The sequence below is a fragment of the Exiguobacterium sp. s166 genome, from assembly GCF_018618855.1.
In the GTDB taxonomy this organism is placed as follows: domain Bacteria; phylum Bacillota; class Bacilli; order Exiguobacteriales; family Exiguobacteriaceae; genus Exiguobacterium_A.
In genome coordinates this window covers 1-115,343 of sequence record NZ_JACSMU010000001.1, presented here as the reverse complement: position 1 = coordinate 115,343, position 115,343 = coordinate 1, and the positions used below count along the sequence as shown (strand labels likewise).

General features: G+C 46.5%; 117 protein-coding genes (1 of these 117 running past the window's edge). 107 read left to right on the top strand and 10 right to left on the bottom strand.

Annotated features, from left to right (window positions below):
* From flhA to KNP93_RS00385, 41 genes are all read left to right on the top strand, one after another.
* A protein-coding gene (flhA, locus tag KNP93_RS00585; RefSeq protein ID WP_131502577.1) for a flagellar biosynthesis protein FlhA crosses the window boundary here: on the top strand, positions 1–457 show its end. Its footprint begins 1,568 nt before the window's first position; 457 of the gene's 2,025 nt are visible here — the last part of the coding sequence; the start codon falls outside the window, past its left edge; the stop codon is at positions 455–457.
* 3 nt (positions 458–460) lie between these two features.
* Positions 461–1,528 (top strand): flagellar biosynthesis protein FlhF, encoded by a 1,068-nt coding sequence (locus tag KNP93_RS00580; RefSeq protein ID WP_188004504.1) that lies wholly within the window; start codon positions 461–463, stop codon positions 1,526–1,528.
* Entirely contained in the window at positions 1,525–2,379 is an 855-nt protein-coding gene (locus KNP93_RS00575) for a MinD/ParA family protein (protein WP_131502575.1), read from the top strand. Before KNP93_RS00580 ends, KNP93_RS00575 begins: the two co-directional genes overlap by 4 nt.
* 21 nt (positions 2,380–2,400) lie before the next feature.
* Positions 2,401–4,389, top strand: a complete 1,989-nt coding sequence (locus KNP93_RS00570; RefSeq protein ID WP_131502574.1) for a chemotaxis protein CheA — start codon at positions 2,401–2,403, stop codon at positions 4,387–4,389.
* 11 nt (positions 4,390–4,400) lie between these two features.
* Positions 4,401–4,829, top strand: coding sequence for a chemotaxis protein CheW (locus KNP93_RS00565; protein ID WP_026828027.1), 429 nt, complete (start codon positions 4,401–4,403; stop codon positions 4,827–4,829).
* Positions 4,822–5,430, top strand: coding sequence for a chemotaxis protein CheC (locus KNP93_RS00560; protein WP_114595514.1), 609 nt, complete (start codon positions 4,822–4,824; stop codon positions 5,428–5,430). The genes KNP93_RS00565 and KNP93_RS00560 overlap by 8 nt, the downstream gene beginning before the upstream one ends.
* Positions 5,423–5,905, top strand: coding sequence for a chemotaxis protein CheD (locus tag KNP93_RS00555; RefSeq protein WP_214852687.1), 483 nt, complete (start codon positions 5,423–5,425; stop codon positions 5,903–5,905). Before KNP93_RS00560 ends, KNP93_RS00555 begins: the two co-directional genes overlap by 8 nt.
* 13 nt (positions 5,906–5,918) lie before the next feature.
* Positions 5,919–6,692, top strand: coding sequence for a FliA/WhiG family RNA polymerase sigma factor (locus KNP93_RS00550; protein WP_114595516.1), 774 nt, complete (start codon positions 5,919–5,921; stop codon positions 6,690–6,692).
* 11 nt (positions 6,693–6,703) lie between these two features.
* Positions 6,704–7,159 (top strand): hypothetical protein, encoded by a 456-nt coding sequence (locus KNP93_RS00545; RefSeq protein WP_131502572.1) that lies wholly within the window; start codon positions 6,704–6,706, stop codon positions 7,157–7,159.
* A gap of 129 nt (positions 7,160–7,288) precedes the next feature.
* Positions 7,289–8,023 carry a 30S ribosomal protein S2 gene (gene rpsB / locus KNP93_RS00540; protein ID WP_012370721.1) on the top strand — a complete coding sequence of 245 codons (735 nt, stop codon included), beginning with the start codon at positions 7,289–7,291 and terminating at the stop codon, positions 8,021–8,023.
* Between the two features lie 82 nt (positions 8,024–8,105).
* Entirely contained in the window at positions 8,106–8,987 is an 882-nt protein-coding gene (gene tsf / locus KNP93_RS00535; protein WP_114595518.1) for a translation elongation factor Ts, read from the top strand.
* A gap of 110 nt (positions 8,988–9,097) precedes the next feature.
* The gene (pyrH, locus tag KNP93_RS00530; RefSeq protein WP_026828033.1) at positions 9,098–9,817 is read left to right on the top strand and encodes a UMP kinase; all 720 of its coding nucleotides are present in this window, start codon (positions 9,098–9,100) and stop codon (positions 9,815–9,817) included.
* Between the two features lies 1 nt (position 9,818).
* The gene (frr, locus tag KNP93_RS00525) at positions 9,819–10,376 is read left to right on the top strand and encodes a ribosome recycling factor (protein ID WP_114595519.1); all 558 of its coding nucleotides are present in this window, start codon (positions 9,819–9,821) and stop codon (positions 10,374–10,376) included.
* A gap of 83 nt (positions 10,377–10,459) precedes the next feature.
* Entirely contained in the window at positions 10,460–11,197 is a 738-nt protein-coding gene (locus KNP93_RS00520) for an undecaprenyl pyrophosphate synthase (RefSeq protein ID WP_131502571.1), read from the top strand.
* Between the two features lie 19 nt (positions 11,198–11,216).
* Positions 11,217–12,017 (top strand): phosphatidate cytidylyltransferase, encoded by an 801-nt coding sequence (locus KNP93_RS00515; protein ID WP_131502570.1) that lies wholly within the window; start codon positions 11,217–11,219, stop codon positions 12,015–12,017.
* Between the two features lie 12 nt (positions 12,018–12,029).
* Entirely contained in the window at positions 12,030–13,184 is a 1,155-nt protein-coding gene (locus KNP93_RS00510) for a 1-deoxy-D-xylulose-5-phosphate reductoisomerase (RefSeq protein ID WP_131502569.1), read from the top strand.
* 13 nt (positions 13,185–13,197) lie between these two features.
* Positions 13,198–14,439: an RIP metalloprotease RseP gene (gene rseP / locus KNP93_RS00505; protein ID WP_188004501.1), complete on the top strand. Its 1,242-nt coding sequence runs from the start codon at positions 13,198–13,200 to the stop codon at positions 14,437–14,439.
* A gap of 29 nt (positions 14,440–14,468) precedes the next feature.
* Positions 14,469–16,169: a proline--tRNA ligase gene (locus tag KNP93_RS00500; protein ID WP_188004500.1), complete on the top strand. Its 1,701-nt coding sequence runs from the start codon at positions 14,469–14,471 to the stop codon at positions 16,167–16,169.
* A 124-nt stretch (positions 16,170–16,293) separates the two neighbouring features.
* The gene (locus tag KNP93_RS00495) at positions 16,294–20,589 is read left to right on the top strand and encodes a PolC-type DNA polymerase III (protein ID WP_188004499.1); all 4,296 of its coding nucleotides are present in this window, start codon (positions 16,294–16,296) and stop codon (positions 20,587–20,589) included.
* 129 nt (positions 20,590–20,718) lie between these two features.
* Entirely contained in the window at positions 20,719–21,186 is a 468-nt protein-coding gene (rimP, locus tag KNP93_RS00490; protein ID WP_114595525.1) for a ribosome maturation factor RimP, read from the top strand.
* Positions 21,187–21,202: 16 nt separating this feature from the next.
* Complete coding sequence (nusA, locus tag KNP93_RS00485) at positions 21,203–22,330, top strand: transcription termination factor NusA (RefSeq protein ID WP_214852684.1); 1,128 nt, start codon at positions 21,203–21,205, stop codon at positions 22,328–22,330.
* A gap of 3 nt (positions 22,331–22,333) precedes the next feature.
* Entirely contained in the window at positions 22,334–22,603 is a 270-nt protein-coding gene (gene rnpM, locus KNP93_RS00480) for an RNase P modulator RnpM (RefSeq protein ID WP_012370709.1), read from the top strand.
* On the top strand, positions 22,596–22,898 hold the full coding sequence (locus KNP93_RS00475) for a YlxQ family RNA-binding protein (protein WP_012370708.1): 303 nt from the start codon (positions 22,596–22,598) through the stop codon (positions 22,896–22,898). The genes rnpM and KNP93_RS00475 overlap by 8 nt, the downstream gene beginning before the upstream one ends.
* Positions 22,899–22,913: 15 nt before the next feature.
* Positions 22,914–25,082, top strand: a complete 2,169-nt coding sequence (gene infB / locus KNP93_RS00470; RefSeq protein WP_026828043.1) for a translation initiation factor IF-2 — start codon at positions 22,914–22,916, stop codon at positions 25,080–25,082.
* A gap of 36 nt (positions 25,083–25,118) precedes the next feature.
* Positions 25,119–25,460 carry a 30S ribosome-binding factor RbfA gene (rbfA, locus tag KNP93_RS00465; protein WP_012370706.1) on the top strand — a complete coding sequence of 114 codons (342 nt, stop codon included), beginning with the start codon at positions 25,119–25,121 and terminating at the stop codon, positions 25,458–25,460.
* A 51-nt stretch (positions 25,461–25,511) separates the two neighbouring features.
* Entirely contained in the window at positions 25,512–26,420 is a 909-nt protein-coding gene (gene truB, locus KNP93_RS00460) for a tRNA pseudouridine(55) synthase TruB (RefSeq protein ID WP_131502564.1), read from the top strand.
* 17 nt (positions 26,421–26,437) lie between these two features.
* Entirely contained in the window at positions 26,438–27,367 is a 930-nt protein-coding gene (locus KNP93_RS00455; protein WP_214852680.1) for a bifunctional riboflavin kinase/FAD synthetase, read from the top strand.
* 123 nt (positions 27,368–27,490) lie between these two features.
* Positions 27,491–27,760 (top strand): 30S ribosomal protein S15, encoded by a 270-nt coding sequence (gene rpsO / locus KNP93_RS00450; RefSeq protein WP_012370703.1) that lies wholly within the window; start codon positions 27,491–27,493, stop codon positions 27,758–27,760.
* A gap of 135 nt (positions 27,761–27,895) precedes the next feature.
* Complete coding sequence (pnp, locus tag KNP93_RS00445) at positions 27,896–30,115, top strand: polyribonucleotide nucleotidyltransferase (RefSeq protein ID WP_131972525.1); 2,220 nt, start codon at positions 27,896–27,898, stop codon at positions 30,113–30,115.
* Positions 30,116–30,193: 78 nt separating this feature from the next.
* Positions 30,194–31,435, top strand: a complete 1,242-nt coding sequence (locus KNP93_RS00440; RefSeq protein WP_214852677.1) for a M16 family metallopeptidase — start codon at positions 30,194–30,196, stop codon at positions 31,433–31,435.
* 64 nt (positions 31,436–31,499) lie between these two features.
* Complete coding sequence (locus KNP93_RS00435) at positions 31,500–32,963, top strand: UDP-N-acetylmuramoyl-L-alanyl-D-glutamate--2,6-diaminopimelate ligase (protein ID WP_131502560.1); 1,464 nt, start codon at positions 31,500–31,502, stop codon at positions 32,961–32,963.
* Positions 32,960–34,219, top strand: coding sequence for a lipid II:glycine glycyltransferase FemX (locus KNP93_RS00430; RefSeq protein WP_131502559.1), 1,260 nt, complete (start codon positions 32,960–32,962; stop codon positions 34,217–34,219). The genes KNP93_RS00435 and KNP93_RS00430 overlap by 4 nt, the downstream gene beginning before the upstream one ends.
* A complete protein-coding gene (locus tag KNP93_RS00425; RefSeq protein ID WP_114595532.1) occupies positions 34,219–34,881 on the top strand; it encodes a M15 family metallopeptidase in 663 nt (220 codons plus the stop codon). Before KNP93_RS00430 ends, KNP93_RS00425 begins: the two co-directional genes overlap by 1 nt.
* A 153-nt stretch (positions 34,882–35,034) precedes the next feature.
* Positions 35,035–36,699, top strand: coding sequence for a ribonuclease J (locus KNP93_RS00420; protein WP_131502558.1), 1,665 nt, complete (start codon positions 35,035–35,037; stop codon positions 36,697–36,699).
* Positions 36,700–36,770: 71 nt separating this feature from the next.
* The gene (locus KNP93_RS00415) at positions 36,771–38,936 is read left to right on the top strand and encodes a DNA translocase FtsK (protein ID WP_131502557.1); all 2,166 of its coding nucleotides are present in this window, start codon (positions 36,771–36,773) and stop codon (positions 38,934–38,936) included.
* Between the two features lie 232 nt (positions 38,937–39,168).
* A complete protein-coding gene (locus KNP93_RS00410) occupies positions 39,169–40,188 on the top strand; it encodes a BMP family lipoprotein (protein ID WP_214852674.1) in 1,020 nt (339 codons plus the stop codon).
* Positions 40,189–40,410: 222 nt separating this feature from the next.
* Positions 40,411–41,130, top strand: a complete 720-nt coding sequence (locus KNP93_RS00405) for a GntR family transcriptional regulator (RefSeq protein WP_012370694.1) — start codon at positions 40,411–40,413, stop codon at positions 41,128–41,130.
* A gap of 132 nt (positions 41,131–41,262) precedes the next feature.
* Positions 41,263–42,336: a BMP family lipoprotein gene (locus tag KNP93_RS00400; RefSeq protein ID WP_131502555.1), complete on the top strand. Its 1,074-nt coding sequence runs from the start codon at positions 41,263–41,265 to the stop codon at positions 42,334–42,336.
* A 65-nt stretch (positions 42,337–42,401) separates the two neighbouring features.
* On the top strand, positions 42,402–43,931 hold the full coding sequence (locus KNP93_RS00395) for an ABC transporter ATP-binding protein (RefSeq protein ID WP_114595537.1): 1,530 nt from the start codon (positions 42,402–42,404) through the stop codon (positions 43,929–43,931).
* Positions 43,928–45,001, top strand: a complete 1,074-nt coding sequence (locus KNP93_RS00390) for an ABC transporter permease (protein ID WP_131502554.1) — start codon at positions 43,928–43,930, stop codon at positions 44,999–45,001. Before KNP93_RS00395 ends, KNP93_RS00390 begins: the two co-directional genes overlap by 4 nt.
* Positions 45,001–45,960 (top strand): ABC transporter permease, encoded by a 960-nt coding sequence (locus KNP93_RS00385; RefSeq protein WP_131502553.1) that lies wholly within the window; start codon positions 45,001–45,003, stop codon positions 45,958–45,960. Before KNP93_RS00390 ends, KNP93_RS00385 begins: the two co-directional genes overlap by 1 nt.
* Before the next feature lie 102 nt (positions 45,961–46,062).
* Here the strand turns inward: KNP93_RS00385 and KNP93_RS00380 are convergent, their stop codons facing one another.
* Positions 46,063–46,311: a ferredoxin gene (locus tag KNP93_RS00380; protein WP_012370689.1), complete on the bottom strand. Its 249-nt coding sequence runs from the start codon at positions 46,309–46,311 to the stop codon at positions 46,063–46,065.
* Positions 46,312–46,603: 292 nt separating this feature from the next.
* Here KNP93_RS00380 and KNP93_RS00375 point away from each other — a divergent pair, with 292 nt between their 5' ends.
* The 8 genes from KNP93_RS00375 to KNP93_RS00340 all read left to right on the top strand — a co-directional run bounded on the left by KNP93_RS00375 (position 46,604) and on the right by KNP93_RS00340 (position 54,518).
* Positions 46,604–47,617: a YpbB family protein gene (locus tag KNP93_RS00375; protein WP_214852662.1), complete on the top strand. Its 1,014-nt coding sequence runs from the start codon at positions 46,604–46,606 to the stop codon at positions 47,615–47,617.
* The gene (locus tag KNP93_RS00370) at positions 47,614–49,047 is read left to right on the top strand and encodes a RecQ family ATP-dependent DNA helicase (protein ID WP_188004492.1); all 1,434 of its coding nucleotides are present in this window, start codon (positions 47,614–47,616) and stop codon (positions 49,045–49,047) included. The genes KNP93_RS00375 and KNP93_RS00370 overlap by 4 nt, the downstream gene beginning before the upstream one ends.
* A gap of 39 nt (positions 49,048–49,086) precedes the next feature.
* The gene (locus KNP93_RS00365) at positions 49,087–49,284 is read left to right on the top strand and encodes a hypothetical protein (RefSeq protein WP_233494518.1); all 198 of its coding nucleotides are present in this window, start codon (positions 49,087–49,089) and stop codon (positions 49,282–49,284) included.
* Positions 49,285–49,355: 71 nt separating this feature from the next.
* Positions 49,356–50,240, top strand: a complete 885-nt coding sequence (locus KNP93_RS00360) for a MerR family transcriptional regulator (protein WP_131502550.1) — start codon at positions 49,356–49,358, stop codon at positions 50,238–50,240.
* 59 nt (positions 50,241–50,299) lie between these two features.
* A complete protein-coding gene (locus KNP93_RS00355; RefSeq protein WP_131502549.1) occupies positions 50,300–50,890 on the top strand; it encodes an adaptor protein MecA in 591 nt (196 codons plus the stop codon).
* Positions 50,891–51,068: 178 nt separating this feature from the next.
* Positions 51,069–52,016, top strand: coding sequence for a D-alanine--D-alanine ligase (locus tag KNP93_RS00350; RefSeq protein ID WP_131502548.1), 948 nt, complete (start codon positions 51,069–51,071; stop codon positions 52,014–52,016).
* A gap of 131 nt (positions 52,017–52,147) precedes the next feature.
* Positions 52,148–53,413 (top strand): Glu/Leu/Phe/Val family dehydrogenase, encoded by a 1,266-nt coding sequence (locus KNP93_RS00345; RefSeq protein ID WP_012370683.1) that lies wholly within the window; start codon positions 52,148–52,150, stop codon positions 53,411–53,413.
* Between the two features lie 115 nt (positions 53,414–53,528).
* Positions 53,529–54,518 carry a YpdA family putative bacillithiol disulfide reductase gene (locus KNP93_RS00340; RefSeq protein ID WP_131502547.1) on the top strand — a complete coding sequence of 330 codons (990 nt, stop codon included), beginning with the start codon at positions 53,529–53,531 and terminating at the stop codon, positions 54,516–54,518.
* Between the two features lie 57 nt (positions 54,519–54,575).
* On the opposite strand, the gene KNP93_RS00335 is transcribed toward KNP93_RS00340, so the two are convergent.
* Positions 54,576–55,544, bottom strand: coding sequence for an asparaginase (locus KNP93_RS00335; protein ID WP_188004488.1), 969 nt, complete (start codon positions 55,542–55,544; stop codon positions 54,576–54,578).
* Positions 55,545–55,695: 151 nt separating this feature from the next.
* Between KNP93_RS00335 and prsW the strand changes: the two genes are divergently transcribed.
* From prsW to KNP93_RS00205, 26 genes are all read left to right on the top strand, one after another.
* Positions 55,696–56,355: a glutamic-type intramembrane protease PrsW gene (gene prsW, locus KNP93_RS00330; protein WP_114595549.1), complete on the top strand. Its 660-nt coding sequence runs from the start codon at positions 55,696–55,698 to the stop codon at positions 56,353–56,355.
* Between the two features lie 25 nt (positions 56,356–56,380).
* Positions 56,381–57,037: a flagellar brake protein gene (locus KNP93_RS00325; RefSeq protein WP_131972533.1), complete on the top strand. Its 657-nt coding sequence runs from the start codon at positions 56,381–56,383 to the stop codon at positions 57,035–57,037.
* A 77-nt stretch (positions 57,038–57,114) separates the two neighbouring features.
* Positions 57,115–57,786, top strand: a complete 672-nt coding sequence (cmk, locus tag KNP93_RS00320) for a (d)CMP kinase (RefSeq protein ID WP_131502544.1) — start codon at positions 57,115–57,117, stop codon at positions 57,784–57,786.
* Positions 57,783–58,382 carry a lysophospholipid acyltransferase family protein gene (locus tag KNP93_RS00315; protein ID WP_114595552.1) on the top strand — a complete coding sequence of 200 codons (600 nt, stop codon included), beginning with the start codon at positions 57,783–57,785 and terminating at the stop codon, positions 58,380–58,382. Before cmk ends, KNP93_RS00315 begins: the two co-directional genes overlap by 4 nt.
* 93 nt (positions 58,383–58,475) lie before the next feature.
* The gene (rpsA, locus tag KNP93_RS00310) at positions 58,476–59,609 is read left to right on the top strand and encodes a 30S ribosomal protein S1 (protein ID WP_114595553.1); all 1,134 of its coding nucleotides are present in this window, start codon (positions 58,476–58,478) and stop codon (positions 59,607–59,609) included.
* A 123-nt stretch (positions 59,610–59,732) separates the two neighbouring features.
* Positions 59,733–61,043 (top strand): ribosome biogenesis GTPase Der, encoded by a 1,311-nt coding sequence (gene der / locus KNP93_RS00305; protein WP_026828069.1) that lies wholly within the window; start codon positions 59,733–59,735, stop codon positions 61,041–61,043.
* A 17-nt stretch (positions 61,044–61,060) separates the two neighbouring features.
* Positions 61,061–62,086 (top strand): NAD(P)H-dependent glycerol-3-phosphate dehydrogenase, encoded by a 1,026-nt coding sequence (locus KNP93_RS00300; protein WP_214853441.1) that lies wholly within the window; start codon positions 61,061–61,063, stop codon positions 62,084–62,086.
* A gap of 39 nt (positions 62,087–62,125) precedes the next feature.
* Entirely contained in the window at positions 62,126–62,302 is a 177-nt protein-coding gene (locus KNP93_RS00295) for a DUF2768 domain-containing protein (RefSeq protein WP_131972534.1), read from the top strand.
* On the top strand, positions 62,299–63,033 hold the full coding sequence (locus KNP93_RS00290; RefSeq protein WP_214852660.1) for a hypothetical protein: 735 nt from the start codon (positions 62,299–62,301) through the stop codon (positions 63,031–63,033). Before KNP93_RS00295 ends, KNP93_RS00290 begins: the two co-directional genes overlap by 4 nt.
* Positions 63,034–63,118: 85 nt before the next feature.
* Positions 63,119–63,391: an HU family DNA-binding protein gene (locus KNP93_RS00285; protein WP_012370671.1), complete on the top strand. Its 273-nt coding sequence runs from the start codon at positions 63,119–63,121 to the stop codon at positions 63,389–63,391.
* 142 nt (positions 63,392–63,533) lie between these two features.
* The gene (locus tag KNP93_RS00280; protein ID WP_114595557.1) at positions 63,534–64,112 is read left to right on the top strand and encodes a heptaprenyl diphosphate synthase component 1; all 579 of its coding nucleotides are present in this window, start codon (positions 63,534–63,536) and stop codon (positions 64,110–64,112) included.
* 22 nt (positions 64,113–64,134) lie between these two features.
* Entirely contained in the window at positions 64,135–64,842 is a 708-nt protein-coding gene (locus KNP93_RS00275) for a demethylmenaquinone methyltransferase (protein WP_131502541.1), read from the top strand.
* Between the two features lies 1 nt (position 64,843).
* The gene (locus KNP93_RS00270; RefSeq protein WP_131502540.1) at positions 64,844–65,806 is read left to right on the top strand and encodes a polyprenyl synthetase family protein; all 963 of its coding nucleotides are present in this window, start codon (positions 64,844–64,846) and stop codon (positions 65,804–65,806) included.
* A gap of 94 nt (positions 65,807–65,900) precedes the next feature.
* On the top strand, positions 65,901–66,317 hold the full coding sequence (ndk, locus tag KNP93_RS00265; RefSeq protein ID WP_131502539.1) for a nucleoside-diphosphate kinase: 417 nt from the start codon (positions 65,901–65,903) through the stop codon (positions 66,315–66,317).
* Positions 66,318–66,457: 140 nt separating this feature from the next.
* Positions 66,458–67,231, top strand: coding sequence for a CheR family methyltransferase (locus tag KNP93_RS00260; RefSeq protein ID WP_131502538.1), 774 nt, complete (start codon positions 66,458–66,460; stop codon positions 67,229–67,231).
* A gap of 22 nt (positions 67,232–67,253) precedes the next feature.
* Positions 67,254–68,408 (top strand): chorismate synthase, encoded by a 1,155-nt coding sequence (gene aroC / locus KNP93_RS00255; RefSeq protein ID WP_131972536.1) that lies wholly within the window; start codon positions 67,254–67,256, stop codon positions 68,406–68,408.
* Positions 68,405–69,463, top strand: a complete 1,059-nt coding sequence (gene aroB / locus KNP93_RS00250) for a 3-dehydroquinate synthase (RefSeq protein ID WP_214852653.1) — start codon at positions 68,405–68,407, stop codon at positions 69,461–69,463. The genes aroC and aroB overlap by 4 nt, the downstream gene beginning before the upstream one ends.
* Positions 69,454–70,707: a 3-phosphoshikimate 1-carboxyvinyltransferase gene (gene aroA, locus KNP93_RS00245; RefSeq protein ID WP_131972538.1), complete on the top strand. Its 1,254-nt coding sequence runs from the start codon at positions 69,454–69,456 to the stop codon at positions 70,705–70,707. Before aroB ends, aroA begins: the two co-directional genes overlap by 10 nt.
* 44 nt (positions 70,708–70,751) lie before the next feature.
* A complete protein-coding gene (locus KNP93_RS00240) occupies positions 70,752–72,014 on the top strand; it encodes a tetratricopeptide repeat protein (RefSeq protein ID WP_114595565.1) in 1,263 nt (420 codons plus the stop codon).
* A gap of 28 nt (positions 72,015–72,042) precedes the next feature.
* Positions 72,043–72,570, top strand: a complete 528-nt coding sequence (locus KNP93_RS00235) for a ReoY family proteolytic degradation factor (protein ID WP_114595566.1) — start codon at positions 72,043–72,045, stop codon at positions 72,568–72,570.
* A gap of 198 nt (positions 72,571–72,768) precedes the next feature.
* Positions 72,769–73,209, top strand: coding sequence for a DUF2487 family protein (locus KNP93_RS00230; RefSeq protein WP_114595567.1), 441 nt, complete (start codon positions 72,769–72,771; stop codon positions 73,207–73,209).
* Positions 73,210–73,313: 104 nt separating this feature from the next.
* On the top strand, positions 73,314–73,820 hold the full coding sequence (locus KNP93_RS00225; RefSeq protein ID WP_026828085.1) for a ubiquinol-cytochrome c reductase iron-sulfur subunit: 507 nt from the start codon (positions 73,314–73,316) through the stop codon (positions 73,818–73,820).
* A gap of 3 nt (positions 73,821–73,823) precedes the next feature.
* Positions 73,824–74,495 carry a menaquinol-cytochrome c reductase cytochrome b subunit gene (gene qcrB, locus KNP93_RS00220; RefSeq protein WP_012370658.1) on the top strand — a complete coding sequence of 224 codons (672 nt, stop codon included), beginning with the start codon at positions 73,824–73,826 and terminating at the stop codon, positions 74,493–74,495.
* A gap of 41 nt (positions 74,496–74,536) precedes the next feature.
* Positions 74,537–75,328, top strand: coding sequence for a menaquinol-cytochrome c reductase cytochrome b/c subunit (locus KNP93_RS00215; protein ID WP_114595568.1), 792 nt, complete (start codon positions 74,537–74,539; stop codon positions 75,326–75,328).
* A 56-nt stretch (positions 75,329–75,384) separates the two neighbouring features.
* Positions 75,385–75,984 (top strand): DUF1405 domain-containing protein, encoded by a 600-nt coding sequence (locus tag KNP93_RS00210; RefSeq protein ID WP_131502533.1) that lies wholly within the window; start codon positions 75,385–75,387, stop codon positions 75,982–75,984.
* 46 nt (positions 75,985–76,030) lie between these two features.
* Positions 76,031–76,711, top strand: a complete 681-nt coding sequence (locus KNP93_RS00205; RefSeq protein ID WP_114595570.1) for a zinc metallopeptidase — start codon at positions 76,031–76,033, stop codon at positions 76,709–76,711.
* A gap of 66 nt (positions 76,712–76,777) precedes the next feature.
* Here KNP93_RS00205 and KNP93_RS00200 read toward each other — a convergent pair whose 3' ends face one another.
* A complete protein-coding gene (locus KNP93_RS00200) occupies positions 76,778–77,665 on the bottom strand; it encodes a YitT family protein (RefSeq protein ID WP_114595571.1) in 888 nt (295 codons plus the stop codon).
* Between the two features lie 174 nt (positions 77,666–77,839).
* Here KNP93_RS00200 and bshA point away from each other — a divergent pair, with 174 nt between their 5' ends.
* From bshA to nth, 13 genes are all read left to right on the top strand, one after another.
* Positions 77,840–78,982 carry an N-acetyl-alpha-D-glucosaminyl L-malate synthase BshA gene (gene bshA / locus KNP93_RS00195; RefSeq protein ID WP_214852651.1) on the top strand — a complete coding sequence of 381 codons (1,143 nt, stop codon included), beginning with the start codon at positions 77,840–77,842 and terminating at the stop codon, positions 78,980–78,982.
* The gene (locus tag KNP93_RS00190) at positions 78,969–80,114 is read left to right on the top strand and encodes a CCA tRNA nucleotidyltransferase (protein WP_251138583.1); all 1,146 of its coding nucleotides are present in this window, start codon (positions 78,969–78,971) and stop codon (positions 80,112–80,114) included. The genes bshA and KNP93_RS00190 overlap by 14 nt, the downstream gene beginning before the upstream one ends.
* Entirely contained in the window at positions 80,075–81,046 is a 972-nt protein-coding gene (locus tag KNP93_RS00185; protein ID WP_214852649.1) for a biotin--[acetyl-CoA-carboxylase] ligase, read from the top strand. Before KNP93_RS00190 ends, KNP93_RS00185 begins: the two co-directional genes overlap by 40 nt.
* 238 nt (positions 81,047–81,284) lie before the next feature.
* Positions 81,285–82,124: a 3-methyl-2-oxobutanoate hydroxymethyltransferase gene (gene panB / locus KNP93_RS00180; protein WP_214852647.1), complete on the top strand. Its 840-nt coding sequence runs from the start codon at positions 81,285–81,287 to the stop codon at positions 82,122–82,124.
* Positions 82,121–82,951 carry a pantoate--beta-alanine ligase gene (panC, locus tag KNP93_RS00175; protein ID WP_214852643.1) on the top strand — a complete coding sequence of 277 codons (831 nt, stop codon included), beginning with the start codon at positions 82,121–82,123 and terminating at the stop codon, positions 82,949–82,951. Before panB ends, panC begins: the two co-directional genes overlap by 4 nt.
* A 2-nt stretch (positions 82,952–82,953) precedes the next feature.
* On the top strand, positions 82,954–83,337 hold the full coding sequence (gene panD / locus KNP93_RS00170) for an aspartate 1-decarboxylase (protein WP_026828094.1): 384 nt from the start codon (positions 82,954–82,956) through the stop codon (positions 83,335–83,337).
* 101 nt (positions 83,338–83,438) lie between these two features.
* A complete protein-coding gene (gene dinG, locus KNP93_RS00165; RefSeq protein ID WP_214852635.1) occupies positions 83,439–86,252 on the top strand; it encodes an ATP-dependent DNA helicase DinG in 2,814 nt (937 codons plus the stop codon).
* Positions 86,253–86,313: 61 nt separating this feature from the next.
* Positions 86,314–86,484: a YpmA family protein gene (locus tag KNP93_RS00160; protein WP_012370646.1), complete on the top strand. Its 171-nt coding sequence runs from the start codon at positions 86,314–86,316 to the stop codon at positions 86,482–86,484.
* Positions 86,481–86,948, top strand: coding sequence for a hypothetical protein (locus KNP93_RS00155; RefSeq protein WP_131502528.1), 468 nt, complete (start codon positions 86,481–86,483; stop codon positions 86,946–86,948). The genes KNP93_RS00160 and KNP93_RS00155 overlap by 4 nt, the downstream gene beginning before the upstream one ends.
* Before the next feature lie 16 nt (positions 86,949–86,964).
* A complete protein-coding gene (locus KNP93_RS00150; protein WP_131502527.1) occupies positions 86,965–88,146 on the top strand; it encodes a pyridoxal phosphate-dependent aminotransferase in 1,182 nt (393 codons plus the stop codon).
* A gap of 20 nt (positions 88,147–88,166) precedes the next feature.
* Positions 88,167–89,465 (top strand): asparagine--tRNA ligase, encoded by a 1,299-nt coding sequence (gene asnS, locus KNP93_RS00145; protein ID WP_131502526.1) that lies wholly within the window; start codon positions 88,167–88,169, stop codon positions 89,463–89,465.
* A gap of 71 nt (positions 89,466–89,536) precedes the next feature.
* Entirely contained in the window at positions 89,537–90,115 is a 579-nt protein-coding gene (locus KNP93_RS00140; RefSeq protein WP_026828099.1) for a DnaD domain-containing protein, read from the top strand.
* A gap of 5 nt (positions 90,116–90,120) precedes the next feature.
* The gene (gene nth, locus KNP93_RS00135) at positions 90,121–90,789 is read left to right on the top strand and encodes an endonuclease III (protein ID WP_214852631.1); all 669 of its coding nucleotides are present in this window, start codon (positions 90,121–90,123) and stop codon (positions 90,787–90,789) included.
* A 50-nt stretch (positions 90,790–90,839) separates the two neighbouring features.
* On the opposite strand, the gene KNP93_RS00130 is transcribed toward nth, so the two are convergent.
* The 3 genes from KNP93_RS00130 to KNP93_RS00120 all read right to left on the bottom strand — a co-directional run bounded on the left by KNP93_RS00130 (position 90,840) and on the right by KNP93_RS00120 (position 93,064).
* A complete protein-coding gene (locus KNP93_RS00130) occupies positions 90,840–91,730 on the bottom strand; it encodes a DUF3800 domain-containing protein (protein WP_148206622.1) in 891 nt (296 codons plus the stop codon).
* A gap of 563 nt (positions 91,731–92,293) precedes the next feature.
* Positions 92,294–92,539 (bottom strand): hypothetical protein, encoded by a 246-nt coding sequence (locus tag KNP93_RS00125; protein WP_131972541.1) that lies wholly within the window; start codon positions 92,537–92,539, stop codon positions 92,294–92,296.
* A 231-nt stretch (positions 92,540–92,770) separates the two neighbouring features.
* The gene (locus tag KNP93_RS00120; protein ID WP_026828103.1) at positions 92,771–93,064 is read right to left on the bottom strand and encodes a DUF1798 family protein; all 294 of its coding nucleotides are present in this window, start codon (positions 93,062–93,064) and stop codon (positions 92,771–92,773) included.
* A 74-nt stretch (positions 93,065–93,138) separates the two neighbouring features.
* Between KNP93_RS00120 and recU the strand changes: the two genes are divergently transcribed.
* The 6 genes from recU to gpsB all read left to right on the top strand — a co-directional run bounded on the left by recU (position 93,139) and on the right by gpsB (position 100,903).
* Entirely contained in the window at positions 93,139–93,753 is a 615-nt protein-coding gene (gene recU, locus KNP93_RS00115) for a Holliday junction resolvase RecU (RefSeq protein WP_188005442.1), read from the top strand.
* A 33-nt stretch (positions 93,754–93,786) separates the two neighbouring features.
* Positions 93,787–96,465, top strand: coding sequence for a transglycosylase domain-containing protein (locus KNP93_RS00110; protein WP_214852628.1), 2,679 nt, complete (start codon positions 93,787–93,789; stop codon positions 96,463–96,465).
* 106 nt (positions 96,466–96,571) lie between these two features.
* Complete coding sequence (locus tag KNP93_RS00105) at positions 96,572–98,836, top strand: DEAD/DEAH box helicase (RefSeq protein ID WP_214852624.1); 2,265 nt, start codon at positions 96,572–96,574, stop codon at positions 98,834–98,836.
* Positions 98,833–100,014: a ribonuclease H-like domain-containing protein gene (locus KNP93_RS00100; RefSeq protein ID WP_131972544.1), complete on the top strand. Its 1,182-nt coding sequence runs from the start codon at positions 98,833–98,835 to the stop codon at positions 100,012–100,014. The genes KNP93_RS00105 and KNP93_RS00100 overlap by 4 nt, the downstream gene beginning before the upstream one ends.
* Complete coding sequence (locus KNP93_RS00095; RefSeq protein ID WP_131502519.1) at positions 100,011–100,571, top strand: SLOG family protein; 561 nt, start codon at positions 100,011–100,013, stop codon at positions 100,569–100,571. The genes KNP93_RS00100 and KNP93_RS00095 overlap by 4 nt, the downstream gene beginning before the upstream one ends.
* Positions 100,572–100,576: 5 nt before the next feature.
* Positions 100,577–100,903 (top strand): cell division regulator GpsB, encoded by a 327-nt coding sequence (gpsB, locus tag KNP93_RS00090; RefSeq protein WP_131972545.1) that lies wholly within the window; start codon positions 100,577–100,579, stop codon positions 100,901–100,903.
* A gap of 77 nt (positions 100,904–100,980) precedes the next feature.
* Here the strand turns inward: gpsB and KNP93_RS00085 are convergent, their stop codons facing one another.
* Together KNP93_RS00085 and KNP93_RS00080 are read right to left on the bottom strand one after the other, a co-directional pair.
* Entirely contained in the window at positions 100,981–101,289 is a 309-nt protein-coding gene (locus KNP93_RS00085; RefSeq protein WP_131502517.1) for a hypothetical protein, read from the bottom strand.
* A 31-nt stretch (positions 101,290–101,320) separates the two neighbouring features.
* Entirely contained in the window at positions 101,321–102,895 is a 1,575-nt protein-coding gene (locus KNP93_RS00080; protein WP_131502516.1) for an FAD-dependent monooxygenase, read from the bottom strand.
* Between the two features lie 89 nt (positions 102,896–102,984).
* On the opposite strand from KNP93_RS00080, the gene yvfG reads away from it, so the two are divergent.
* The 10 genes from yvfG to KNP93_RS00030 all read left to right on the top strand — a co-directional run bounded on the left by yvfG (position 102,985) and on the right by KNP93_RS00030 (position 111,751).
* Complete coding sequence (gene yvfG / locus KNP93_RS00075) at positions 102,985–103,206, top strand: protein YvfG (RefSeq protein WP_131502515.1); 222 nt, start codon at positions 102,985–102,987, stop codon at positions 103,204–103,206.
* Complete coding sequence (locus KNP93_RS00070) at positions 103,203–103,814, top strand: NUDIX hydrolase (protein ID WP_214852621.1); 612 nt, start codon at positions 103,203–103,205, stop codon at positions 103,812–103,814. The genes yvfG and KNP93_RS00070 overlap by 4 nt, the downstream gene beginning before the upstream one ends.
* Before the next feature lie 60 nt (positions 103,815–103,874).
* Positions 103,875–104,081 carry a hypothetical protein gene (locus KNP93_RS00065; RefSeq protein WP_012370627.1) on the top strand — a complete coding sequence of 69 codons (207 nt, stop codon included), beginning with the start codon at positions 103,875–103,877 and terminating at the stop codon, positions 104,079–104,081.
* 145 nt (positions 104,082–104,226) lie between these two features.
* Entirely contained in the window at positions 104,227–104,958 is a 732-nt protein-coding gene (locus KNP93_RS00060; protein ID WP_214852618.1) for an ABC transporter ATP-binding protein, read from the top strand.
* Entirely contained in the window at positions 104,955–106,472 is a 1,518-nt protein-coding gene (locus KNP93_RS00055; RefSeq protein ID WP_131972547.1) for an ABC transporter permease/substrate-binding protein, read from the top strand. Before KNP93_RS00060 ends, KNP93_RS00055 begins: the two co-directional genes overlap by 4 nt.
* On the top strand, positions 106,469–107,353 hold the full coding sequence (locus KNP93_RS00050; RefSeq protein WP_131502512.1) for a diacylglycerol/lipid kinase family protein: 885 nt from the start codon (positions 106,469–106,471) through the stop codon (positions 107,351–107,353). Before KNP93_RS00055 ends, KNP93_RS00050 begins: the two co-directional genes overlap by 4 nt.
* A 196-nt stretch (positions 107,354–107,549) precedes the next feature.
* On the top strand, positions 107,550–108,896 hold the full coding sequence (locus tag KNP93_RS00045; RefSeq protein WP_131972548.1) for a sodium-dependent transporter: 1,347 nt from the start codon (positions 107,550–107,552) through the stop codon (positions 108,894–108,896).
* Positions 108,897–109,163: 267 nt separating this feature from the next.
* Positions 109,164–109,910: a 5-bromo-4-chloroindolyl phosphate hydrolysis family protein gene (locus tag KNP93_RS00040; RefSeq protein WP_131972549.1), complete on the top strand. Its 747-nt coding sequence runs from the start codon at positions 109,164–109,166 to the stop codon at positions 109,908–109,910.
* Entirely contained in the window at positions 109,897–111,117 is a 1,221-nt protein-coding gene (locus KNP93_RS00035) for a toxic anion resistance protein (RefSeq protein WP_131502509.1), read from the top strand. The genes KNP93_RS00040 and KNP93_RS00035 overlap by 14 nt, the downstream gene beginning before the upstream one ends.
* Positions 111,118–111,169: 52 nt before the next feature.
* A complete protein-coding gene (locus tag KNP93_RS00030) occupies positions 111,170–111,751 on the top strand; it encodes a deoxycytidylate deaminase (protein ID WP_165871607.1) in 582 nt (193 codons plus the stop codon).
* A 258-nt stretch (positions 111,752–112,009) separates the two neighbouring features.
* On the opposite strand, the gene KNP93_RS00025 is transcribed toward KNP93_RS00030, so the two are convergent.
* The gene (locus tag KNP93_RS00025) at positions 112,010–112,492 is read right to left on the bottom strand and encodes a hypothetical protein (protein ID WP_131502507.1); all 483 of its coding nucleotides are present in this window, start codon (positions 112,490–112,492) and stop codon (positions 112,010–112,012) included.
* Between the two features lie 147 nt (positions 112,493–112,639).
* On the opposite strand from KNP93_RS00025, the gene KNP93_RS00020 reads away from it, so the two are divergent.
* Genes KNP93_RS00020 through KNP93_RS00010 form a run of 3 tightly spaced genes read left to right on the top strand, consistent with a single transcriptional unit; the run spans position 112,640 to position 115,189 of the window.
* Complete coding sequence (locus KNP93_RS00020) at positions 112,640–113,830, top strand: HD domain-containing protein (protein WP_165871608.1); 1,191 nt, start codon at positions 112,640–112,642, stop codon at positions 113,828–113,830.
* Between the two features lie 11 nt (positions 113,831–113,841).
* The gene (locus tag KNP93_RS00015; RefSeq protein ID WP_165871609.1) at positions 113,842–114,801 is read left to right on the top strand and encodes a CobW family GTP-binding protein; all 960 of its coding nucleotides are present in this window, start codon (positions 113,842–113,844) and stop codon (positions 114,799–114,801) included.
* Positions 114,794–115,189 (top strand): ribonuclease HI family protein, encoded by a 396-nt coding sequence (locus KNP93_RS00010; protein WP_114595601.1) that lies wholly within the window; start codon positions 114,794–114,796, stop codon positions 115,187–115,189. The genes KNP93_RS00015 and KNP93_RS00010 overlap by 8 nt, the downstream gene beginning before the upstream one ends.
* A 63-nt stretch (positions 115,190–115,252) precedes the next feature.
* Here KNP93_RS00010 and KNP93_RS00005 read toward each other — a convergent pair.
* Positions 115,253–115,343 (bottom strand): IS3 family transposase (locus KNP93_RS00005; RefSeq protein WP_214853438.1); only part of this gene is annotated, 91 nt, incomplete at its 5' end.

Here is a 115,343-nt window from a genome sequence, read left to right as displayed (position 1 = left end):
ACAGTTGTTAAAAGAAAAAATTTCGATTCGAAACTTACCGCTCATCTTTGAGACATTGGCCGATTATGCTGCCGTGACGAAAGATAGTGATTTGTTGGCTGAATATGTCCGTCAAGCATTGGCTCGACAAATTACGGAACAAGTCTTACAAGGAGACGTCTTACACGTTGTGACGGTATCGAGTGAACTGGAGATGGAGATCCAGTCAGCGATTCAAAAAACGGAGTTCGGCAATTATTTGGCGCTTGATCCGGATAAGGCAACACGTTTCATCGAGTCACTAAATGAATTGACGGCAGAATTCGAACGATACGGAGCTCAGCCAATCGTTTTGGCATCGCCAAGTATTCGGATGTTTGTTCGTCAATTAACAGAACGTTATTTCCCGGATGTGCCTGTTCTGTCTTATAACGAACTGATTCCGACCATTGAAGTCAAGAGTATTGGGGTGATTTAACACATGATGGTAAAACGAATTATCGCAAATTCTGTCAGCGAAGCGATGGAACTGGTTAAACAAGACTTAGGAAATGATGCCATCATTTTGAACACACGGCAGATCAAAGTGGGCGGTTTGTTCGGCTTGTTTGCACAAAAAAAAGTGGAGCTCGTCGCCTCAGTCGAAGAACATCCGGTCGAAAAAACAACACAGCCTGTAAAACGGGTCTCGGATGAGCTACAACCAACTAAATCAGTCGTTCAAAGTCACCCATCAATGATGGAGCCGCTTAGCCCGAAGATTGTCTCGTTCAGTTCACGGCGGTTGCCGGAAGCGCTTAGCTCATACGAAGTCTTGCTCGCTGAACCTGCCCTGCAACATGAAGCGGAGGCACTCTATGATTTATTAGTGTCAACTTACTACAAGACCAATGATGTGAGACAGGTCGAACAAGCCTTCATCACGACTGTGACTGCTCCTATTCAAGTCACGACGGCAACTTCCCGTTTCATCATGGTGACCGGACCAACGGGAGTCGGAAAAACGACGACCCTTGCCAAACTGGCTGCTTATTACCGTCTCACGAAACAACAAACCGTTGGATTGATTACGACGGATACATATCGGATTTCAGCCATCGAACAATTACGGACTTATGCCGACATCATCGATATTCCGTTACACGTCGCCTATGATTTACAAGAATTCGAACAAGCGAAAGTCGACTTATCCGACTGTGACGTTATCCTAATCGACACGGCGGGAAGAAATTTTCTTGACGCGGGTTATGTCGAACAGTTAAAAAAGCGGCATGATTTTTCAGAGACAGATGTATTTCTTGTACTCAGCTTAACGTCGAAGTACCGCGATTTAGAACAGATTCAACAACGGTTCGATCAAGTACCGTTGTCCGGATTCATTTTTACCAAAGCCGATGAGACAACAGATTTGTGGTCGATTTACGGACTTACGAAAAAGACACAGTTGCCTGTGTTTTGTCTGACGACCGGACAAGAAGTACCTGAAGACATCATCTGGCCGACAAGTGCAGAAGTTTCCCGAATGATTGTAGAAAGAGGGTTAAGATGATGCCAGAGGATCAGGCACGAGCGTTAAGATCAAAAGTTTCCGTACGGCAGACCAAAACCATTGCCATCGTCAGCGGTAAAGGTGGGGTCGGAAAAACGAATGTCGCGGTGAATTTGGGTGTCGCGTTATCGTTGCAAGCTAAAAAAGTATTAATCATTGATTTGGACATCGGTATGGCGAATGTCGGTGTGCTACTCGGAAAATCGTCGAAAGTTTCATTAATGGATTGTGTCAAGGAACGGTCACCCTTGACCCAAGCGGTCGTCGAAGCGACGCCGGATCTGCATTTCATTCATGGCGGGAGCGGATTCACAGAACTGATGGATCTGACGGATCATGATGTCGAATTCATGATGAGCGAGTTTCGGTTTTTCTATGAATATGATTTCGTCTTACTTGATCTAGGTGCCGGAGCGACACATCAGACTTTTGATTTCATCAGTAGTGCGGATGAAGCATGGCTGGTCGTGACGCCTGAACCGACGTCGATCATGGACGGATATGCTTTCGTCAAACTTGCGCATCACCATGCAAATGAACTTCCTGTCGCTGTCATCGTCAATCGGGCAACGAACGGACAAGAAGCGCTTGAAACGTTTGACCGGCTACAACAGGTCAGTCAGAACTTTTTGGGAAAATCGTTGCGCTTCGTCGGTTTTTTGCCGGATGATCCGACTGTCATGAAGGCAGTCAAAGCCCAACGACCATTTTATGTATTTGATCGGACGAGTGATGTCAGTTGGCGACTTGATCATATCACGACATCGCTGACAGGACTTCAGGTCCAGGAACAGAAATTTTTAGACCGGTTACTGAATCGTTTGAAAAAACGGCATAGCCGTGTCCGCTAACCATAAAGGAGGATACGTTCCATGGATTTAAATGAATATTTAGGATTGTTTCTTGATGAATCGATTGAACATTTACAAGCCATTAACTCGAGTTTGCTGATTTTTGAACAACGACTCGACGATGAAGCCGTTATCGATCAAATTTTCCGATCCGCTCATACTTTAAAAGGGATGGCCGGAACAATGGGGTATGATGCCATTGCCGATTTAACACACGAAATGGAAAGTGCACTTGATTTAGTCCGTTCGAAGACACAACCTGCTACACCCGAATTAATTGATGTACTATTTGTCGCAGCTGAACAGTTAGAAACGATGGTCGAGGATATCAGTCAAGGTGGTACCGGGAAGCTGGATGTAGCAACAACCGTCGTTCGTTTGAAACAGTTTATCAATACGGATTCGGAACCAGGTCAGGATACGGACAAACCTGCAGCAACAGTCGTGAAAAACTTTGAGTGTGATGTCTACTCTGAGTCGGTTGTCCGTCAATCGATGGCTTCCGGTTATCAAGCCTATGTCATTACGGTGGAGTTATCGGCGGATGTCATTTTGAAGGCAGCCCGGGTGTATATGGTATTTGACCGGTTGCAAAACCTCGGGGATGTCATCTTGTCGAATCCGACTTCGGATGAACTGGAACAGGAACAATTCGAGACCCGTTTTGATGTCTTGTTCGTGACGATGAAATCTGCTGAAGACATTCAAGGTGAAATCAAAGCCGTTTCGGAAGTCGCTCAAGTGTTGATTCAGCCATTCGAAGTGCCGGTCGAACCAGCAGCAGCGGCGACATTGCTTGAGCCGGTTGAAACGCCGGTCGTCAGTCCGGCAACGGATACTTCGAACGAGACGCAAACACCGGTTGCGGCAAAAACGATTCGTGTCAACCTCGAGCGGATTGATCGATTGATGAATCTGTTTGAAGAATTCATCATCGATCGTGGACGTCTCGAGCGGATTGCGGCAGAAGCCGGTTCTTCTGATTTGACGGAGACGGTTGAACGGATTAAACGCGGAACAAATGAACTGCAGTCACTGGTCCTGACGTTACGGATGATGCCAATCGAACAAGTCTTCAATCGCTTCCCGCGGATGGTACGTTCGGTATCGAAAGATGTCGGCAAAAACATCAAGCTCCACATTACAGGAGCAGAAACGGAACTCGACCGGACGGTCATTGATGAAATTGGGGATCCACTCGTCCACTTGATTCGAAATGCGGTCGACCATGGAATTGAAAGCAAAGCCGACCGGATTTTAGCCGGGAAAGCAGTTGAAGGAAATCTTTCCCTCCGGGCCTATCATTCCGGAAACCGTGTTTTCATTGAGATTGAAGATGATGGCGCAGGAATCAATCAGGAACGGGTGACAAAAATCGCCCTTGAAAAAGGATTGTTGACGGAAGAAGAGGCGGCGATGTTGACGCCGGAAGAAGCGGCAATGTTATTGTTCGCGCCTGGATTCTCGACGGCAGAAACCGTCACCGACTTATCAGGTCGTGGTGTCGGGCTGGACGTCGTTAAATCGAAAATTGAATCGCTCGGTGGAGAAGTCTTCGTCGAGACGAAACGCGGAGAAGGAACGATTTTCAGAATCAGTTTACCGCTGACGTTATCGATTATTTCTGCGATGCTCGTCAAGTTGGGAGAAGAAACGTATGCCATCCCGTTAACAGCCATCCTTGAAACGACATCGCTGAAGCAGGACGCCATTTTACAAGCCCACCGGGAAAAGGTATTCGATTTCCGTGGCCAGCTTGTTCCATTGATTTCATTAAATCAAGTATACGGATTACCACATGTGGAGGCAGATGCCTATTCTGTCGTCGTCGTCCGAAGTGGTGAGAAATTAGCAGGGTTGATAGTCTCAGAACTGATAGGACAACAGGAAATCGTCATGAAACCGTTAGGCAGTTATCTTGAGGGGATTCGTGCGATTTCAGGTGCGACGATTCTGGGTGACGGACAAGTTGCGTTAATCATTGACAGCAATGCACTGTTACGAAAGTGAGGGAATGAAGAATGGAACAAAAATGGGTCGTCTTTCAATTAGAAGAAAATGCATATGGAATTGATGTGCAATCGGTTCGTTCAATCGAACGTGTCATTCCGATCACACGTATCCCCAATGCCGCATCCTATGTCAAAGGTGTCATTAACTTACGCGGAGTCGTTACACCCGTGATTGATTTGCGGACGCGTTTAGGATTTGAGGCCGTCGAAGAAACAGAAGAAACGCGTATCATCATCGCAACACTGGAACATGGAGATGCAGGATTCATCGTGGATTGTGCAAATGAAGTCGTTGAAGCAGCAGATGTCCGGATTGAACCGCTGGCAGATTCAAAACAAGATGAGACAAACTATTTAACAGCCATCGCTAAAGGGGAAGACCAACTGTTCTCTTTACTCGAACCAAACCGTTTATTTGAAGAGATTATCCATGCTTAATCGAATGGAACAGGATGTCTTTCGAGAAATTGGTAATATCGGGGCAGCACATGCGGCAACCGCTTTATCCACGTTGCTGGGACAACCGGTTGAAATCGAAGTCCCTTCAGCGGACTTGGAAGGGTTCTCGACCATCATTGAGAGGGTCGGAGGTGCTGAAGCCTACACAGCAGGAGCACTCCTTCGGTTTTCTGGGGATATTAAAGCATCCTTATTATTTTTAATGCCGCTCAAGGATGCTGAGAAACTCGTTTCGCAGTTATTGCAACAGCCATTTCAATTTTTTTCGGAGCACCATGCGCTTGGTGTTTCGGCATGGGAAGAGATCGGGAATATCTTAATCGGCGCTTATGCCCGCTCGATTTCCGATTGGCTGGATTTATCCGTCCATGTCACGGTCCCGGCCTCTGCTTTTGATATGGTAGGAGCAATTTTGGAAGTTGCCTTACTTGAGTCAACAAAATTTGGTAACATGGCAGTATACATCGATACACGTTTATCCAGTTCAGGTAATGATTTGAATGGTCATTTATTGTTACTACCTGAAGAAGGTGCCTTTGATTCGGTCTTTCAACGATTGGGTGTGGATATTGATGGATGAAGTCGTTCGGATTGGAATTGCAGAATATGCAGTCAGCCAAAAACCAATCATTCTTCGGACGGCTGGTTTAGGTTCTTGTGTCGGTGTCATTATCTACGATCAAGAGCGTGGACTGTCGAGTATGGCACACGTGATGTTACCGGACTCGGCAATCAGTCGGAATATCACACTGGAAATCGGAAAGTTCGCCGATACGGCCGTCGTCGAGTTGACACGCCGTCTTCGTCATAGTGGAGCAATTCGTCTCCGGGCAAAAATTGCCGGTGGTGCACAAATGTTTCAATTTAAATATGAACACGAATCGATGCGAATCGGTGAACGAAATATTGCGGCGGTAAAATTGGCTTTACGAAAAGCGAACGTCCCACTCGTTGCGGAAGACGTTGGTGGAACAAATGGTCGAACGATCGAGTTCCATTCTCAGACTGGACGGTTAGTCATCCGGACAGTCAACGTCGGAACGCTGGAAATTTAGAGGAGGAATGGTCATGCGTGAGGAATTACAACAACTTTGGAATCAATGGCTATCGACGCGTGATGTAGCGGTAGCTGACCAGTTACTGCTAAATTATGAACCTCTTGTGCACTACCACGTTCAGCGTCTCAGCGCGACACTTCCGAAGAGTGTCGATCGTGATGAATTAAAAAGTCTTGGGATGATGGGATTGTATGATGCTCTTCAAAAATTCGACCAAAATCACAATAATAAATTTGATACGTATGCAGCATTTCGTATTCGCGGCGCCATTTTAGACGGCTTACGAAAAATTGATTGGTTACCCCGGTCGTTACGGGAAAAATCAAAGCGGGTCGAAGCTGCTGTCGAGATTTTAGAACAAAGTCTTCAACGGACCCCGACGATTGATGAAGTTTCATCGATTGTTGATATGAACCCGGAAGAAGTCAAGACGGCACTTGCTGAGAGCTATTTTGCGAATATTCTATCGATCGATGAAGCAGTGACGCTTCAAGACGAAGGAAAAGCGATGGCCGTTTCCTATCTGGATCCAGATGCAGCGACACCTGAGGATACACTTTTGATGCGCGAGCTGATTTCGAAGCTTGCCGAAGAAGTGGAGCAATTGTCCGAGAAGGAACAATACGTTGTGTCCCTCTTTTACTTTGAAGAACTGACATTGACGGAAATCGGGGAAGTACTTGGCCTATCTACTTCACGAATTTCACAGATTCATTCGAAAGCGCTCCGAAAACTGAAACAAGCGTTAGGAAGTGCTTATCTTTCTGACCGCGTCGCGATGTGAAAGGACATACCATGACACTTTTTTATATTTTGCTAGCAGCACTCATTTGTTACGGTCTTTTGTTATTATTTAAGCAACAAGCGCTTTTGAAGGACCGCGTTACACATCTTGAACGACAGAAGCAGGAAACGGAAGAAATTCTGTTACAATTCATGCAACAGGTGAATGAGCTGACGGAAGGGGAGGTAAGATCCCGCCCGTCGACTCCTGTCGAACAAGAATGGAAAGGCGAAATCATTGTAGCTGAAGAATCAGAGCGACCCGATTATTCTTCTGAACCGGTCAAAGTATTTTCAAAAGAAGACAAACCGGACGACCGGGTGGAAGAATCGCCTCTGTTGGATGTTAAAGATCAACTCGAAAAAGGTGCTGATTTAGATCAATTGGCACGTTCACTGAACCGGGGAGCCGGAGAAGTGGCCTTGATTGCTAAACTTTCTCAGAAAACGAAGGTTGCCCGGCGTTAAACTTTATGCTATATTAGTCTACGGTGTTAATTACGCACGCATGTATCGCCGGCTGCGGTGCCTTTAATAGGTTAGCTGGAACAACGATCATCGCGGAGGACATCCAAAACCCAAAAGGAGGAATTCATCATGGCAGTAATCTCGATGAAACAATTGTTAGAAGCTGGTGTACACTTCGGTCACCAAACACGCCGTTGGAACCCAAAAATGGCAAAATACATCTTCACAGAACGTAACGGAATCTACATCATTGACCTACAAAAAACGGTTAAAAAAGTAGACGAAGCTTACAACTTCATCCGTGAAGTAGCGTCTGAAGGCGGAAACGTTCTTTTCGTTGGTACGAAAAAACAAGCTCAAGACACTGTGAAAGAAGAAGCGATCCGTGCTGGTCAATACTTCATCAACGAACGTTGGTTAGGTGGAACACTCACGAACTTCTCTACAATCAAAAAACGTATCAACCGTTTAAAACAACTCGAAAAAATGGAAGAGAACGGTACATTCGAAGTTCTTCCTAAAAAAGAAGTCATCATTCTTAAAAAAGAAATGACTCGTCTTGAGAAATTCCTCGGCGGTATCAAAGATATGCCAGGCGTTCCAGATGCACTCTTCATCGTTGACCCACGCAAAGAGCGTATCGCGATTGCAGAAGCACACAAACTCAACATCCCAATCGTTGCGATCGTTGACACAAACTGTGATCCGGACGAAATCGACTACGTCATCCCAGCAAACGACGATGCGATCCGTGCAGTCAAATTGCTTACTGGTAAAATGGCTGACGCAATCCTCGAAGTTAAACAAGGCGAAGATAACGTAGCACCTGAAACTACTGAAGAAGTAGTAGCAGACGCTGAGTAATTCGTGATGCCAGGTGATAAAGGGAATTGACCTTTTATCACCTTTTTTTTGAAAATAAGGACGTTATAAGGAGGAATATCGAATGGCTATTACAGCAGCTATGGTAAAAGAACTTCGTGAAAAAACTGGTGCAGGGATGCTTGACTGCAAAAAAGCACTCGTCGAAGCTGATGGGGACATGAACGCAGCAATCGACTTCTTGCGTGAAAAAGGAATCGCTAAAGCAGCAGCTAAAGGCGACCGGATTGCAGCAGAAGGTTTGACAGCTGTCGCAGTTAACGGCAACAAAGCAGCACTTGTTGAAATCAACTCAGAAACAGATTTCGTTGCGAAAAACGAACGTTTCCAATCACTCGTTCAAAACATTGCAGACGCAGTACTCCGCAATGGTTCTGAAACGGCTGAAGCAGCACTTGCTTCTGAATACGAAGCAGGAAAAACAATCGACACATACATCTCAGAAGAAGCATCAACAATCGGAGAGAAAATTTCACTTCGTCGTGTAGCGCTCTTCGCTAAAGAAGACAACGCAGCATTCGGTTCTTACCTCCACATGGGTGGTCGTATCGGTTCTGTCGTCGTCGTCGAAGGCACAACAGACGAAACTGTTGCAAAAGATATCGCAATGCACATTGCTGCAGCGCGCCCACTTTACGTCGACCGTTCTTCTGTCACAGAAGAAGAAAAAGCACGTGAAGAAAAAGTTCTTACAGAGCAAGCACTCAACGAAGGCAAACCTGCTAACATCGTTGAGAAAATGATTGCTGGTCGTATGAACAAATTCTACGAAGAAATCTGCCTCGTTGACCAAACATTCGTCAAAGATCCAGACTTCAAAGTTGGTAAATATGTAGAATCTAAAGGCGGAAAAATCGTTTCATTCGTACGCTTCGAAGTTGGAGAAGGTATGGAGAAACGTGAAGAAAACTTCGCTGAAGAAGTAATGAACCAACTTAAAAAATAAGAATCAGGATTTCCTGATGACAAGAGAAGGAACACGTATGCTTCAATCCACTTTCGTGTGGAAGTGGGTCGTGTTCCTTTTTTACGGAATTTAGCAAGGGGGACATAGTCATGCAACCGAAATATAACCGGATTGTGTTAAAATTGAGCGGAGAAGCGCTCGCAGGAGATCAAGGGTTCGGAATTCATCCTGGGATTGTCAATTCGATTTCGAATCAAATTAAAGAACTAGTCGAATTGAACGTAGAAGTCGCAGTCGTCGTAGGTGCAGGAAACATTTGGCGCGGTAAGACGGGAGCGGAGCTTGGGATGGACCGGGCAAATGCCGATTATATGGGGATGCTTGCGACCGTCATGAACTCGCTCGCTTTACAAGATAGCCTGGAATCCGTTGGTGTCGAAACACGTGTTCAGACGTCGATTGAAATGCGACAAGTCGCTGAACCATACATCCGCCGTCGGGCAATGCGTCATCTTGAAAAAGGACGGGTTGTTATCTTTGCAGCCGGAACAGGGAATCCGTATTTCTCAACAGATACGACAGCGGCGCTTCGGGCAGCTGAAATCGAGGCGGAAGTCATCTTAATGGCGAAAAACAACGTCGATGGTGTCTACTCGGCTGATCCAAATGTTGATCCAGATGCGAAGAAATTTGAGACATTATCTTACTTGGATGTTCTTAAAGACGGTCTTCAAGTCATGGATTCAACGGCAACATCACTTTGTATGGACAATGACATCCCGCTCATCGTATTCTCGTTGATGGAAGAAGGAAACATTAAACGAGTCGTCATCGGTGATGAAATCGGGACACTTGTAAGGGGGAAATAACATGTCACAAGCAATCATGAAACAAGCAGAAGAACGGATGGAGAAAGCACATCTGTCATTGAAAAAAGAACTTGCGACGTTACGTGCAGGACGTGCGAACGTATCAATCCTTGATCCGGTTCAAGTGGACTACTATGGTTCACCGACACCACTCAATCAAGTCGCAAACGTCAACACACCGGAAGCGCGTTTGATTTTGATTACACCGTGGGATAAATCGATGGTGACAGAAATTGAAAAAGCGATTCAACGTGCAGACCTAGGGCTTGCTCCTTCTTCGGACGGGACAGTCATTCGATTAGCGATTCCACCATTGACAGAGGATCGTCGGAAAGAACTCGTGAAACTTGTCAAAAAGTACACGGAAGAAGGAAAAGTCGCTCTTCGGAACATTCGTCGTGATACGAACGAACAACTGAAAAAACAAGAAAAAGACGGCGTGTTGACTGAAGATGACCTCCGCGGTTACACAGAAGACGTTCAAACATTAACGGACAAATTCGTTAAAGTACTTGATCAAACGGCGACGGATAAAGAACAAGAAATTATGGAAGTATGACACGTAATATTGTCAGGTTGGGGACTCTTTGTCACACGAAGAGTCCCTTTCTTCTTAAACTAAACGAGGGGAGGAAGAAGTAAATGTTTCAATGGTTAAATCAGACTAAAGAAGTGATTGAACAACAAGTTCCTGAACATATTGCGATTATTATGGATGGAAACGGACGTTGGGCAAAAAAACGAGGCCTTCCCCGTATCATGGGGCATCGTGAAGGGATGAAATCTGTCCGGGAAGTTGTTCGGACGGCAAATGAATTAGGTGTGAAAAGTTTGACGTTATATGCTTTTTCAACCGAAAACTGGACGCGTCCTGAAGAAGAAGTCAGTTTCCTGATGAAACTGCCGGCCCAATTTTTAGAGTCGGATCTTAAAGATTTGAATGAACGGAACGTCAAAGTCGAAGTGGCGGGAGAAATTTCGCGTCTGCCGATTTATACACGGGAAGCCGTTCAACAAGCCAAAACGGATACAGCGGACAATACAGGACTTCGGTTGATTTTTGCCCTCAATTATGGAGGACGGGATGAAATCGTTCAAGTCATGCAAAAAATCGCTGAAAAAGTGCAAGCCGGTGTATTGCGGCCTGACATGATTACGAACGAAGTCATTGAACAAGAATTAATGACAGGTTCGATGACAGATGTCGATCTCGTCATTCGTACGAGTGGGGAACAACGACTTTCCAACTTTTTATTATGGCAAGCTGCCTATGCCGAATTTTACTTTACAGATGTCTTATGGCCCGAGTTCCGGCGTGACCAGTTCTTAGCGGCGATTGAAGACTATAATCAACGGACGCGTCGTTTTGGCGGAGTCTGACTAAACGAGGACATATCTTATGAAAACACGAATTATTACAGGAATATGGGCAGGTGCCATCTTTTTAGTATTGCTTTATCTAGGAGGACTCCCATTCCTTGCTTTCATGGCAATTTTGACAATCATCGGGTATACCGAACTGATTAAAATGCGACAATTGTCGTTCAAGTCAATTCCGGTCCTGTTGTTCGGAGCGGGAACATTACTTCCGTTCATCGGGTTGTATGAACAGGCCAGCGAACAGTCGCTGTCACTCGGGCTGTCTCCGATTGCATGGGGCATGTTAATTGTCTTGATCGGTTTATTTTGGACAGTGTTCTCCAAAAACGTATTCACCTTCGACGATGTGGCCTTTTTGCTGTTGACTGCAGTCTATGTCGGAATAGGATTCGCATCGTTTACGTACATTCGGTTGCTTGAAAACGGTTTGACGTTTTCCTTACTGATCATCTTACTGATCTGGTTCACGGATTCGGGTGCTTACTTCGTTGGGAAAAGTCTGGGGAAAACAAAATTGTGGCCAGCCATCAGCCCCAATAAAACAGTTGAAGGAGCACTCGGTGGTGTCGTTCTTGCGATCGTACTCGGAGTGGTGTTTGAACTGATTCACCCGACAGTCGGTCTCGGAACTGTCGTATTGTTGGCACTGATCGTTGCCGTCGTCGGTCAATTAGGCGATTTAGTCCAGTCAGCGTATAAACGTCATTATGGCGTAAAAGATTCCGGAGCATTATTACCCGGACACGGTGGGATTCTTGACCGGTTCGACAGTATGATCATTGTCTTTACCGTTCTGATTGTACTCGGTATATTCGGATAAGGAGGAAAAAGGATGAAACAGGTTAGTATCATTGGGGGAACTGGATCAATCGGGACCCAAACGTTAGATGTCATCGCAGCAAATCCAGACCGTTTCCAACTGGTCAGCTTTGCGTTCGGGAAAAACATCGAGGTTGCCTTACCCTGGCTGAATCGTTTACGTCCGGAGCTGGTAGCTGTCTTAGACGAGACAGTAAAAGAACAACTCGAAGCTGTTCTTGATTACGCGCCAACAGTGCTCGTCGGTGAAGAAGGATTGATTGCTGTCGCAACAGCAGAACAAGCGGATATCGTCATTACAGCCGTCGTCGGTGCCGTCGGGCTTCGTCCTACGCTTGCCGCCATTGAAGCGGGAAAAGCAATCGGGTTGGCAAACAAAGAAACACTAGTGACAGCCGGACACCTCGTCATGAAAAAAGCACGTGAAAAAGGTGTCGCTATTCTTCCGGTCGATAGTGAACATGCCGCGATTTTCCAATGTCTGAATGGCGAACGTCGCCAAGACGTCCGACAAATCATCTTAACCGCATCCGGCGGCAGTTTCCGTGATCAAACACGGGAACAGTTGGCAAACGTAACAGTCGAGCAGGCGCTAAACCATCCGAACTGGTCAATGGGGGCCAAAATTACGATTGATTCGGCGACGATGATGAACAAAGGATTTGAAGTCATCGAAGCGCACTGGTTGTTTGATGTCACGTACGATGAAATCGATGTCGTCCTTCACCGGGAATCCATCATCCACTCGATGGTCGAATTCAATGATGGTGCGGTTATGGCGCAACTCGGGATGCCGGATATGCGTGAACCGATTCAATATGCCCTTACATATCCGTCCCGCCTTGAAATCAAAGGGGGAGAACGGTTAAACTTAAAACAAATCGGACGCCTGAATTTTGCGGAAGCTTCATTTGAACGTTATCCATTGCTTCGTCTTGCGTTTGAAGCAGGACGTGCGGGTGGATCGATGCCTTCCGTGCTCAATGCTGCGAACGAACAAGCTGTTGACCGTTTTTTAAAAGGGGAAATCAGCTTTTTAGAAATTGAAGCGAGCGTCGAGGCGGCTCTTCAAGCACATGAAAACATCGAAGATCCGTCTTTGGACCAGATTTTAGAGTCGGATCGTTGGGCCCGTGCGTTTGTTGCGTCCCTCTCACTCGCTAATTAAGGATGGGATAACAATGACGACCTTTATATCAATCGTATTGATGTTCGGTGTACTTGTTGCCGTGCATGAATGGGGTCATCTCGTCATGGCAAAACGGGCAGGAATCCTCTGTCGCGAATTCGCCATCGGATTTGGTCCGAAAATTTTTTCTTTTTTCAAAAATGAGACGTTGTACACGATTCGCCTGTTACCAATTGGTGGATATGTCAAAATGGCCGGGGAAGAACCGGAATTCGTTGAAGTCAAACCGGGGCAAACAATCGGCTTGGGACTTCGTGACGGTATCATTGAGACGATGTATTTGGATGCTTCCCGTCCGGAGGCGGATCAAGTCGTAACCGTCGAAAAAATTGATTTGTTGCATAAGCTAGAAGTCATCGCCTTACAAGATGAAGTATCGGCACGTTACCCTGTCTCGAAGACGGCATTTCTTGTCGAAGGACAAACCAAAACTCAAATCGCGCCATACGATCGAACGTTTGGATCAAAATCCGTTTTCAAACGTGTCCTAGCCATTGCGGCAGGTCCGGCCATGAACTTTGTTCTCGCGTTTGTTATCTTGTTCGGCTTAGCATTGTATAATGGTTCACCGACCGGAGAAAGTGTCATTGGAACGGTGCAAAAAGAATCTCCGGCTGATAAGGCAGGTCTTGTCGAAGGAGACCGGATTGTTTCCGTCAATGGAACAGAAACGGATAAATGGACGGATTTACGGGCCGGGTTCCAAGATCAGGCCGGAAAAAAGACAACCGTCGTCTACGAACGAGATGGTCAGGAGCAAACGACGTCCATCACACCGAAGGTACAACAGCAAGGTGATCAAAAAGTTGGAATCATTGGTGTGACGAATGAGACAGAAAAATCATTTGGAACAGCCTTACAGACAGGTATTTCCGAAACATGGCGGATGTCGACATTGATCGTCGGAGCTGTCGGAGATCTCGTAACGGGTGTCGTCGGCGTCGATCAATTATCCGGTCCGGTCGGAATCGTCAAAATGACGGATCAAGTTGCGGACAGCGGATTTTCCATGTTGCTGACATGGACTGCATTGCTTTCAGTCAACTTAGCAGTATTCAACTTATTACCACTACCTGCTTTAGACGGTGGCCGATTATTGTTCCTGTTTTTAGAAGCGTTGCGCGGGAAACCGGTCGATCCGCAAAAAGAAGGATTAGTCCATTTTGTTGGATTTGCACTTTTGATGCTCTTGATGTTGGTCGTCACATGGAACGATATCCAGAAGTTCTTTTAAATTATTAGTCAAAGGGGTTCACGACTCACATGAAACAATCCAAATTATTTATGCCTACTTTACGGGAAGTACCATCCGATGCAGAAGCCATCAGTCATCAGCTTTTGTTACGGGCAGGGTTTATGCGTCAAAATGCAGCCGGAATCTATTCGTATCTTCCACTGGCGAAACGCGTCCTGTCGAAAATCGAGACGATCATTCGTCAAGAAATGGAGGGAGCTGGTGCGCAGGAATTGTTGATGCCAGCTATTCAACCAGCAGAACTATGGGAAGAAACCGGACGCTGGGATATTTACGGTCCGGAACTGATGCGTTTGACGGACCGTCACGATCGACGGTTTGCGCTTGGTGCGACACATGAAGAGTTGATTACGTCCATCGTCCGTGATGAGCTGAACTCCTATAAAAAATTACCGGTCAACTTGTTCCAGATTCAAATGAAGTACCGGGATGAACGCCGTCCACGGTTCGGATTACTCCGTGGCCGTGAATTCATCATGAAAGATGCCTATTCGTTCCATTCGTCGCAAGAGAGTTTGGAAGAAGAATATCAAAATATGTTTAATGCCTATACAAAAATCTTCACACGTGTCGGACTCGAGTTCCGTCCGGTCGTCGCAGATTCCGGTGCGATTGGCGGTAGTGGAACACATGAATTCCATGCCTTGGCTGCTATCGGCGAAGATACGATCGTGTATTCTGATCAGTCGGATTATGCGGCGAACCTGGAGATGGCAGAATCGGTCGATCAGTACACAAAACAAGATAAAGCATCAGAAGCATTAGAAGAAGTTCACACAGGTGACGCCAAAACAATTGAAGCTGTCAGTGCAGTACTTGGATTACCGGAACAGGAGTCGATCAAAACGGTTGTCTTCAAAACGGAAGAAGGTCTTGTCATGGCGCTCGTCCGTGGTGATCATGAAGTCAATGACATTAAACTGAAGAATTACCTCGGTGCTCTCGATATTATGATGGCAACGGATGAAGAAATCGAGCAGGCACTCCATTCGACACCGGGAACGCTCGGACCGATTGGGGCCGACATGAAGGTTGTTGCGGATTATGCAGTGCGGGCATTAACAAATTCTGTTTGCGGCGCGAACAAGCCGGAAACGCATTACGTGCATGTTGAGCCAAACCGCGACTTTGAAGCAGAATACACAGATTTACGATTCGTCGAAGAAGGTGACCTCTCACCGGACGGACAAGGACACGTCAAGTTCGCTCGAGGAATCGAAGTCGGACAAGTCTTTAAACTCGGGACACGTTATTCAGAGGGCATGAATGCTACGTTCCTTGATGAAGGCGGGAAAGCCCAACCGTTGATCATGGGTTGTTACGGGATTGGTGTCTCGCGGACGATGTCTGCCGTCGTCGAGCAACATTACGATGAACGCGGCATCATCTGGCCAAAAGCCATTGCACCATTTGATGTTCATTTGATTGCCGTCAACGGTAAAAATGCAGAACAAATGCAAGTGGCGGAAACGGTCTACCATGACCTGACGGCCGCCGGATTCTCGGTTCTCTTTGACGATCGGAAAGAACGTGCCGGCGTCAAATTCGCCGACGCAGACTTGATTGGACTGCCTGTAAGAATCAATGTAGGTAAAAAAGCACCGGACGGTATCGTGGAACTGAAAGCACGACGCGGTGGAGAAGCAGAAGAAATTCAACAAGCAGATCTTCTTGAAGCTGTTCGTTCGCTTTATGAAGGTTTACAATAAGTAATGGGAACGGTCACTTTTCGTAAAGTGACTGTTTTCTTGTCTCACACCCATTCGCCCCTTGGGCAATCTGCAAGAGGAGGAGGAGTGGCTGTCATGGTGTGAAGCAACAACGACAGCACAAATGCGAGTGGATACACAACAACGCATGTCGCTCTTGATGAGCGATTTAGAATTACCAACCGGCATCGTTGAAGAATTTTTTACAGATGCTTCACTTGAAAAATTACGGGTCCAAAAAGCAACCGCGACATGGACTTTCCATATCCGACTGCTACAGGTCTTACCTCAAAACGTTTATCAGATGTTTTACAGTCGGCTGAAAAGCCGTTACCAACAGTTTGCGGAGGTCAAATTACTGCTTGAATCCGAGCAACGTCCCGACGCTAAACTATTTATTGATTACTGGCCGTATATCGTCGAGGATTTGGCTGATGCCTCGTCAGCGATGCGGAGTCATCTAAGCCGTGTTTTGCCGGAGTACCGGGACAATAAACTATTTATTCCGGTTCGAAGTGAACCGGAAGCCGGATTCCTGAAAAATGATCTTTGCGGTGAAATGCAATTATTATACGGGGCATACGGGTTCCCGAAATTTGTGTGTGAACCGGTCGTCCAGATGGATCAAACTGAGCAGGAAGAATTACGGAATCAGGTTAAACAGGAGGATATTGATGAAGCAAAACGAATGCTTGAACTTCAATTCAAACGGGAACAATCCCGTGACGATGACGAAGGACCAATTGATATCCGGATTGGAAAACCGATTCAAGACGAAGTGGTACCGATTAAGACGATTCAAGATGAAGAACGCCGGATTGCAATCCGGGGACTTGTTTTTGCGGCAGAAAGTCGGGAACTCCGCAGCGGAAAAACAATCTTTACATTTAAACTGACCGACTATACGGATTCTTTGGTCGTCAAAATGTTTGCCCGTGACGAGACCGATGTCAAAATCCTGTCGGCTATCAAAAAAGGCATGTGGATTCAAGTAGCGGGCCGTGTCGAATTTGATACGTTCTTGCGTGACTTGTGTATGATGATCGCCCAGTTATCCGAAGTCAAAATGGAACTGCCGGCCGATCCATGGGCGGGTGAGAAACGGGTCGAGTTACATGCCCATTCCCAAATGAGTCAGATGGATGCTGTCATGAACGTGACGAAATATGTGGAGCGAGCAGCTGCCTGGGGGCACCCGGCAGTCGCCATCACTGATCACGCGGGGGCGCAAAGCTTCCCGGATGCGTATTATGCCGGAAAGAAAAACAACATCAAGGTGTTATACGGGATTGAAGCGAACGTCGTCAACGACGGGGTTCAGGTCGCGTATCATCCGGTCGATCAGGACTTGGAAAAAGCAACGTTTGTCGTTTTTGACGTCGAGACCACCGGATTGTCTGCGATGTATAACAAAATCATCGAGTTAGCCGCTGTTAAGATTTACGATGGAGACATCATCGACAAGTTCGAAGCGTTTGCTGATCCAAAACATCTCTTGTCAGCGACAACGATTGATTTAACGGGAATTACCGATGAGATGGTCCGCGGAAAACCGGACCCGGAACAAGTCGTCAAGGAATTCATGGACTGGGCGGGGGATTCGATTCTCGTTGCCCACAATGCTTCCTTTGATATCGGGTTCTTAAATGCCACATTACGGTCCGGTAACCATGATGAATCGACTTTACCCGTCATCGATACGCTCGAACTCGCGCGTGTCCTGATGCCGAGTCTTAAAAATCACCGTTTGAATACGCTCGCGAAACGATTTGATATTGAATTGACCCAGCATCACCGGGCGATTTACGATGCGGAAGCGACCGGCTATTTGATGCTCAAACTACTGCAAATGGCGGACGAGATGTTTAATATGAAGACTCACCTTTCGCTTAACCGGGAGATGGGAAAAGATATTTCACGGGCACGTCCGTATCATGCGACGGTCTATGCCAAAAACCGGACAGGTCTGAAAAACTTGTATCAGCTGATTTCGCTGGCGCATACGAAACACGTCCACCGTGTCGTCCGGACACCGCGTTCGCAACTCGTTGCGCACCGGGACGGTTTGATCATAGGTTCGGCCTGTGACAACGGGGAAGTGTTTGATGCAGCCCTTAATAAATCAGATGAAGATTTGGCGAAGGTCATGCGTTTTTATGATTTCATCGAAATTCAGCCACCTGCGATGTACGGTCATTTAATCGAACGGGAAATCGTTCAAAATGAGTTGGAACTGCGGGATTTGATCAAAAAGGTCATCCGGGTCGCGGAAGAAAACGATATTCTGCCGGTAGCGACGGGCAATGTGCATTATCTGGACACACATGACGCCACCTATCGGGAAGTGTTGATTCGGACGCAGGGCGGCGCCAACATGCTGAATATGCGTAAACAATTGCCGCCGGCCCATTTCCGGACGACACAAGAAATGATGAGTGATTTTAAATTTTTAGGACCGGAACTGTCGGAGCGGCTTGTCATCATCAATAGTCAGAAAATCGCCGGCTGGTTTGAAAATATTGATATCATTCCAAAAGATTTGTTCACGCCTAAAATTGAAGGCGCGGATGAAGAGGTCCGGTCGTTGTCGTATGACATGGCGCATCGCATTTACGGCGATGTCCTGCCGGAAATCGTCGAAGCACGGCTCGAAAAGGAACTCAAATCGATTATCGGTCACGGATTTGCCGTCATTTATCTGATTTCGCACAAGCTCGTAAAAAAATCACTCGATGATGGATATCTCGTCGGATCCCGGGGATCGGTCGGTTCGAGCCTCGTCGCGACGATGACGGAAATCACGGAAGTCAATCCGTTACCACCGCATTACGTCTGTCCGAATTGTAAGGAGTCGGAATTCTTTGATGATGGATCGGTTGGTTCTGGATTCGACTTACCGGATAAAACGTGTAAGACGTGTGACGTGCCGTTAATCAAAGACGGGCACGATATTCCGTTTGAGACGTTCCTTGGATTCAAAGGGGATAAAGTACCGGATATTGATTTAAACTTCAGTGGAGAATACCAGCCGAAAGCCCACGCCTATACAAAAGTCTTGTTTGGTGACGACTATGTGTACCGAGCCGGGACAATTGGTACGATTGCCGAGAAAACGGCTTACGGCTACGTCAAAGGATATCAGTCTGAAAATGATTTAAACTACCGGAATGCTGAAGTCGACCGGCTCGTCAGCGGTGTGACCGGTGTCAAACGGACGACGGGTCAGCATCCGGGTGGGATCATCGTTGTTCCGGATTATATGGACATTTATGATATCAGTCCGATTCAATTCCCGGCGGATGACATGGGGTCCGAGTGGAAAACGACCCACTTTGATTTCCATTCGATCCACGATAACTTATTGAAACTGGATATCCTCGGACATGATGATCCGACGATGATTCGGATGCTGCAAGATTTGTCGGGACGCGATCCGAAAACGATTCCCGTCGATGATGCAGAGGTCATGAAGATTTTCAGTTCGACAGAATCGATTGGCGTGACACCGGAACAGATTGATTCGAAAACCGGGACGCTTGGGATTCCAGAGTTTGGGACAAAATTTGTCCGACAGATGCTTGAAGAAACAAAACCGACGACTTTTTCAGAACTTGTCCAGATTTCCGGTCTGTCTCACGGCACGGATGTCTGGCTCGGTAATGCCAGTGAGCTGATTTATAACGGAACATGTGAACTGAAAGACGTCATCGGTTGCCGGGATGATATCATGGTCTATTTGATTTACGCGGGTCTTGAACCGTCACTTGCCTTTAAAATCATGGAATCGGTCCGTAAAGGGAAAGGTCTTTCAATTGAGATGGAAGAGGCGATGATTGAAAATCATGTACCGCTTTGGTATATCGATTCGTGTAAAAAAATCAAGTACATGTTCCCGAAAGCCCACGCCGCGGCCTATGTGTTGATGGCCGTCCGGATTGCTTATTATAAAGTCCATCATCCGATGTACTATTATGCCTCTTACTTCACGGTTCGTGCCGGTGATTTTGATATCGGGGCGATGAACAAGGGATCGGCAGCGATCCGCAAAGTATTGCAGGATATCAAAGATAAAGGATTTGAAGCAACGGCGAAAGACAAGGGGCTGTACACCGTGCTTGAGATTGCGCTTGAAATGATTGAACGGGGCTTTACCTTCAGCAAAGTCGATTTGTATAAATCGAGTGCATCCGAGTTTCTGATTGATGGAGATTCGCTACTGCCGCCGTTCGATGCTGTCACCGGTCTTGGAACGAACGCGGCGAAACAAATCGTCGAAGCCCGAAAAGGCGGTGAGTTCCTGTCGAAGGAAGATTTGCAAAAACGGGCGAAACTCTCGAAGTCGATTATCGAAACGCTGGATAATCTCGGTTGTCTGGAAGGTCTTCCGGATGAGAACCAACTCTCGTTATTTGACCTCTAAAGCCTTGCGGATGCTTGCTTAAGAAGGTGCATTATGCTATATTGAGTGAGGAAATGTTTTTTATACTACGACTTGGAAGGAGTAGGGGGACCTGCTCCTTTCTTGTTTGTTTTTTGAAGGAGGATGAAGATGACGAACGTAACTGAGAAGGTCGAACAACTCGCTAAACCGATCGTAGAACGAGAGGGGATGGAGCTTGTCGACGTCGAATTCGTCAAAGAGGGGGCGGATTGGTTCCTACGTGTCTCCATCGATAAAGAAGGTGGCGTTGACCTGGAAGACTGTGTCAACATCAATGAAAAGTTATCGGAAGCATTGAATCAAGATGATCCGATTGACGAACCCTACTATTTAGATGTTGCGAGTCCAGGTGCTGAACGACCACTCAAAAAAACCGAGGATTTCGAAAAGGCGATTGGCAAACACGTCTATATCAAGACGCATGATCCCGTCAAGGATGCGACAGAATTTGAGGGTACACTACTGACTTATTCTGAAGAAATGCTTGAACTCGAAGTCCGTGTGAAGACACGAAAATTGAAAATTGAAATACCGGTGAACAAGATCGCGATGGCGCGGCTTGCGGTAGTGTTCTAAGGAAAGGAAGAGAACGATGGGACCACAGTTACTTGAAGCAATCGAACAAATCGCTAAAGAAAAAGAGATTGATAAGAATATCATCATCGATGCGCTGGAACAGGCATTGATTTCCGCTTACCGTCGCAACTTTGGAAAAGAGTCGGAGGCAGTAAAAGTCGAATTTGACCAACAGACAGGAGATATCCGTGTCTTTGCCTTAAAAGAGGTTGTTGAACGTTTGACACAGCCGGAAGAACAGCTTTCACTCGAGGAAGCACACGAAATCGATCCAACGTATGAACTCGGTGATTTCCATAAAGTCGAAGTGACACCAGGTGATTTCGGACGTGTCGCAGCACAAACGGCGAAACAAATCGTCACACAAAAGATGCGCGAAGCAGAGCGGGAACGTATTTACAATCATTTCGCCGACCGGGAAGATGAAATCATGACCGGAATGGTTGAACGTCAGGATGCACGTAATCTTTACGTTAACCTGGAGGGGATTGAAGCCGTACTGACGACACACGAACAGATGCCGAATGAACGTTTCGGAATCCGGGAATACATCAAAGTATACGTAACGAAAGTCGATCCAATGGTCAAGGGATCAGGCGCATCGATTCTTGTATCGCGGACACACCCAGGTTTATTAAAACGTCTGTTTGAAATCGAAGTACCTGAAATCGCCAGCGGCGAAGTTGAAGTGAAGTCGGTAGCACGTGAAGCCGGCGACCGTTCGAAGATTGCCGTTGCTTCCGACGAAATCGATCCTGTCGGTGCATGTGTCGGTCAAAAAGGAGCGCGTGTCCAACGTATCGTTAACGAATTAAACGGAGAAAAGATTGATATCGTCCGTTATTCAGATGATCCGAAAGAATACGTCGCCAATGCATTAAGTCCAGCACAAGTCGTCGCCGTATATGTCAATGAGCCGGCAAAAGCGACAATCGTCGTCGTACCGGACTTCCAATTGTCACTTGCGATCGGGAAACGTGGTCAAAATGCCCGTTTAGCTGCCAAGTTAACAGGATGGAAAATTGACATCAAGAGCGAATCAGAAGCAGAATCGATGGAATTGAAAGATGTCTTCATGAAAGTCGAACCTGCGGCAACAGATGCAGTTGACGTGGAAACGGTCCAAGTCGAAGGCGAGGAATAATTCGTGCAAAAAAAGGTACCATTACGCAAATGTGTCATCACACAAGAGATGCGTCCTAAAAAAGAGTTAATTCGGGTCGTCCGGACACCTGACAGTGAGGTTGTCGTCGATCTTAATGGTAAAATGAATGGGCGAGGCGCCTATTTGACGAAAGATGCCACTGTCATTGCGACAGCAAAAAAGAAGCGCACACTCGATCACCATCTGAAAGTCAAAACAACAGATGCGTTATATGATCAATTGCTTGCGATCGCGGGAGGTACACATGAGTAAATGGGAATCGCTCCTTGGTCTCGCGAACCGAGCGCGGAAAGTGACGACTGGAGAAGAACTCGTACTGAAAGAAGTACGGGGGGGACAAGCCAAACTCGTCCTCTTAGCAGCAGATGCGGGGGCTGCCACGCGTAAGAAAGTGACGGATAAATGTACAAGTTATCGTGTTCCGTACATCGAAGTCGGAGATCGAAACATTCTTGGACATGCACTTGGGAAAGACGCGCGTGTTGTCGTGTCAGTCAACGAAGCCGGATTTGCGAAAAAGCTAACGGAACTCCTCTCGAACGATTAACTGGAGGTGGATCTTTTGGGTAAACGTGTATACGAATTCGCGAAAGAACAGAATGTAACGAGTAAGCAGGTCATCGCCCAGCTCGAAAAGCTGGAAAAACCCGTTAAGAATCATATGGCGGTTTTAGATGAACAGACAGTACAGCAACTCGACAAAGTATTTAATCCCGAGAAACATCGGGTCCAAAAAACGGAGGCTCCAAAACAAGTGAAATCAGACAATAAACCGAACAGACCAGGAACAACTAACAAACCAGCAGGGAACCAATCACGCAATACAAAAGGCGGACGTCCGGAATTCGGAAACCGCAATAACCGCGGTGGAAAACGCCGTCCACAGAAAAAAGTGGAACCACGTAAACTGGAAGTAGCAGACCCAAATTCAAAATCAAGTCAACGAAAAGCAGCACGTCGGGCGCAAGAAGAAGCAATGGCGAACGTCGTTCAATACGCAGACAACTTAACAGTCGGCGAATTGGCTGAAAAAATGGATAAAAAACCAAACGAACTGATCATGAAATTGATGGGAATGGGCGTTATGGCGACCATTAACCAAGATCTCGATGATGAGACGGTTGAATTGCTTGCATCTGACTTCGGATTTGAAGTCGAAAAAACAGTTAAAGTCGATGAAACAGACTTCGATGCATATGAACTGAACCTCGATAACTACGAATTGTCAGAACGTCCACCGGTCGTTACAATCATGGGACACGTTGACCACGGTAAAACGACATTGCTTGACTCGATCCGAAACACAAAAGTCACAGCAGGCGAAGCCGGCGGAATTACGCAGCATATCGGTGCCTACCAAGTAGAAATCGAAGGAAAGAAAATTACATTCCTCGATACACCAGGTCACGCCGCGTTTACAACAATGCGTGCACGTGGGGCAGATGTCACGGATATCGCCATCATCGTTGTCGCAGCAGATGACGGCGTCATGCCGCAAACGGAAGAAGCGATCAGCCACGCAAAAGCAGCCGGAGTTCCAATCATCGTTGCTGTCAACAAGATGGATAAAGAAGGCGCTAATCCAGACCGTGTCAAACAAGAATTGACGGAGTTCGAACTCGTAGCCGAGGACTGGGGCGGTGACACGATTTTCGTACCGGTTTCAGCTCTTAAAGGAGACGGAATCGACGAGTTGCTTGAGATGATTCTTCTTGTCTCCGAAGTCCAAGAATATAAATCTACACCGGACATGCACGGACGCGGAACGGTCATCGAAGCGAAACTCGATAAAGGACGCGGACCTGTTGCGACATTGCTCGTCCAACACGGAACACTTCGTGTCGGAGATCCAATTGTCGTCGGTCATACGTTCGGCCGGATTCGGGCAATGGTCAACGATATCGGTCGCCGTGTCAAAGAGGTTGGCCCGTCGACACCAATCGAAATTACAGGCTTGAACGATGTACCAAAAGCCGGAGATCAATTCTTTGCGTTTGAAGATGAGAAAAAAGCCCGTCAAATCGGGGAAGCGCGTTACCAACGTGAAATCGAGGCACAACGCCGCGATTCAGCGAAAGTCAGTTTGGAAGATCTCTTCGACCGGATCAAAGAAGGCGAAGTCAAAGACCTCAACATCATCATCAAAGGTGACGTTCAAGGTTCAGTCGAAGCCCTCGCCGGTTCACTCAAGAAAATCGACGTCGAAGGTGCTAAGATCAACATCGTCCACTCAGGTGTTGGTGCCATCACAGAAGGTGATGTCATCTTGGCTTCAGCAGCTAACGCCATCATCATCGGCTTTAACGTCCGTCCAGATGGTAACGCGAAATCGATGGCAGACCAAGAGAAGGTTGAGATTCGTCTTCACAAAATCATCTACAATGCGATCGAAGAAATCGAACAAGCGATGAAAGGTCTTCTTGACCCAGAATTCGTTGAGAAAATCATTGGTCAAGCTGAAGTTCGTGACGTCATCAAAGTCTCGAAAGTCGGAACGATTGCCGGTGGTTATGTCACAGAAGGTAAATTGACACGTGCTGCAGGTGTTCGTGTTGTTCGTGACAGCATCGTTATTTATGAAGGAAAACTCGATACGTTGCGCCGCTTCAAAGACGATGTCAAAGAAGTAGCAGCCGGTTACGAGTGTGGAATCAAGATCGAACGATACGACGATATCAAAGTAGACGATGTCATCGAAGCGTTCATCATGGAAGAAGTTAAACGCAAGTAACAGAACGGATCAGAATCCGAACTGGAGGGATATAGAATGAGCGTACGTTCCAATCGTGTAGCAGAGCAGGTGCGTAAAGAAATTACGCAAATGTTGATTAAAGATGTGAATGATCCGCGTGTCAAGGCGGTGACGGTAACCGGTGTTGAAGTCACAGGTGACTTACAACAAGCAACGATCTTTTATTCGGTGCTCGGTGATGAAACGGTGCGTGAAGAAGCGCGCGTTGGTCTTGAAAAGTCAAAAGGGTTCATGCGTAAAGAAATCGGATCACGGATCCGTTTACGGAAGACACCTGAATTGCTGTTTGAGATCGATACATCTGTCGAGTACGGATCACGGATCGACGAATTGCTCCGGAACTTGAACAAGGATTAACAAGACAAGGGCAACCACACCTGTGGTTGTCCTTTTTTAGGAGGGACAAGGATGGAACCCATCGGAGTATTACCGTTAGATAAACCAGCAGGTATGACGAGTCACGATTGTGTTTTTCGACTGCGTCGCCTTTTTCAAACAAAAAAAGTCGGACATACCGGAACGCTTGATCCGGAAGTGACAGGTGTCTTGCCGATTTGTCTCGGACGAGCAACGAAGCTTGCGCGCTTCATTACGGACGAAGGGAAGAAGTATGTCGCAGAAGTGACGATTGGCTATGCGACGACAACCGAAGATGCCCACGGGGAAACCGTTCGGGAAACGCCGGTCCCACCTGATGCATTTACGGAGCAGCAAGTCGATGAAATACTCAATCAACTGACCGGACAGCTGGAACAGACACCGCCCTATTATTCGGCCGTGAAAGTAAACGGGAAAAAATTATATGAATATGCCCGTAAAGGCATCGAAGTGGAACGACCGACCCGAATCGTTCAAATCGATACACTGGACCGAACATCTGAATTGACTTTTGAAGACGGTGTCTGCCGTTTTCAAATCGAAATTGCCTGCGGAAAAGGCACGTACATCCGGACACTTGCGGTTGAAATCGGTGAACGGTTAGGTTATGCGGCCCATATGAGTGAATTGCGCCGGACAAGCTCGGGTGCGATGTCCGAAACAGAAGCGGTGACACTTGCAACACTTGAAGCCTGTGAGACGGTGGAAGAGCGGATGCAGTACGTTTTACCGATTGAACAAGTCATTCAAAAGTGGCCACGGTTGACTGTAGACGCCGAGACAGCGGCCCGTGTCTTGAATGGTGCCAAGTTAGCAGGCATTCCTGTCGAATTTGAACGCTTTACTGTCTATAATGAAGAGGGCATCCCTTTAGCAATCTATCGGCTTGATTCCGAAATCAATATGGGACGCGTAGAAGTCATGTTACAAATCGATTAGGATCGGAGAGATCAGGAATGGACATCATTCATTTAACATATCCAGAACAACCAGTAGAAGACCCGGCTGTTATTGCACTCGGCTTTTTTGATGGCGTACATCTTGGACACCAACGTGTTTTACAAACCGCAATTGAAAAAAGCCGCGAATTACATCTGCCGGTAGCGGTCATGACGTTTGATCCTCATCCGAAACAAGTACTTGGTAACGGAACGGAACAGATTCTCTACATTACACCGCTGGACCGAAAACTCGAAAAGATGGCGCAACTTGGCATTGACCGGGTGTATGTCATTGAATTCACAGTCGCCTTTTCAGAGTTGTCACCACAAGACTTCGTTGACCACTATTTAATTGCTGCCGGAGCACGCCACATTGTTGCAGGATTTGATTATTCGTATGGACGGTTCGGGGCAGGCAAAATGGCGACGCTTGATTTCCACAGTCGTGGACGATTTGGTCATACGATCGTTTCAGAACACCAAGCAGACGATGAAAAGGTCAGCTCGACACGAATTCGTCGTTTGCTCGCAGATGGCGCCGTCGCAGAGGCAGCTCTGTTGTTAGGTGAGCCGTATCAAACGAAAGGGATTGTCATTCATGGCGACGCCCGCGGTCGCCAAATTGGATTTCCGACCGCCAATATCCGCCCGGAATTTACTTATGTCATTCCGAAACTAGGTGTCTATGCGACGTTTGTTCATCTAGAGGATGGGCGAAAATTTCCGGCAATGACGAACATCGGACGGAGACCGACGTTTTATGAGACGGGAGAAGTCAGCATCGAAACTCACCTGCTCGCATTCGACGAAGATTTATATGGACAGGAACTGAAGCTCGAATGGATGGCTTACTTACGGGACGAACAAGCATTCGATGGAATCGAGAGTTTAAAAAATCAACTTGCCCAAGATAAAATTCACGCGATGCAGGCATTAACGGTTTGACAGACGGTGACGGGTTCGTTATGATGAGTCAGTACGAATACGTACAGCCGGTTGGCTTGGCATCAGGTCTCACCATCCGATGCTCGGCAATACGGTCATTCAAAAGATGGAGGTGGAGTGACAATGGCACTCACTAAAGAACGTAAAAATGAAATTATCGAAGCTTATGCTACGAAACAAGGCGATACTGGTTCGCCGGAAGTACAAGTTGCTGTTTTAACTGAACAGATCACAACTTTAAACGATCACTTACGTACACACAAAAAGGATCACCACTCACGTCGTGGTCTCTTGAAAATGGTTGGTCGTCGCCGTAACTTGCTCACATACCTTCGTAACAAGGATGTTTCACGTTACCGTTCATTGATCGAGCGTCTTGGTCTTCGTCGCTAATCCGAACAGATCAACAAGGAAGCAGGAGCATCGTCTCCTGCTTCTTTTTTTTGCCGATTCGTGGACATTTGGCGCAAGAACATCCATAATTAGATTTGAATGAAAAAACGGATAGAAGTGAGAGGGGATTTGTGCATGTCACAAACAAAGCAGACGTTTTCGACCGAACTCGGTGGACGTCCATTAACAATTGAAATCGGTCAACTGGCCAAACAAGCAAACGGAGCAGCATTGATCCGTTACGGTGAGACGGCAGTCCTTGCGACGGTCGTAGCATCAAAACAACCGAAAGACTTAGATTTCTTCCCATTAACAGTGAACTATGAAGAAAAATTATATGCAGCAGGTAAGATTCCGGGTGGCTTCCTAAAACGTGAAGGACGTCCGGGCGAAAACGCGATTTTGACATCACGTTTGATTGACCGTCCGATCCGTCCCTTGTTCCCAGATGGATTCCGTCATGACATCCAAGTTGCAACGACGGTCTTATCTTCAGATGAAGACAATTCACCAGAAGTCGCAGCGATGATCGGGGCTTCCATTGCCTTGTCGATTTCAGACATTCCATTTGATGGTCCGATTGCCGGCGTGACGATTGGTCGCGTGAACGGTGAGTTCATCATCAACCCGACAATGAGTCAAGCAGCTGAAAGTGATATCGACCTTCAAGTTGCCGGAACGAAACATGCGGTCAACATGGTCGAAGCCGGAGCAAAAGAAGTGTCGGAAGAAGCGATGCTTGAAGCGATTCTTCTCGGACATGATGTCATCAAGACATTGATTGCGTTCCAAGAAGAAATCGTCGCAGCCGTTGGTCAAGAGAAATTCGCCTATACGGTTTCTTCGTTTGACGAGACACTTGTCAACCGTTTGAAAGCTGATGCACTTGCAGAAGTGACGATGGCGGTTCAAGTCGAAGAAAAACAAGCACGCGATCTTGCCATCAACGAAGTCATTTCGAAATATATCGATCAGTACGCAGCAGATGACTCGATTACGGAAGCGCAATTGGCAGAAGTATCGGGTGTCTTGAACAAATTCGTCAAAACAGAAGTACGTCGTTTGATTACAGAAGACAAAGTCCGTCCAGACGGTCGTGGTCTTGCTGAAATCCGTCCGCTTGACTCGGAAATCGGATTGTTACCACGTGCACACGGTTCAGGTTTGTTCACACGTGGTCAAACACAAGTCTTGTCTGTTGCGACGCTCGGTGTCGCAGGAGATGCGCAAATCATCGATGGACTTGGACTCAAAGCAGAAAAACGTTTCATGCACCATTATAACTTCCCGCCGTTCTCAGTCGGAGAAGCTCGTCCGATGCGTGCACCGGGTCGTCGTGAAATCGGTCACGGAGCACTCGGGGAACGTGCACTGTTACCAGTTCTTCCATCAGAAACAGATTTCCCTTACACGATTCGTCTCGTGTCAGAAGTTCTTGAATCAAACGGTTCGTCTTCACAGGCATCGATTTGTGGATCAATCCTTGCGATGATGGATGCAGGTGTGCCGCTGAAAGCACCGGTCGCCGGAATTGCAATGGGCTTGATTAAAGAAGGCGAAAACTATTCGATCCTGACAGACATTCAAGGGATGGAAGATCATCTCGGCGATATGGACTTTAAAGTCGCAGGAACTAAAGACGGAGTGACTGCTCTTCAAATGGATATGAAGATTGGCGGAATTACGCGTCAAATTTTAGAAGAGGCGCTTGAACAAGCGCGTCTCGGTCGTTTACACATCCTTGAACACATGAATTCAGTCATTGCTGAACCACGTGTCGAGTTGTCTAAATATGCACCGAAAATCGTCACATTGAAAATCAATCCGGATAAAATCCGTGATGTGATTGGACCCGGCGGTAAAGTCATCAACAGCATCATCGATGAGACGGGTGTTAAAATCGATATCGATCAAGACGGAACAGTCTTTATCGCGTCAACGGATCAAGACGGCATCAATCGTGCTCGTCAGTTGATTGAAGATATCGTCCGTGAAGTCGTCATCGGAGAAGAATTTGACGGGACAGTTCGCCGCGTCGAAAAATTCGGTGCTTTCGTCGAACTATTCAAAGGAAAAGATGCTCTTGTACACATCTCGGAATTAGCACTTGAGCGTGTTGGCCAAACTGAAGATGTCGTCAAATTAGGCGATAAATTGAAAGTCCGTGTCACAGAAGTCGATGACAAAGGACGTGTCAATGCATCGCATAAAGTATTGCTTGTTGAAGGTATGAGTGCGGAAGATCGTGCTGCATACGATGAAAAGAAAAAAACAGAGCGTGACAGCCGCCCGCCGCGTCGGGATACTGGATCTCGCCCACCACGTGACGGACAACGTCCACCGCGTCGTAACTAATGAAAACAAAGGTGGCTCAACGGTGCGAATACGTGCACCGCGGGCCACCTTGTTTCATATTTCAAGGAGGAATGAACGATGGTCGAAAGACTTGTATTAGAGAATGGGGTTCGAATCGTCAGTGAACGGATCGAGAATGCCCGGAGTGTAGCAACCGGTATTTTCATCAAAGCCGGTTCCCGGACGGAAACCAAAGAAGAACATGGCATCAGCCATTTGATTGAACACATGATGTTTAAAGGGACGAAAAAACAATCGGCAAAAGAAATTGCCGTTTATTTTGACCGCTTGGGTGGTAATATTAATGCATTCACGAGTAAAGATCAGACCTGTTATTATGTAAAGACATTGGATGAACATGCCATCACGGCGTTTGATGTCCTCGCTGACATGTTTTTGGAGTCGACGTTCGACGAAGAGGAACTGGAAAAAGAAAAGCGGGTCGTGATTGAAGAAATTAAAATGTACGAAGATACACCAGATGATTTGGTGCACGAACTGTTAGCAGTGGCCGCTTACGGGGAAGACGTCATGGCCCGACCGATTCTCGGTACGGAAGAAAGCGTCAAGCAACTGAGCCGTCAAATGATTGTAGAGTACCTGCAGGAAGCGTATGCACCGGAACAAATCGTCATCTCGGTTGCAGGGCATGTGACGGATGAATTGATAACACAAATTAAAAATCGGTTCAATACACTGCAGACAAGTGAAACCGTCCGCCAAATTGAAGAACCGACTTTGAAAAGTGACTCGTTGCGGAAAGAAAAAGACACGGAACAAGTCCATGTTTGTTATAACTTCCGAGCAATCCCTTCTGCTGATGATCGTTTGCCGACGTTAGCCTTACTCAATAATGCGTTCGGAGCGACGATGTCGAGCCGCCTGTTCCAATCGATTCGCGAAGACCGTGGATTAGCCTATTCCGTCTTTTCGTACTATACGACATTCGATGATCATGGCACGTTTACGATTTATGTCGGAACATCAAAAGAAACGCTGGAAGAAGTTGAAACCGTTCTTTCAACGGAAATCAAACAACTGCTCGAACATGGTCTGACGACGAAAGAGCTAGAAGATGGAATCGAGCAGTTAAAAGGATCGTTGATTTTAGGAAATGAGAGTATATCCAGTCATATGAACCGTAATGCCCGGAATGAACTCCATTTAGGAATGCATCCGACGCTAGAAGATGTACTGGCAGAAGTGGAACAGATTACGCCTGCTAACGTTCAGGAAATGATTGCGTATATCTTTAGTGAACCACCGGCTAAAGCTTACATCTTGCCGGAAATCGATGAGGCAGACCTTGAAACCGAGTGAACCTTACCCTACACTGAAATAGCATGTAACTGAAAAACAAGTTGTTGAGAAAGAAGGAATACCCTTGAATTTAGCTGAACTAATCGAAGTCATTCAGACTCAAAAAACGGAACGTATGGTAGAGGCAGTCGTGACGTCTTTAACAACCGATTCACGTGATGTGAAGCCAGGTACGTTATTTGTCGCCATTAAAGGTTATACAGTGGATGGACACGATTATGCCAAACAGGCCGAAGCACAGGGGGCTGTCGCCATCGTGTCAGAACGCTTGCTCGATGTGACGATTCCTGTCATTCTTGTCAGAAGTACGACCCGGGCGATGGCAGAACTTGCCGGTAAGTTTTATGATTATCCTTCTGAAAAGATGCGGATGATCGGAATCACCGGAACGAACGGAAAAACGACGACGACGACGATCGTCCGTGATGTCTTGGCCCAGTTGGGACGGAAAACGGGAATCATCGGTACCGTCGAAGTCAAAATTGGTGACCGGGTCGTCCCGAGTCGTAATACGACACCTCAAAGTTCGGAACTGCAAGCCTTTTTCCATCAAATGCACCAAGAAGGCGTCGAAGACGTCATCATGGAAGTCTCTTCACACGGATTGGAGCTCGGACGGGTGACCGGAACAGATTTTGACGTGGCTGGGTTTACGAACCTGACACACGATCATCTCGATTTCCATAAAACATTCGAGAATTATGCACGGGCAAAAGGATTGCTCTTTGCACAACTCGGGCAACGGCTATCCGATAAAAAAGTCGCAGTCTTGAATGCAGATGATGAGATCAGTCAGTTATTTGAGATGATGACGGGTGCCCGTGTAATGACATACGGGATTGATCAATCGGCCGACTTGATGGCTACAAATATTACACAAACGCTTCAGGAAACAACATTTACGATGGTTTATCAGGAACAATCGGTCGAACTGACTGTTCAATTCATCGGTCGATTCAACGTCTATAACTTACTGCTTGCCACAGGCATCCTTCTTTCAATCGGCTACAGTTTAACTGAGATTTCGAATGCGATCACTCAGATTCAGCCGGCAAAAGGTCGGATGCAACGTTTGCCGATTGACGGTTACAACATTTATGTGGACTATGCGCATACGCCGGATGGTATCGAACAATGTTTGAAAGCATTAGTTGATGTTCCAAAAGAAAATATCGTCTTTTTAATTGGAACAGGCGGAAATCGGGATGTGACCAAACGGCCGATGATGGGACAACTTGCCTCAACGTACGCGGGAACAGTCGTCATCACGACGGACGATCCCCGTTTTGAATCGTATGAGTCCATCACATCCGGAATCGCATCCGGGATGCTTCACGATCAATTCGTTGAAATCGGAGACCGGGAAGAAGCAGTCCGCTACGCAGCGAGTCTTGCTCGACCGGACAACATCGTTATTCTAGCAGGAAAAGGGCATGAAAAATATCAAATCATTGGGGATGAGAAGACACCCCTCGACGAAGAGGTACTCGTTAAAGAGATGATACGCCAATTGGAGGAAAAGAAGTGACTTATCAACAACTTGAAATTGAACAGGCGCAGTTTGAACAGTTTGTAAAAACCCACCCGAAAGGAGATCTTCTCCAGTTACCTGCTTGGGGATCCGTCAAGGCAGCAACTGGCTGGACGCATGAACGGATTGCGGTCGGAACGTCAACCGGTCAGCTGGTCGGGGTCGCATTGTTATTGTTTAAAAAAGTTCCGAAATTACCGTTTACGTTATGTTATGCTCCACGCGGATTTGTCGTTGATTATACAGATCAGTCAGCCGTTGCGGCATTACGGGATGCAGCGATTCGAGTCGCAAAAAAACGAAAAGCGATTACGATTAAACTCGATCCGAACGTCGACCGGACGGAATATCCGAACTTGCTTCAAGAAATGAAGGAACTCGGATTTAAGCACAACGGATTCGGAGGCGGATTTGATTATGCGCAACCGCGCTTTACGATGGAGACGAGTCTTGAAGGGTCGGAAAAAGAAATCTTTGACCGTTTCCATTCCAAGTTTCGTTATAATGTCCGTTTGGCCGAACGAAAAGGGATTGTTTGTTACGAAGCATCGCGGGAAGAGTTAAAAACATTTGCGAACCTGATGGTCGAAACAGGAGAACGTGATGGGTTTTCGATTCGCGGTCTCGATTACTTTGAAAATCTTTACGATCATCTTCGTCCGACTGGAGATGCGGCATTGTTTTTAACTAAACTGGATGTCGTCCGGGCGCTTGAAAATACGGAAGCAGCCTTATTACAAGCAGATAAGGAGTTAACGAAAATCCACCGTCAGCTGGAAAAAGAAACGGTCGAAAAAAAAATCAACAGTTTGAATAATCGACTCGAACAGACGACTGCTCAGATTGAAAAGGCAGAGAAATCGAAAACTGAACTGATGGCGATTGCGGCAAAACATCCAAACGGAGTGATTCTTTCAGGCGGTTTGTTGACGCTTGCCGGTCGCCGGTCGTATTACCTATACGGTGCCTCGTCAAACGAATACCGTGAATTCATGCCGAACCACTTGATGCAATGGACGATGATGCGTCATGCGAAAGCGCACGGAGCCATTTCATATGACTTTGGCGGTGTGAGTGGATCAACGGATCCGGACGATCATTATGCGGGTCTCTATGCCTTTAAGTCAGGTTGGGGCAGTGAAATGATTGAAAAAATCGGAGAATTCGACTATGTCCTGAACAAGCCGTTATATCTGTTGCTTGAAACAGGATTGCCGATTCTTCAAAAAATTCGGAAGAAGTTACGCCGCTAATGAAACGGGGAACAATCTTCATCTGGATTTTGTTCCTGCTGGTCATGTTTGCCATCGGATCCTTTCTTGCCGCGTCTACTAATCGAATGCCAAGCATTTTGATGGATCAGCCGGAGTTAGGGCTGGAAAGTTGTCCACGAGACCGTGCCGGCGAGAACCGTCTCATTAACGACAGTGCCAATCAATTGAAGCAACTTCATCCGGCAGTCCGTACCGGTGCGGAGGATTTGATTCGTCTCAGTCATTCCTGCTACAACATTGATATCCGGATCACACAAGGATATCGGACAAAAAAACAGCAGGATGCACTGTATGAACAAGGCCGCTCACAAGCAGGAGACGTAGTAACCAACGCGCGCGGCGGAGAATCGATGCACAATTATGGTTTAGCGATTGACTTCGTTCAAATGATAGACGGAGATATTTCTTACGATTTAGAATACGACGGAAATCAATCAGGTAAAAGTGACTGGCGTGAGGTGGCTGCTGTCGGGAAAGCGCTTGGCTTTGAATGGGGCGGCGACTGGAAACGATTTGTCGATTATCCGCACTTCGAGATGACATTCGGTTATTCCTTGAACGAGCTTCAAGCAGGCGAGAAACCGAGCAGACAGGAAAAAGCAAACCGAACAGAGGAAATCGAGAAGCTGTTGAATCCGTAAAACGAACATCGTGTGGACCGAAAGAGTGGTCACACGATGTTTTTTTTCGTTTTCACCATCCCTGTTGTTGGCAGAATGGCAAAGTTCGGCTAGAATAGTGATAGTGATAAGTGGACGGCTCACGAAAAGTGAATATAAATAGGAGGTCATATCGTGTCAAAGAAAAAGACGGAAAAAGTAAGCGTCTTTGCTCTTGGTGGCGCCGGTGAAATCGGTAAGAACATGTACGTCGTCGAACTCGACGAGGACATCTTCGTAATCGATGCCGGGTTAATGTTCCCAGGAGATGAGATGCTTGGAATCGATAAAGTCATTCCAGACATTAGTTATTTAAAAGAAAACAAAGAGCGGATTCAAGGGATTTTCATTACTCATGGACATGAGGACCACATTGGTGCCCTCAGTTATGTCTTACGGGACTTAAAAGTACCGGTTTATGGAACACGTTTAACGCTTGGTTTGATTGAAATTAAATTAAAAGAAGCCGGTTTATTGAAAAAGGCAGATCTTCGTCCAATTGATGCCAAGACGAAATTAACCGTAGCAGGTCACTTCATTACGTTCTTCCGTGTTAATCACTCGATTCCGGATGCAGTCGGGGTATGTATCCAAACATCGCAAGGGGCGATTGTCCATACGGGAGACTTTAAATTTGACTACACACCAGTCGACGGCAAACAAGCTGATTTCGGGAAGATTGCCGCAATCGGTCAGCGCGGTGTCCTCTGTCTGTTATCTGATTCGACGAATGCCGAACGTCCTGGTATGTCCGGCTCAGAATCAACGGTCGGTTCGGAACTGAACGATGTCATCTATGAGGCACCAGGTCGCGTCATCGTAGCTTCCTTCGCATCAAACGTTCACCGTCTGCAACAGGTCTTTGCAGCGGCAGAAGCCAACAACCGGAAAGTTGCGGTTGTCGGTCGTAGCATGGTCAATATCGTGGAGGTCGCTCAACGTTTGAACTACTTGCGCTTTAAACAAAAAACGTTGGTCGAACTGTCGGAAATCACTCGACTTGATGATAATCAAGTTGTGATTTTAACGACGGGGTCGCAAGGTGAACCGATGGCAGCTCTCACACGCATGGCACGGAACGCGCATAAGCAGGTCAACATCCGCTTAAACGATACCGTTGTCGTTGCAGCGTCACCGATTCCCGGAAACGAGAAATCCGTTTCGAAAACAATTGATCTCTTGTTCCGCGCCGGTGCGAACGTCATCTACAATCAGCGGAAAGTTCATGTATCCGGTCACGGACACGCAGAAGACTTGAAGTTGATGCTGAACTTGATTAAACCGAAATTCTTCGTTCCAATCCACGGGGAGTTCCGGATGCAAAAGGCACACAGCCGTTTAGCACAAACGGTTGGTGTCAATGCGAACAACATCTTCATCATCGAAAACGGGGATGTCGTCGAGTTTGAAAAACGGAAAGCCCGGATGTCACGTAAAGTGAACGCCGGAAACGTCCTGATTGACGGAATCGGTGTCGGGGATGTCGGAAACATCGTCTTACGTGATCGTCGCCTGTTGTCACAAGACGGTGTTGTCCTCTGTGTGATTACCATCAGCCGAAAAAATAAAACGATTGTCTCCGGGCCAGAAATCATTTCCCGCGGATTCGTTTATATGCGCGAATCCGAAGATATGATCAATGAAGCCAACCGTATCGTTGCCAAGCAACTGCAAGGTAAATTGACTGGTGAGCTCGACTGGACAGAAATGAAATCATTGATTCGTGACAAGTTAAGTTCATACTTGTATGAACAGACGAAACGTCGTCCGATGATTTTACCGATCATCATGGAAATTTAACAAAAGGAGCGACTCAGGGAGGCCGATGGATGGTCAGCTGAGTCGTTTTTTTATCAGGAGGTCAGAGAAAGATGGCGACAACAAAAAAAGGACCGGTCCGGAAAACACCGCCACGAAAGCGCATCCCGGCGAAAAAACGGCCACCCGCGAAAAAACAGCGTCAACCGATCCAATACCGTACATATGCAGCAATCATCGCGGTTCTTTCATTGCTGGCGTACGTTTTAGCACTTGGACAGTTTGGACGTGTCGGTGAAGTACTGGCGCAATTCGCAACAGATCAGGTGGGACAGTTTGGTTCCCTTCTGTACGGTTTGATTGGCGGAATGTTGTTACTGATCTTATCAAACCAAGAACGGGTAGCCAAATGGGCCTGGTCTTCCTTAATTTTAGGTGGCTTAATCTGGATTGATTTGCTACTTGGTCAACCGCGTGGGGCCATGAATGCATGGCTGTATCAAGGTTCCTCTTATTATATCTCCAGTTTTGGGGCATTTATGATCGGTTTATTTCTGATGGTGACAGGAATTCATCTGCTTCAGCCGACATTTTTCAGTGAACTGGCGTTCGGGATCAAGGAACGAATTCAGGAATTCCGGCAACGCGAGCGACAGACAGTAGCAAAAGAACGTCCTCAGAAAAAGAAACCAACCCAGTCAGAAGCGCTAGAACAACCGGTTGCTAAAAAGAAAACATTGAAAAAACAAGCCGTCGAAGAACTCGTCCCGGAAGAAGCACCGGTCAATCTTCAAGATGTACCAATCATCGGATTTGCGGATCATGTCGAACCACAAGCGAAAGACCCACAAGGACCGCTGACGATGACGGAGACACCGGACGGGTATCAATTGCCGTCGCTTGATTTACTGTCAGAACCCGTCACAAAAGACTTATCAGGGGAAAACAAGCGCTTAAAAGACAATGCGACGAAACTGATTGCTACGTTAAAGTCGTTTGGAATTGGAGCAAAAGTCTTAAAAATCCATCTTGGGCCAAGTGTGACGAAATATGAGATTGAACCGGATCAAGGTATCAAGCTGAGTCGAATCACCGGACTGGCCGATGATTTGGCACTTGCGCTCGCAGCAAAAGATATCCGGATTGAAGCACCGATTCCCGGAAAAGCTGCCGTCGGAATCGAAGTGCCGAACCGGGAAGTCGCGATGGTCTCTTTACGAGAGGTCTTAGGGGCGGAGAGCGTTCAAGCAGACCCGGATCGCTTACTTGTTGCGCTTGGTCGAAGCATCTCCGGTGAGACGGTCACAGCGAAGCTGAATAAGATGCCGCATGTCTTAGTCGCCGGTTCAACCGGCTCCGGGAAATCTGTTTGTATCAACGGAATGATTGTTTCGATTTTAATGCGGGCCCGGCCAGATGAAGTCCGGCTGATGATGATTGATCCGAAGATGGTCGAACTGAATGTCTATAACGGAATTCCCCATCTGCTCGCACCTGTCGTGACAGATCCGAAGAAAGCGGCACAGGCTTTAAAACAGGTCGTTTCGGAAATGGAACGGCGGTATGAAATCTTCAGTCAGAACGGGGCGCGGAATATCGAAGGCTACAATGCCTTGATCGATAAGATGAACGCAGAGGAAAAAGTCCATCAACGCCTGCCGTACATCGTCGTTATCGTTGATGAGTTAGCCGATTTGATGATGGTTGCCTCAAATGAAGTCGAAGATGCCATCATGCGGCTCGCTCAGATGGCGCGGGCAGCCGGGATCCACATGGTCATCGCGACACAACGGCCAAGTGTCGACATCATTACCGGCGTCATCAAGGCCAACATCCCGTCCCGGATTGCTTTCAGCGTTTCCAGTGGGACGGATTCCCGGACGATTCTTGATACAAGTGGGGCAGACAAGTTGCTCGGACGAGGGGACATGTTATTGCTCGGGAACGGAATGAATAAACCGGTTCGCGTCCAGGGAGCATTCCTGTCAGATGAAGAAGTCGAAACAATCGTCAATCATGTCATTTCCCAACAAAAGGCACAATATGTCGAGGCTATGATTCCTAAAGATATTCCAGAAGGGGAGACGGAAGTCGACGATCCGTTATACGATGAAGTCGTTCAGTTCATCTTGACACAGGAGACAGCATCCACCTCGATGATTCAACGGAAATATCGGATCGGCTACAACCGGGCCGCCCGACTGATTGATGCGTTAGAAGAAAATGGTTTGATTGGTCCGTCTGAAGGATCAAAACCGCGTCGTGTCATGGGGCATTAACAGTTGAAAGAGGAGAGAGCCACCTGAGGCTTTGTCCTCTTTTTTTAGGTGAAAATCAAAAAATGAAAACTTAAACCGTTTTCATCAAAATAGTTGTCAGACGTCTGTTGATTTTGTGCGGGATATTTGTCATACTCAGTCATATGAGTTGGCGTACCCGATAAAGGTACGTGAGCGACTTTTTCACAAATAGATAATGAAAGCGCTCACATTACAGGAAGAGGAGTTGGCGATGATGAAAAAGCAGTATGCATTCGTATCAATGATGACCATTGCGACAGTCGGATTAGCAGCATGTGGAGGTTCGGCGGACAACAATTCAAATAAAAAGGAACAGTTTTCTGTAGCGATGGTTGCCGATAAAGGCGGAATCGATGACAAGTCATTTAACCAGTCGGCATGGGAAGGCCTTCAAGCGTACGGAAAAGAAAATCAGCTTAAGCAAAATGAAGGCTACTCCTATCTTCAGTCTAAGTCCCAACAAGACTACCAACCGAACTTGTCTCGACTCGCACGAGGCGGGGAAGATTTAGTATTCGGAATCGGGAATACGTTTAACGAAGACATCGAGACTGTAGCGAAACAATTTAAAGATACTCAATTTGCCATCGTCGACAATGTCGTACCGGGTAAAAATGTGACATCAATTACGTTCAAAGAGAACGAAGGCGCTTATCTTGCGGGAATTGTAGCGGCCATGCAGACAAAAACGGACCACATCGGATTTGTCGGCGGCATGAAGATGGATGTCATTGAGCGATTCCGTGCCGGATTCGAAGCAGGGGCAAAATCCGTTAATCCAAAAATCAAAGTTGACGTCCAATACGCTGAGGATTTTGCAGCACCGGAAAAAGGACAAGCAATCGCAGCCGGAATGTACGGAAAAGGCGCGGATATTATTTTCCCGGCTGCCGGCGGAACAGGAAACGGTGTCTTCACAGAAGCGAAAAACCGTAAGAAGAACGGCGAAGATGTCTCAGTCATCGGAGTAGACCGGGATCAAAAAGAAGAAGGTATGCCGGAAGACGTGACGTTGACATCGGTCATCAAGCGAGTAGATCGTGCGGTTCAAGATACAGCCAATGCGGCGAAAGACGGAAAACTAACGGGTGGGAAAACGATTCGTTACGGTTTAAAAGAACAAGGTGTCGATTTAGTAGAGTCAGACAAGCTGTCAAAAGAGACATTGAAAAAAGTCGAACAAGCCAAAAAAGCTGTTGTTGAAGGAAAAACAGTTGTCCCTGAACAATAAGCGACAGGTGGAAAAGGGGTATTCTTAGGTAGAATGCCCTATTTTCTTCCAATCTTATTTACGTTATGAAAAGGGTTACAAAAGCGCCAGAAGTCAGACTTCTAACCTGTTACAAAATGATTGCAGGATTGAGTCCGGCATCATATACTTATCTTGGCTGGAGTTCTCATACGTCAGAAGTCTGAGCACTGGTTACAACTAGATAGAGGATGGAGATGCGTCATGTCGATTAAATTAGATCATCGTTTGCTTTATTTACGTGTGATTGAAAAAATCAAGTCTGACATCGATGACGGCGTTTACAAGGAAGGCGAAAAGTTACCTTCAGAGTTTGAACTTTCAAAGCAACTTGGCGTTAGTCGAGCGACTCTTCGAGAGGCTTTACGAATTCTTGAAGATGAGAACATTGTCATCCGTAAACACGGTGTCGGTACGTTTATCAATGCAAGACCACCGTTTACTTCAGGGATTGAGGAGCTTTACAGTGTCACGGAGATGATTGCGCGTGCAGGTATGATTCCGACCTCAGAAGTTCTGTCATCAGAAATGGTACAACCAACTGAACGTGATCGAGAACGTTTTCAGTTAGGACCGGATGAACTGGTTTATCGAATCGAACGAATCCGACTTGCGGGAGATGTTCCTGTCGTCTATTGTGTCGATAAGATTCCAAGCCATTATATTAAAAATGAAGAACAGTTTACGTCTTCGACGTCACTGTTTGACGCTCTAGAAAAAGAATTAGGACGCCGTGTCACTCATGCGGTCACGCACATCGAACCGCGGATTGATCCAAAGATCGCTGAACAATTACATACGGACCAACCGTTACTCGTACTGCGGCAAACGCATTATGATGAGCTTGACCGATCCGTTCTTTATTCAGCGAACTATTTCCGTGCGGACAAGTTTGATTTCCATGTCATCCGTAAGCGTGTCTAACCACTCGTTTTAGGGGTTCCACTGAAAGCGCTTTCCACCCACCTACCTACGTAACGCTCCTCATCACCAGCCTCAGGTGCTTGACGTAGTCAGGAACTTTGTATGACCATATTCGAAAGGGGATTATTTCAGATGAAAAAGAAGTCACTTCTCGCATTAGCAGCAACAGGTTTAGCAATGAGTTCGGTACTCGCAGCATGTGGTGGTAACGATGATTCGAAAGATTCAAGCGGCGGAGACGAAAAAGCAGGCTTCAAAGTAGGTATGGTTACAGATACGGGCGGTGTTGACGATAAGTCGTTCAACCAATCAGCGTGGGAAGGGATTCAGAAATTCGGTAAAGACAACGACTTAAAAGAAGGTACAGGATACAAGTACCTCCAGTCAGCGAAACAATCGGATTACCAACCGAACCTTCAGCAATTGGCTCGTGCGAAATATGACTTGATTCTCGGTATCGGATTCTTAATGGCAGAAGATATCGGTAAAGTTGCCGATCAGTTTAAAGACAACAACTTTGCACTCGTCGACATGGTCGTTGATAAGCCAAACGTAGCTTCAATCGTCTTCAAAGAAAACGAAGGATCATTCCTCGTTGGTGTTGTTGCCGGTTTGACAACGAAATCAGACAAAGTTGGTTTCGTCGGTGGTGTTAACTCTGACTTGATCAAAAAGTTCGAAAGTGGATTTAAAGCTGGAGTTAAAGCCGTCAACCCGAAAGCAGACATCCAAGTTCAATATGCAGAAGACTTTAACGCTGCTGAAAAAGGACAAGCAATTGCTTCAGGTATGTACGGTAAAAAAGTCGACGTCATCTATCATGCTGCTGGTGGAACAGGACAAGGTGTCTTCACAGAAGCGAAAAACCGTAAGAAAAACGGCGAAGATGTTTGGGTAATCGGTGTCGACCGTGACCAAGTTGAAGAAGGTATGCCAGAAAACGTTACATTGACGTCAATGGTCAAACGTGTAGATACAGCAGTTGAACAAGTAGCAAAAGATACGAAAGACGGTAACTTCCCAGCTGGTAAAGTCGTTGAGTTCGGTCTCAAAGACGGCGGAGTTGATATCGCACCATCACAAGACAATGTAGCGAAAGACGTCTTGACGAAAGTGGAAGACTTCAAAAAACAAATCATCGCTGGCGACATCAAAGTTCCAGCTACTGACGACGAGTACAAAGAATACGAAGCGTCACTGAAATAAACTGGAAGCGGGGGTCGCTAGTACTGCGGCCTCCCCTTTTAAACTAAACATGGGAGTGGATTTTCTTGGAATACGTCATTGAAATGCTAAACATACGAAAAGAGTTTGGCAGTTTCGTCGCAAATGATAACATCACGCTCCAGCTTCGGAAAGGTGAGATTCACGCTTTACTTGGTGAAAACGGTGCCGGAAAATCGACGCTGATGAACGTCTTATTTGGTTTGTATCAGCCTGAGGCTGGAGAGATTCGTGTACGTGGTGAGAAAGTCAATATTACGAGTCCGAACGTTGCGAATGATCTGGGGATCGGGATGGTACACCAACATTTCATGCTCGTTCAAAATTTCACAGTAACAGAAAACATCATCTTGGGTGCAGAACCGAAAGCCGGTCTGAAAATCGACCGAGCAGCGGCACGTGAAAAAGTCCGCCAAATTTCGGAACAATACGGTCTTGCCGTTGATCCAGATGCAAAAATCGAAGATATTTCGGTAGGGATGCAACAGCGTGTTGAAATTTTAAAAACACTGTACCGTGGCGCAGATATTCTAATCTTCGATGAGCCATCTGCTGTTTTAACCCCACAAGAAATCAAAGAATTGATTCAAATCATGAATCGATTGATTGCTGAAGGGAAATCGATTATCTTGATTACCCACAAATTGAAGGAAATCATGGAAGTCGCCGATCGCTGTACGACAATTCGTCGTGGTAAGTATATCGGAACAGTTGATATCGATGAAACAATGACCCAATCAAGACTGGCTGAGATGATGGTAGGGCGGGAAGTAAACTTCAATGCGGAGTATTCCAAGGCAACTCCACAAGAACTTGTACTGGACATCAAAGATTTAGTTGTCAAAGACAGTCGCGGTATCAAGGCAGTAGACGGATTGAACCTCGATATCCGGGCCGGTGAAATCGTCGGAATCGCTGGAATCGATGGGAATGGACAAACGGAGTTGATTGAAGCTATTACCGGTTTGCGTAAAGCAGACAGCGGTGAGATTTTCCTCAATAACAAATCCATCAAGAACTTAAAACCGCGAAAAGTGACGGAATCCGGTGTCGGACATATTCCGCAAGACCGTCATAAACACGGTTTGGTCCTCGACTACTCGATCGGGCACAATATGGTGTTACAAACGTATTATCAAAAACCGTATTCAAAAGCAGGCATCATGAACTACGGTCAGGTCATGGAAAAAGCAAAAACCTTAATCGAGAAGTTCGACGTCCGAACTCCAAGTCCGGAAACATTTGCGCGCGCCCTGTCAGGCGGAAACCAACAAAAGGCGATTATCGCCCGTGAAGTAGATCGTTCCCCTGACTTACTGATTGCGGCACAACCAACACGTGGACTAGATGTCGGAGCCATTGAATTCATCCATGAACAATTGGTTCTCGAACGAGAAAAAGGCCGTGCTGTTCTATTGATTTCATTTGAATTGGAAGAAATTCTACAAGTGTCGGACCGGATTGCGGTTCTTTATGAAGGACGTACCGTTGCTTTCCTTGATCCGAAAGAAACAAACGAAATCGAACTTGGCTTCTTGATGGCCGGCGGTAAGAAAGAGGAGGTCGGTCGTTCATGAAACTAGAACGTTTTTACGGAATATTGATTCCGATTCTGTCCATCATTTTAGGAATGGTCGTCGGTGCAATCGTTATGCTGGCTGGCGGTTACAATCCGGTTGATGGATTTGATCAATTGTTTTACGGAATATTCGGAGAGCCTTACAGCATCGGTGAAACATTACGAGCTGCTGCTCCGCTGATTTTTGCGGGTCTTGCTGTTGCCTTTGCTTTCCGGACAGGACTCTTTAACATCGGAGTGGAAGGACAAGTGTTGGTCGGCTGGATGGTTGCCGTCTGGATCGGGATTGAGTTTGACCTCCCGACAGCGATTCACTTGCCGCTCGCTTTGATTGGTGCGGGACTTGCTGGAGCGCTTTGGGCATCCGTCCCGGGTATCTTAAAAGCAAAATTCCACGTGCACGAAGTTATCACGTCGATCATGATGAACTATATCGCCCTCTATGTGACGAATGATATTTTACGTCACGTCATCGGGATTGAAAACGAACGGACGGAGTCAGTAAAGGAATCCGCTTCACTTGCTTCACCATTCCTGCAGGAATTGACGGATTTCTCACGTCTGCATAACGGGATTTTCATTGCTGTTCTCGCAGCACTCGTCTTTTGGTTCATCCTTTGGAAAACGACGCTCGGTTATGAATTACGGGCAGTTGGTTTCAATAAGAGTGCAGCAGAATATGCCGGTATGGGTGTCAACAAGAACATTGTTCTTTCATTCGTCATCTCGGGTATATTTGCAGGACTCGCCGGAGCGATGGAAGGGTTAGGAACATTCCAAAACATGACGCTGAATGCTTCATTCACAGGTGTCGGATTCGACGGGATTGCCGTTGCCTTACTAGGTGCCAACAATCCGATTGGGGTTGTACTTGCCGCCTTACTGTTTGCGGGTCTGAACATCGGTGGTCTTTCGATGCAACAAATCGGAATCCCGCCAGAATTAATTAAAATCATCATCGCATTTATCATCATCTTCGTCGCATCGGGTTATGCGATCCGTCTTTTGATCGAGAAGTTCACGGTCAAGAAACCCGAAGATAAAAAAGTGAAAGGAGCCGATAAATAATGGGCTTTTTAGAAGTACTGTATATTATCGTACCGATCGCACTTGCCTATTCGGCTCCGTTGATCATTGCAGCACTCGGTGGAATCTTCAGTGAGCGTTCTGGTGTTGTCAACATCGCACTTGAAGGATTGATGGTCATGGGGGCATTCTCAGGTATCGTTTCGGCCTTAACGTTATCGAAGATGGGGTTAGGCGCTGCCAGTCCTTGGATTGCCATGCTGATTGCCATCGTTGTCGGAGCCATATTCTCGTTGTTCCTCGCAATTCCGGCCATTTTATTCCGTGCCGATCAGACGGTTCTCGGAGTAGCGATTAATATGTTAGCTGTCGGTTTGGCGATTTTCCTTGTTCGTGCGTTTTATGGAAAAGGACAGACGGATTCGATTCCGAACCGGATTTCGAAAGAAAACGTTCCGTTTTTATCGGATATCCCGGTACTCAAGATGTTTTTTGCTAACGTCTATTACACGTCGTACATTGCGATTGCTTTGGCATTCGTTGCGTGGTACGTCATCTTCAAAACACCATTCGGTCTCCGTCTTCGTTCGGTCGGGGAACATCCCATGGCGGCAGATACGATGGGAATCAATGTCACGAAAATGCGTTTCATCGGTGTCATGATTTCAGGTGGTTTTGGTGGTCTTGCCGGCGCTGTTTACGCGACATCGATTTCACTCAACTTCAGTGTAACAACAATTCTTGGACAAGGATTCCTTGCGATTGCAGCCATGATTTTCGGAAAATGGAATCCACTCGGAGCGATGGGCGCAGCCTTATTCTTCGGATTCGCTCAAGCGATTTCGATCATTGGACAACAGTTACCGCTTTTGGATCAAATTCCACAAGTCTACTTGTTGATTGCACCATACTTGCTGACGATTTTGGCACTTGCCGGTGTCGTTGGACGGGCGGATGCACCGAAAGCTGTCGGTGTACCGTATATCAAAGGAAAACGGTAACGTTTCCTGTCTTAAATCACTTTTCTGCGCTCGCCGTAGGAAAGTGATTTTTTTTACGAAAAAAAGATCTGCTCCTGTAAGAGCAGACCGGTGAGTCGAACATTATTCGTATTTAAGCGCGTCGCCTTCAAATGATTCGTCCGCTACTTTGATAGAATCTGTCGGGCATCCTTCGAATGCATCGATCATATCATCAAATAACGCTTCTGGAATTTCAGCTGTTCCCTTGTTATCATCTAAAATGACGTAAGCCAAGCCCTCATCATCGTAATCATAAATATCAGGGGCAGCTGCGCCGCAAGCGCCACATGCGATACATGTGTCTTTGTCAACAATTGTAAATTTAGCCATCGGTCATTCTCCTCTCGATTCGAAAACATTGGAAACCAAGTACTGTTCTCATCTATAAGTCATTGTATCGGACTCATGCGCGCATTTCAATGAAGAAGAGGTAGAAGTATGTGAATAAACCAATCGATGGGGTGAAATCGCCTTTTCCGTTTCTTTAGTAGATTCAACATAGCGTAAATCAGATAGGAAATGTAAAATAGGAACAAATGTACGAATTGGGAGTCGGGTGTATTCTGAACATGAACGAGGCATCCCAGTAACAACTTGCAACAGGACGGAAAGGAGGACTGACATGGAAAAAACAATCGTACGACAAATCGTACTAGAAGCCATCAGTCGTTTGCAAAATGAACGGACAGATCGAAGCTTATTTCATCTGATTCAAGGAAAACGTTCAGCGACTTCCTTACAAGACGCACATTTTTACGGACTGGAAGCTATTTTCGGAATGGTGCCATTAAAAAAAGACCGGTTTGAGCAGCTGTTACAGGAGCTGGAACATGCCGGCTGGATCGAGCGGGAACAAACTTTGATGATTACAGATGCCGGAAGAGCACAAATCACTCCGCCTTTTTTACTGGATGACTTAGGTGGAGAGCTACGCGGTTATCCGATACATTTGTGGAAACGGATCAGTCTGTTGATTCAATCGATTGCCTGTCTTGATCAAAACACTTTTTTTATTCCAGTACAACAAGACAGTGGGATAAAAGAGTGGGTCAGACAACAAATCCGTCAGGTACCCGAACGGTCGGTTTGGATAACGACTGTGTATCAAGAACTGAATAAGGCGTTACATCAATTGACAGAACGAGATGCAATTCTCATCAGTTACCGGTTATCCGGGCAAAAAACGGGATTATCGTTTCCTCAATTGAGTGAACGGCTGGGAACGGACTTGCTTTCGCTACAGTTGGAATTTGTGATGGCCTGGCGAAGATGTTTACGGGCATTACCTGAAGACGGCCTGATACTGTCTCTAGGAAACGATATTGATCATTTTAAAATGACGCAGTCTGCGAAAAAGACCTGGGAGTTGCTGAAACAAGGTTACACCGTTCAACAAATTGCCGAGAGGCGACGATTAAAAAAAAGTACGATGGAAGATCATCTCGTCGAAATCGCAATGTATGCTACTGTTTTTCCACTCGAACAATTTGTGACTGCTACCCAATATGAAGAGGTTGTCCGACTCTCTGAACGGTTACAGACGTTCTCACTGAAACGGATTAAACACGAATTGACGCAGGAAATGGACTATTTTCAAATCCGTATCGTCCTGGCAAGAAAGGTGGCTCGTCCATGATGGAAGAAGTATTAAAGCGAATCTTTCGATATGATGCATTTCGTGACGGGCAACGTCCAATCGTCGAATCGGTCCTTGACGGTCATGATACAGTCGCTATCCTGCCGACAGGCGGAGGTAAATCGATTTGTTACCAATTGCCATCTTATCTGCAAACGCCCGGACTGACGTTGATTGTATCCCCCTTGCTGTCGCTGATCGAAGACCAGGTCATGCAAATCAAACGCCGGGGGGAACGATCCGTCGCCAAGTTGACGTCGCTTGAGTCCCGTGATCAAAAAGAGCACATTTTACGCCACCTGAATCAGTTACGTTATTTATATCTGTCCCCTGAGCAGTTGGCTGTCCCGCAAATCCAACAACGGTTAGCGGACATCAAAATCAATCTGTTTGTCGTCGATGAAGCCCACTGTATCTCGCAGTGGGGGCACGAGTTCAGAACGGAATATGCAAAACTGGGGTCTATCCGAAAACAGCTGGGTAATCCGACTTGCCTAGCTTTGACGGCTACGGCAACGAATCAAGTCGAACAGGACATCATTCAAGGGCTGGCACTTATACAACCCAACCGGATCCGTCATTCCGTCAACCGACCGGAAATTCAACTCATTGTCGAACAAACTGAACAAAGCGAAAAAGATACAGTGTTGAAAAGACGATTGAAGACTACCAATCGTCCATGCGTCATTTATACGACGACGCGGAAAGAAGCAGAGCGAATCGCGACGTTTGTTCCTCAGGCGGCCTATTACCACGCCGGTCTTGAACCGGAAGATCGACAACTGATTCAACAACAGTTCCTTCACGACGAAATTGACTGTCTGGTCTGTACCAGTGCATTTGGTATGGGTGTTGACAAAGGAAATGTCCGGACCGTCATTCATTATACGATGCCGGCTACGATTGAAGCCTACATGCAGGAAATCGGACGAGCGGGACGGGACGGTCAGCCCTCGACTGCTGTATTACTCTATGCACCAGGTGATCAACAACTTCAACAATTCTTAGTGGATAAACAATATGCGTCGTTACTTTGGGTTGATCAAGTGACTCAATCCCGCGGACAAGGGGAGTCTTTTGAATCGATTGAACAACGCCTTAATCTCGAACCGGATGATCCCGCCTATCGATTGTTAAAAAGTCAACTTATGGAAGGGAAAACAAAATCACAAATTATTGAATGGCAAGAGGACCGGAAAAAAATACGTTTACGTGAACTTATGCAAATGATAAATTATATTCAAAATACGTTTTGTCGCCGGGCCTTCATCTTGGAGCATTTTGGCGAAAAGCCAGTTGTACAAGACCGGTGTTGTGACAATTGCGGTACACTCACGGTGGACGAACCCGTCATACAGGTCGATGTGAACCAACTTGACTGGAAACGTCGGCTAGAAGAAGTCTTTTTTTCATCCCGTCCTTCAGTGTAAACTAATAGTATTCCTTATTTTTTAGAAAAGGTGATGAAATTGAGTAAACACGATCAACGAAAAAATCGGCAAGATGAACAACAACGAACATCATTACCTCCACGTTCCTCGAGAATCGAGCACGTTCGAAATGAACGGTTAAAACAACCATTTGCTAAAAATCCACTTGCGATTACCCTCACCGTTTTGATGATTACCATTATCATTGCCTTTGTCTCCATCGGTTTCATGATGTAAGCGCACATTGTGAACGGAGATTTTTTTCCTTTACGGGTATACTAAAGGGAAGAAGAAAGGAGGCACGGTGCATGGATCGTGGGAAATATAATATCAAAGCAGTTGCTGCATTGGTGGGACTCAATCCGACGACCATTCGTGCTTGGGAACGGCGGTATCAAGTATTGGATCCAGATCGGAGCGAATCAGGACATCGTATTTACAGCGATAACGATGTTGCCAAGCTGCGGTGGATTGTCGATAAACAAAAAGAAGGGCTATCGGTTTCGAAAGCCATTCAACTATATGAAATGCCGGTGAACCGAACGGAGGTTCCAACCGATTACGGGATCGAACTGCGTGATCAACTGTTCGAAGCACTGACGAGTTTCGAAGAACGGCACGCACATGACATCATGAACAAAGCCTTTTCGATGTTTAGCTTTGATAAGGTCATTCAAGATATCGTAGGTCCGTTGTTACATGAAATCGGGATGCGATGGGAAAAAGGAACGATTACGATTGCACATGAACATTTTGCGACGGCGTTCTTACGGGCGCGTCTCTCGACGTTATCCCTTCAAATGCCGATTAATCCATTTTTGCCACGCATTCTGTGCGTTTGTGCACCGGAAGAAGAACATGAACTTGGATTGCTGTTCTTTACGTTGTATTTACGTCAGAGCGGATTCGATGTCATTTTCCTTGGCGCGGGTATTCCAGTACCCGATCTTGTGGCGGTAACGAAACAGCTGACTCCTCGAGCAGTTGTTTTATCTTGTACGATTTCTGATCATTTAAAGGACCTGGATGAAGCAATTGACGAGATTCATCTGCATGCGCCGCAAACGGAAATTGGTTTGGGTGGCTATGCCGTTGACCAACATCCGGAAAAGTACGGGGATATGTTGCTTGGATCAGATGACACCGCTTGGAAAAGTTGGTTAAGTCGACTCACTCCGACAACTGGTGTATAGTGTGAGTCATATTGAACGGAGAGCTTTTGTACTCTGCCGAGTAACTGGAGGAGTCTAACATGAGGTTTGAGCAATTTAAGCAAGGTCACTTACGGGTCTTCGTGTCAAAGCAAGAACTGTCTGCCCATGACGTTCGACCAGAAACGTTGGCTGTCGGAAAAGGACAAGCATTATTACGTAATTTACTAGAAGAAGCAGAATCGAATTACGGATTTCATGCCGTCGGGACACTCGACTTTTTTGTCACATTTTTCCCGAATGACGGGATGTTGGTCGATGTTCGGCGGGAAGGCGCCTTGCCGGAAGAAACGTTTGAAGAATTTGATCAAGTGGAAATCAGGATGACGGTCGATATCGTGCATCATGTCTTATATCAACTGGATCAGTTGGAGGATGTCATTCAAGCGAGTCATAGTCTGGGGCGTCACATCGATCAAACGGAAACGGGTGGCACACTGTATTTCTTTGAAAACCGTTATTATTTATACTTCCAAGAACAAATGAAGCAACATGTTGAGCAGACGATTACAACGATTCTGTCGGAATACGGAGTACCCAGTCCGAAAAGTCCGCTCGTGATGTCGGAATACGGCAAAACGATTCTGTTGGAACAAGCGGTTCCAGCTCTGATCGCAACCTTTACACCTTGATTCGGATGACCCGTTTTAATCGGGAATCGTCAAGGTGTAGCTAAAAAGTCACTTCACCGAATGCATTCGGGAAGTGACTTTTTATGTGTCTGGACGATTCTTGCGACCATTTTGTGTTTTTTCATACAAAAAGTGATGGTATGATAAGCATTGAACGTAAGATGAAGGAGTGAACAAGATGAAAGTGGCAGTATTGTTTGGCGGAATTTCTGGTGAACGTGAAGTTTCATTAAATAGTGGGAAATCGGTAATTAATGCGCTGGAAAGTAAAGGGCATGAAGTCGTTGCCGTCGACTTTCATCCAGAGCGTGCAGAGGAAATCTTAAATCTACAAGTCGAGGCCGCTGTCATTGCCCTTCACGGCAAGTTTGGTGAAGATGGTCGTGTCCAAGCACTACTAGAGATGGCAGGCATTCCATATACAGGTTCAGGAGTATTGGCGTCAGCGTTAGCGATGGACAAGGCGCGCTCAAAGGTACATTTCGAAAAAGCAGGCATTCGAATTGCACGGGATGTATTGGTCGAGCGAGGGGACGACATCGAACAAAAAGTCAAACAATGGGACAAGCAGTTCCCTTGTGTCGTCAAGCCGGCACAAGAAGGCTCTTCGAATGGTTTAACGATTGCGACGGACGAACAGATGCTGCGTCAAGGCATCGAACTGGCATTCCAGGCGGATGATGCTGTTTTGATTGAACAATTCATCAAAGGGCGTGAAGTTACAGTGCCGGTTCTCGGGGCGAAAGGACAAGAAAAAGCCTTGCCGGTCATTGAGATCATTCCGAAAAATGAATTTTATGACTACGAGTCAAAATATGCAATCGGTGGATCGGAACATATCTGTCCGGCGCAGTTTAACGACAAGACGACACAAATCTTACAGGAATGGGCCGTTTTAGCCCATCAAGTGTTAGGATGCGCCGGTTATTCGCGGTCCGATTTCCTTGTTCCCGATGAAGGGGCACCGGTTATTCTGGAAACGAATACGTTACCGGGGATGACCTCTACGAGTCTGTTCCCAGATGGTGCGCGAGCTGTCGGAATCGACTATCCGGAACTGGTCGAAACATTTATTGAACTGGCGATTACGCGTCATCAAAGTGAATCGGCAAGCAAAAAAAAGTGAAAATGAAGTAGATGGTAGAAAGCGCTTACAAATATGGTGACAACCCCTTTCATTACGGCTCGGAAAAAGGTATACTTTATCCGAACAAGGAAACGGCATAGGGGATGCCACTTATGGGGAGGAACGTTGGAATGATCACTGACCAACAACACGCAAATCATCGCAAGAATGTACTCGAAGCAACACAAGAAATCGTCAAGGAAGCACTTGAAAAACTTGGTTACCCAGACGAGATGTATGAACTGTTGAAAGAACCACTTCGGATGTTGACAGTCCGGATTCCGGTTCGAATGGATGACGGATCGACCAAAATCTTTACCGGTTACCGTGCTCAGCATAATGATGCTGTCGGTCCGACGAAAGGTGGAATTCGTTTCCATCCTAACGTAACGGAAGTCGAAGTCAAGGCATTGTCCGTCTGGATGAGTCTCAAGGCAGGAATCGTCGATTTACCTTACGGCGGGGGTAAGGGCGGAATCATCTGTGACCCACGTGAAATGAGTTTCCGTGAAATTGAACGGTTAAGTCGCGGATATGTTCGTGCCATCAGTCAAATCGTTGGTCCGACGAAAGATATTCCGGCACCGGACGTCTTCACGAATTCACAAATCATGGCGTGGATGATGGATGAGTACAGTCGAATCGATGAATTCAACTCACCAGGCTTCATTACAGGGAAACCATTAGTGCTTGGAGGTTCCCATGGTCGTGAGACGGCAACGGCAAAAGGTGTCGCCATCATGATTCGAGAAGCGGCTGCCAAAAAAGGAATCACGCTTGAAGGGGCACGTGTCGTCGTTCAGGGATTCGGTAACGCCGGAAGCTTCTTATCGAAGTTCATGCATGACCTCGGTGCGAAAGTCATCGCCATCAGTGATGCATACGGAGCATTACACGATCCGAACGGTCTTGATATTCCGTATCTACTCGATCGTCGCGATTCATTTGGTACTGTGACGACCCTTTTCAAAAATACGATTTCGAATAAAGAGTTGTTGGAACTGGAATGTGATATTTTAGTCCCGGCAGCCATTGAAAATCAAATCACAGAAGACAACGCCCATGACATTAAAGCGAGTATCGTGGTCGAAGCGGCGAACGGTCCAACGACGAACGAAGCGACGAAGATTTTAGCGGAACGTGATATTTTGATTGTTCCGGACGTTCTCGCTTCAAGTGGTGGCGTAACAGTCTCTTACTTTGAATGGGTTCAAAATAATCAAGGATACTACTGGACGGAAGAAGAAGTGCATGAAAAACTTGAAAAAGTGCTCGTGAATTCCTTTAATCAGGTGTATCAAACGGCTCAGACAAGAAATGTCGACATGCGACTTGCGGCATACATGGTAGGTGTCCGGAAAATGGCGGAAGCGTCACGATTCCGTGGTTGGGTTTAATCTAAGTCAAGCTCACTTCTAAGTGAAGTGAGCTTTTTTTGTATGGTTATTTCTTTCTTCGGCCGGAAAGATTTGCTAAGATGAAAAAAAAGCAAGCGGAAGAGGCGAAAGAGATATGTTGGATTGTATCGTCATCGGCGCAGGACCTTGTGGGTTATCAGCTGCAATTGAAATGCAGGAACGGGGATTGTCCGTCGAAGTCATTGAAAAAGGAAATATCGTGGAAGCCATTTATCAGTACCCGACACACCAGACGTTTTTTTCAAGTAGTGAAAAGCTGGAAATCGGCGGTGTGCCTTTTATTAATAAAGAATTGAAACCGAAACGACAAGATGCACTCGTCTATTACCGGGAAGTAGTACGGCGAAAAGAAGTTACCGTGCGACCATTTGAGACGGTTCAACACGTCGCGCGCATCAACGGCGGGTTTAACGTGACTTCGCTTCGCAATCAGCAAGTCGTGACACGGGAAGCCAAATCGGTTGTTCTCGCGACCGGTTATTATGGACTGCCGAATAAGATGAATATACCGGGCGAAGAGTTGCCACACGTTTTCCATTACTTCAAAGAAGGTCATCCGTTTTATGGCCAGGATGTTGTCGTAATCGGCGGGAAGAATTCGAGTGTCGATGCAGCAATTGAACTTGAAAAAGCAGGTGCCCGTGTGACCATGTTGTATCGCGGCGAATCGTATAGTCCGTCGATTAAACCATGGGTCCTGCCGAATTTTGAATCCCTGGTCCGGGCAGAAAAAGTGACGATGGTGTTTGACGCAACAATCGAAGAAATTACGAATGCGGAAGTGTTATATTCTGTTCACGGCGAACAGTTGGCCGTCAAAGCTGATTTTGTCTTCGCGATGACGGGTTATACACCGGATATCGGACTGTTCGCCGATGCCGGAATTGAAATCGATTCAGAAACAGGAATCCCTGTATTTGATGAAGCGACGATGGAGTCGAACATCGACGGCATCTATATCGCTGGTGTTGTTGCAGCTGGATATGATGCCAATAAAATCTTCATCGAAAACGGACGATTCCATGGTGAATTGATTGCAGACAGTCTTCTGTATCGTCTGAAACAAGAAACTGCACGATCATAATGTATATGCACACAAAGGGAGAGGCGTTCATAGCCCCTCCCTTTGTTGTCTGTTCTTCTATTCGACGCGGAAAGATTCTTCCAAAGCATGGTGCGTCGCACTAATCTCAAGTTCGATCATTAATTTCAACCGTGCTTTTTGAGAATTCAGTCCATTTGAGAAAATCACACCGAGTTCTTTTAATTGTTGTCCGCCCCCGGTATACCCGTATACATCCTGGACGATCCCGTTGAAACAACGACTGACGATAACGATCGGCATTTGTTGTGTCAGTGTCTGAATCGCATCGACCAGGCTTGGCGGCACGTTTCCTTGACCGAGTACTTCTAGCACAAGGCCATCGTAACCGAGTTCGCTGACCGCAAGCAGTAAATCAGGCTCCATCCCGGCATAGACTTTGAGGACAGCAACGCGTTTGCTCAATTGTGTCACCATATGGGTCGGTTTGAGAAGCGGTGTGTTAAATAAGTAAACATGATCTTTCGTCACCATACCCAGATTTCCGAAATGGACGGATTTAAAAGTATCGACTGAAGAAGTATGAGTTTTTGTGACGTTAAACGCAGAGTGGATTTCCCCGTTGAAGACGACGAGGACCCCTTTGTCTTGAGCAGCCTTACTGACGGCAACCCGTAAGGCGGTAATCAAATTAAATTCACCGTCTGATCCAACCTCATTGGAAGAACGCATCGCACCAGTCAAAACGATCGGGATAGGCGCTCCGATTGTGAGCTGGAGAAAGTATGCTGTTTCCTCTAACGTATCCGTGCCGTGTGTGATGACGACGCCGTCATACGAGCCATCCTGTAATTCCTTACCGATGAAGTGAGCAAGTCGTAACATGATTTCTGGTGTGATATGCGGAGACGGCAGATTGGAAAAGTGACGTGTTGTAATGTCAGCAATGTCGGTCGCTTTGGGCAATGAGGCATCCAGTGGATTGATTTCATTAGGTAAAACGTGACCGGAATGGTTTTGCGCCATGGCGATGGTGCCTCCGGTATGAATCAAAAGTAGTTTTTTCATTAAGTAGTCGTCGTCGTAAAACGAGCAACCTTCACCTTCTTTCCCGTCATTTTCATTAACATTGTACCCTTTTTTTCCAGAGAAACAATAGGTGCTGTTTTCTTTTTCGACAGAAACCTTTATTCTAAGAGAATAGGAAGGGGGAGGAGACGTGTTACCAATCGTTTTCTCAGGAATTGCCCCAGGAATTGCATTGTTGACATATTTTTATCTGCGCCACGAACATGAATCAGAGCCCGTAGGGTATATCCTACGTAGTTTTATTTTCGGGATACTTCTTGTTTTTCCTTTAATGTTCATCGAATACATCATTCAAAATGAGTTTGGAGGACTGGAACCGATTCAATTGGTTCGTTCTGCCGTGACGGAAGAATTTGCAAAATGGTTTGTTGTGTTTTATACCGTCTATATCCATCAGCGGTTTAATGACTATTATGACGGTATCATTTATGCAGTCGCTTGTTCCTTAGGATTTGCGACACTGGAAAATATTTTATATTTAATGGTCAATGGGACGGTTGAACATATGATTTTCCGTGCGTTGTTACCGGTCTCAGGACATGCTTTATTTGCAGTCATCATGGGATTTTTTATGGGAAAAGCTAAGTTTTCGAATCATCCGTATCGTTGGCTCGGATTATCGATTTTTGTTCCGATGATTGTACACACTATCTTTAATTTGTTAATATTGGAAAATGGTGGGATATCTATTGTGCCGATTTTATTTATGATTGGATTATGGACAGTCGGTCTGTATCAAATTCGAAGTGCGAATCGTTTGAACCAACGCCACAATAGAAAAAGTAACTGAATAGAATGGGCTGGGAGAGAGTAAGATGATAGAAACTGGAGATTTAGTCATGTTGACCAATCAAGAGGACCGGCAAGGGCGAACGAAAGTGACAGCCGTGACGAACCGACTGATTTGGATTGAGGCACCAAGTGAAGTCTCGACGTTAAAAACTTTTATCTTGTCGGATCAAGAACAAGTCGGATTTTACTTTTTTAAGGAAAAAGGAAAGCTGTATGGATTTGAGACGGAAGTCGTCGAACGTCAAAATGATCCGTTACGAGGTCAACGGTATGCGTTACGTCGACCAAAAGAAGACATGATTCAGCGTGTCCAGCGCCGACAGTTCGTCCGCGTGCCTCAATTATTGGATGTAGCTGTTCATCCACATAAAACGGCTTTTGAACCGTTCACTTCTGTGACGCTCGATTTATCGGCAGGCGGAATTTTAGTATTGGCTAATCAAATTCCAATTGAAGTGAAGGAAGAGCTGGAATTAACCTTTTTACTGCCGACGGGAGACGGTGTGACACATACAGTCGATGTTTTGGCAGAACTCGTCCGTGTTGACCCGAGAGAAGCCCGTTATGAATTAGCCTTTCAGTTTACTCGGATCAATGACCGAAGTCGTGAACTGGTCTTACGGCACTGTTACCAAGCGCAAATGAAAAATTCACGACGTGGAACGAATCCATTCACGTAAGGGCTTTTTTTTGCTATGATAACGGTCGATACTATACACCACTTACGTTGGTGATGATGGAAGGAACGAAATCACTCATGAAGAATATTCAAATTGCCTTAGACGGACCAGCAGGAGCCGGGAAAAGTACGATTGCCAAACAATTAGCAGCACATCTCGATTATGTGTACATCGATACAGGAGCCATGTATCGTGCCGTCACGCTTGCCGCGTTAGAACAGGGGCTTGATTTAGAAGATGGACCGGTCCTTGGAGAATTGATGAAATCACTCGATCTTCGTCTGACACCGGGAGAACACGGACAACGGGTCTTCATCGGAGAACGGGAAGTGACGGAAGCGATTCGAACGAATGAAGTGACGAATAACGTTTCGTTTGTCGCCCGCCAAGCAGAAGTCCGGTCGGCGCTTGTCATTGCCCAACGCAAACTGGCGGAACATGGGGGGATCGTCATGGACGGTCGTGACATCGGGACGGTCGTCTTGCCTGAGGCCGAACTGAAAGTCTTTCTGACGGCATCGGTCGAAGAACGAGCGAGCCGCCGTCACCGTGAGAATGTCGCCCGTGGAATAGACAGCGACTTAGAAGCATTGCAGGAAGAAATCGCCCTGCGCGATCAGCGGGATAGCGAACGGAAGGTTTCGCCGCTTAAGCAAGCAGAAGATGCCATTTACCTCGACACGACAGAATTGAACATTGATCAGGTCGTCGCCCGGTTAACTGAACTTGCAGAAGGTGTCCTGAAATGAAAAAGAACGAATTTGTTTATCGATTAGCACGATTCATCGTCCTGATGATTGCTAAAACGGTCTTCCGTTTAAAAGTGACGGGGAAGGAAAATATTCCGTCTGACGGATCACTCTTAGTCTGTGCCAACCACAGTTCCAACTGGGACCCGGTCTTTTTAGTCAGTGCTATTCCGACCAGCCGCTCCGTACGCTACATGGCGAAAGAAGAATTGTTCAATATCCCGGTTCTCAAGCAAATCATGATTTCAGCCGGAACCTATCCGGTCGGTCGCGGACAAGGTGATCGCCAAGCACTGAAGCGGACGATTGAATTGTTAAATTCGGATGAAACGGTCGGAATTTTTCCGGAAGGGACCCGATCGGCACCAGGAGAGTTTACATCAGCCCAACCCGGCGTCGGATTCTTCGCTTTGCGTTCACCGGCCCAAATCTTACCGATTGCAATCATCGGGGATTACCGTCCGTTCCGAAGAATGCGCGTTGCCATCGGAAAACCGGTTGACATTACGGATTTAAGAGATCAGCGAGGGGCGGCGAAGGCGATTTCCGAACGGATTTTGGAAGAAATCAAAACCGTCTACTTCAATCACGCGTAATGCCTTGACAAATAGTCAGAATTGTAAGAAGTTAGAAGAAGGATAAACGTATTCATACGTTTCTTGTACTCATCGTGAGGAGGTTGTGTTGGAATGGTCGAAGAAATGAAAGATATGCCTGATTTTGAAATTCATCGGGACCAGGTGATAACCGGAACGGTCGTGAAGATTGAAGACAAGCAAGCACTCATTGATATCGGATATAAGACAGAAGCAATCCTGCCGATTAGCGAAGTATCGAGTCTCCACTTGGATGACATTCAAGGTGCGCTCAAAGTCGGTGATGAACTACAAGTAAAGGTCAAGAAAATAACAGATGAAGAAGTAGTTGTTTCCAAACGTGAAGTGGATGCCTTGCAGGCATGGGAAAAAGTCGAAGCGAAATACGCATCAGGTGAAATTTTTGATGTTGTTGTAAAAGATATCGTCAAAGGCGGACTTGTCGTCGATATCGGTGTTCGTGGATTCATTCCGGCTTCTCTTGTAGAACGACATTACGTGGAAGACTTTTCGGATTATATTGGTCGAACGATTGCTGTTAAAGTCGTCGAACTGGATCAAGAAAAAAATCGTGTCATTCTCTCGCATAAAGCCGTTGTCGAAGGCGAACTGAATGCGAAGAAAAAAGAAACCCTCGAGCAGCTCGAAGTGGGCCAGATTTTAGAAGGAACGGTTCAACGCTTAACGGATTTCGGTGCGTTCGTTGATATTGGCGGTGTGGATGGTTTAGTCCACATTTCTGAAATGGCACATCATCGTGTGGAACGGCCGTCTGATATCGTCACGGAAGGACAACAAGTCGAAGTGAAAGTACTTGGTGTCGACCGCGATACGGAAAAAGTAAAACTTTCGATCAAAGAAACGCAGCCGGGTCCATGGCAACAGATGGAAGGTAAAATCGAAGCGGGAGATATCGTCAAAGGACGTGTCCGTCGAATCGTCCAATTCGGTGCGTTTGTTGAACTAGCGCCACAGGTGGAAGGACTGCTTCACATTTCGCAAATCGCGAACCGTCACATCGGGTCGCCGTCAGAAGTGCTTGAAGAAGGTCAGGAAATTGAAGCAAAAGTTCTTGAAGTGCATCTTGCGGAGCATAAGATTTCCTTGTCAACACGTGTGCTGGAGCAGGAAGAATCGTCGGAAGATGACTATTCTCAGTATACGGATCAAAACGAAGGATTTTCAGTTGCTGATCTTGCTGAGAAAGAATCGGATTCAAAAGAATAACGTAGTAAAAGTGAACACGAAACGTGTTCACTTTTTTTATGTTCCGATAGATATGGTATAAAACCGCTTCATTTGGTACAATAGAACGGCTATGAAGCGAGAGAAGAGAAAGAAGGTGTTGGGATGGCAATTCCAGTAGTGGCGATCGTAGGTCGCCCAAATATCGGAAAGTCGACGATTTTTAACCGGGTGATTGGAGATCGGGTTTCGATCGTAGAAGACAAGCCAGGCGTTACCCGCGACCGTATATACGGAACTGGAGAATGGCTGAATCGTCATTTTCATTTGATTGATACAGGTGGAATCGAAGTCGGGGATGAGCCCCTACTTCAAATGATGCGTCATCAGGCGGAACTCGCTATCGATGAAGCGGATGTCATTATTTTTATGGTCAACGGCCGTGAAGGCATTACATCAGCAGATGAAGAAGTCGCAAATATGTTATTCCGTTCAAATAAACCCGTTGTCATTGCGGTCAACAAAGTCGATAACTTTGAAATGCGCGATTTGATGTACGAGTTTTATTCATTAGGATTTGGTGATTTGTATCCGATTTCCGGAACGCACGGTTTAGGACTCGGAGATATGCTTGACCGTGTGCTTGAGCTTGCACCGGATAAAGAAGAGATCGAATACGATGAGGACACGATTAAGTTTGCTTTAGTCGGACGTCCAAACGTCGGGAAATCAAGTATGACGAACTCGATTCTCGGTGAAGAACGGGTCATCGTGTCAAGTGTCGCCGGTACAACGCGTGATGCAATCGATACACCGTTTTCACGGGATGAACAAGAGTATGTCATCATCGATACAGCTGGTATGCGCAAACGCGGAAAAGTCTATGAATCAACAGAACGATTCAGTGTCATGCGTGCACAAAAAGCCATCGAACGGGCGGATGTCGTCTGTGTCGTATTAGATGGTGAAGAAGGCATCATCGAGCAAGATAAAAAAGTTGCCGGTTATGCCCATGAAGCAGGTCGTGCTATCGTGATCGTCGTCAATAAATGGGATGCCGTTGAAAAAGACGATAAAACAATGAAAAAAATGGAAGAGGAAATTCGCGAAGAATTCCGGTTCCTTGATTATGCACCAATCGTTTTTGTCTCGGCGAAAACAAAACGTCGTTTACAAACGTTACTTCCTGTCATCAAACAAGCAGCGAAGAGTCATGCACAACGCATTCAGACAAGTGTCTTGAATGATGTCATCGTAGATGCGGTAGCAATGAATCCTGCACCAACGGATAAAGGTGTTCGTTTGCGGATTAACTATGCGACACAGGTCGCTTCTCGTCCGCCTACATTCGTTTTATTCGTCAATGATCCGGAATTGTTACACTTCTCATATAAACGTTATCTGGATAACCGGATTCGTGAAGCTTTTGATTTTACAGGAACACCAATTCGGATTTTGGCACGTCAAAAACAATAAGGACAAGGTGAATCATGATGAAAAAAATCGCAGTCATTGGAGCCGGGAGTTGGGGAACCGCACTCTCACTCGTTTTAGCCGATAACGGTCATGAGGTCACTCTCTATGGTCGGGATCAAAAAAATGTTGATGCCATTAATCAAAATCATGAAAATACGCAGTTCTTACCAGATGTGACGTTGCCGGAATCACTTCAGGCAACAACTGTTTTAAGCGAAGCTGTTGAAGGGGTCTCACATATCTTGATTGTGACGCCCTCTTCTGCGATTCGTTCTGTATCGCGTCAGCTGAATGAATTGTTGACGGAACCGGTCGTGTTGATTCATGCCTCGAAAGGGATTGAACCTAAAACACATTTGCGGCTGTCGGAATTGATGGAACAGGAAATTGATGCCTCTAAACGTTCAGCAATTTGTGTGTTGACGGGTCCATCCCATGCGGAAGAAGTCGCATTACGGAAGCCGACGACTGTGACGGTTGCTTCCACTGATATGGCAGAGGCGGGACGTGTGCAGGAATTGTTTACGAATGATAACTTCCGTGTCTATTTGAATGCCGATATCATCGGAGCAGAACTGGGCGGAGCATTCAAGAACATCATTGCTTTAGCAGCCGGAATGGCAGATGGATTAGGGTACGGTGATAATGCCAAAGCTGCCTTGATCACCCGTGGAATGGTCGAAATTGCCCGACTCGGAACATTGTTCGGTGCAAATCCGATGACGTTCACTGGTTTGACGGGAATGGGCGACTTAATCGTGACCTGTACATCGGTCCACAGCCGGAACTGGCGTGCAGGAAATGCGATCGGCCGGGGGGAAAAACTCGAAACCGTTCTTGAGAACATGGGGATGGTCGTCGAGGGCGTCCGGGCGACACAAGCTGCTTACGATTTAGCAGAAACGAAACAATGTGAGTTACCCATCACGACAGCGCTTTATCATGTCTTATTCGACGGACATACTCCGGCAGAAGAAGTACAGAAATTGATGCGCCGTCCGCAAAAAAATGAGATTGAACATCTGTTTACAATGAAAGATTAACGGAGTGGGGTGGAAACCTTGAGTCCTGGATTACTAAAAATGTGGATTTCGTTCGCCGGGATCGGTTTGTTTGCGATCAGTGTCTTATTGGTCACAATCAGTCGGACGAAATTATCCGGAGGTTGGCAATTTTTGATGTCGACCATTGCTTTTCTTTGTTTTATCGTTGCATCGATCATCATGATCTTTATCGTCATGGCAGGTCCGAGCGCATGAAAAAACTTTTGGTGGTTTTCATGTTGGTCCCGGTCATGTTGTTATCCGGTTGTCTGTTTCCGGACAGTCAAAAACCGTCGAATCGGGTTCCTTATCCGGAACAGATTCGGACGGTACAAAATGCAGTGGACGCGTATCAAAAGGATACGGGAGTTTTACCAATCAAAACAAGAGAAGCAGATACGCCATTAATGGAACGCTATCAAATCGAACTGGGACGTCTGATTCCGCGATACATGAGTGACCCGCCTCCAAACAGTTTTGAAGGTGGCGGTACATTCATTTATTTACTCGTCGACGTCGAGAAAAAACCGACAGTCAAATTGATGGACTTGCTTGTAGCAGAAGAACTTCAAAAGCTCCAAGTCCGAATTGATACGTACCGTAAGAAAAATGACAAGTATCCTTTCAAAGGTTCGATCGGGAAAAATCAGTTTACGCTGGATTACAAAAAGCTGTTTATTAAAGATGAACCAAAAGTGCCGAGTCCGTATTCAGACGAAAAACTGTCGATCTATGTAGACGGGCAAGGACAGTTGTTTATCAACTACTTGCCTGAACTTAAAAAAGCCGTCGAAACAGCGAAGAAAAAGCCGAAAGTCGGCCAAGATATTCGGCATTTGCTCTACGATGAGCAACCTTTTGTTCCTGCGTACTCCCAAAGTTACACAATCAACAAAAAAGGCGAACTTGTGTTTTCTGAGAAATCGATCGAAGAATCAGAAAATTAATGGGGATTCTAACGAAAATGTTGTAATATCAACGTTTATAAGGTATGATTAGCCTCGAAGAAGTGATTGGGAGGGGGTGAACGTAATGAACAAAACTGAACTCATTCAAGCAGTTGTCGAAAAATCAGGTCTGACTAAAAAAGACGTGACGAAAGTTGTAGAATCAACATTCGAATCGATCACTGAGACACTTCAGTCTGGAGAGAAAGTCCAATTGATTGGCTTTGGTAACTTCGAAGTCCGTGAACGCGCAGCTCGTAAAGGTCGCAACCCACGTACAAAAGAAGATATCGAAATCCCAGCAAGCAAAGTACCGGCTTTCAAACCAGGTAAAGCATTGAAAGATGCGGTTAAGTAATTCGGCTACATAGTCGTTCGAGGAAATCCTCGGACGGCTTTTTTTGTGGACATTGAGAGACGAGAAAACGGACTGATTATGGTATATTAAAAAAGAAGAAAATCCATCAACGAGATGGCACTGGAGATCGGGGGGTAAAAGCATGAATCATCAAGAGCTGCTCGTGGAAGAAATGGTCACTGCACTCACTACAAAACAAACAACACAATTGGCTCGGCATGTGGATTTCCCTTCCATCAATCGTGAACAAATCAGTTGGTTGATCGATGTCGCCCAAAATGAAACGTTGGCTTGGCAATCACTTGTCAAAGGTGTGCACTATGCACAAGTGGCCTTACTGTTACATGAACGTGTCGGAGAGACCGAGAGAGGTTCAAAAGAACGACAATTGCTGGTTTTGGCCGGAGATTTGTTTTCGAGCTATTTCTTCGAAGAATTGGCTTCTCTTCCCCAAACGGCACTCGTAACACTCGGACGGACCGTTCAGCATGTGAACGAAGCAAAATGTGCCCTTCATGAGGAAAACTACGATTCGACCGAAGAGTATGTCTTATTGTGGTTAAAGGCAGAATTCGGATTGGTTCAAGGACTAGCAACGATTAGCGGAAGAGACTGGTTGACGGAGGACGGACAACGTTTAATCCGTCAACGGGCACGAAGCTTACAGGCAAGTGCTCAACAACTGTTATTATCTCATCTGGAACAGATGGCAGTAGCGTAATATCTTCGAAAGGGTGAACTGCGTGCAGACACAAGAAAAAGAGAAAAAAGTATATGAAGTGTTTCAATCGATTTCAAGTAATTATGATCAGATGAATTCCATCATCAGCTTCCGCCTTCATAAATTGTGGAGAAAAGAAACGATGCGGCGGATGAATGTGTTTCCGGGAGCAAAGTGTCTCGACTTATGTTGCGGAACTGCCGACTGGACGATTCAACTTGCGAAAGCAGCCGGTCCGACGGGTGTGATCAAAGGACTCGATTTTTCTGAAAACATGTTGAAAGTCGGCGTGGAAAAAGTTGAAGCGCTTGAAATGAAAAATGTCGAATTGATTCATGGAAACGCGATGGAGCTTCCGTTTGGCGACCATTCGTTTGATTACGTGACGATTGGCTTTGGGCTGCGGAACGTTCCGGATTATCTGCAAGTCATTAAAGAAATGCACCGGGTCCTGAAACCGGGCGGGACGGTCGTTTGTCTCGAGACGAGCCAACCGACAGCACCGTTATTTAAAGAAGCATACGCACTATATTTCGGGAAAATCATGCCGCAAGTCGGTCGTTTGTTTGCGAAATCCTATGATCAATACAATTGGCTACAAGAATCAACAGAAGTCTTTTTAGATCGTGTCGAGCTGAAGCAACTGTTTGAACAGGCCGGTTTTATGCAAGTTGAAGTAAAAGCATTTGCAGGTGGGGCGGCTGCAATGCACCTCGGAAAGAAGTGGTGAGATGTCACTGCATTCAATTTATCGGGATGTAACAAAAGAAGTGAATTTAGTGGATGAATTTTTGATCAGTCACATCGCATCGAACGATCCGACAATCGATGCTGCCGGACAACAATTGCTTCAAGCAGGCGGCAAACGGATTCGGCCTGCGTTTGTTCTGTTGGCATCAAAATTCGGTCGGGCGGACCGTGATGAACTCGTGCGAGTCGCAGCCAGTCTTGAACTGGTTCACATGGCTTCGCTCGTGCATGATGATGTGATTGATGATGCCGAATTGCGACGCGGAAAACCAACCGTCATGCAACATTTTGATGAAGAAGTTGCCCTCTATTCCGGTAACTTTTTATTTGGGGAAGCAGTTAAGTTGATTGGTGAAGTCGGGAAACCGGAACTTGTTCAAGTGATGGTCCATGCGATGCGTGAAATCTGTGAGGGCGAAATCGAGCAGATTTACGATCAGTACGACTGGGAACAATCCATCAAACGGTATATCAAGCGGATTGAACGGAAAACGGCGATCTTGATTGAAGCCAGCTGTCACCTTGGGGCGATTGTCGCGAACTGTTCACCGGAAGATACAAAAGCGTTACGACAATTTGGGCGTGACATCGGTCTAGCTTTCCAAATTGCAGATGATTTGCTCGATTTTACGGCCAAGCGGACGGAACTCGGAAAACCTGTCGCGGAAGATTTGCGGCATGGTCATAAAACTTTGCCTGTGTTTTATGCTTCGGAAGATCAAGACTTCTTTCGTGAGTTACAAAAGATCCGTTCGATGCCGAGTCATGAAGAAGTGGCTCCTTTACTGGACCGGTTGCAACAATCAGATGCGTTGGAGCGCACGCAACAAACCGTTGATTTATACATCCGACGGGCGATTCTCCGCTTGAATCATCTGCCGAAATCGTCAGCAAAACGTTCCTTGGAAGAAGTCGCCCGGTATGTCGGAAAACGCAAAGGTTGAAAAAATGTAAAAAATTTCTTGCCGCTTGTCCATTTACGCAGTAAACTTACTATGTAAGCGCTTTTTTATCTGCATTTCATAGGGGGAACTAGTAATGGAACAAACGTTTTTAATGGTAAAACCGGATGGCGTTGAACGAGGTTTGATTGGGGAAATCATCGCTCGTATCGAACGTAAGGGATTTGTAATTCGTGAAATGAAAATGATGCAGGTATCTGAAGAATTGGCTCAAGCTCATTACGCGGAACACGCAGAAAAACCATTTTTCGGAGAGTTGGTCACTTTTTTGACATCTGGTCCAGTCGTCGCGCTTCGTGTTGAAGGCGAAGATGTCGTCACGGTTTCACGGATGATGATCGGGAAAACGAAACCGACGGAAGCACTGCCAGGAACGATTCGGGGCGATTTCGCGAACACGATGAGCGAGAATGTCATTCATGGTTCAGACAGTGTGGAAAGTGCCGAGCGTGAACTCGGTCTTTGGTTTCAAGGACAACCATTAAACGTTTAATGTTGGCAAGACGATTGAGCAACTGCTCAATCGTCTTTTTTTGTTTTTTGGAAAGGAAATGGCTTTATGCTAAGATAGAAAATAAGATAGGGAGTGTGTTAGAAACAATCCCGACAGAGAGAGGATTTGTGAGGTGGACTATGCAGGACTATGAGCTTTTCATCCAGCGTTTCTTAAAAAAATCAGGAATTGATTTAGGACAATATAAAGAAGCCCAGATGAAGCGACGATTGACAGCGCTACGCGATAAAAAAGGATACAGTACATTTGCTTCTTATATGCAGGCGATGGAAAAAAGTGCGACATTGTATGACGAATTTTTGGATCGCATGACGATTAACGTCAGCGAGTTTTTCCGGAATCCGATTCGGTGGCAACAACTCGAACAAGATATCTTGCCTGTATTGCAAGCCCGTGCTCACGGACGAATCCGGACCTGGAGTGCTGCCTGTTCGACAGGGGAGGAACCGTATTCGTTAGCGATGATCTTAAACGAAAAGATGGATCCTGCACAATTTACGATTCAGGCAACGGACTTGGATGACCTGGTTCTCGAAAAGGCGAAACAAGGCCGTTACGGGGCATCCGCTTTAAATGAAGTGGAGGAAGCACGAAAAAAACGGTATTTCATCGAACAAGAACAACAGTTTGAAGTCGTTCCCGAAATCAGACGTCTCGTTCGGTTCAGTAAACACAATTTGTTGGGTGACCGATATGATACCGGATTTGATTTGATCATCTGCCGGAACGTCTTGATTTATTTTACAGAGGAAGCCAAGGCGCATGTCTACCGTTCATTCGTCGATGCCTTAAAACCGGGCGGCATTTTATTCGTCGGTGGAACAGAACAGATTTTCCAACCAGAACGATTTGGTCTGAAGATGAAGCAAAGCTTTTTTTACGAAAAAATCTAAGGGTAAGAGGGGATGAGGCAACATGCGTTATATGACAGCAGGTGAATCACACGGTAAAGGATTATCGGTCATCATCGAAGGAATCCCTTCTGGTCTTATCATTGATTTTGACAAAGTACAACGTGAGATGACACGTCGCCAAGGTGGTTATGGTCGAGGACGGAGAATGCAGATCGAACAGGACGCGGTAGATGTCCGTGGGGGAATCCGCCATGGCTATACGACGGGCGCACCAATCAGCCTGTTCATTGAAAATAAAGATCATACCCACTGGACACAAGTCATGCAGGCAGAACCGTTGCAAGAAGAGTTGGATCGTCCGCGGACGCTAACCCGTCCAAGACCGGGACATGCGGATTTAGTCGGCGGATTGAAGTATGGGCACCGGGATTTACGGGATGTCCTCGAACGTTCGTCTGCCCGGGAAACGGCGGCACGTGTCGCTGTCGGTGCGATTGCCAAACAACTGTTGAGCCAACTCGACATCGATTTATTCTCGCATGTCCGTTCGATTGGTGGCGTCGATGCGGATGTCATCAATCCACTAACATATCGTGACGCGATTGAGACATCACCTGTCCGCTGTGCCGACGAAGCGGCAGCGGAGCGAATGATGGCAGCGATTGATCAAGCCAAAAAAGACGGAGATACGTTAGGCGGGGAAGTCGAAGTGGTCGTGACGGGTGTCATGCCGGGAATCGGCTCCTTTACGCAAAACGAGACGAAACTCGACAGTCGTATCGCCCGGGCTGTCATCAGTGTCAATGCGATGAAAGCAGTCGGATTCGGAGACGGATTTGAGCTGGCTCGACGAAAAGGCAGTACCGTCCAAGATGAAATTCTGCATGATGAGACAGGTTATTTCCGTAAAACGAATCATCTGGGAGGAATCGAAGGAGGTATGTCGACCGGAATGCCGATTCGGGTCCAAGTAGCGATGAAACCGATACCGACTCTGTATCGTCCCCTGCAGTCAGTCGACATTGAAACAAAAGAACCGTTCGTTGCCCAAATCGAACGAAGTGACGCGTGTGCCGTTCCGGCTGCTGCGGTCGTACTTGAGGCCGTCGTAGCCGTTGAGATTGCTGCAGCTGTCCTTGAGATGTTCGGTACATCGACGCTTGGTCGTCTTAAGCAGGCTGTTACAGACTACCGGGAGGAGGTGCGTCTCTTTTGACGCATCTGATCATCGAGGCAAGCCTTCCTTATCCGGTCTATGTCGAAACGAAGGCTATCCATCATATTCGTGAAATCAAACAAGCGCAAGAAGCAGATCAGTTTTGGATCATTACGGATCAGACCGTAGCGGATTTGCACATGGTGTCGATTCGAAGTCAGCTCGAAAGCTGTTTTCCATTGACAGATCAATCTGTCAGTATCGTCGAGCCGGGAGAAGACAGCAAATCATTATCTGTCTATCAACGGTTATTGGAAGAGGGAATTGAGCAGGGAGCAACCCGTAAGACGATGATCCTTGCAGTCGGAGGCGGCATGATTGGTGACTTGGCCGGATTCGTCGCGGCGACTTTCCTGCGCGGAGTTCCGTTTATCCAAATCCCGACGACCCTGCTTGCTCACGATTCGAGTGTCGGGGGAAAGGTTGGATTAAACTTACGTTGGGGTAAGAACTTAGTAGGTGCTTTTTATCAGCCTTCTGCTGTTTTGTACGATCCCGCCTTTTTACAAACATTGCCTGACCGCGAATGGAGAAGCGGTTTTTTTGAATTATTGAAGCACGGATTATTGGCGCGTCCGACATTTGCTGAAGATTTGATCGGACTTGAATTGGCAGATATCAAACAGTTAGCGCTGGCAGACTGGATTTCAGCCGGGATTAAAGTGAAACAACATATCGTCGAGCAGGATGAACGTGAGGCGGGCATCCGCGCCTTTTTAAATTATGGACATACGTTTGGCCATGCGGTTGAATATGCGAGTGCAGATCTTTCCCACGGAGAAGCGGTCGGAATTGGACTGGTCTTTGTATCGTTACTCGAAGGAAATGAGCGTCAAGCCCGTCAGCTGGTGGAACTGATTGGTCGAATCGGTGTCGTATTACCGGAACGTCAACCGTTTGAAAGGTACTTGGAGTTGATGAAACGGGATAAAAAAAATGATGCGTCGATTCGATTTGTCTTACAAGGTCAAGACGGATTTGGCTTAGAAGCAATCAACCGGAAACGTCTAGAAGAAGCATACGATCAAACAGTGAGGTGTTTAAAGTGGGGTTAAAAGGGACAGTACGCGTACCAGGCGATAAATCAATGACCCATCGTGCATTTTTGATGGGCGGAATCGCAGAGGGGACAACCGTGATTTCAAACGCCTTGCTAGGAGCAGACTGTCTGGCATCACTCGCAGCAGTCGAGGCACTCGGGGCACAAATTCACCGGACGGAACAAGACATTCGGATTACCGGTACCGCTACTCTGAAGGCGGCAACGATTGACTGCGGCAATTCAGGAACGACAATTCGTTTGTTGAGCGGGATTTTGGCTGGCGGACAGGAAACATACATTTTAACAGGAGATGCTTCGCTACAGCGACGGCCGATGGACCGGGTGACTGTTCCGCTTGCGACACTTGGAGCGGACATTGAGGGCACATATGCCCCGCTGACGATTCATGGTCAACCGCTTGTCGGCACGACCTACACATTGCCGGTAGCGAGCGCTCAAGTCAAAAGTGCGGTGTTATTGGCCGGATTGTTTGCAACAGGAGAGACGACAGTCGTCGAACCGATTTTATCGCGGGATCATACGGAACGGATGTTACCGAAATTCGGAGCAGATCTGACGATTCAAGAACTGGAACAAGGCCGACAGATTCGTCTGCAAGGACCGGTCCGACTAAAGGCAACGACGATCGATATTCCGGGTGACCCTTCTTCTGCGGCTTTTTGGTGGGCAGCAGCGGCTTTAGGAGACGACAGCCAAATCACGACGGAACATGTCTTGATGAATCCGACCCGGACTGGATTTTTGCAAGTGTTACGCCAAATGGGCGCCAGTGTCGAAATCACAAATCGCCGTGAAACGGCGGGAGAAGAGACGGCGGATGTAACCCTGACGACGACTCACTTGCAGGCAGTAGCCATCGAAGGGGAGCAAATTCCCTCGTTAATTGATGAAATCCCGTTGCTTGCTTTGCTTGCGACACAAGCAGAAGGGCGGACAGTCATCCGGGATGCAGCAGAACTGCGTGTCAAAGAGACAGATCGAATTGAGACGGTCGTATCCACCCTTCAAAAAATCGGGGCAAAGATTGAAGCAACGGAAGATGGCATGATTATTGATGGACCGACACCACTCACAGGAGCGACGGTCGACAGTGCGGGGGACCATCGTCTGGCCATGATGTTGACGATCGCCTCAACATTACAGCCGGAAATTCAAGTCCTTGGGAATGAAGTAGTTGAAGTCAGCTACCCAACGTTTTATGATGATTTAAAGACACTGCAACAAACGAATCCCTGAAAAAGATCGCGAACAGTGAAATAGAGGAAAGTGAGGCGTTTGCCTTGAACGAAAACGTATTAAAAGAGATCGTCGAAAGTCTCGAACATGGTCACACGTCAGAAGCATTAACGGCGCTCGAACAGCTCGAAAAAACCGGGACGGATGAAGATCGTTTAGCGGTCGCCGATTTGTATATCGAATTGGGCTTATCCGATCGGGCAGTCGATTTACTGGCACCTTTGTATGTCGATTATTCGGGAAATGCCGGTGTAGCTTTATTACTTGCAGAATGTTACATCGATTTGGACCGAGAAGAAGAGGCCATCACTGTGCTTGAGCAGGTCGATGTGACGGATATTGAGAATGGTCCCCGGACATTGGTTTTGCTGGCTGACCTGTATCAGTCCCAAGGGCTCGATGAAGTAGCGTTAGCTAAATTAAAACAAGCGCGTGACTTGGCCCCAAACGAACCATTGCTGGCGTATGGACTGGCGGAACTCTATATGACACTCGGTGCTTTTGATCAAGCCGTTCCTTTGTTTGCGGAAATCGCGGCCGATCCGCTCTTACGCGAAGAGTTACCGCTTGATGCCCTCTATGCGGAATCACTGGCGATGATCGGTGAGTTTGAAGAAGCGATTCCACTATATGAACGCGCGGTTGCCGAGCGCTCGGATCTGCATACGTTATTCGGTCTCGCCATGACGGCCCACCGGGTCGGACAACACCAAAAAGCGGTCGAGACATTCCAGCAACTGATTGCGCAGGATCCCGACTATACGTCGGCCTATGTTCCATACGCGGAAAGTCAGTCGGAACTCGGCTTGACGAAAGAAGCGCTCAATGTCATCAAGCAAGGAATCGAACGTGATGATTACAACGACGAGTTACGGACGATGGAAGCCTTGTTCCTCTTGAAACTTGGTGATCGGGAAGGCAGTGTCAAAGCGTTACGTGAAGCATTGGCCCTCAACCCAGAATCCCTTGTCGCAGCCGAACGGCTGTTGGCCTTACTCGCAGAAGACGAAGATCATGACGCGACGCTCGAGACGATTTCCGCCATCGAAGAACATGTGACGGCACCGATCTTAACGTGGTATCGCGCCCGGTCGTTATACGCGCTTGAAGAATATACGCAGGCGATGGAGAAATATGCGCAAGTGGAAGCTGCTTTTGCAGATGATGCATTATTCTTAAAAGAGTACGGGTATGCTCTCGTAGAAGAAGGGCGCCGCGACGAAGGACTGGTCTTATTACGCCGGGCAGCCAATCTGACACCGGAAGATGCCGATTTAGTCGACTATGTCGAACGAATGGATGGATGATTTCACTGGAGAAGGGAGTAGGATTAAGATGACAGAGAGAAAGCAGCGTTTCTTGCGCCGCATCTTGACCTATTATACGTTGAAACGTCGGGAATCAAAGTGGATCATCGATTATTGGCTTCGAAACGATTCGAAGCTCGAACAGGTTCATTTTGTTCAAAATGCCATGTTTGCGCCCAAGGCAATAATCATTACGACCTATGGATTTGATGCAGACCCTTTTCTCTTTAAAAAAGGAGAGGTCAAGACGACCGATCCGGAAAAAGCCTATCATGATATTCGTTTGACCGATGAACCGATCTATATCGAGTTAAACTTTCAAGGAATGATGATGGATGACGAGTACCTCTCGCTGTTAGAGGAAAATCCTTTTCGACCGGAAGTGGCCGTTGAACCGAAATTGGCAGATGCGGCAATGAATTTCATTGCGGCGACCGTCAACCGTCAAGAAGAAGAACGTTTGGTCCGATTGATTGACGAGGCGCTCGACGCCCGGGATAAAAATCGTTTCCAATCGCTTTCGGACGAATTGCGGATTATTCGCAGTCAACTTTGATCGGAAAATCGAGTCGTTTGCCTTCCTTCGACTGAACCGAAGAAAGGCTTTTTTTTCGAAATCGAAACTAAGGGGAAAATATGAAGAAAAATTGTAGCTAATTTCATAAAACGTTCACATTAAAGAAGCAGTTCCAAAAGCGGATATGATACATTAAATGTGACGAAATGTAAGTGAACAGGAAAGGGGGGGAATGACTTGCGTTTCAAACCATCCGATGTTCAAAGGACGAGAAACGAACAAGCGTATATCGATACGTTGATTGTCCCATTGATTCCCGTCGGATTCGACGAAGCGATGCATGCTTTCTCGGAATGTGCAGATATGACAATGACTGTCGCGACGGAAGTCGAACGGCAATTGTCGGGACGGGCGATGCTTGTTCCGCCAATGACATATATTGGTGAACCGTCCATTGACCAGCTCACCAGTTGGGAGCAGGCCGCATCTTCAGAGCAGTTTCGATTTGTAACGTTCATTACTGCCGATTTACGGTGGAAAGAGACATCGGTCACGGACATCATTTATGTCCCACGTTTATCGCTTGAGACGATGAGTCGCGATCAACAAGGTCAGATGGTCGGGAATTTTGTCGGGCAAGTCTTAGAGCAGTTAGGAAACCGCTGGACCGCGCTATGAAGCGGTTGACGCAATGATTTTATTAAGATACTATTACCATGTGAGAAATTTGTGTGAAGTACTGTGGTCTTGGGGCACAGCGTACATCACGAGGGGGGATCGAGATGGCTCAAAACGGGTCTAACGTAACACGTCGTCAATTCTTGACGTATACATTGACTGGAGTCGGCGGCTTTATGGCGGCGACGATGGTCATGCCGATGGTCAACTTCGCAGTTGACCCAGTCCTGAAGAAATCAGGAGCAGGCGATAAAGTAAAAGTAATGAAGTTGTCGGACATCACGACAGAACCAAAACGGGTCGACTTCAAAAAACAGACACAGGATGCGTGGTATGAGTTTGAAGAAACGTTATCTGCGTGGGTGTTTAAAAACGATAAAGGCGAAGTGTTGGCCTTATCACCGATCTGTAAACACTTAGGATGCCAGGTCAGTTTTGGAGCGGATCCGACGCACCCAGAACAATTCTATTGCCCATGTCACTTCGGCCGGTATACGAAAGATGGCGTTAACGTACCAGGTACGCCTCCGACGAAACCGCTTGATGAATATGAAAAGCAAGAGAAAGATGGTTTCCTTTACCTAGGTAAACCAGTCGAAAGAGGTGCGTAAGCGATGATGCAAAAAATTTATGATTGGATTGATGAGCGCGTTGATATTACGCCACTTTGGCGAGATATCGCCGATCATGAAGTTCCAGAACACGTTAACCCGGCCCATAACTTCTCAGCATTCGTTTATTGTTTTGGCGGGTTGACATTCTTCACGATTGTCATCCAGATTCTTTCAGGGATGTTCTTGACAATGTATTATGTACCAGACATCATCAATGCGCATGCGTCCGTGTACTATCTTCAAAATGAAGTAGCGCACGGTCAAATCGTCCGTGGTATGCACCACTGGGGTGCATCGGTCGTCATCGTAATGTTGTTCCTACATACATTACGTGTCTTCTTCACAGGTTCATACAAAAAACCACGTGAATTGAACTGGGTTGTCGGCGTACTGTTATTCTTCGTTGTCTTAGCACTTGGTCTGACAGGATATCTGTTGCCATGGGATATGAAAGCATTGTTCGCAACGAAAGTTACGATTCAAATTGCGGAAAGTATTCCTGTCATCGGTGGTATCGCGAAAACACTCCTGGCGGGTGGGGAAATCGTCGGTGCAAGCACAATCGCTCGATTCTTTGCGATTCACGTCTTCTTCCTTCCTGCAGCATTGTTCGTCTTGCTCGGGGCCCACTTCATGATGATCCGTAAACAAGGGATCTCTGGACCACTTTAAACCGACACTTATCATTAGACAACTAAAAGGGGGAGAACACGATGCATCGTGGTAAAGGAATGAAATTCGTCACCGATTCACGGGTGTCGATCAACAACCGGATGCCGAATAAGTCAAAAGACTATTCGGAGTATCCAGGTCGGACGGAAGCGTTCTGGCCAAACTTCTTGCTTCGCGAATGGATGGTAGGAGCGGTCTTCCTGATCGGCTTCATGACATTGACTATCGTTGAAGCAGCACCGCTTCAAAATATCGCTGACCCGACGAATACGTCGTACATTCCACTTCCGGACTGGTACTTCTTATTCCTCTATCAGCTCTTGAAATATCAATTTGCGGCTGGTCCGTACATTTTGATGGGTACCGTCATCCTTCCTGGGCTTGCGTTTACGGCACTGTTAGTTGCGCCTTGGCTCGATCAAGGACTCGAACGTCGCCCGGCAAAACGTCCGATCGCGGTCAGCATGATGTTACTTGCGATCGTATCGATCGTCTTCTTGACATGGGAATCAGTTCAGACAACACACTGGGATACTATCCATAAACAAGGTGAGTTGACAATGAACGAAGGTCCAAAAATCGATACAGCAGCAAAAGGTTTCGAGATTTACTCGAATCAATCATGCGTCAACTGTCATGGTAAGAACCTCGAAGGCGGCGCAGCAGCTCCAGCCCTCGTCGGGACGAAGAAGACAGAAAAAGAGATTTATGATATCGCAGTTAAAGGTATCGGTTCGATGCCTGCTGGACAGTTCAAAGGTTCAGATGCAGATCATAAAGAACTTGCTAAATTCATCGCATCATACGGTGAAGGCGGAGAAAACAATAAATAAGACAACCGGCCGGGGGAATTTTCCTCCGGTTTTTGTCTATCATGAGGTGACGATATATGCCGTTCATTCATATTTTAAAACATAAAGCTGTGCTTTGGCCGCTTGCATTGATCAATCTGGGCGGAACATTATACGGCTATTACTGGTATCAGCCGCAACTCGCGCAGTCGAAATGGTACTATTATCCGTTCATTCCGGATAGCCCGACAGCCTCGCTCTTTTTTACGATTATCGTCTTTTTATGGATTTTCAATCGACGATCGCGTTTATTTGAAGCCCTTGCTTTCGTCACCTTGATTAAATACGGGGTTTGGGCAGTCGTCATGAATGCGTTGATGTTACAGGAACTCGGGACGGATGATTCCTTTTTGACCGCGATGGCTTTGATGCTGATGGTTTCACATGGTGCGATGGCATTTCAGGCACTCTTGTATGCGCCTGTCATGACGTTTCGGATCAAGGAACTGGTTCTCGTCTCAATTTGGGTCATTCATAACGATGTTGTGGATTATGTGCTCGGACAGTGGCCGCGGTATCCGGCACTTGCCGAACATATCCAGTGGATCGGATACGGTTCGTTTTGGTTGACCGGATTATGTCTTTTGATGGGATATTGGTTTGTCGCACGCGATTCGATTGACAATAAGTTCGCTTGAACATAAAATAAGACTATAATCTTTTTTTATGAAAGGAAGCGATGATATGGCGAACTATTTAATCTATCTGGCAATCATCATCATCGTGCCAATTTGGGCACAGATGCGTGTCAGAAAGACGTACAAAAAATATCAGGAAGTTCCGATTCACAGTGGAGTGACGGGAGCGCAGGTCGCAGACTTCATCATGAAGCAAAACGGGATTACCGATGTTCGTCTTGAGCCGATTGGCGGGACGATGTCCGATCATTACGACCCAACGAACAAGGTCGTCCGCCTGTCGGAAGATGTCTATTACGGTTCGACGGTATCAGCGGTTTCGATCGCGGCACACGAAATCGGCCACGTCATCCAAGATGCGACGGATTACGGAATGATGCGGGTTCGTCACCGGATTGCTCCGGTGGCTTCGATTACGTCTAACTTGTCATTCCCGTTACTATTGATCGGTTTCTTGGCGGGTATGAGTGGACTGGCGATGCTTGGAGTCATCTTGATGCTCGGAGCAGTCATCTTCCAACTCGTGACGTTGCCGGTTGAGTTTGATGCTTCAAAACGGGCGATGGTCCAGTTAACGGAACATGGAATCATCGATGCAGAAGAAGAACGCGGTTCGCGCCGTGTCCTGAATGCAGCGGCTTGGACATATGTCGCTGCGACGCTCGTTGCGGTTGCTGAGTTTATTCGCTTAGCATTGATTGTCTTTGCACCGTCAAGTGATGATTAAAAACAGGTAAATAAAAAGACGAGGAATCCAATCGGATTTTTCGTCTTTTTTTTGTATGCTGCCCAATCACGTTTCTTTGATCGGAATTCGGTTTTCATCGAAGGTGAATCCTTCTCCGGTCACTTCATAAACGTCATGCAGGGTGATGAAGGCATGTTGATCGACTGATTTGACAAGTGTCTTCAATCGTGTGATTTCATTTCGGGCGACGACGACGTACAGTACTTCCAAGTCGCGTCCTGAATACCCGCCCTTGGCGATCAGGCGAGTCGTCCCGCGATTCATCGTCGCATGAATACCATCCGCGATTTCCGTTCGTTGATCACTGATGATCATCGCGGCTTTTCCGGCATACGTCCCTTCTTGCATCCAGTCAATGACGCGAGCACCGACATAGACGGCAAGTAACGTGTACATCGCCTGTTTGTAATCTAGATAGCTCAGTGATGCGATAATGACAAAAAAGTCGAAGACCATGAAGGTCCGGCCGATCGACCAGCCGAAATACCGTTTTGTTAAGCGGGCGATGATATCGACACCACCGGTCGTGCCGCCGTTATTGAAGATGATGCCGAGACCGACACCGATAAAGACACCGGCAAATAAAGCCGCGAGGACCATATCATCTTTCAAGAAAATTTCAAGCGGTGAGTATTTGGCAATCAATCCATACCAAATTGAAAAACTGAACGTCCCAATCAACGTATAGACGAACGTCGTCCGCCCGAGCAATTTATAACTGACGAAGAATAATGGAATGTTGAGCAACAAGTTCGTGACAGATGGGGAAAACCCGAATAATCCTTTTAAAATCAAGGTGATCCCTGTAAATCCTCCCTCGGCCAACTCGTTCTGCACGTTAAAATGATAGATACCAAAAGCGAAAATAAATGATCCGATCAAAATCCAAATGATATTTTGAATACGAATCGGAAACTGAAATGGGGGTGCCATCTGATTGCTCCTCTCTGACATGACTCTTTCTCTAGGGTAACGGCAGACGTCAAAAAAGACTAGCTTTTCTGATGAAAATCACTTGAAAAGTGGCAGATGTAGTTTTTAGTCGGCAATTTGATTACAATGAGCAGGGGACAGGACATTACTTAATGAAGAGAGAGTGAACTAGATATGAAAAAAGCGATTGGGATTCTCTGTTATCCATCGGTCGGTGGCAGTGGTGTCGTAGCGACGGAACTCGGCATGAAATTAGCAGACCGGGGACACGATGTACACTTCATCACATCGAGCATTCCGTTTCGACTGACGGAGTACCGGCCGAACATTACCGTCCATCTCGTCGAGGTGAATCAATATTCGGTTTTTAAATATCCACCGTACGACATCACGCTGGCGTCGAAAGTAGCGGAAGTCATTGACTTGTTTGATCTTGATGTCATTCATGCCCATTACGCTGTGCCGCATGCCGTTTGTGCGGAGCTCGGGCGAAACATGGCGAAGAAAAAGGGTGTGGCTGTCGTAACGACTTTACACGGAACGGATATTACCGTCATTGGACAGGATTTAGAGATGCAACCGGCGATCCGGTACGGCATCGAAAGTTCGGATGCCGTCACGGCAGTTTCCGAAAGTCTGGCGCTTGAAACAAACATGACATTAAACGGACAGTATACGATTGAAGTCATCCCGAACTCAATTGATGAAAGTATGTATTATCCGATGCGGGATGAACGATTGAAACGCCACTACGGCATCGAACCGGATGAGGTCGTTGTCATCCATATTTCGAATTTCCGACCGGTCAAACGAATCGATGATACAATCGCTGCCTTTGCGATTGCTTCAAAGGATCGTGCCATGCGCTTGTTATTGGTCGGAGACGGTCCGGAAATGGGGCAGACGCGACGCCGGGCAAAGGAACTGGGGATTTACCACAAAATTATTTTTGCCGGCAAACAGGAGCATGTCGCCCAGTTGCTGGCGATCAGTGATATTCATTTACTGTTGTCGGAAAAAGAAGCATTCGGACTTGTCGTCCTCGAGGCAATGGCTGTCGGTGTGCCGAGTGTCGTCTCGAGTGCCGGTGGATTGCCGGAAGTGATTCAAGACGGGAAAACGGGATTCATCGTACCGACGTATGATGTCAAGGCCGCAGCGGACCGGATTGGACAGTTGGCGGATGATGCGACACTGCGGGAAGAATTGGCAGAGGAAGGGATTCGCGATACCCGGAGACGGTTTGATTCCAATCAAGTCGTTCGTGCCTACGAACTGCTGTATGAACGGGTGTGTGCACGCTATGAAAATGCTTGACTACGCCAATCAGATCATTCGAACGATTGAAGAGGCGGGCGGCGAAGCTTATATCGTCGGTGGAGCGGTCCGGGATATGTTGCTCAAACGGGAACCCGGAGATTATGACCTGGCCACTTCGCTTCTTCCGGAAGCAGTCATGCACCTCTTTCCGGTCGTGATTCCGACCGGACTCGATCATGGCACGGTCACGGTTGTCCTCGATCATGTCCCGTTTGAAGTGACGACATTTCGTTCGGAAAGCACGTACAGTGACCGCCGGCGTCCGGATGAAGTGACGCTCGGTGTCAGCTTGGAAGAAGACTTGACGCGTCGTGACTTTACAATCAATGCGATGGCATTGAAGCCGACCGGACTCGTGGATCTGTTTGGCGGTCAAGACGACTTGGCAGCAAAAGTCGTCCGGACGGTCGGTCGAGCGGAAGAACGCTTTAATGAAGATGCCCTGCGGATGATCCGGGCATTTCGATTCATGAGCCAGTTGGAATTTATGCTCGACCAGGAGACGGAACTGGCGATCAAAAACCAAAAACAGCATCTTCAATCGGTTGCCGTTGAGCGCATTGCGATTGAGTTCGAAAAACTGTTGTTAGGTCCCGGACGTGAAGCGGCCTTAGCGGCGATGCTCCGAACCGGAATCCAGCAGTATATGCCCGATCTGAACGAGACAATCATCAAGCAGTTGATGACGTTCCCGTTTAATGGTGTATCGTCAGATGACGTCTGGACACTCGTCTTAGTCGCAGGACTCCGACCGGAATCGTTAAGGGCCTGGAAACGTTCGAAAAAACAGGAAGGGCGTGCGAAGACACTGGCTCCGCTTGTTCAGGAAGCGACGTTATCCGATTGGCAACGTTACCGGCTATCGGACGAAGAGTTGGAACATTTGAACGAGATGACAGGACGCCGACATGAAGGGCGGATGTCCTTGCCGATCCGGCGTCTGCAAGACTTGACGGTCAACGGGCGTGACATGATCGAGCTCGGGTTGCAAAAAAACCAGATTAAAGAAGCGCTTCATCACCTGGAGCGACAAGTCGTACACCGCCAACTGGACAATCAACGCGAGATTCTGTTAAAGGAAGTGAAGAGTTGGAAAAATCAACACGGGACCGAGTCCTCCACGCACTGATGCAGACCGACTGGATATCGGGACAAGAGTTGGCTGATCATTTAAATATTTCACGTACCGCCATTTGGAAACAAATTGCGGCATTAAAAGAAGCCGGATACATCATTGAAGCGAATAAAAAAACAGGCTATCATTTAGCCGATCAAGGTGACCGGTTGACCCCGCTTGCGATTCAACAACATTTGTGGACGCAGGCGCTTGGACAACAGATCATCCATCTCGAACAGACAGAAACGACGCAACGCATTGCCCATGAACAAGCTCAGCAAGCAGCAAACGAAGGCTCACTGATTGTCTGTGACTTTCAAACCGGCGGTCGGGGGCAACTCGGACGCACGTGGTATGAGACGCGGGGAGCGGGCATTGCGATGAGTTTGATTTTGCGACCGGCAACACCGCTTCACCAAGCCGGTCAATTGACATTACTTGCCGGTATCGCCTTAGCTGAGACGTTCCGGACGCTCGATGTTCCGGCGACGATTAAATGGCCGAACGATTTGCTGATCGGTGGACGAAAAGTAGCCGGTATCTTGACAGAAATGCAAACGGAAGCGGATCGTATTAATTCCGTCATCATCGGAATCGGTATCAACGTTCATCACGAACAGTTTTCGGAAGTATTGGCAGACCGGGCGACATCGTTAAAATTAGCGACAGGAAAATCAATTGCCCGCGCTGAAATCGTCGCGTTGTTTTTAAATACGTTTGAGCCGATGTACCGGAAGTGGTTGACGGACGGATTCGCATCATTTGTTCCGGCGTGGGAGAGACATGCCGACCGGTTGAACGATCTAGTAACGTTACGCACACGGCAAGCAACCGTGACCGGAATCTTACGCGGAATTCGGACGGATGGTACTTTGCAGATCGAAACAGAGACGGGTCTGACAACATTTCATTCCGCCGAATTGATTTACTGGACGGAAATGTAAGCTCGGACGTTTGCAGTCTGCTTTTTGAATCATGTATAATGAATCCGAGGATGATAGCCATTTGGAGTCATACCGGTTAGAGGCTTTTATTCATAACGTTTATTTGACTGCCTTGATCCTACTCGGACAGGGACAGAAGGATGATATTGCACTTATCCACGCCTTCTTTCCTATGGATTATTTTAGGAAGGAAGGCGTTTCCTTTTGTCCTCTCTAAACTACGAAGGAGAGAACACACATGCACACGATGACACCTTTATTAAAAAAACAACAGACGGGCGAAAAACTCGTCATGCTGACGGCATACGATTATCCGTCAGCCAAACTGGCAGAAGCCGGACAGGTCGATTTGCTACTTGTCGGTGATTCACTCGGGAACGTCATTCTCGGCTATGATTCGACGATTGCCGTGACCGTAGACGATATGGTCCATCATGCGAAAGCCGTTCGGCGCGGGGCGCCGGCGACATTCATGGTCGTCGACATGCCGTTTGCCAGTTACCATGGTTCGTTTGACCGGACGCTTGAAGCAGCAGCCCGTATTTTCCAAGAAAGCGGAGCAGACGCCCTGAAACTTGAAGGGGCCGGAGACATCTTGACGACAATCCGCCGTCTTACCGATGCCGGGATGCCGTGTGTCGCGCACTTAGGACTGACACCACAATCTGTCGGGGTGCTCGAAGGGTTTAAAGTCCAAGGGAAATCGCTTGAAGCAGCGGAACAGTTGATTGCCGACAGTTTGGCAGCAGAACAAGCCGGAGCGAAGATGCTCGTCCTCGAATGTGTACCGCATCCCCTCGCAAAACGTGTTCAGGAACTCCTGAAGATTCCTGTCATCGGGATTGGTGCAGGGGCGGATGTTGCGGGTCAAGTATTGGTTTATCATGATCTTTTGACGTACGGTGTCGGCCGGCTTCCGAAATTCGTCAAAGCGTACACGGATTGGAACACATCAGGGACGGAAGCGATTGCGCAGTATGTCCAAGAAGTCAAAAACGGAACTTTCCCTGAACTCGCCCATTCCTTTATGATGGATGAAGAATTGATCGGGGCGTTATATGGAGGATCAAAAGAATGAAAATCATGCAGAGTGTTGAACAACTGCGGGAAGCGTTGGCAGGACAAACATCGATCGGATTCGTTCCGACGATGGGGTTCTTGCACGAAGGACATGCCTCATTATTGAATCAGGCACGTCATGAAAACGATATCGTTGTCTTGAGTATCTTTGTCAATCCGACCCAATTCGGTCCAAACGAAGATCTAGACCGTTATCCGCGCGATGAACAGCGCGATCAACAACTGGCGCAAGCAGCAGGTGTCGATTACCTCTTTTATCCGACGAATGATGTCATGTATCCGCTCGATATGGCGCGGGTTACCGTTCGTTCGGGTGATGACGTCTTATGTGGCGCATCACGTCCGGGACATTTTGACGGGGTCTTAACGGTCGTCAGTAAATTGTTTAATATTGTCCAACCGACGCGTGCCTATTTCGGATTAAAGGATGCACAACAATTGGCATTGATTGAAGGATACGTCACAGATTACTTCGTCCCGGTCGAAATCAAGCGGTGTCCGATCATTCGCGAAGCGGATGGACTGGCGAAATCGTCGCGTAACGTCTATCTGTCGGAAGCAGAACGCAAGCAAGCGCCGGGGATTCAACACGCATTGCAGGAAGCAAAACAAGCGCTCGACGCCGGGAAACCACTTGAAACCGTTCTTGCACAAACCCGTACGTCCCTTCAATTTGAAGGAACGACGATTGATTATGTGGAAGCCGTCGCCTATCCGACGCTCGGACCGGTTGAAGCGACAACGGAAACGATTTTACTGGCGGTTGCCGTTCAATTTGCATCGGCCCGGTTGATTGATAACTTACTATATACGAGAGGAGCATGATTATGTTACGCACATTCATGCATGCAAAATTACACAAAGCCCGTGTCACGGAAGCAAATCTCCATTACGTCGGCTCGATTACGATTGACGAGGATTTGCTCGATGCGGTCGGGATTCTCGAAAATGAGAAAGTCCAAGTGACGAATAATCAAAACGGCGCACGTATTGAGACGTATGCGATCAAGGGTGCCCGCGGTTCTGGCGTGATTTGTTTGAACGGAGCAGCTGCCCGTCATTTCCAGATCGGAGATGAAGTCATCATCATGGCCTATGCGCAGTTGACGAACGAAGAAATCTCATCACATGTTCCGAAAGTCGCGGTCCTTGATCAGGATAATTCAATCAAGCAGATGTTATCGCAGGAAATCGCACATACGATCTTATGATTTTTGAGGGACCCGAGATACATTCGGGTCTCTTTTTTGTTAAGATGGAACTTGAGATGCCATATATATAAGATATGGATGGTTAAAGGTGGAGATGAGTCGTGGAAAAGAAGTTTGTTGTAGTGGATTTAGAGACGACCGGACATTCGATTAAATCCGGCGATGAGATGATTGAAATCGGAGTGGCAGTAATTGAAGATGGTCAGATTACAGATCGTCTGTCGGCATTTGTCCATCCGCAAAAACCGATTCCGCCGTTTATTTCTCAGTTAACCGGTATTAAAGATGAGGACGTGGCGCAGGCGGAGTCCTTCGCGACCATTGCACCGCGTGTTCTTCAATTACTCGATGGCGGTGTGTTCGTAGCCCATAATGTGCAGTTTGATTTGACCTTTTTGAATGAAGCACTAGAGGAAGAAGGGTATTTACCGTACTCCGGTCCTGTCATTGATACAGTGGAGCTGGCAAGAATCTTATTGCCGACTGCCGAAAGTCATTCCTTGTCCCATTTGACGGAAGCGTTACAACTGACGCACCATGAAGCACACCGGGCTGGGAGTGATGCCGAGGCAACAGCGGAATTGTTGCTCCATCTACTTACGCGTCTACAGGATTTACCGCTCGATACATTACGACACTTACGTCGGTTAGCGGGAAAGCTGTTTAGCGCCATTGAAGAAGAAATCGATCAAGCGATTCAAACGGTGGGACTGGAGCCGGATGACCGTTTTGATTATTTCCGTAAGCTGGCTTTAAAGAAACGCACCGAACCGGAAGAATGGATGGAACGGACAGAACTGGAACCATTCAGTCCGTTCGTCGACCGCTTGAATGAAACGGTATTCCCGCAACTGTTTCCTGGATATGAACCGCGTATGGGACAACTTGAAATGATGCGTCACGTCTATCAATCGCTTGATCAAGAAACGCCATTACTGGTTGAGGCAGGAACGGGAACCGGGAAATCGCTTGGGTATCTTGTACCGGCGGCGCATTATGCGATTGAACATGAAACGCCGATCATCGTCAGTACGCACACGATTCAATTGCAGGAACAGTTATTTGCCCGGGATCTGCCGCTTTTACGCCAATTGTTTGAAGCACCGGTTGACATCACCCTGTTAAAAGGCCGCAGCAATTACATGGACTTGCGCAAGTTCGAGTTTTTTCTCAGTGAAACGGAAGAACCGTATAACTTCACGCTCGCTAAAGCGATTTTGTTAGTCTGGTTGACGCAGACCGAGACAGGAGACCTGGAGGAAGTCAGTTTACCCGGCGGGGCAGCGCAAGGTAATATCGCCATCAAACAACTGATTCAGTCGGACAGCCAGTCGCAACTCGGACGGTTTGACCCCTGGTACAGCCGTGATTTTTTCCATCATGCAGTCCGACGGGCAAAACAAGCGACGATTATCGTCACGAACCACGCTTTGTTGTTTAGTGATATTCAATATGAAGCCGGCGTCTTACCAAAGGGATGCCCCTTGATTTTAGATGAAGCACATCAAATCGAAGAAGTGGCCAGTCATCATTTTGGATTGGTTTTTGACGGCCATTCCTTTGACCGGATTTTCAGACAGCTTGGATTCTCTTCCGATAAAAAATTATTAACGCGTCTGATTAGTTTATCGGATCAATATGACTTGACGGAGTTGGTCGAAGCGCACAGTGAAACGATCGATGAGACGTTGACAGCACTGCTTGAAGAAGCAGACGGACTGTTGACGATCATTCAAGCGTACGGTCTTGAACTCGCATCACGAAAAGAACGGCGTGAAGGACGGGTCACGGTTCGTTTCAAACGACTGGATCATTCAATGCGTGCCGTACAGGAGAGCGCGAAACGGGTCGAACTTGTCTTAAGACGGTTACGGCAAGCCATTCGGGCGATTCATAAACTGTTCCATGATCAACGGGAACATATGAGTTACCGTGAGCGCTCGGTCGTAGCCGATCTAAAGGCTGTCATCGGCCAACTGGAGGAAGTCGAACAGGCGATTTTCGAGACGATGCTCGCACCTCACGACGAGACGGTTTCCTGGATTGAAACGACAGCTAAAAATCGAAAGTTAACAAGGATTTATACGCAACCGATTGATATTTCAGACCGTCTGCACCGGGAAGTGTTTTCGAAACGGACCTGTATCTTAACGTCTGCGACCTTGACGGTTTCGAATAAATTCCAGTTCATCGAAAAACGGCTTGGACTATCGGAACTTGAGACACGACGTTTCATCGTTCCGTCACCGTTTGGCTATGCAGAAAAAGTCCGGCTGATGGTCCCGACCGATTTACCGTTATTGCAGGACGTGCCGCAAGCGACGTATTCTGAAGTCATTGCGGACGCTATCATCCGGATTGCCGAAGTGACGGAAGGCCGGATGTTGGTACTCTTTACGTCAAACGAGATGTTGCGTCAAACGCATGATGCGACGAAAATGGCCTTGCCGGAACGGTTTACGCTGCTGTCCCAAGGAATCACCCAAGGGTCACGACAACGGTTGATGAAACAATTCAAACAGCTCGATGCCTGCATCCTGTTCGGTACAGCCAGTTTCTGGGAAGGCGTTGACGTTCCGGGTGATGATCTCAGCTGTCTTGTCATTGTGCGTCTGCCGTTTGCACCACCCGATCAACCAATCGTTCAAGCACGTTCGGAGCAGATTGAACAGCAAGGCAAATCGTCGTTCTTCGAATACAGTTTGCCGCAAGCGATCATTCGCTTCAAACAAGGATTTGGCCGCTTGATCCGGACGACAAATGACCGGGGGGTCGTCTTCATTTTTGACCGCCGTATCGAGACGACACGGTACGGAAAACGGTTCGTTTCCAGTCTGCCCAATGTCCCGCTTTTAGCGCAACCGCTCGACGAATTAACGGCCGAGTTGGAATTGTTCTTAAATGAAACGGATTGAGTCTGTTAAAATAAGCATTATCGCATTATAATAGATGTAGAAAAATGAGGGAGGATATAAGATGGATTCGAAAATCGAGACGCTAGCAACCGTCAAGGTCAACCGCCATGACGATACGTACAAGATTGTAGACTTATTGAATCGCACGTTAAAAACAGAAGATTTGATGTTTGGTCTGGCATTGGACGAAAAAGATAAGGAGCAGATGGTCTTTACCATCTACCGCACATGAAGTGGAAGATCGTCATTGGTCTGATCGGCTTCATCCTTTTGATTACGCTCATCGGGACAGGTGTGTATCAATTCACCGTTGCTGAGGCAAAAGAACGCGAACAAACCGTTGCCGTACAGGCGGAATCACGTTTGAAAAAAGAAGTGGCACCGCAACAGATTCAATTTGATTATGTATTTAATGGAAAAACCCAGTATAGTGTCTTTACGATTAAACAGGATGGTCAAGCATTACGGGCATTCGTTCCGAAAAAGGGTAAAATCGAGACGAGACGTGTCAAGGATGGGATGAAGATTGCCGATGTCATTCGACAAGCGGGCAATCCGGAGAACATCGTTTCAGCGAAATACGGTTTTGAAGACCGGGCGCTGATTGAAATTGTCACTAAAACGACGACCGGATACGATTATTCGTATTATACCTATCAAGAGGGATCCTTCATCAAACGATTACGGATCAACTAAAAAAGGAGTGGGCAGGATGTTATCGAAACGGGTACAACAACTGACACCGTCAACGACACTGGCGATTACTGCAAAAGCGAAAGCCTTGCGTGAAGAAGGACAAGATATCATCGGACTCGGTGCAGGCGAACCGGATTTCAACACTCCAGAATTTATCATCCAAGCGGCATTTGCAGCAGCTGAAGCAGGCGATACGAAGTACACGCCGTCCGGCGGAACAGTGGCTCTAAAAGATGCAATCATTGAAAAAACCCGCCGTGATTTATGGGTATCATATGACCGCTCGGAAGTCATGGTCGCTTCCGGAGCGAAGCATGCCTTATCGACATTGTTCCAGGCGATTTTAGATCCGGGCGACGAAGTCATCGTCCCGGCTCCGTATTGGGTCAGCTATCCGGAGCAAATCAAACTGAGTGACGGCGTTCCGGTCATCCTCGAGACGACGGAAGCATCACGCTTTAAAGTAACGCGTGATCTGCTCGAGCAACATATCACGCCGAAAACAAAAGCACTTGTTTTAAACTCACCTTCGAATCCGACAGGGATGGTCTACACGAAGGAAGAACTTGAAATGGTCGCAGATGTGGCGATTGCCCACAATTTGCTTGTCATCAGTGATGAAATTTACGAAAAGCTGTTATACAACGGTGTGACGCATTTATCGATTGCGACGTTACCACATATGCGCGAGCGGACGGTCATCATCAACGGCGTGTCGAAATCGCATGCCATGACAGGCTGGCGGATTGGTTATGCCATCGGACCGAAAGACATCATCAGTGCGATGACGAACCTTGCCAGTCATTCGACTTCAAATCCGACATCGATCGCGCAAGCGGCATCGGTCGCAGCCTATGCGGAAGGTGACGCACCGGTCGAGGCGATGCGTGTTGTGTTTGAAGAACGCTTGGAACAAATTTACGACCGGTTGATTCAAATTCCAGGCTTAACCTGCCTGAAGCCGGAAGGTGCTTTTTACCTGTTCCCACATGCCTTACGGGCAGCCGAAATGTGTGGCTTCTCAAACGTCGATGACTGGTGCACAGCGGTCTTGTCGGAAGCGAAGGTCGCCCTGATTCCGGGCTCCGGCTTCGGCGCACCAGAATATGTCCGGTTATCGTATGCGACAGACCCGAAACGGGTACTTGAAGCATTAGACCGGATCGAAGGATTTATCACGGCACATACGGCCGTTTAATAGAGAGAGGATGTTGACTTTTGAAAGCAATGATTCGGGATGTAGAGAAATACGTAGGCGAGGAAATCACGATTGGCTGCTGGCTCGCAAATAAACGTTCGAGCGGAAAAATCGCGTTTCTTCAATTACGCGATGGTTCAGGCTTCATGCAAGGAGTCGTCGTCAAGGAAACAGTCGGGGAAGAATTGTTCAAAACGGCGAAAGGCTTGACGCAGGAAACATCAATGTGGGTGACTGGCGTCATCAAGTCGGATGGTGGACGGACAGCAATCGGTCACGAAATGGAAATCACAGCGATCGAAGTGATTCATGAAGCGGTCGATTATCCGATTACACCAAAAGCGCACGGAACGGATTTCCTGATGGATAACCGTCACCTCTGGTTACGATCGAAACGTCAACATGCCGTCATGGTTGTCCGGAACGAACTGATTCGGGCGACATATGAATTCTTTAACCAAGAAGGATTCATTAAAGTTGATCCTCCGATTTTAACCGGCAGTGCACCGGAAGGAACAACTGAATTGTTCCATACGAAATATTTTGACGAAGATGCCTACTTGTCGCAATCCGGTCAGCTTTATATGGAAGCAGCCGCGATGGCACTCGGCAAAGTCTTCTCATTCGGTCCGACGTTCCGTGCTGAAAAATCAAAGACACGCCGCCACTTGATCGAGTTCTGGATGATGGAGCCGGAGATGGCGTTTTATGATCACGACATGAATCTCGAAGTTCAGGAAAACTATGTGTCGCATCTTGTTCAATCGGCTTTGAAAAACTGTCGTCCAGAGCTCGAGTTGCTCGAGCGTGACTTGACGGTTCTCGAAAACATTCAAGCCCCGTTCCCGCGTGTAAAATATACGGAAGCGATTGACATGCTGAAAGAACAAGGTTTTGACGATATCGAATTCGGCGACGATTTTGGTGCGCCTCATGAAACGGCAATCGCCAATACGTTTGCGCGTCCCGTCTTCATTACACACTGGCCGAAAGCCATCAAACCATTCTACATGAAAGAAGATCCGGAAAACCCGGGCTTCGTATTATGTGACGATTTGATTGCGCCGGAAGGCTATGGAGAAATCGTTGGTGGTTCACAACGGGAAGAAGACTATGAGAAGTTGCTTGCCGGTATGAAGGAACATGACCTGGATGAAACCGGTGCTTACAAATGGTACTTGGAAACACGTAAATATGGATCAGTACCGCACAGTGGTTTTGGTCTTGGACTTGAACGGACTGTCGCCTGGATCACAGGAGTCGAACACGTCCGCGAGACGATTCCATTCCCGCGTCTGCTGAACCGATTGTATCCGTAATAGTGATCGAAATCGACCCATCCCTCGGACGGGTCGATTTCTTGCTTACAATAAAGAATCGAGGAAGTATCATGGATCATAATTTAATTCAGCTGTTTGAAGAAGGAACGGTTGTCCTTCCCAAACGATTGTTTACAGAAGCCAAACGTCTTGGCATCAGTTTTGTTGAGTTTACGCTGATTGGACAATTGTTTGCCTGTCGCGCCGAAGGGATGGAGATGCCGTCGCCAGAGGAGCTCAGTAACCGGCTCGGACTTTCAGAAACGGAAACGATTGAGACGACACTCGGATTGCTTCAAAAAGGATTACTCGCCATGGAGAACGTCGCCGGCTCGGAACGTTATTCCCTGGTGCCGCTCTATGAAAAGTTAATGGCACCCCCGGAACAGGAAGCGCCAAACTTCGATACGATCAATCCGTCTGTCTTCCAGCATTTTGAGCGCGAACTTGGGATGATGTCCCCGTTTCAGATGGAACAGATCATTCAATGGTTGACGATTGAAAACATTGCAGAAGAACTTGTTCTCGCAGCTTTACGGGAAGCCGTCTACCATAATGTCCGGAAGATGACGTACATCAATCAAATTCTCCGAACGTGGGAACGAGAAGGCATCAAGACGCTCGAAGATCTTGCGACGAGAGGGAGCTGACAAGGATGTTACGCAAAGCAGAGATTGATCGAATTGAATCGACACTCGAAGAGATGTTTCCGGAAGCTTTCTGTGAACTGGTTCATCAAAATCCGTTCGAACTCGTCGTCGCCGTGGCGCTCAGTGCGCAAGCAACCGACGTCTTGGTCAATAAGGTGACCCCGGGGCTATTTGCCGCTTATCCGACACCGGATCAGTTGGCTGCAGCACCGGTCGAAGAGATTGAGGAAAAAATTAAACGGCTTGGTTTGTACCGCAACAAAGCAAAAAACATTAAAGCGTTAGCGGAGCAATTGCTGGTGTTACACGATGGTGAAGTCCCGACGGATCGCGCAGGGCTTGAAGCCTTACCGGGCGTCGGACGAAAAACGGCGAATGTTGTATTATCCGTTGCATTTGACGTGCCGGCCTTCGCGGTCGATACGCACGTCGAACGGGTATCGAAGCGCCTTGGCATCTGCCGCTGGAAAGACAACGTCACGCAAGTCGAACAGACCTTGATGAAACGCTTTAAGCGGGAAAGATGGTCGAAGCTGCATCATCAGTTCATCTTTTTTGGGCGATATCACTGTAAGGCTCAACGACCGAACTGTCTGGAATGCCCGTTGCTCGATATGTGTCGGGAAGGGAAAAAACGGACAAAAGGATTATTGCCGCCTGTTGAGGGAGAATGACAAAACAGCGTCCTGCCACTTTTGGCGGGACGCTGTTGTTGGTTGGAAAATTACCCGTTCCACGGTGTATCGGACCACTCGCGGCGCTTTTTTGTAATTGGAACCTTTTTGAAGCCCCAGTTTCGGAAATCCTGATCGGGACTGTCACGGCGGATATAAATTTTATTTTTGATGGCTTTGAAAATTCGGTTTTCGTCCCCATAATGGACAAACCGGGGTTTCACCTCAATGACACCACGTCGGACGCGGGAAAGAGGAAGACAGACGAGATCGGCAATCTCAAGACCCGATTGGTAGAGGTCGCTATCTTTTTCAGCAAAAATAAAACCTTTGATTTTTTGACGGCTTTTCTCCACATCCAAATGAACGGTACCGGAGTTAAAGATATCAAAAAATGCTTTTTGAATCAGTAGATTCTGATAATCATCCCGACTTTCAAGCACGACACGGGCGCTTGTTGCTTCCGTCTCCTCAAGAAACGCGTAAAACGATTTCATCAGGTGGGCAAAGGCAACGACATACGGATCTTTCGGTGTCGAATAAAATTCCTGTAGTTTTTGTTTATCGACTTCGACGCTGACGATCGTACAATCAATGTCGACTAAAAAGTCCGGTAAGGCGACCCAAAAATGCCGTAACATATCAATCGTGATTCCGTCTTCTTTGCCATACGGGTGTTCCGCCTTTAATATTTCTTTCAGATGAAGCGGAATATGCGGATCTTCAAAAACAGACGATTTGAATGCCATTAATCGTTTGCGTAATGGACTGGGTTCACCGGTTTCGTCTGAGTCGATGGCGTATTTATATTCCATCAAGACACCGGTCAGGTTAAATTGGGTGTTTCCTTTTGGTGTCCCGGTCTCATCCACGAACATGACGTATTTTTTGGCTGTTGGGTTTGTAGTCCTAGGAAATCCTTTGACATCAACGTTTTTCACGTTTCTTGGTTCTCTTTTATTCAAGCGAATCTCCTCCAATTGCACACATACTGCACACTTTTATTAAAACCAAGCACATTTATTACCTCTTTATGTAACTTTACACTGACACGGCTATATAAATCCATGGTTATTGCACAACTTGCATGACCAATTTTTTCTCGACACGGTTCTGTGGACTTCGTCCAGACAGACGAGGATGTGTCTCAGTATCGCTTTTCTCGTTCATCGCATCCAAAGCAGATTCGGACTGCCCGTTTACCGGTAGTGGGGGTCTTTTTTTATATTCGTCATATAGCTTCTGCTTCCTGCCTGATTATGACAGTGGGGATATTTTTCGTGAAATGGACGATGGATCAAATGGCACCACACCCCCCATAAAAAAATGAGAAGCGTAACGTGATGAAGTGACCCGGTCATTTACTCGAATAGGAGAAGCTTCGGGAAAAGACAACAGGATGTTTCTTGTTAAAAAAGGAATGAGCAGCTCGATAGAAGAGGGGGGAGATTGTTTTTAATTAGACTTGTTATACAAAAAAGCCGTCCTATAGACGGCTGGGATGTTACCATTCAAATCCTTCTTCACTGTAAGATCCATCAGAATTAAAGAATTTTTCTTCTGCTTTACCGCTTGACGTATTCGTATAGATGACATAGACATCGAGTTGATCGTACGTATCCGCCATTTTTTTTGCGGCTTTACGAGCATCCGCCTCATTCGTAAACGTTTCAGTCATAGTTGCTTTTTGATGGTTCTCTACACCGTGCTCTTCATAACCTTCTACCGACCACATTTTTTTGGATGACATAAACAACTTCCTTTCGTAGCAGAGCGAGTTGTGTAACGCTTTGCTGTTTCTCATTATGCTTTGTTTGATTAAAATCCGTCAAATTGTCATTCTGACATTTGTAGAATGAGTCTCCTTTCGGAGTGTATAAAAATCCTTATTTCACATTGAAAATATATCAGAAGATGATATGCAAAGAAAGGTATCACGAAACTTTCTAAATTGCCTATCTGAAAACAGAAGTCCTCTGACTCATTGCATTAGTTGATCGATATAACGGACAGACTTGATGGTTTCGTTAAAGCGTTTTAAACTGGTTTTCGGTTGAAATGCCTGGACGGACAGTTGTTTTAACTGGTCAACGGCACTCTCGACCATCGCCGGGCGCAAATAAGGACTGTTCTGTGCATTTTGTTGCCAGGCTTCAATCAGGACGTCTGCTTGTGCGACGAAGGGGATGACATCCGTTTGAAAGTCATATTCCTGACCATTTCGTCCAGCCTGGTAAATCCGTTCGATATCCTGAAGTAACGGTTCTATTGTCATTTGTTTTTAACTACTCCTCTCGGCCGATACGATACAATCACATATCATGGTACAATAAACGCGTTAGGAGGGGAATCCTTTTGAATTACCCGAACGGTAAAAAATTTCAGAAACCAGTAGAACCGCATGGTATGGCGATCCGAAGTGCACGCTCTAAGGAATCGACTTTTTCAAATCGCGGAATGAAGCTTGAGAAACTCATCAATGAAAGTAATATGTTTTATTTGACGCATAATCGGGCAATCATTCACAAGAAACCGACCCCTCTACAAATCGTCCAAGTCGATTATCCGAAACGGTCGGCAGCCGTCGTCAAGGAAGCGTACTTCAAGCAACCTTCGACAACCGACTATAATGGTGTGTACCGCGGAAAATACATCGATTTTGAAGCGAAGGAAACCAATCATAAAACATCCTTCCCCTTAAAAAACTTTCATACCCATCAAATCGAGCATATGCGTCAATGTATCGCACATGGAGGAATTTGTTTTGTCATCATTCGATTCAGTATGTATAATGTGCAATATGTGTTGTCTGCAGAGCATTTGTTCCCCTGGTGGGAGCAACTGGAAACGGGCAGAAAATCGATTCCGCTAGACGAAATCGAACGGCATGGAAAAAAACTCGAGACAGGTGCGTTTCCTGCGATTGATTATTTACCAGCAGTGGACGAGTTATATTTCACTTGAGAAACTTTACAGATTGAAGGAGAAGGATAGCATATGGAAAGAAGTCGTGTCGCACGTCGTGAAGAAACGAAGACGTCAGCCAAACAAACGAATCGGACAAAACGTCCGAAAAAGAAAAAATCAGGCGGGACCGGCGGTAAAGGTCCACTTTGGAAAAAGCTCCTACTGATCGCGACAGGATTGTTCATCCTGATGATGATTGCAGGTGGAGGATTCGCAGCATATGCTGTCGCGACCGCACCGGAACTTGATGAATCAAAGTTACGTGATGCACTCCCGCTAAAAATTTATGCGAGCAATAAAGAAGAAATCAAAAAGGGTGGGACGAGTCGGGAGTATGTGTCGATTAAAGAAGTTCCTGATGTCGTAAAAGATGCCTTTATTTCAATCGAAGATCGACGCTTCTATCAGCATAACGGAATCGACTTCCGTCGCTTGGGCGGCGCCATCATTGCCAACATCACAGATGGTTTTGGTTCTGAGGGAGCTTCAACGATCACGCAACAGGTCATCAAACAATCGTTTTTAAGTTCAGACAAGACCATTACCCGGAAAGTCCAGGAACAATGGTTAGCGATCCGGTTGGAACGGGACTACACGAAAGAACAGATCCTTGAGATGTATTTGAATAAAAACTATTACGGTCAAGAATCATACGGAATTCAAACGGCTTCAAAAGCCTACTTCGACAAGACGGTCGATAAGTTGAACTATGCAGAAGCGGCGATGCTTGCCGGCTTACCGCAACGTCCATCGGCTTACGATCCGATTCAAGGAGATCCGAAGTTAACGAAATGGCGTCAAACGCAAGTCTTGGATGCGATGTTGACGACAGGTGTCATCACGCAACAACAACGTGATAAAGCAGTCAATCAACCGATTTCAAAATTGATCAACCCAGCACCAAAATCAAAAGACGATGCGGCTTACGACAGCGTCATCTTTGATATGGTGTCGCAAGAGTTGGAAGACGTCTTTGGCTTAGAAGGCAAGGATATCTACGGTCAAGGATTGAAAGTTTATACATCAATTGATAAGCCGATGCACGATTATATGAACGAAGCGATTAAAAAAGATCAAGTCGTCCAGTTGCCGGATTACGCGGAAGCAGCGGCCACGGCGGTCAATACACAAACGGGTGAGATCTTAGGGATTGTTGACGGGAAAAAACCGGGTACAGGCACTTCGCGGCGTAACTTTGCCAAAGAACCGCATCAACCCGGTTCATCAGCGAAACCATTTTTCGCATATGGACCAGCCATTGAAAATGAGAAATGGTCAACGGCTAAAATGATGACCGACCAGGAAACAGAAGTAAACGGCAAAAAAATCGGCAACTACTATGACGGTTACCGTGGAACAAATACAATTCGCTACTGGCTGAAGATTTCTGCCAATACGCCTGCCATTCAAACGTTCCAACAAATCGGCGGCGATACGGTTGAAAGTTTTGCAGCTAAGTCCGGATTAGGTTTAGAAAAAGACGAATCGATTTCACCGGCTTATGCAATTGGCGGGATGAAACACGGCTTCAATACGACGCAAATGGCTTCTGCCTATGCGACGCTTGGTAATGGCGGTGACTACATCAAACCGCATATCATCAAAACGATTGAATACAGCGATGGTTCAAAAATCAAATCACCGGTCAAACCGAAAAAAGCAATGCAGGATTATACAGCCTATATGTTAACGGATATGTTACGTGATGTTCTCAAACCGGGCGGGACGTTCCCGAGTGCCGCTCTTGCTTTTGACGCAGCAGGTAAAACCGGAACAACCAATGCCTACAAAGATGTTTGGTTTGCCGGTTACACCTCTGATGTCTCGATCAGTGTCTGGACGGGAACAACGAAGTCGGGTAACAACAACGGTGCCGGTTTAAGCGGACCGACAAACAGTACGATGGCGCAAAACATTTGGAAAGATTTTGTCACGAAAACGCGTGACCGGACACCTGCTCCGTTTGAGCAACCGAGTTCTGTCCTCAGTATCGGGGAGGAACTGTATGTCAAAGGGACAAAAGAGCCGGTTGTCGAAAAAAAGGCAGTACCAGCTCCGACTGGCTTACAAGCATCTTACAATGAAGACTCGGAGTCTGGTGAACTGACATGGAGTTACAATGATTCTGCCCTTCGGACAAACGGCTATGACAGCGTGTCGTTTGAAGTGACGATGACGGATCCGGATGGAAAACAGTCGGTGCTTGGCACCAGCTCAACGAATCGGATGGGCATTAATCGACTTGATCCGGGTCGGACGACGTTCACAGTCGTTGCGAAAGCATCCGGGGAACAGTCTGGTCCGGTATCAACGACTGTGACTGTTGCAGACGTCGAAACAGAAGAACCGACGACGGACGAGCCGACGACGGACGAGCCGACGACGGACGAACCGACGACGGATGAACCGACAACGGACGAACCGACAACGGATGAACCGGCAACGGACGAACCGACGACGGACGAGCCGACAACGGATGAACCGACGACGAACGAACCGGCAACGGACGAACCGGCAACGGATGAACCGGCAACGGACGAACCGGCAACAGATGAGCCGGCAACAGATCAACCGGCAACGGATGAGCCAGCCTCAAGCGACGGAGCATCTACTCAGTCGGACAGAGGAAATTCATCAAACGGCAACCAAGGGCGCGGTCAGGATAATGCGCCCGCCGAGCAACAATCAGAATCAGAAAATCAGCAATAACGAGTAAAGAGATTACTTGAAGAAGATAAGACCGAAGAAACACACCCGTTTCTTCGGTCTTGCTTCTCTTTTTTTGTATAATGGAGGTCAGGAAGGAAGTGGGGCAATGGAATCAAGACAATCACTTGTTACCTATTTAGAAGAATTAAAAGCCGATCGTTCCTTCATGGAACGTGTCACATATATGAAAACGATGGAAGCGACTGCCGGACGTTATGAACCGTTTCCGAAAGCGATGCCGGAGCGTTTACGCCAGGCACTGGAAGGCAGAGGCATCACATCGTTGTATCGCCATCAGGAATTAGCGTTTCGAACCGTCCAAAGCGGTGCATCAACGGTGATTGTAACACCGACGGCTTCAGGGAAAACCTATTGCTTTAATTTACCGATTTTATCCCATCTCTTAGAAAATCCGAATGCACGGGCACTGTATCTGTATCCGACTAAAGCATTGGCCCAAGATCAAAACAGTGAGTTGTTGGAGCTGATTGATGAGATGGAAGCGCCGATCCGTTGTTTTACGTACGATGGGGATACATCACCGACGATTCGGACAAAAGTTCGAAAAGCCGGGAACATCGTCATTACGAATCCGGATATGTTGCATTCCGGAATCTTGCCACACCATACGAAATGGATTGAATTGTTTGAAAATCTATCGCATATCGTCATTGATGAACTGCATACGTATCGTGGGGTATTTGGAAGCCATGTAGCGAATGTCATTCGCCGGTTGCGACGGATCTGCCTTTATTATGGAAGTGATCCGATCTTTATCATGACAAGTGCAACGATTGCCAATCCGCAAGAATTAGCGGAACGTTTGACAGAGAAAAAAGTCCAATTGATTGACGACAACGGGGCACCAACCGGTCGGAAACATTTTATCGTCTATCAACCACCAATCGTCAATGCACAGCTTGGTATCCGTCGTTCGGCAACCCTTGAGACAAAACAATTGGCATCGCGATTTATTAAAAAGAAATTCCAAACGATTGTTTTTGCCCGCTCACGGGTACGGGTCGAAGTGTTATTGACCTATCTCCGAAGTTTGATCCGGTTTGAACTGGGACCGAAATCAATTGAAGGATATCGAGGCGGATATCTTCCGAGTGAACGCCGGGATATTGAAAGACGGTTGCGTAAAGGTGAAATCACCGGAATCGTTTCGACGAATGCGTTAGAGCTCGGTGTCGACATCGGGCAACTACAAGTCTGTATCATGAACGGTTATCCGGGAACGATTGCTTCGTTATGGCAACAAGCCGGTCGAGCCGGTCGACGACAAGACGACGCGTTGATCATCTTAGTCGCTTCTTCCGGGATGCTCGATCAGTATGTCGCCGAACGTCCTGAATTGTTTTTAAATCAATCACCGGAAGCGGCACGGCTCGACCCAGATAATCTGATTATTGCAGTCGATCACATTAAATGTGCGGCATTTGAACTGCCGTTCCGGCAGGGCGAGACGTTCGGGACATTGGAGACAGAAGATATCCTCGAATACCTGGTCGAAGAACGTGTTTTGCATCAACGCGGGGAACGTTATTATTGGATGAATGATGCGTTTCCGGCTCATGGTATTTCTCTGCGATCCAGTGATCAGGAAAATGTCATCATCGTGGACCAAACAGAAGTCCCGAATCGTGTTATCGGAGAAATGGATACGTTCAGCGCGATGACCCTGTTGCACGATGAAGCCATCTATTTACATGGGGCGGATCAATATCAGGTCGAGGTCTTGGATTTTGAAGAGAAAAAAGCCTTTGTTCGTGCCGTCGACGTCGATTACTATACAGATGCCAATTTTTCAGTCGAACTTTCCGTGCTCGATGAGGATGACAGTTACACGAACGGAGATTTCAGTGTCGCCAGAGGGGATGTCAGTGTCCGCGGTATGGCCACGATGTTCAAGAAAATAAAGTTCGGAACACATGAAAACATCGGATCAGGTCCGATTCATCTTCCGGAACGGGAAATTCACACGACGGGTGTCTGGTTTTCGTTGCCGGAAGAAGCTTCCTCGAGTACGGAACTGGAACAAGTCATCGAAGGCGTCGCGAACAGCTTAAGACGTGTCGCCCCGCTGTATTTGATGTGTGATGCCAGTGATGTCTTCGTTGTGCCCCAGGTCAAAGCGACGCATACACAAAAACCGACCATCTATTTGTATGACCGTTATCCTGGTGGTGTCGGATTGGCAGAATCGATTTACAAACAACGTGGTGTCATGCTAAGGGCTGCCCGGGACTCGATCGAGACCTGTCCTTGTCAGGATGGTTGTCCGGCGTGTATCGGAATGATTGGTTTGTCTGATGAAAAAGAGCGGACAATCAGAATGCTAGCTGAAATGGAGAAGGAATTATCATGAAAAATAAGCTGAGACGGATGTTGAAGACGACCGAGACCGAGCCGACAAGCTCCTCATCGACGGATCAGGAGCAAATGACATCAGCGGAACAAACCGCATGGCTGGATCGAGGAGCAGATATCCTCACGTTTGAAGAGGAATGGATTGTCCGGATCGATCACCGGTATCCACTGGAAGCCAAACATGGACATCGTTCGTATGCCGAAGTGTTTGAATCGTTGCAGTTGCCGCATCCGCCACTCGCCCTCGATGTCCCGCTCGAACAGGTCATATTTTTCGATACGGAGACGACCGGATTAAAGGGAACGGGGACGACGATTTTTTTGCTCGGATTTGCCCGCTTTGAACAGGGGGAGTTGCTGATGCGGCAGTATTTTTTACCGCACCCGCATTATGAGGCGGCTCTCTATCACCATTTTCTGCATGATATCGGGGATGATGTCCGATTCGTCACCTACAACGGAAAAAGTTTTGATTGGCCGCAGATTAAGACACGTCATGTCTTTGTCCGCGAACGTGTTCCCCGTCTGCCGAAAGTCGGTCATTTGGACTTACTCCATGTCTGCCGGCGAATGTTCAAAGGTCTGTACGATTCGTTCCGCTTGACGGCGATGGAAGAGCGGATCGGATTTGAACGAACAGATGATTTACCGGGATTTTTAGCGCCGATGCATTATTTTCAATATGTTGAACACCAGAATCCGGCGATTATGGAAGGCGTACTTGAACATCATCTGCACGATTGTTTAACACTGGTGAGTTTATATGATGAATGTAATCGGCTCGTGACGCACCGTCAAGAAGCCACGTCACGGATCCGTGAGAATATCGGGGTCTGGTTAGCGGATTTAGGTATAAATGAACAATCCGCCGAACATTTTGGACAAGCTGACGAATTGACGGCTCAAGGCTGGTTGCGTCAAGGGCGCTTATATAAAAAATTGCACCAACATGAGAAGGCCAAAATCTGCTTTGAAAAAAGTGAAACGTATGAAGGATTCATCGAACTGGCAAAATGGGCCGAGCACATTGCCAAACAACCATCCGTTGCTTATGATTATACTGAACAAGCCAAACGTCTATTGGAAAACCAGCAGTTGTTAGCTTCGCGGCGAGAACGATTGTCTGCTGAGTTAGCCCATCGGAGCTTACGCCTGCAAAGGAAGTGTCGCGGATGAATGTCGTCGCAGTAACAGGATATAAACCGACGGAACTCGGGATTTTTGATCAAAAACATCCAGGAATCAACATTTTGAAAGCTGCTTATCGGGAACGGATAATCCGTTTGATCGAAGACATGGGTACGACCTGGTTCATTACAAGTGCCACGCCGGGATGTGAACTTTGGGCATGTGAAGTCATTCTGGAACTTAAACAGGAGTATCCGGAAATACGGTTGGGAATCCTGCTTCCTTTTTTGGAACAAGAGTCAAAATGGAAAGAGCCGGTTCAAGCGCAATACCTGGCTGTGTTGAATCAAGCGGACTTCGTGGATGCCATCAGTCAAAAACCGTATGAAAATCCATCCCAGTTCCGAAATAAAACAGAATTCATGATTCAAAAGAGTCAGGGATTGTTGTCTGTCTATGATGAAGAACACGGTGGATCCGCCAAGTATTTAGTGGAACGTGCTAAACTAGAGATGGAACGTTCAGATTATCAATTGTTTCTGATTACGCAAGATGATTTAGCGATGATGGAACAAGAGCAGAACTACAATGAACAGTGGGAGTGAAGCATATGTATAAGCCGTTATTGACAGCAGATGATATTTACAAAAAAGAGTTCAAAACCGGACTACGCGGATATGTGATTGAAGATGTCGATGGTTATCTTGATCAAGTCATCAAAGATTATGAAGGATTTGAACGGGAAATCGAGCGTTTAAAACGAGAACTAGAAGAAGCGAAATCTTCATCATCTTCTTCTGTCGGTTTCAAACGGGAAGAACGAAGAGTGGAACCGGAAGTGACGGCTCCACCATCTAATTCGTCAAACTACGATATGTTGCGCCGGATTTCTAATCTTGAAAAAGCAGTTTTTGGACGTCCCCATCAAGAAGATTGATTTCTGTCTTACTTATAGCAAATATCATGGTATGCATGAAAAAACGGATTCTCTGCATAGAGAATCCGTTTTTCGTATTACGAACGATGCAAAAGCACTTCTACTTCCGGTAACTCTTCTTTTAAGACATAAAGTGCTACACGATCATCTAAATCCTTACTGAATCTACGGAACAGAAACGATGTTTTGACGCCGCGTTCCATCCGGACATGAAGTCCTGCTTGTTCGAGCCGGTCATGATCACGGGCCAACCGTTCTCCCTTTTCTCCAAACTCTTCGCCTAACAGCACCCAACGCAACGATTCTTTTGTCCGCCGTGTCACGATGAAGAGAAAACATAAAACAAGTACTACAATCAATATAATCCGAATCGTATTAAAGTCCATGAAAATCTCACCTCATCTTTATCATACGTTCTTAACGGGCATAAAGTAAACGTTCAAGATAACGTGAGAAGGATTGAATCTTCAAACCTTGTTGACGATACGCAATGTACCCGTCTGGTCGAATCAAATAGAGACCGGCTTGTTTGATTCCGAACTTCCGGGCGAGTTCGCCACCTTGGTCGACGACACCGTCGTCTTTCAGTTCCTGATGAATCGGAACGGTCTCAAACAGATCTGGATAAGAATAAGCTAATTCCTTAAACGGCAGGAGAATTTGTTCGTTCGCTTCCCGGGGGAGAAACAGCAAGAGCAGGAAATTGCGGTCCGCACGCCGTAATAACAGTTCATTTTTTTTCGTTCGCGGATTCACGACTTCACTATAAGGCATCGGTTCTCCCGGACGTGGTGTCAAAAGAGGGAACCGTCCTTGTGTAACAAACAACCGTGACGTTTGATAGTTGCTGTTAAGTTGCGCGATCCGGTTCGTGACGTAGTGATGTAACGGTGTAATCTTTAGGCTGTTCCGAATGACTTTTTCCTGGAGCGGTAGTAAAAATGGAACGTTAATCTGTAATAATTCAGTCGCGAGGTTCGTAGAACGTAGAATACCGCGTGCCGCTTCACGCCGCTCGACGCTGTAAGAATCGAGTAAGGGGAAACTTGCCTTGAAGCGGTGAACACACCAAAGTTTCCAGGCTAAATTCATCGCATCGGCGATTCCGGTGTTCATGCCCTGCCCGCCAACCGGTGAATTGATATGGGCAGCGTCACCTATTAAATAAATCCGGTGGTGCCCGAATTTTTCAATGATTCGGTTGTGCACCCGGAACATGGAATACCAGTGGACCTTCTTCAATGTAAATGGAACCTTTGCGCGATTTTTTAAGAAATCTTCAATGGCAGAATGATCGGTCGGGACAGTCCCGTTTGTCAGGTTTCCTGTTATCCGGAAAAGATTCGACTGAAGTGGGAAGGATTCAATGACACCATGATCAGAGAAGAAGATATGCACTTCTTCGGAAGATAATGGCCAATCGACTTCAATGTCGGCCAGTGCCCAAGATTCCTTAAAAGACTTACCGCTGAACGGAAGTCCGAGTTCGCGCCGGACGAAGCTGTTGGCTCCATCCGCCCCGATGATAAAAGAAGCATCAACGGTTTCCGTGACATCGTTTTTTCGAATCGATGCGGTAACGAACGTCGGAAATTGTGCGAAGCCGGTCAACTCTGTTTCACGTTCGACCGTATGACCGTCTTCTTTTAAACGCGTTTCAAGAATACGCTCTGTTTCGCTTTGCGGCAACAACGTGACGAAAGGAAACGGTGTATTTAAATCCGTAAAATCAAGTTTGGCCTGCCAGGCTCCATTAACATATAAGTTCCCTTGATTGATTTTAATGGCATTCTCCATCAAAGCATCCGCTACACCAAGGCGTGCAAACAATTCGAGCGACCGGGCCTGAATGCCGATTGCTTTTGAAACGACAGATGGACCGCTTGCGCGTTCGATGATTCGAAACGTCAGTCCGTAACGGGACAAGGCAAGCGCTAATGTTAAGCCGGTCGGTCCAGCCCCAATGATCAGTACATCTATTTTTTTCTTCACGGATAGCCCCCCTTATTTTACTTCTTAGCCGAAACTCGCTACCATTAAACTATCGACTGGACGGCAAACCGTCTGAAAGGATGAGAGCAGTGAACGAGCAATTATTTACGACAGAACGTTTGGTGACTAACTTTAGAGAATACATGCAGCAAAACGAAGCGTACATGACTAAAATTCAAGCGTTAAATGCCTATTATAAGGTTGTAGCCGGATCAATTTTAGCGGATCGAATTGCCAAAAATGCCGATTTAATCGTTCGGATGCGCCATCTCGAAGAAGCGTATCAGAAAGTGGCACAGGAAACACGATGAAGGATTTCCAATTAAATGATGTCAAGCGTGCATTTACGTCTTCGACGGAACAACTTCCTAAAAATGCCGCTGCAGTTTTAGTTCCTTTAGTGGAGCGGGACGGAGAAGTGCATCTGTTGTTCCAAGTTCGGGCGAAGACGTTACGATCGCAACCGGGAGAAATTGCTTTTCCGGGTGGAAGGATTGATCCGGGCGAACAACCAAGAGAAGCGGCGATTCGTGAAACGGTGGAAGAACTGAACGTCAGTTTTACGGATATTGAGATCATCGGGACATTGGAACCACTCGTGACTCCCAATCGCTCCATCATCTATCCGTACCTCGGCATTCTGACAGCGGAGGAAATCGACCCATCCCCGATGGAAGTCGACCACATCTTTTATGTAGCGCTCGCTGACTTACTTGCAGCGGAACCGATTCAAGGCGAAATGGAGTGGCGAATTCGTCCCGGTAAAACCGTGCCGACGGATCGTCTGGCGAATCGTGATGCATACGTCGACCGGACGTATAAAACGGTCGAACATTTTTATGAACATGAAGAGTATTTAATTTGGGGGCTGACAGCCAAAATTTTACGGCAGATGTTACGGACGTTGACGCAATACTAGCTTTTTCACAGGTTCTTTTATATGATTAAGAATATCTGAACGTGTCAGGAGATGAAGAAGATGGAAGAAGAAGAGTTATTTGATTATATCGTCGGTGATATGGTAAAAACAAAAGAAGGTTGGGTGGCAGAAGTCACAGCTGTATTAACCAATACAGTAGTGGGTGACCTCTCGCATACTAAAAACTTTGAATCTCTCGGTTTTGAATTCGAAAAACAAGTTTTGATCAAATCAGAGATTGAATTATTAGAGCGTAAAACAAAATAAACAGCGAACCGGACAGAATCTTCTGCCGGTTTTTTTGTGTTTTCCATTCTTGTAAAGCAGGTTTCAGAAAAGTTAAATGAGGGAAATTTTACAAAGATAATTAAAGAATAGACTTGATTACATTAAGGTGTTGGAGGGATCGTACGTGATTGAATTTAAAGCAGTTGGAAAAACATATCCAGATGGAACGAAAGCGGTCCGCGATTTAAACTTTACAGTCAATCAGGCGGAAATCTTTTGTCTGATTGGTCCGTCCGGTTGTGGGAAAACAACAACGATGAAAATGGTCAATCGGTTGATTGATCATACGGAAGGACAAATTTGGATAAATGGTCAACCGATTATGTCGATCGACGAACATGAGTTACGTCGTCAAATTGGTTACGTGCTTCAGCAAATTGCCTTATTTCCGCATATGACGATCGAAGAAAATGTAAGTGTCGTGCCGCATTTACTGAAGTGGGACAAAAAGAAGGTGGAAGAACGTGTCCATACCTTGTTCCAACTCACAGGATTAAATGAGAATTTAAGAAAAAAGTATCCGGGTGAACTTTCAGGCGGACAACAACAACGCGTCGGTGTCATGCGGGCGTTAGCGGCAGAACAAGACGTCATCTTAATGGATGAGCCGTTCTCGGCACTCGATCCGATTTCGAGAGATCAATTACAAAATGATTTATTGCGATTGAACGCAGAACTCGGTAAAACAATCTTATTCGTAACCCATGACATGAATGAAGCGTTAAAACTCGGCAGCCGGATTTGTTTAATGAACGAGGGCGAGATCGTTTTAATCGGGACAAAAGAAGAAATCTTGGCCAGTAAGGATGAATTCGTTCAAGAGTTCATGGGGCAAGTCAGGGGGACTTTCCAATGACAGGATTGTTTGAGACGTATCAGGACCGGAAAGCTGAATTACTGCAGGCTTTAATTGAACATATTCAACTGTCTGTTCTATCACTTGTGATTGCCTGTCTGATTGCAATTCCCCTCGGCATTTATCTGTCGCGGCATCAAAAATTCAGTGAATGGTCAATCGGCGTCACGTCAGTCATCCAAACGATTCCTTCACTTGCGTTGCTTGGCTTGATGATTCCGCTCGTTGGAATCGGGACGGTTCCTTCAGTCATCGCTCTTGTTTTGTATGCTCTTCTTCCGATTGTTCGTAATACGTACACCGGCTTGGCGGAAGTAGACCCTTCCTTGAAAGAAGCGGCACGTGCTTGCGGGATGACACCGATGCAAAGCCTGATGAAAGTCGAGTTGCCGCTCGCTTTACCCGTCATGATGGCCGGCATCCGGACAGCAATGGTCCTGATTATCGGGACAGCGACGATTGCCGCTTTGATTGGTGCCGGAGGACTCGGCTCAATTATTCTGCTCGGGATTGATCGGAACGATAATTATCTTCTCTTACTCGGTGCAATTCCTGCCGCTTTGTTGGCACTTTTGTTTGATGCGTTGTTAAGACAGACGGAAGTTGCTACAAAAAAACGCCAAACGGGTCGACTCGTCGTCGCACTTGCTTTAATCGCGACATTGATCATCACTCCGTTTGCGCTCGGACGGACCGAACAACCGGATTTGGTCGTTGCCGGTAAATTAGGTGTCGAACCAGAAATTCTGATGAATATGTACAAATTAGTCATCGAAGACCAGACGGATTTGAATGTCCAAGTCAAACCGAACTTCGGAAAAACGACATTTGTCTATAAAGCCTTACAGTCCGGCGACATTGACTTATATCCGGAATTCACGGGAACAGTCCTTGCCAGTCTAACCAACGAAAAGCCGGTCTCAAACGATAAACAAGCCGTCTTTGAACAGGCACGCGACGGACTTGTCAAACAAAAACTGGCATTACTGCCACCGATGAACTACAACAATACGTATGCCGTTGCCGTTCCGAAAAAAGTAGCGGATCAATACAAATTAAAGACGATTTCCGATTTACAGCAAGTGGCGGATCAATTAAAAGCCGGATTCACATTAGAATTTAAAGATCGTCAAGACGGTTACAAAGGGATCCAGGAAAAGTACGGCGTTAATTTTAAAGAAGTAGTGACGATGGAGCCGAAATTACGGTATAAAGCTGTAGAGTCGGGAGACATCCAAGTCATTGATGCCTATTCGACCGATCCGGAAATCGCAAAATACAATATGGTTGTCCTGGAAGACGATCAACAGTTATTCCCGCCTTACGAGGGAGCACCTCTTCTTCGTCAAGAGACGTTAGATGAGTATCCGGAAGTCGAACAGGCATTAAAACAGTTGGACGGAAAAATTTCCGATAGTGAGATGTCGAAAATGAATGAAGCGGTCGCTTATGGTGGAAAAACAGCGAGCGAAGTCGCACGCGACTATTTACGGAAAGAAGGAATTTTGAAATGAGATTATTATTGATCAGTAACCCGACGGCAGGAACGAACCGCGCCGGACTTTTACAGGATGTGATTGATCCGTTGGCAGCGATGTTTGATGAAATCGTCATCCGTCAGACGGCTCAAGCCCTCGATGCCTTACGTTTCGCAGAAGAAGCGGATGGTTTTGACGCGCTCGTCGTCATTGGCGGAGACGGAACAGTTTTTGAAGTCATCAACGGGATTGCGAAACTAGAAAACCGTCCGATTCTCGGTATCATTCCAGGAGGAACATGTAACGATTTTGCAAGGACTTTGGGCTTGCCGATGGTTCCAAGACTAGCCGCTGAGATGATTGCGACCCAGCAAATCGTCGAAGTCGATCTTGGTCAAGTCAATGATACGTACTTCTTGAACTTCGTTGGTCTGGGTCTTGTTGCGGAAGCGTCCATCGGGATTGATACGGAAGAAAAAGCACGCTTGGGTAAAATGGGATATTACCTCTCGACAATCCGGTCGAGTATGGAAGCAGAGCCTTTTTCGTACGAACTGGAGTTAGCGGAAGGTCAAAAAATGACCGGGGAAGCGGTCTTGATTTTAGCAGCGAACGGCGAATCACTTGGCGGCATTGAAACCAACCTGTCGCAAGGGGCTTACAATGATGGAAAACTGGATCTCGTAATCGTCGACGAAGTGAACTTGACGACGATCCGCGATGTCATCTTACAAAAAATCGGTCTAGCGACGGAACCGTCGTTTACGCATGTTTTGACTAGCGGTTTCACTCTAAAAACCGACTCTCCGAAAGTCATTGATACGGATGGAGAAAAGGCGATGCATTCGCCAATCGAAGTCAAAGTATTACCGGAATATTTAAAGATGTACAGTGGTCGAATCGATACATTAGTATAAAGTGTCCATCAATTGAAACATTTACTAATCGAAGTCCATTACGCGGACTTCGATTTTTTTATCTTAAAATCCATTCGATTTATCGCGAATATGCGGTTATGCTTTGACGCTTTAAAGAAAATGTTTGATAAAGGATGACTTCCCGGACGAACTTTTGTACAATGGAAAAGTATTTTTGAAAAGGAGGTCGAGTGCCATGAAAGGAAATGCATGGGCTTCGAAGGTCGGATTTATTTTAGCGGCAGCTGGATCAGCGATTGGGCTGGGCGCCATTTGGAAGTTTCCCTATACAACGGGAACAAACGGAGGTGGGGCATTTTTATTATTATTTTTAGCCTTTACGCTCTTGCTCGGATTACCGGTCCTGATTGCAGAGTTTTTAATCGGTCGGACAAGTGGAAAAACAGCGTTACAGGCTTTTTCAGAGCTTGGTCATAAAAAATATACGTTTATTGGTTGGCTCGGTGTCATCGCCTGTTTTCTGTTACTCTCGTTTTACAGTGTCATCGGTGGCTGGGTACTCATCTATATCGTGTTAGGATTTTCCGGTAATTTAACGGCGATGAACGGAGCCGATTTGGGTGAATTATTTGCGACAGTCTCCGGTTCTCCCGCTTACGCCATTACTGGACAGCTGATCTTCTTGCTCATTACATGCGTGATCGTCTTACGCGGCGTACAGGCAGGAATCGAAAAAATGAGTAAAATCATGATGCCGCTACTGTTTCTGTGTTTCATTATTCTTGTCGTCCGTTCGTTGACGCTTGAAGGCGCAGGGGCAGGAGTCCGCTTCTTTATCGAACCGGACTTCTCCGCCTTAAACCGGACATCGGTCCTTAGTGCGTTAGGGCAAGCATTCTTTTCTTTATCGTTAGGCGTATCAGCGATGCTGACTTATGCTTCATACATGAAGGAACGGGGACAAATCAATCGTTCCGCGATCTGGATCGTGTCGTTGAATGTAGTCGTCTCTTTGCTTGCAGGATTCGCTATTTTCCCGGCTGTTTTCGCATCCGGTCTCGATCCGGCGGAAGGACCTTCGTTATTGTTCATCGTCCTGCCGACGGTGTTTAGTCAAATCCAATTCGGATCGTTGTTTTTGGTCCTGTTTTTCCTCTTGTTTGCATTCGCATCGATCACTTCTTCCATTGCGATGCTTGAAGTGGTGGTGTCCGCTATTACGGACCGGAAAGAAACCGCAACGTTCCGGGATAAAAAACGAAATACGATCATTGCCACGATATTAATCGGGGTAATCGGTATTCCATCGGCTCTTTCATTTGGTATGGCAGCTGACATCACATGGATGGATAAAACGGTTTTTGACTGGATGGACTTTACCGTTTCCAATATCCTTATGCCGATTGGTGCCTTGTTGATTTCATTTTTTGCCGGATTTAAATTGGACCGGACCCTGGTTGAACAAGAACTTGTGACAAGCCCGATGATGAAACGCTTACTGCCATTCTGGCGTTTTAGTATTTGTTATCTGAGTCCGGTTGCGATTTTGATTATCTTGATTTGGCCGTTGTTCGGTTCTTAAGGAACATATAGTAACTACTTGTCTTTTGAAAAAGTCCGTCTGCATTTTTTTGCGGATGGGCTTTTTTTGTTTTGGGTAAGGTCGCAGAAATCAAACTTGAGGCGGATGCAACACGTCAAAGATTATGGTGAAATAAGAAATACAGAGGACTAACATTTCGCTAAAACGGGAAACTTTTTGTTATATGATTCGTAATGGTAAGATATAAGTAATAAATAACTAACTTGAAGACAGATAGAAGAAACAATCAAAAGGGGTGGTGATGAAATGAAGCCTTCTACATGGTGGGTCCTTGGATCAATCGGTCTGATGTTCGTATTTCTTCAAGTGGCGGATGCCTTGAATTTTTCCGGTATCTTCATTGCATTAGGTCTCTGGTTCATCTGGAGCGGTTATCGCGCTAAACCGGGAAAGCGGTATCGGACTGAACGGAAATCAACGGAGTTAAAACGAAAAAACGTTAAAAAGAAACTGTTACTGGATGACGAAGACGAGTTTGTTGGAAGTGTCATCTTAAAACCAGAACAAGCAACACGCAGATTTGATGAAACGGATGACTTAGAGCTTCAGGTCTTACAACGAACAGTCGAAGAAGGATTCGTCAAACTTCAATCCTTTGATCAAATCATTCCGACGATTCGTGATAGTGAAATCCGGTCCGAGATGCGGATCGTTTCCCGTGAAGCCCATGTCTTGTTTGAAGAACTATTTACAGCGCCGCGTGAAGTCAAAAAAGTCCGTGATTTCTTTACATTCTATTTAGATTCCCTGCTCTCGATTTCAGAAAAATTTGCGGACCTCGAACGACGAGGGGCGCAAGTTCAAATGGAGACACGAGAACAATTACAATCCAACCTAAAACTCATCGCTGAAAAACTAAAACAACAGCAAACACTGTTGTTGGAAGGCGATACGGTAGATTTAGAACGTGAATTGTTGACGATTGAAAAGGTTTTGGCACAAGAGTCAGAACAACGAAAACAGGAGGAGAGTTATAAACATGACCCATTCTGATAACAATAGCTGGCAACAATGGCCGGAGGAAGAATCAACGACACAACCGACGATTTCAGATCCGTCCGTTGATTTAAATCTTGCGGAAACTTCATCCCAACCCTCTGTACCGGTCCGTCCGGTTGAAGACATGATTCCAAGCGACGTTCCGGTCGAACAACGCCAAAAAATTGAACGGTTACTTCAAGTCATCGATTTAAAAAAATCAGATGCCGTCATGCAGTACGGAGCACCGGTTCAACGCGAATTGTCACAGTTTTCAGATCAAGTGTTGAGTGAAGTGAAAATGAAAGACGGCGGTGATGCCGGGAAGCTGTTGTCGGATTTAATGCAGCGGGTGCGTCAGATGGATCCTGACACGTTACAGGAAAAGAAAAGTTTCTGGTCAAATGTTCCGGTCATCGGTCGGGCGAAGAAAAAAGCAGAAACGTACTTTTTACAGTATGAAAAAATGAGTGCTTATCTGGAAGAAGTCGTCCATAATCTGGATCGGTCCAAATTTGGTCTGATGAAAGATATTACGTTGCTTGATCAAATGTATCAAAAAAACAAACGATACTTCGAAGAATTGAATCTCTACATTGCAGCAGGGGAAACAAAAATCGCACACGTCAGAGAACATGAAATCGAACCGTTACGGATGGAAGTCGAACGGTCACAGGATCAGACCCGGTTACAGGAGTTGAATGATATGATTCAGCTTGCCGATCGATTCGAAAAGAAAATTCACGATTTAAAACTATCGCGGACGATCAGTTTACAAATGGCTCCGCAAATTCGTGTAATTCAGCAAAACAATCAAATCTTAGCAGAAAAGATTGAATCGGCGGTCGTTAATACGATTCCACTCTGGAAAAACCAAGTGGTGCTTTCGCTGAGTCTATCACGGCAAAAAACTGCCTTGCAGATGCAGAAAGACGTCACGAATACGACCAATCAATTACTGGAACAAAATTCGCGGCTTCTAAAAGATTCTTCCATCGAGATTGCAGAAGAAAATGAAAAAGGAATCGTATCGGTCGAATCCTTGAAAGTGGCGCATCAAAATCTGATTGAAACGTTGGACGAAACGTTACGGATTCAACAGGACGGTAAACAAAAACGTCGTGATGCGGAACATGAGCTGGAACGAATGGAAAATGAATTAAAACAAAAAGTCATGGAAGTGGCTTCAAAAAATCGTGAATTACCAAACCGTCCTTACTAAGGAACACATTTATGTGTTCCTTAGTGGTTTATTTAAAAAGGAGAGACGTATGATGAAAAAACAACATCAATGGGATACGACCTGGCTTTTGTTTGCGCGGATGATGGCGGATCGGCATTCGAAATGTGCTTCAAAATCCGTTGCCTGTGTCATCGTCAAGGATGAAAAACCCATTTCAATCGGAATCAACGGAACACCGAGTGGACACATGAACTGCAATGAAATGTATTTAAAACAAGATAACATTCTTTATAAATCCGCAGCAGAAGGACAAAGTCAAAAGCATCCTGACTTGTCTATCGTACATAACGGTCAAATGTTTCACCGCTGTGACAATCAGGAAGAACACCATGAGTGGTCGAAGATGAATGAGATTCACGCTGAAATCAATGCACTCGGAAAACTGGCGGCAGATTCGACCAGTGCCCGTCATGCGACAGCATACGTAACCCACAGTCCATGCCATGCCTGCAGTTTAGCTTTGATTGCTTCAAAAATCGACCGTGTTGTTTATTCGACAGGATATGAATATGGGGATGGATTAACACTCATGCGTCAAAGCGGGATTGAAGTGCTTCATCGTCCCTTAACAGAAGAATATTTTCTTGAAAGAATTTTCGATAAAGACTTGTAAACGCTTCCATCACATTGTATTATGAAATTAAGCATTGCCATGGTAATTATTCACTCTTCCATTCGGGATAACTTCAGACGAAGTTGTCCCACTTTTTTTTGAAAAATAAATTGACATATTTCCAATATTCTGCAATGATGTATATAGAATATGACGAAGCGGAATGCCGCATTTTCATTAGAATTGTCTATCAAGGAGCTGGAATGCCAGGTCGTTGAAAAAAGTCCTGACTCATTTGAGTCAGGACTTTTTGTATGATTACTGCAGAATAGACCAAGAAGTTTGAAGCCGCTCGGCTCGAATGAGCGCCTTTTTCGCTGTCGCGCCGGCTAACACCGTCAGCAAACGTTGGCAGAGAATGTCCGGTTGTGTTTGATGAAGAAACAGTTGTTGGATGAACCGCGAGAAAACGACATCGTTCGTTGCGAGTTGCCGTTTTAATGTTGTATAGGACATCTGATTGATTTCATCCGCACCGAAACCCGCTCCCGGATTAAATGAGGATATAATCAATAGCTTAACAGGAGTAGCATCAAGCGATAAACCAAGTGCTTCAACCTGTTGACATGCTAAGACCATTTCTCGATATATGAGTTGGTGTAACAAACAAGGTTCCTTCAGAACAAGCGGATCATAAACAGAGACGGCTTGGCGAAGTTGTTCACGTGTTACGGTAGATGGATTCGGCTCCGATGCTGAATCTTGAACCATGTCATAACAAGTCGATAATGAAAAAATCATCCGGCATTCCTCCTTATCATGGATAATTTGTCTTCACTTGTCATTTTAAATCATAAATGAAGCGCTTACAATGAATGTTTTAACATATGCAGGAACAGAAAAGATTTGTTATCATGAAAGGCAGAGTAAATGAGAGGAGTGTTGACGATGATTCGATTATTTAAAGCCATTCCAGAGCATGAGATGCCGGTTTATAGCGGACAAGACTATCCACTCGAAGGAACGGAGACGACATCAGGCTTTCTGATTTCCAATCATGTTCCGGGAGAACAGGTAGAAGAAACCCTACTTGTCGCATCGGCTGAAATTAAAACGAGCCAGACAGGTCGTGAATGGTTACAATTTACCTTCAACTCTCCAAGTGGTGCATGTAAAGGAAAACAATGGTTGAACCAAGTGACAGCGGAAGAGGCGATGCGTCCTTATCTTGAGACCGGTATCGTGCATGTCTCTGCCAAAGTCGAAGAATATCCCGCTGATTCCGGTAACAAGTCATTAACCGTCCAGCGGGTGAAAGCCGTTCACGATCAATCCGGTACGGCATTTTTACCGCAAATGCCTGCCGGTGAATCTGCACGTGACTATCGTAATCAATTAATTGGTCTGATCGACGAGATGCAGGCGCCGCTTCGACAAGTGGCACACCGTGTTTTATCGACATATTGGGAAGATTTTTCGACCCGCCCGGCGGCATTGTATCATCACCATGCCTATATTGGCGGATTGTTGAAACATACGGCTTGTATGATGACGATTGGTTTTGGAATCTGTCAATCGGAACGGCCGGACTTGACGCTCTTACAATGTATTCAAGAAGCCGAAGCGGATCATAAAAACGACTTGTTCCAGGCGGGTGAACGGGATATGCGTCAGTTTGCCTGGGATGACAGTTTTGATGCCTTGTATCAGGCTGCACGTTCGATTGCCTTGTTGAACGAACGTCCACACCAGGATGAATTACTGTTGGGGATTTTGTTGCATGATATTGGAAAAATCTTTGAATATACCCATCTCGGAGCGAGCGATGACCGTTTTTCCCGTTTGGTCCAAGCGGAACCGGTCGATGAAAAACTGTCCGGTATTGCTTTAGATCCGAACGGTGTGTTAATGGGACATATGCCATATGGATGTTTTGTTCTGGAACAAGCGCTACAAACAGAAGCTGTCCGACTTCCGGTTGATCAGTACCACCGGTTGATGCATATGATTTTATCGCATCATGGCAAAAAAGAGTGGGGATCAAGCGTCACCCCGCAGACGACAGACGCCTGGTATTTACATGCCATCGACTTACTGGATGCACGAAAAGAAAAATGGCGGCAGTCGCAGTTAACTTAAGGAGTGAACACATGTCAGCACGAATTCAAACAACCCTCGTAACCGGCTTTTTAGGGGCAGGGAAAACAACATTATTGAACCGGATTGTTGCGAGTCCGATTGAAAAAGTGGCTTTACTTGTCAACGAAGTAGGTGCCGTAAACATCGATGAGGCGCTAATCGAACGCAGTGACGAGGAAGTCATTGAACTCACAAACGGCTGTATCTGCTGTTCCATTCGTGGTGATTTGCGGGATGCGTTGCTCCGTATTGCTAAAAAAAGACGGGACGGTGAGATGGTCTTTGACCGTTTGATTGTCGAAACGACAGGGATTGCCGATCCGGGTCCTATCTTACAGACGTTTTACTTTGAACCGGCAGTCGAGCAACAGTATCACATCTCGAGTGTCATTACAGTCGTCGATGCCTATCAACTGGAACGGCAATTGACGTTTGAAGAAAATGTCCGTCAAATCGGCTTTGCAGACACTTTGTTGTTAAATAAAACCGATTTGATTTCGGCGGACGAGGTCACGGTGGCAGCCAAACGGTTATCGGAACTAAATCCAACGGCATTGATTCTACCGACGATCGAATCGGACACGCCGATTCAACAGTTATTCGAAACGTTTCATTTCCCGAAGCAGGAAGAAGAGCGGCTGGCACAACAAACAGACGGTATGCAGAAAGCAGCGGAGTCCTTCACCGCGTTGACGATTACAGAACAATTCCCGTTGCACCGGCAACGCTTTGGTGCCGTTCTTCGGGAAATTCTCGAAGCGTATGCGGAAGATTTATATCGTTATAAAGGAATCATTCATTTCTCGGATACGAATCGGAAAATCATTTTACAAGGAACAGGCATGATTTACGGAACGGCAACACGTGGTGAATTTGAAGGATTGAAACAAACAACGCTGGTCTTCATCGGAAAAAATTTAGATGAACAAGCGATTCGAAAAGGTATAAAGGCGGCGAGAGAACATGGTTGAGTTATATTTTGACGGAGCAGTCCGTCCCTCGAATGATGATGCGGCAGTCGGGATTTTTTGCAAAAATTCAGAAGGTCAGGTCATCGAACGGACGTTTAGAATTACGGCTGAGAATAATCATGAAGCTGAATTTCAGGCGTTTTTAAAAGCCGTCGAATTAGCAGAAGAATTATTGGCACAAGGGGAAAGTGTATTTTCTTTCCGAACGGATTCAGAAGCAGTTTCGTTGGCGGTCGAACGCGAATTTGCTAAAAACAAACGGATTCAAATCTATTTTGATCCGGCATTTGAGCGATTTTCCCGTTTACCGCTTGCTTTCGTCAAGTGGATTCCACGATCAGAAAACAAAGCCGATCGTGTGGCAAAAGACGCGTTAAATGAATATTAACATCAACCAAAAAGCTGACCGGATCTTGAACTGAACCAAAAAAGTTAGACAATAAATAATTCGTCAGGCGACCTTGAGGACCTGAGTCCGGTATTCCACCGGGCTCAGGTTTTTTAGTCGTCTCTTAATACGACGATGGTTATAGTACTCGATA

What these genes read in the sequence shown, in the direction of transcription:
- KNP93_RS00580 (WP_188004504.1), top strand. Translation starts at nt 461, where the DNA reads ATGATGGTAAAACGAATTATCGCAAATTCTGTCAGCGAAGCGATGGAA.
- KNP93_RS00575 (WP_131502575.1), top strand. Translation starts at nt 1,525, where the DNA reads ATGATGCCAGAGGATCAGGCACGAGCGTTAAGATCAAAAGTTTCCGTA.
- KNP93_RS00570 (WP_131502574.1), top strand. Translation starts at nt 2,401, where the DNA reads ATGGATTTAAATGAATATTTAGGATTGTTTCTTGATGAATCGATTGAA.
- KNP93_RS00565 (WP_026828027.1), top strand. Translation starts at nt 4,401, where the DNA reads ATGGAACAAAAATGGGTCGTCTTTCAATTAGAAGAAAATGCATATGGA.
- KNP93_RS00560 (WP_114595514.1), top strand. Translation starts at nt 4,822, where the DNA reads ATGCTTAATCGAATGGAACAGGATGTCTTTCGAGAAATTGGTAATATC.
- KNP93_RS00555 (WP_214852687.1), top strand. Translation starts at nt 5,423, where the DNA reads ATGGATGAAGTCGTTCGGATTGGAATTGCAGAATATGCAGTCAGCCAA.
- KNP93_RS00550 (WP_114595516.1), top strand. Translation starts at nt 5,919, where the DNA reads ATGCGTGAGGAATTACAACAACTTTGGAATCAATGGCTATCGACGCGT.
- KNP93_RS00545 (WP_131502572.1), top strand. Translation starts at nt 6,704, where the DNA reads ATGACACTTTTTTATATTTTGCTAGCAGCACTCATTTGTTACGGTCTT.
- rpsB (WP_012370721.1), top strand. Translation starts at nt 7,289, where the DNA reads ATGGCAGTAATCTCGATGAAACAATTGTTAGAAGCTGGTGTACACTTC.
- tsf (WP_114595518.1), top strand. Translation starts at nt 8,106, where the DNA reads ATGGCTATTACAGCAGCTATGGTAAAAGAACTTCGTGAAAAAACTGGT.
- pyrH (WP_026828033.1), top strand. Translation starts at nt 9,098, where the DNA reads ATGCAACCGAAATATAACCGGATTGTGTTAAAATTGAGCGGAGAAGCG.
- frr (WP_114595519.1), top strand. Translation starts at nt 9,819, where the DNA reads ATGTCACAAGCAATCATGAAACAAGCAGAAGAACGGATGGAGAAAGCA.
- KNP93_RS00520 (WP_131502571.1), top strand. Translation starts at nt 10,460, where the DNA reads ATGTTTCAATGGTTAAATCAGACTAAAGAAGTGATTGAACAACAAGTT.
- KNP93_RS00515 (WP_131502570.1), top strand. Translation starts at nt 11,217, where the DNA reads ATGAAAACACGAATTATTACAGGAATATGGGCAGGTGCCATCTTTTTA.
- KNP93_RS00510 (WP_131502569.1), top strand. Translation starts at nt 12,030, where the DNA reads ATGAAACAGGTTAGTATCATTGGGGGAACTGGATCAATCGGGACCCAA.
- rseP (WP_188004501.1), top strand. Translation starts at nt 13,198, where the DNA reads ATGACGACCTTTATATCAATCGTATTGATGTTCGGTGTACTTGTTGCC.
- KNP93_RS00500 (WP_188004500.1), top strand. Translation starts at nt 14,469, where the DNA reads ATGAAACAATCCAAATTATTTATGCCTACTTTACGGGAAGTACCATCC.
- KNP93_RS00495 (WP_188004499.1), top strand. Translation starts at nt 16,294, where the DNA reads ATGCGAGTGGATACACAACAACGCATGTCGCTCTTGATGAGCGATTTA.
- rimP (WP_114595525.1), top strand. Translation starts at nt 20,719, where the DNA reads ATGACGAACGTAACTGAGAAGGTCGAACAACTCGCTAAACCGATCGTA.
- nusA (WP_214852684.1), top strand. Translation starts at nt 21,203, where the DNA reads ATGGGACCACAGTTACTTGAAGCAATCGAACAAATCGCTAAAGAAAAA.
- KNP93_RS00475 (WP_012370708.1), top strand. Translation starts at nt 22,596, where the DNA reads ATGAGTAAATGGGAATCGCTCCTTGGTCTCGCGAACCGAGCGCGGAAA.
- rbfA (WP_012370706.1), top strand. Translation starts at nt 25,119, where the DNA reads ATGAGCGTACGTTCCAATCGTGTAGCAGAGCAGGTGCGTAAAGAAATT.
- truB (WP_131502564.1), top strand. Translation starts at nt 25,512, where the DNA reads ATGGAACCCATCGGAGTATTACCGTTAGATAAACCAGCAGGTATGACG.
- KNP93_RS00455 (WP_214852680.1), top strand. Translation starts at nt 26,438, where the DNA reads ATGGACATCATTCATTTAACATATCCAGAACAACCAGTAGAAGACCCG.
- rpsO (WP_012370703.1), top strand. Translation starts at nt 27,491, where the DNA reads ATGGCACTCACTAAAGAACGTAAAAATGAAATTATCGAAGCTTATGCT.
- pnp (WP_131972525.1), top strand. Translation starts at nt 27,896, where the DNA reads ATGTCACAAACAAAGCAGACGTTTTCGACCGAACTCGGTGGACGTCCA.
- KNP93_RS00440 (WP_214852677.1), top strand. Translation starts at nt 30,194, where the DNA reads ATGGTCGAAAGACTTGTATTAGAGAATGGGGTTCGAATCGTCAGTGAA.
- KNP93_RS00425 (WP_114595532.1), top strand. Translation starts at nt 34,219, where the DNA reads ATGAAACGGGGAACAATCTTCATCTGGATTTTGTTCCTGCTGGTCATG.
- KNP93_RS00415 (WP_131502557.1), top strand. Translation starts at nt 36,771, where the DNA reads ATGGCGACAACAAAAAAAGGACCGGTCCGGAAAACACCGCCACGAAAG.
- KNP93_RS00410 (WP_214852674.1), top strand. Translation starts at nt 39,169, where the DNA reads ATGATGAAAAAGCAGTATGCATTCGTATCAATGATGACCATTGCGACA.
- KNP93_RS00405 (WP_012370694.1), top strand. Translation starts at nt 40,411, where the DNA reads ATGTCGATTAAATTAGATCATCGTTTGCTTTATTTACGTGTGATTGAA.
- KNP93_RS00400 (WP_131502555.1), top strand. Translation starts at nt 41,263, where the DNA reads ATGAAAAAGAAGTCACTTCTCGCATTAGCAGCAACAGGTTTAGCAATG.
- KNP93_RS00390 (WP_131502554.1), top strand. Translation starts at nt 43,928, where the DNA reads ATGAAACTAGAACGTTTTTACGGAATATTGATTCCGATTCTGTCCATC.
- KNP93_RS00385 (WP_131502553.1), top strand. Translation starts at nt 45,001, where the DNA reads ATGGGCTTTTTAGAAGTACTGTATATTATCGTACCGATCGCACTTGCC.
- KNP93_RS00380 (WP_012370689.1), bottom strand. Translation starts at nt 46,311, where the DNA reads ATGGCTAAATTTACAATTGTTGACAAAGACACATGTATCGCATGTGGC.
- KNP93_RS00375 (WP_214852662.1), top strand. Translation starts at nt 46,604, where the DNA reads ATGGAAAAAACAATCGTACGACAAATCGTACTAGAAGCCATCAGTCGT.
- KNP93_RS00370 (WP_188004492.1), top strand. Translation starts at nt 47,614, where the DNA reads ATGATGGAAGAAGTATTAAAGCGAATCTTTCGATATGATGCATTTCGT.
- KNP93_RS00360 (WP_131502550.1), top strand. Translation starts at nt 49,356, where the DNA reads ATGGATCGTGGGAAATATAATATCAAAGCAGTTGCTGCATTGGTGGGA.
- KNP93_RS00355 (WP_131502549.1), top strand. Translation starts at nt 50,300, where the DNA reads ATGAGGTTTGAGCAATTTAAGCAAGGTCACTTACGGGTCTTCGTGTCA.
- KNP93_RS00350 (WP_131502548.1), top strand. Translation starts at nt 51,069, where the DNA reads ATGAAAGTGGCAGTATTGTTTGGCGGAATTTCTGGTGAACGTGAAGTT.
- KNP93_RS00345 (WP_012370683.1), top strand. Translation starts at nt 52,148, where the DNA reads ATGATCACTGACCAACAACACGCAAATCATCGCAAGAATGTACTCGAA.
- KNP93_RS00340 (WP_131502547.1), top strand. Translation starts at nt 53,529, where the DNA reads ATGTTGGATTGTATCGTCATCGGCGCAGGACCTTGTGGGTTATCAGCT.
- KNP93_RS00335 (WP_188004488.1), bottom strand. Translation starts at nt 55,544, where the DNA reads ATGAAAAAACTACTTTTGATTCATACCGGAGGCACCATCGCCATGGCG.
- KNP93_RS00325 (WP_131972533.1), top strand. Translation starts at nt 56,381, where the DNA reads ATGATAGAAACTGGAGATTTAGTCATGTTGACCAATCAAGAGGACCGG.
- cmk (WP_131502544.1), top strand. Translation starts at nt 57,115, where the DNA reads ATGAAGAATATTCAAATTGCCTTAGACGGACCAGCAGGAGCCGGGAAA.
- KNP93_RS00315 (WP_114595552.1), top strand. Translation starts at nt 57,783, where the DNA reads ATGAAAAAGAACGAATTTGTTTATCGATTAGCACGATTCATCGTCCTG.
- rpsA (WP_114595553.1), top strand. Translation starts at nt 58,476, where the DNA reads ATGGTCGAAGAAATGAAAGATATGCCTGATTTTGAAATTCATCGGGAC.
- der (WP_026828069.1), top strand. Translation starts at nt 59,733, where the DNA reads ATGGCAATTCCAGTAGTGGCGATCGTAGGTCGCCCAAATATCGGAAAG.
- KNP93_RS00300 (WP_214853441.1), top strand. Translation starts at nt 61,061, where the DNA reads ATGAAAAAAATCGCAGTCATTGGAGCCGGGAGTTGGGGAACCGCACTC.
- KNP93_RS00295 (WP_131972534.1), top strand. Translation starts at nt 62,126, where the DNA reads ATGTGGATTTCGTTCGCCGGGATCGGTTTGTTTGCGATCAGTGTCTTA.
- KNP93_RS00290 (WP_214852660.1), top strand. Translation starts at nt 62,299, where the DNA reads ATGAAAAAACTTTTGGTGGTTTTCATGTTGGTCCCGGTCATGTTGTTA.
- KNP93_RS00285 (WP_012370671.1), top strand. Translation starts at nt 63,119, where the DNA reads ATGAACAAAACTGAACTCATTCAAGCAGTTGTCGAAAAATCAGGTCTG.
- KNP93_RS00280 (WP_114595557.1), top strand. Translation starts at nt 63,534, where the DNA reads ATGAATCATCAAGAGCTGCTCGTGGAAGAAATGGTCACTGCACTCACT.
- KNP93_RS00270 (WP_131502540.1), top strand. Translation starts at nt 64,844, where the DNA reads ATGTCACTGCATTCAATTTATCGGGATGTAACAAAAGAAGTGAATTTA.
- ndk (WP_131502539.1), top strand. Translation starts at nt 65,901, where the DNA reads ATGGAACAAACGTTTTTAATGGTAAAACCGGATGGCGTTGAACGAGGT.
- KNP93_RS00260 (WP_131502538.1), top strand. Translation starts at nt 66,458, where the DNA reads ATGCAGGACTATGAGCTTTTCATCCAGCGTTTCTTAAAAAAATCAGGA.
- aroC (WP_131972536.1), top strand. Translation starts at nt 67,254, where the DNA reads ATGCGTTATATGACAGCAGGTGAATCACACGGTAAAGGATTATCGGTC.
- KNP93_RS00235 (WP_114595566.1), top strand. Translation starts at nt 72,043, where the DNA reads ATGACAGAGAGAAAGCAGCGTTTCTTGCGCCGCATCTTGACCTATTAT.
- KNP93_RS00225 (WP_026828085.1), top strand. Translation starts at nt 73,314, where the DNA reads ATGGCTCAAAACGGGTCTAACGTAACACGTCGTCAATTCTTGACGTAT.
- qcrB (WP_012370658.1), top strand. Translation starts at nt 73,824, where the DNA reads ATGATGCAAAAAATTTATGATTGGATTGATGAGCGCGTTGATATTACG.
- KNP93_RS00215 (WP_114595568.1), top strand. Translation starts at nt 74,537, where the DNA reads ATGCATCGTGGTAAAGGAATGAAATTCGTCACCGATTCACGGGTGTCG.
- KNP93_RS00210 (WP_131502533.1), top strand. Translation starts at nt 75,385, where the DNA reads ATGCCGTTCATTCATATTTTAAAACATAAAGCTGTGCTTTGGCCGCTT.
- KNP93_RS00205 (WP_114595570.1), top strand. Translation starts at nt 76,031, where the DNA reads ATGGCGAACTATTTAATCTATCTGGCAATCATCATCATCGTGCCAATT.
- KNP93_RS00200 (WP_114595571.1), bottom strand. Translation starts at nt 77,665, where the DNA reads ATGGCACCCCCATTTCAGTTTCCGATTCGTATTCAAAATATCATTTGG.
- bshA (WP_214852651.1), top strand. Translation starts at nt 77,840, where the DNA reads ATGAAAAAAGCGATTGGGATTCTCTGTTATCCATCGGTCGGTGGCAGT.
- KNP93_RS00190 (WP_251138583.1), top strand. Translation starts at nt 78,969, where the DNA reads ATGAAAATGCTTGACTACGCCAATCAGATCATTCGAACGATTGAAGAG.
- panB (WP_214852647.1), top strand. Translation starts at nt 81,285, where the DNA reads ATGCACACGATGACACCTTTATTAAAAAAACAACAGACGGGCGAAAAA.
- panC (WP_214852643.1), top strand. Translation starts at nt 82,121, where the DNA reads ATGAAAATCATGCAGAGTGTTGAACAACTGCGGGAAGCGTTGGCAGGA.
- panD (WP_026828094.1), top strand. Translation starts at nt 82,954, where the DNA reads ATGTTACGCACATTCATGCATGCAAAATTACACAAAGCCCGTGTCACG.
- KNP93_RS00160 (WP_012370646.1), top strand. Translation starts at nt 86,314, where the DNA reads ATGGATTCGAAAATCGAGACGCTAGCAACCGTCAAGGTCAACCGCCAT.
- KNP93_RS00155 (WP_131502528.1), top strand. Translation starts at nt 86,481, where the DNA reads ATGAAGTGGAAGATCGTCATTGGTCTGATCGGCTTCATCCTTTTGATT.
- KNP93_RS00150 (WP_131502527.1), top strand. Translation starts at nt 86,965, where the DNA reads ATGTTATCGAAACGGGTACAACAACTGACACCGTCAACGACACTGGCG.
- KNP93_RS00140 (WP_026828099.1), top strand. Translation starts at nt 89,537, where the DNA reads ATGGATCATAATTTAATTCAGCTGTTTGAAGAAGGAACGGTTGTCCTT.
- nth (WP_214852631.1), top strand. Translation starts at nt 90,121, where the DNA reads ATGTTACGCAAAGCAGAGATTGATCGAATTGAATCGACACTCGAAGAG.
- KNP93_RS00125 (WP_131972541.1), bottom strand. Translation starts at nt 92,539, where the DNA reads ATGTCATCCAAAAAAATGTGGTCGGTAGAAGGTTATGAAGAGCACGGT.
- KNP93_RS00120 (WP_026828103.1), bottom strand. Translation starts at nt 93,064, where the DNA reads ATGACAATAGAACCGTTACTTCAGGATATCGAACGGATTTACCAGGCT.
- KNP93_RS00110 (WP_214852628.1), top strand. Translation starts at nt 93,787, where the DNA reads ATGGAAAGAAGTCGTGTCGCACGTCGTGAAGAAACGAAGACGTCAGCC.
- KNP93_RS00105 (WP_214852624.1), top strand. Translation starts at nt 96,572, where the DNA reads ATGGAATCAAGACAATCACTTGTTACCTATTTAGAAGAATTAAAAGCC.
- KNP93_RS00100 (WP_131972544.1), top strand. Translation starts at nt 98,833, where the DNA reads ATGAAAAATAAGCTGAGACGGATGTTGAAGACGACCGAGACCGAGCCG.
- KNP93_RS00095 (WP_131502519.1), top strand. Translation starts at nt 100,011, where the DNA reads ATGAATGTCGTCGCAGTAACAGGATATAAACCGACGGAACTCGGGATT.
- gpsB (WP_131972545.1), top strand. Translation starts at nt 100,577, where the DNA reads ATGTATAAGCCGTTATTGACAGCAGATGATATTTACAAAAAAGAGTTC.
- KNP93_RS00085 (WP_131502517.1), bottom strand. Translation starts at nt 101,289, where the DNA reads ATGGACTTTAATACGATTCGGATTATATTGATTGTAGTACTTGTTTTA.
- KNP93_RS00070 (WP_214852621.1), top strand. Translation starts at nt 103,203, where the DNA reads ATGAAGGATTTCCAATTAAATGATGTCAAGCGTGCATTTACGTCTTCG.
- KNP93_RS00065 (WP_012370627.1), top strand. Translation starts at nt 103,875, where the DNA reads ATGGAAGAAGAAGAGTTATTTGATTATATCGTCGGTGATATGGTAAAA.
- KNP93_RS00055 (WP_131972547.1), top strand. Translation starts at nt 104,955, where the DNA reads ATGACAGGATTGTTTGAGACGTATCAGGACCGGAAAGCTGAATTACTG.
- KNP93_RS00050 (WP_131502512.1), top strand. Translation starts at nt 106,469, where the DNA reads ATGAGATTATTATTGATCAGTAACCCGACGGCAGGAACGAACCGCGCC.
- KNP93_RS00045 (WP_131972548.1), top strand. Translation starts at nt 107,550, where the DNA reads ATGAAAGGAAATGCATGGGCTTCGAAGGTCGGATTTATTTTAGCGGCA.
- KNP93_RS00040 (WP_131972549.1), top strand. Translation starts at nt 109,164, where the DNA reads ATGAAGCCTTCTACATGGTGGGTCCTTGGATCAATCGGTCTGATGTTC.
- KNP93_RS00035 (WP_131502509.1), top strand. Translation starts at nt 109,897, where the DNA reads ATGACCCATTCTGATAACAATAGCTGGCAACAATGGCCGGAGGAAGAA.
- KNP93_RS00030 (WP_165871607.1), top strand. Translation starts at nt 111,170, where the DNA reads ATGAAAAAACAACATCAATGGGATACGACCTGGCTTTTGTTTGCGCGG.
- KNP93_RS00025 (WP_131502507.1), bottom strand. Translation starts at nt 112,492, where the DNA reads ATGATTTTTTCATTATCGACTTGTTATGACATGGTTCAAGATTCAGCA.
- KNP93_RS00020 (WP_165871608.1), top strand. Translation starts at nt 112,640, where the DNA reads ATGATTCGATTATTTAAAGCCATTCCAGAGCATGAGATGCCGGTTTAT.
- KNP93_RS00015 (WP_165871609.1), top strand. Translation starts at nt 113,842, where the DNA reads ATGTCAGCACGAATTCAAACAACCCTCGTAACCGGCTTTTTAGGGGCA.
- KNP93_RS00010 (WP_114595601.1), top strand. Translation starts at nt 114,794, where the DNA reads ATGGTTGAGTTATATTTTGACGGAGCAGTCCGTCCCTCGAATGATGAT.